Below are 97,995 nucleotides of genomic sequence, written 5' to 3'. Positions count from 1 at the left end.
GGCCGTTGTTACTTACCCTCAGGGGCGGCCCCCCCCGCGGTGGACCCGCCCCATACCCCCGGGGGCGGCGGCCCCGGCGGCCCGGGACCCGCGCCACCGCCCTCGGGCGTTCCGTGCCGGAAAGGCACGAGCGGCGCGGGTGCTCATCCGGTAGAGCTCGCCGACCGTCGTGAGGTTCTCGAAGCCGGCCAGGTACTCGTCGACCGCCGCGTACCGGCCGGACAGCCCGATCCGGACAGCCTCAGCTGGAGACCACGTACCCCGCGTCCCGCAGCTCGCCGACCACCAGCGCGCAGTGCTCCGGCCCCTTGGTCTCCAGGTGCAGGTCCACCTCGACCTCGGTCAGCCCCAGCCGGGGGTCGATCCGCACATGGGCGACGTCCAGCACATTGGCATCCACCCTGGTCAGCACGCCCAGCAGGTCCGCCAGCGAACCCGGCTTGTCCGCCAGGCGCACCCGCAGCGACAGGTAGCGCCCGGCCGCCGCCAGCCCGTGCCGCAGCACCCGCTGCATCAGCTGCGGGTCGATGTTGCCGCCGGACAGCACCGCCACCACCGGGCCCTCGAAGGAGTCCGGCTGCTCCAGCAGCGCCGCGATCGGGGCCGCCCCGGCCGGCTCGACCACCAGCTTCAGCCGCTCCAGGCCGAGCAGCAGGGCCCGCGACAGCGCGTCCTCGGAGACCGTGCGGATGCCGTCCGCCAGCGTGTTGACCACCTCGAACGGGATGTCCCCTGGGCGCCCGACCATGATCCCGTCGGCCATGGTGCCGAAGTGCTCCAGCGACACCGGCCGCCCGGCCGCCAGCGAGGGCGGGTACGCGGCCGCGGCCGCCGCCTGCACCCCCACCACCCGGACGTCCGGTCGCAGCGGCTTGACCGCTGCCGCGATCCCGGCCAGCAGCCCACCGCCGCCCACCCCGACCAGGATGGTGCGCACCTCGGGGCACTGCTCCAGGATCTCCAGGCCGACGGTCGCCTGGCCGGTGACGATGTCCCAGTGGTCGAAGGGGTGGATGAACACCGCGCCGGTCGCCTCCGAGTACCGCTGCGCGGCCAGCAGCGCCTCGTCCACGGTGGCGCCGTGCAGCCGCACCTCGGCGCCGTACTCGCGGGTGGCCGCGACCTTCGGCAGCGGCGCCGCGACCGGCATGAAGACCGTGGAGCGCACCCCCAGCAGCGAGGCCGCCAGCGCCACCCCCTGGGCGTGGTTCCCGGCGCTCGCCGCCACCACCCCGCCGGCCCGCTGGACCGGCGAGAGCCCCGCGATCCGCACGTACGCCCCGCGCAACTTGAAGGAGCCGGTGCGCTGCAGGTTCTCGCACTTCAGGTGGACCGGCGAACCGATCAGCCCGGACAGGTGCCGGCTGCCCTCCATCGGGGTCACCCGGGCGACCCCGGCGAGCATCTTCTGGGCCCCGCGGACGTCGTCGAGGGTGAGCGGCCAGTTGTGCATGATCCCAGCGTAGGGGTCGCGACACCGCCAATCGGGGACGTCGGGGCTGTTCCCGGGTCCGCCCCGCCCGCGTACGCTGCTGCTTCTGAGACTCTCTCACCGCACGACGATCGTGAGCCGCGATGACGACGACCTCGCCCCAGGCCACCGACCGAACCGAGCCCGTGCACACCCAACTCCAGTACCAGCTGGCGGTGTTCGCCCGCCGGATGGAACAGGTCCGAACCTCCGGCGGCGGCGTCGCCGCGCTGGACCGGGCCGCCTACCTGCTGCTCGACCGCCTGGAGCGGCACGGGCCCGTGAACGTCAAGGCGCTGGCCGAGGCGCTCGGAGTGGACTCCTCCACGGTGACCCGCCAGGTCGCCCCGCTGGTCGCGGCCGGACTGGTCGGCCGGGTCCAGGACCCGGCCGACCGCCGCGCGGTACGCCTCGCGCTGACCCCGGGCGGCACCGGCCGGCTCGCCGAAGTCCGGGACGGCCGGGCCGAGTTGACCCGCCGACTGACGGCCGGCTGGCCGCCCGAGGAGCAGCAGGCGTTCTGCGCCCTGCTGGCCCGCTTCAACCACGCGATGGAGTCGTACACGGCGGACCAGCAGGGGCAGTAACCCGCTCAGCCCAGCGCCTGCTTGAGGTCGGCCAGCAGGTCGTCGACCGACTCGATGCCGACCGAGACGCGCACCAGGTCGGCCGGCACCTCCAGCGGCGAACCGGCCGCCGAGGCGTGGGTCATCCGGCCCGGGTGCTCGATCAGCGACTCCACGCCGCCCAGCGACTCGCCCAGGGTGAACAGCTGCGCGCGGTTGCAGACCTCGACGGCCGCCTCCTCGCCGCCGGCGACCCGGAACGAGACCATGCCGCCGAAGGCCTTCATCTGCTTGGCGGCGATGTCGTGGCCGGGGTGCTCGGGCAGGCCCGGGTAGAGCACCTGGCTGACCTTGGGGTGGCTCGCCAGCAGCTCGGCGACCTTCTCCGCGTTGGAGCTGTGCCGGTCCATCCGGACGCCCAGCGTCTTGATGCCGCGCAGCACCAGCCAGGCGTCGAACGGGCCGGAGACGGCGCCCATCGCGTTCTGGTGGTACGCGACCTCCTCGCCCAGGCCCGCCTCGGCCAGCACCAGCGCACCGCCGACGACGTCCGAGTGGCCGCCCATGTACTTGGTGGTGGAGTGCACGACCGCGTCCGCGCCGAGCGCGATCGGCTGCTGCAGGTACGGGCTGGCGAAGGTGTTGTCGACCACCAGCAGCGCCCCGGCACCGTGCGCGACCTCGGCCAGCGCGGCCAGGTCGGTGATGCCCAGCAGCGGGTTGGACGGGGTCTCCACCCACACCGCGCGGGTGTTGGGGCGCAGCGCGGCCCGGACGTCGTCCAGGTTCTGGGTGTTGGCGACGGAGAACTCGACGCCCCAGCGGGTCAGCACCTTGGCGAACAGCCGGAAGGTGCCGCCGTAGGCGTCGTTGGGGATCACGATGTGGTCGCCCGGCTTGAGGATGGTGCGCAGCAGGGTGTCCTCGGCGGCCAGGCCGGAGGCGAAGGCGAGGCCGCGGGCGCCGCCCTCCAGCGCCGCGAGGCACTCCTCCAGCGCGGTGCGGGTCGGGTTGGCGCTGCGGCTGTACTCGTAGCCGCCCCGCAGGCCGCCCACCCCGTCCTGCTTGTAGGTGGACACCTGGTAGATCGGCGTGACGACGGCCCCGGTCTGGGGGTCTGCTTCCTGACCCGCGTGGATGGCGAGGGTCTCGAAGCCCTGGGGAAGCTGGTGCTCGGTCATGGCTCCGAGCCTAGTGGCCGTACGCCGGCGCGCTCGCCGGAATCCGCGGACCGCCCGGTGCGTTGAATCCAGGGCAACCCTCCCTAGCCCGCTGGAGCAGGCCGTGATGTTCAGCCGCGACAAGACCTCGCTCGTCCCCGCCGACCAGGCGCTGCCCGGCCGCCAGGTGCCGGCCTTCACCTTGACCGAGCCGCACACCGTGCTCGGCCACCCGCTCACCGGGCCGTACCCGGAGGGACTGGAGGTGGCCGACTTCGGGCTGGGCTGCTTCTGGGGCGCCGAGCGCACCTTCTGGCAGCTGCCCGGCGTCTGGACGACGTTGGTCGGCTACCAGGGCGGTTACACCCCGAACCCGACGTACGAGGAGGTGTGCAGCGGGCTGACCGGGCACACCGAGGCGGTCCGGGTGGTGTTCGATCCGGCCGTGGTCTCGTACGAGCGGCTGCTGAAGGCCTTCTGGGAGGCGCACGACCCGACCCAGGGCAACCGCCAGGGCAACGACGTGGGCACCCAGTACCGCTCCGCGCTCTACACCCACTCCCCCGCCCAGGCCGCCGCCGCGACCGCCACCCGGGACGCCTTCCAGCCCGCGCTGACGGCGCTCGGTTTCGGCTCGATCACCACCGAGATCGCCCCGGCCGGCCCGTTCTACCCGGCCGAGCCGTACCACCAGCAGTACCTGTCCGAGGCCAAGAACCCCAACGGCTACTGCGGTCTCGGCGGCACCGGCGCCTCCTGCCCGATCGGTGTGGCCCGCACCCGGGGCTGACCGGTCGCATCCGGGCCCGACCGGGGCCGGGCACCCGAGGTGACCGCTCCCGGGCCCGGGCGCAGACTGGAATGGCCGGCGAGTCCGGCCCGGCCACTCGCTGGCGGCCGGGCCGGACTCGTGGAGAGGAGCGCGCCATGTCCGGTCTCTACCGACGGAACTTCGACGATCCCGAGGAAGTCCGCCTGTTCGAGGAGGGCACGGGGGAGCTGCGCCTGGTCAACCTGGACGCCGGCCCGGTCGGCAGGGCCGTGTTCCAGCCGGGGTGGCAGTGGTCCAAGCACGTGAAACCGATCGCCAGGACCGACAGCTGCCAGGCCGCCCACCTGGGGTACGTGATCTCGGGCCGGATGCGGATCGTCATGGACGACGGCCAGCAGACCGACTTCGGCCCCGGCGACTTCATGGTCTGCCCGCCCGGCCACGACGCCTGGATCCTGGGCGACGAGCCGTGCGTGATCGTCGACTGGCAGGGCTTCGCGGACTACGCGAAGCGGTGAGCGGTACGGCTCAGAGCGTGGCCGGGGCCCGGTCGTGGGTCCCGTCCGTCCGGTAGGCGGGGTTCTCCGCCACCAGCTTGCCGTCGGCGTCGTAGCCGGCGACGGTGGTGCCGATCTGTTCGTGCCCCTTCGGCTCGGGGGCCTTGTGGGGCAGGACGACGTAGTACGCCGCCCAGTCCTTCATCCCGGGCGCGGTGACCAGGGTGGCGACATAGGGCTTGCCGTCCCGGAAGGCGACCAGCCGGGCCGGGGTCACGGGGCCGAGGAACATGCCGAACAGCACGTCGTGGTCGGCGTTCTCGGCGCCCTGGGTGTAGATGTTCGGCTTGCTGTGGTCGAGGTTGTCGCTGGTGACGTCCCGGCAGCCGAAGGTGCTGCGCCAGACGCCGTCGGGCCCGCGGGACTCGTCGCAGCGCTGGGTCGGCGTGACCCAGATCCGGGTGCCGTCGATCACGTCGATCTTCTCCCCGACCCCGACCCGCCGCACTGGCGAGAGCGGCAGCGCGGACGCCGTCGGGGTCGCGGTCGGGGCTGGGGTCGTGGTCGGGGTCGGAATCGTGGTTGGGGTCGGGGCGGCCTCCGGGGCCAGGGCGGCCGCCGCCGGGGGCGTCATCGCCGCCCCCGCCTCGGCCGCGACGTCCCCGACGTGCCGGGTACTGCCCGCCGTCACCGCCGTCACCCCGCAGACCAGCGCCACCGCGAGCGCGGCCGCCCCGGCCCCCGCCCTGCGCCGGAGCCGGCGGCGCCGGGCGCCGAGGATCACCGCCCCCGGGTCCGGCCCGGGCGCCAACGGGTCCTCGTCCTTGAGCAGTTCTCCGAGTCTGTCCTCGAAGCTCATACCGTCACCTCGATGTCCGTCATGGGACCCGCCGCTCCGCCGGTGCGGTCGGCGAGTTCGGGGAGTGCGCGCAGCTTCGACAGCGCCCGGTGCAGGGTGCTCTTCACCGTGCCGGGGGCGACGCCCAGTTCGGCCGCGATGGCGGCCTCGGAGAGGTCCCCGTAGTACCGCAGCACGACGACCGTCCGTTCCCGGCGGGTGAGCGCGCCCAACGCCTGGTGCACCAGCGCCCGTTGGGCCTGCAGCTCGGCGAGGTCCTCCGCCAGCGGCCGGTCCGGGGTGTGGTCGGTGGGCAGCTCTCGGTTGCGCAGCCGGCGCCACCAGTCACGGTGCTGGTTGACCACGATCCGGCGGACGTATGCGGTGGGGTCGTCGCCGGTGATCCGGTGCCAGTGCAGGTAAGCGCGTTCCAGCGCGGACTGCACGATGTCCTTGGCCCGCTCCGGGTCGCCGGTCAGCAGCTCCGCCGTCCTCAGCAGTTGGCGGCCGCTCCCGGCGACGAACGCGCTGAACTCCGCGTCCCGTCGCTGTCTCTGCTCGCGTTTCACACCCACCTGACTCCTCGGGCGGGCCGCGAGGTTCGGTCCGCCCGGGGAGAAGTTTCAGGTGACGGTCAGACCGCGCTGCCGGCCTTCCAGTCGGCCCAGCTCAGGTTCCAGCCGTTCAGGCCGTTGTCCGGGGCGACGGTCTTGTCGCCGGAGTTCACGACCTCGACCACGTCGCCGACCATCGAGGACTTGTAGAACTTGAAGCCGTCCGTGCTGCTGTCCTGCGCGCCCTTGGCGTCCTGCAGGCCGACGCAGCCGTGGCTGGTGTTCTGGCCGCCGAAGATCGACGGCGAGGACCAGTAGTTGCCGTGGACGAAGGTGCCCGAGGTGGTGAGGCGCTGGGCGTGCGGCACGTCGGCGATGTCGTACTCGCTGCCCAGGTTGACGGTCTGCGAGTTCATCCGGGTCTGGGTGAACTGCTCGGAGATGACCATCTTGCCGCCCCAGGTGGTGTGCTCGGGGGCGCCGCCGGAGATCTTGTAGACGGCGCTGACCTGGCTGTCCGTGGTGACGGTGAGCTTCTTGGTGGCGAGGTCGGCGACGCTGGTCTGGGCGCGGCCGATGGTGAAGCCCACGTCCTTGGACTGGGTGCCGAACACGCCCTTCGCGCCCTCGACGTCCTTGAGCCGGAGCTTGAGGGTGACCTTGGTGCCCTTGGCCCAGTACTCCTGCGGCCGGAAGTCGAGCCGGGTGCTGGAGAACCAGTGCCCGACGATCTCGACGCCCGGCTCGGCTATCACGGTGATCGCCTGCTGGACGGCCTTGCGGTCGGTGATCGGCTTGCTGAAGTTGATCGAGACCGGCATGCCGACGCCGACGGTCGAGCCGTCCTCGGGGGTGAAGTAGCCGACGAAGGTGTTGGCCGGGGTCGCCGTGGTGAAGGTCGCGTTGGCGTCCGCCTCCAGCTTGTCCTTGTCGAGGGCGGTGGCGGTGACGGAGTACTTGGTACCGCTGGCCGGGGCCGCGGCCGAGGTCCAGCTGGTGTTGTCCGAGGAGAGCTGGCCGGCCAGCTCCTTGCCGGTGGAGTCGGTGACCTTGACGGTGCCCAGGGTACCGTTGGCGACGGTCACCTTGACCGGGTCGCTGAAGCTGGCGCCGGTGGCGCCGTCCGCCGGGCTGACGGTGATGACGGCGGCCGAGGTCTTCGGGGCGCCGCTCCCGCCGCCCTGGCCCGGGGTCGCGCCGGCTCCGGAGCCGCCGGATCCACCGCTGCCGCCGCTGCCGCCGCTGCCGCCGCTGCCGCCGCCACTGTTGTCGTTGCAGGCCGCCAGCAGCAGCACCGGAGCCCCGATCAGGCCCGCGAGCACTCCGCGTCGGCTCCAGTTCCCTCCGGCCACCCGCCCCTGACCGTCCTGTGCCGTCACGTCGCGTCTCCCTGCTGATCATCCCGGGCATTTACGGATACAGAAACGCAATCCACCCGTTCACGGTTCCATCACCGAAGGGTAAGTGATCGTATGAGACGACCCAACTTCCCGGCGAACATGGACAAAACGCCCAGCCCGCCGAAGCGGACCGGGCGTTCACGAGCGGCCACGGTACGAGCGGCCACGGTACGGACGGCCGTTACTCGGCCGACTCGTCCACGGCGTACTCGTCCCACTCCTCGTTCTCGGGGTCGAACTCGGTCTGCGCCGACTCCCAGGTCGCCGAGGCGAGCTCGACGCCCGGAACGTCGCCGAGCAGCGCGACGGGGTCGATGAAGTGGGCGAGCGAACCCGACGGGTCCACCTCGATGGCGTCGACGGACTGGGCCCGCTCCTCGTCGTCGAGGTACTCGTCCTCGGCGACCTGCTTCAGGGCGGCCGCCTTGAGCGCGCCCTCGTCGGTGATCTCCGCGATCAGCTCGATCTTGAGCTTGACGTAACGCGGGGCGTCCTGGTCGGTCGTTTCAGTGCTGGTCATGCGTGCGAGCGTACGGGACGACGGAGCGACGGGTTGCCGGGGCGCACAGAAGGCCTGGGCGCACGGGAAGGGCCGGCCCCTCGGAGAAGGACCGGCCCCACCGTCTCTCCGCATCGGCTCCCCCACCCGGGAGCCGCGGAGACGCGCCGTACGGCGCGGTGTGCGCCGCGGGAGCCGCCGCACCCTGTCGACCGGCCGGAGCCGGACAGGGGCGGGACGACGGCGCCTCCCGCGGAGGGCCCCTCCCTCCGATGCCGGTCGGGGAGGGCGGACACGACGGGCCGGGTCAGGACCGTCCGACGCGTCCGGAGCCGACCGCGGCCACCGGGGAGCCGCTCCCGGTGGGCCGCCGCCGTCTCGCTCGGCGTCTTGCCGTTGACCACCACGATGCCGGAGCGTTGTTAACCACGTGCTGCGGGCAGGTGACGCCGGTGTACCACTTCGCCCGTGGACGAACCCACCGGATCCGTGCACGGGCGAAGCGGGGTGACCGAGCGTCAGTGGGCGGTGCCGCGGGTGGTCAGGAAGCCCAGCAGGTCCTGGCGGGTGACGATGCCCTGCGGCTTGCCCTCCACCAGCACGACCGCCGCGTCGGCCTTCTCCAGCACGGTCATCAGGTTGGTGACGGTCTCACCGGAGCCGACCACCGGCAGCGGCTTGGACATCACCTTGTCCAGGGTGTCGGTGAGCTCGATCTCCTTCGCGAAGATGCCCTCCAGCAGCAGCTTCTCCACCACCGAGCCGATCACCTCGCCGGCCATGATGTCCGGGTGCCCGGCGCCCGGGGAGACCACCGGCATCTGCGAGACGCCGTACTCGCGCAGCACCCGGACCGCCTCGGCGACCGTCTCGTTCGGGTGCATGTGGACGAACTGCGGGACGCCGCCCTGCTCGATGCTCTCCTTGCGGCCCAGCACCTCGCCGATGTGGGCCTCGTCGGTGGCCGAGGGCAGGAAGCCGTAGTCGGCCATCCAGTCGTCGTTGAAGATCTTCGACAGGTAGCCGCGGCCACCGTCCGGCAGCAGCACCACCACGACGTCGTCCGGCCCGAGCCCGCGGGCCACCTCCAGCGCGGCCACCACGGCCATGCCGCAGGAGCCGCCGACCAGCAGGCCCTCTTCCTTGGCCAGGCGGCGGGTCATCTGGAACGAGTCCTTGTCGGAGACGGCGACGATCCCGTCCGCGACGTCGCGGTCGTAGGCGGTCGGCCAGAAGTCCTCACCGACGCCCTCGACCAGGTACGGACGGCCGGTGCCGCCCGAGTAGACCGAGCCCTCCGGGTCGGCGCCGATGACCTTGACCTTGCCGCCGGAGACCTCCTTCAGGTAGTTGCCGGTACCGGAGATGGTGCCGCCGGTGCCGACGCCCGCCACGAAGTGGGTGATCTTCCCCTCGGTCTGCTCCCACAGCTCCGGGCCGGTGGAGTGGTAGTGCGAGGCCGGGTTGTCCGGGTTGGAGTACTGGTCCGGCTTCCACGCGTTCGGGGTCTCGCGGACGAGACGGTCGGAGACGTTGTAGTACGAGTCCGGGTGCTCCGGGGCGACGGCGGTCGGGCAGACGACCACCTCGGCGCCGTACGCGCGCAGGGTGTTGATCTTGTCGGTGGACACCTTGTCAGGGCAGACGAAGATGCACTTGTAGCCCTTCTGCTGGGCCACGATCGCCAGACCGACACCGGTGTTGCCCGAGGTCGGCTCCACGATCGTGCCGCCCGGCTTGAGGGCGCCCGAGGCCTCGGCGGCCTCGATCATGCGCATCGCGATGCGGTCCTTCACCGAGCCGCCGGGGTTGAAGTACTCGACCTTCGCCAGCACTGTCGCGCTGATGCCCTCGGTGACCTTGTTCAGCTTGACCAGCGGCGTGTTGCCGACCAGGTCGATGATCGAGTTGTGGTACCGCACGGGGGTCCTCCCGGTCTATGGGCATGCGAGTGCTTTCGGTAAGGCAAAGCCTAGGGCGTGGGCGCCGCCCCGGAGCTCCCCTCCGGCGCACCTCCCCCAATGGCTCACCCCCGCCGCCGCCTCCGGTACTGCCGCCCCCCATCCGGGTAAGACCGCTGTGCAGGCGGTGCGCGTCCTCCGAGGGGCGGCACGAGGACGCGAAGGGGGCACCGGATGCCAGGCGCACGGGACTCGCGGGCTCGGGTGGCCCGCCGGATCGCCACCGCGGCGGCGTACGGCGGCGGCGGGCTCGGCCTGCTGGGGGTGGGCCTGGTCGGCCTGCTGCTGACCGAGAGCAGACTCGCCATCCAGGCCATCGGCGTCCTGGAGACCGTCCCGCCCAAGGCCGACGGCGTCTACGGCGAGGCCTTCGCCGACCGCTCCGCCGCCCCGCAGCCGCCGCTGGTGCTGGCCGTCCTCGGCGACTCCACCGGCGCCGGCCTCGGCGTGGCCCGCGCCCGCGAGACCCCGGGCGCGCTGCTGGCGGCGGGCCTGGCCTCGGTGGCCGAGCGCCCGGTGCAACTGGTCAACGTGGCCCGCTCCGGCGGCCGCTCCGCCGACCTCTCCGGCCAGCTGGAACAGGCGCTGCCGCACCGCCCCGATGTCGCCGTGATCATGATCGGCGCCAATGACGTGACCCGGCACAGCCCGGCCCAGGTCGCCGTCCGTCAGCTCGGCGAGGCCGTCGCCGCCCTGCGCGCCAACGGCTGCGAGGTGGTGGTGGGCACCTGCCCGGACCTCGGGACGATCAAGCCGGTGCGTCCGCCGCTGCGCTGGGTGGCGCGGCGGCTGAGCCGCCAGCTGGCCGCCGCGCAGACCATCGCGGTGGTGGAGGCGGGCGGCCGGACCGTTTCGCTCGGCTCGCTGCTGGGCCCGGAGTTCGCCGCCCGCCCGGAGATGTTCGCCGCCGACCGCTACCACCCCTCCGCCCAGGGGTACGCCACCGCCTCGATGGCCGTCCTGCCCTCGGTCTGCGCGACGCTCGGCCTGTGGCCGGAGGAGGAGCGCCCGAGTGCCCTGGTCCCGGGCGGGACGGTGCTGCCGGTCGCGGTGGCCGCCGCGACGGCCGCCGGACGGGCGGGCACCGAGGTGGCGGCCGTGGAGGCGGAGGGCGCGGGCCGGCGCTGGGCCTTGTTGAGGCATCGGCTGCGGATCGGCCTGCCGGGCCCGGAGGGCGGGAAAGAAGCTGGTGGGGATCCCGATGGGGGTCCCGGCACGGATCCCGACACGGACCCCGGGAACACGTCGGCCAGCTCACACGCTGGAGCCGGTGACGCCTGAATGACTAAGCGGTAGCTTACCTCCCGGACCGCCAGTCCGTCGTCACTCAGCGAGGAGCCCGCCATGCCCGAAGCCGTCATCGTCAGCGCCGCCCGTTCGCCGATCGGCCGGGCCTTCAAGGGCTCGCTCAAGGACGTCCGCCCGGACGACCTGACCGCCCACATCATCCAGGCCGCCCTGGCCAAGGTCCCGCAGCTCGACCCGCGCGAGATCGACGACCTGATGCTCGGCTGCGGTCTGCCGGGCGGCGAGCAGGGCCACAACCTGGCCCGCATCGTGGCCGTGCAGATGGGCATGGACTACCTGCCCGGCGCCACCATCACCCGGTACTGCTCCTCCTCGCTGCAGACCACGCGGATGGCACTGCACGCGATCAAGGCCGGCGAGGGCGACATCTTCATCTCGGCCGGCGTCGAGACCGTCTCACGCAGCGTCAAGGGCAGCTCTGACGGCCTGCCTGGCACCATGAACCCGATCTTCGACGAGGCCCAGGCCCGCACCAAGAAGCGCGCCGAGGAGGGCGGCGGGGAGTGGCACGACCCGCGCGAGGACGGCCTGCTGCCGGACGCCTACATCGCGATGGGCCAGACCGCCGAGAACCTGGCCGCGCTCAAGGGCATCACCCGCGCCGAGCAGGACGAGTTCGGCGTCCGCTCGCAGAACCTCGCCGAGGCGGCGATCAAGGCCGGCTTCTGGGAGCGCGAGATCACCCCGGTCACGCTCCCGGACGGCACCGTGGTGAGCACGGACGACGGCCCGCGCGCCGGCGTCACCCTGGAGGGCGTGTCCGGCCTGAAGCCGGTGTTCCGCCCCGACGGCACCGTCACCGCCGGCAACTGCTGCCCGCTCAACGACGGCGCCGCCGCGCTGGTCATCATGTCCGACACCAAGGCCCGCGAGCTCGGCATCACCCCGCTCGCCCGGGTGGTCTCCACCGGCGTCAGCGGACTCTCCCCCGAGATCATGGGCTACGGTCCGGTCGAGGCCTCCAAGCAGGCGCTCAAGCGGGCCGGCCTGACCATCGGTGACATCGACCTGGTCGAGATCAACGAGGCCTTCGCCGCCCAGGTGATCCCCTCCTACCGCGACCTCGGCATCGACCTGGACAAGCTGAACGTCAACGGCGGCGCCATCGCGGTCGGCCACCCCTTCGGCATGACCGGCGCCCGGATCACCACCACGCTGATCAACTCCCTGCAGTGGCACGACAAGCAGTTCGGCCTGGAGACCATGTGCGTCGGCGGCGGCCAGGGCATGGCCATGGTCATCGAGCGCCTGAGCTGACCCCGCCGAACCACTCCGAACGGTCTGGAGCACCCGTTTGGAGTGACGTAGCGTGATTGAGGGCCGGATCACACCGCGAGGTCGATCCGGCCCTCTTCCCGTTCGCTCCCGGCCCGGAGATCGACACTGCGGAGTGGATCAACTCCACTGCGTAGAACGGTGTTACCTAACAATTTGGGGACAAGGCCGAAAGTCTTGGACGAATTAGACATTCGCCACTGCGGTAACAGCACCGCATGCGGCAGTGTGGACACGTAACCCCGTTCCGCTCCTCGCTAGGAGTACGTTCCGTGAGCGCCGTCTACACCATCCTGCTGCTGGTCCTGATCGCCGTGTCGACCGCCGCGCTGCTCCACCTCCGGGGACTCTCCCGCCGGCTGGACGCGCAGGCCGCGCCCGCACCGGTCGACGAGGCCGCGATACGCCGGGCCGTCGCCGAGGCGCTCGCCGCCGACCGTGAGCGGGAGATCACCGAGGCCCGGGCGTTCTGGGCCGAGCAGGAGGCCCGCGCGGCCGAGGACGCGCCACTGTTCGACTCCCCCTTCACCGGGGTGTTCACCGGCACCGAGGAGTGGCCGCTGTTCTTTCCCCGCCCCACCGGCCCGCAGGACGCCGCCGACAACGCCGGGACGATGGACCCGGAGTTCGGCGAGGCGCTGCGCTCCGCGCTGGAGGACCTGATCAACGAGGGCGGCACCGGCCCGGCCGAGCCCGGCACCGAGGGCGGCGCGCCGCTGCGCCCCGGCCACCCGGTCGGCGAGACCACCAAGGACGCCCGGGCCCGCCGCGAGGCCGACCTGCTGGCCACCGGTCTGGAGGCCGGGCTGCTGGACACCGAGCCGGCCGTGGCGGACGCCCCGGTCGCCGCGCCCGACCCGCGCCGCCACCCCTCGCACCCCGACTTCGTGCCGAGCCAGGCGCCGTCCCGCGAGTGGACCGACACCCGGCTGGCCGCCCTCGCCGAGGAGGCCGTCGCCCTGGTCGACGTCCGCCCGGGCCCGCTGGGCACCCTGGACGTGTACGCCTTCGCCGACGGCACCACGCTGTGCGTGGCCCCGGGCGACCGGGAGGCCGCCTACCGGCTGATCGACGCGGTCCGCGCCGGTGAGCACGTCCGGCTGCTCGGCGGCTCGCGCTTCTCCGGCTCGTACTCGCTGACCTTCTCCACCGACGAGGAGGCCGTCTACGTGCTCGCCGACCGGGTGGTCGCCAGCATCTGACGCCACCTCGGCCGCACGACGCGCCGAAGGCCGGCCGGGTCCAGGAGTCACCGACCCGGTCGGCCTTCGGCACATCCGCGCCCGTACCGACTCAGGCGCAGAGCTCGGCGGTCTCCCGCACCGCGGCCACCGCCCCGGCCAGTACCTCGTCCACGGTGGCCGGCCCCTCCGGCAGTGCCACCACGGCGCCTCCGGGCAGCGCCGCGAGCGCGGCCGCCAGGTCGTGCCCGGCGACGGCCAGCTGGTCCCCCACCGCGAAGGCCCCGGCGTCCGGGAACTCCCGCTGCGGCCCGCCCTCCGCCGCCAGCGCCGGCGCGGCCAGCCGCCGGGCCAACGCCAGCACGGCCGCCGCCCGCGAGGCGTGCCCGGGCACGGCGCCCAGCAGCTTGCTCTGGGGCAGCGAGCGGAAACGATCCGCCAGTTTGTCGACGGCTTCGACCAGGGGCTGTACGTCATGCATGCAGTCGAGCCTAGAACAGCGGAAAGCCGCCGGGCCCCGGAGCGGTTCGCTCCGGGGCCCGGCGGCAGTGGTACGGCGGGGACTGGGCGTCAGTCGTCGCCGCGCAGGCTCGCGATGAGGCGCAGCATCTCGAAGTAGATCCACACCAGCGAGAAGGTGAGCCCGAAGGCGGCGCGCCAGGCCTCCTCCTGCCGGGCGCCCCGGGCGATCGCCTCCTCGACCTCGTTGAGGTCCAGCGTCAGGTAGAACGCGCCGATGGCGATGCCGAGCAGGCCGATGCCGACGCCCAGCGGGCCTCCCCAGGTGTTGAGGCCGCCGCCGAACGCCCAGGCGATGCAGTTGATCAGCAGCAGCACCGAGAAGCCCAGGCCGATCGCGAGGCCGATCCGGCGGTACTTCGAGCTGATCCGGAGCCGACCGCTCTTGTAGACGTAGAGCGTCGCACCGAAGACCACCGCCGTCCCCAGCACCGCCTGGATCGCGATGCCGGACCAGATGGTGTTGAGGGCGTGGGTGACCGCACCCAGCGCGAAGCCCTGGAACGCCGCGTAGGCCAGGACCAGGGCGGGGCTGATCTTCTCCCGGAACTGGACGACCAGACCGACGATCGCGGCGACCAACGAGGCGCCGACCGCGAAGCCGAAGTTCTCGAACGGCAGCGTGAACCAGGCCACCGCACCGGCCGCGACCACGGTCAGCAGCGTCATGGCTGTGCGGGCGACCACGTCGTCGAGCGTCATCCGCCCGGTGGCCGTCGGGCCGGCCGACGGCCCGTTGTAGATCTGGTACAGCTGCTCGTCCGTCAGCGGGCCCTGCCCCTGCGGCTGGGCGTAGGGGGTGCCTGCGTAGGGGTTGCCGTACTGGCTCCCGGCCTGCGAGGCGGTACCGAACCCCGCGTAGCCGGGCTCGCGGGTGAAGGACCCCTCCCGCGAGAAGACCGGGTTGCTGCTTCTCATTGCTCATTCCCTCCGTGGCGGCACTGCACCGCCCGCGCACCAGGGTAATGGCTTGGCAAAAGATTCGGGATACGCCGCGAGGAGGATACGGTGAACGACTCCCGACGGGGACGCCGACGGCGCCCCCGCGGGTCGAGTGGTGCCCGGAGCCGGACTCGAACCGGCACGGCCTCGCGGCCAAGCAGTTTTAAGCTGCCCGTGTCTGCGTTCCACCATCCGGGCGTCCTGCGAAAGCATCCCTGAGCCTAGTCGCCCGGCTCGCCCTTTCGCATGTTCCCAGCCCGGGAAGTTGTCGTGTTTCCTTGCCATCTGACGAACTGTTCGGGATTTCGGCCACGAAGCACGGTGATTCCGGCCACCGGGCCTCTCTCAGGGTTGTCCTCATACCGCAGGAGGAGAAGCCAGCCCCACCCGTACGCCCAGCGGCGGTAGGGCCAACCCTTCGGCGGAGCGACGCCAGACCATGATCACGTCACGGAGCATGGAGGTACACGTCAGCCAGCCAGCAAGGAGTAACCCCCGTGACCACGTCGACCGCAACCGCCGTCCTCACCGGTCGGGCGGCCGCCCGCGCCACCGGCCTGAACAAGGTCTACGGGGAGGGGGAGACCCGCGTCGTCGCCCTCGACGACGTCAGCGTCACGTTCCCCCAGGGCGAGTTCACCGCCATCATGGGCCCCTCCGGCTCCGGCAAGTCGACCCTGATGCACTGCATGGCCGGCCTCGACACCGTCTCCTCCGGCTCCACCACCATCGGCGACACCGAACTCGTCGGCCTCAAGGACAAGCAGCTCACCCAGCTGCGCCGCGACCACATCGGCTTCATCTTCCAGGCCTTCAACCTCCTCCCCACCCTGACCGCCCTGGAGAACATCACCCTCCCGATGGACATCGCCGGCCGCAAGGTCGACAAGCCCTGGCTCGACCGCGTCGTCGACACCGTCGGCCTGTCCGGCCGCCTCAGCCACCGCCCCTCCCAGCTCTCCGGCGGCCAGCAGCAGCGCGTCGCCTGCGCCCGCGCCCTCGCCGGGAAGCCCGACATCATCTTCGCCGACGAACCCACCGGCAACCTCGACTCCCGCTCCGGCGCCGAGATCCTCTCCTTCCTGCGCAACTCCGTACGCGAACTCGGCCAGACCGTCGTCATGGTCACCCACGACCCCGTCGCCGCCTCCTACGCCGACCGCGTCGTCTTCCTCGCCGACGGCCGGATCGTCGACGAACTGCACGCCCCCACCGCCGACACCGTCCTGGACCGCATGCGTCGCTTCGACGCCAAGGGCCGAACCAGCTGAGGCGACACCCAGTCAGGGCCCCACGGCCCGCCGACCCGCTTCACCGAACCTTCCCAGGACACCTCATGTATCGCACCGCTCTGCGCAACGTGCTGGCCCACAAGGGTCGCCTACTGATGACGGCGCTGGCCGTCATGCTCGGCACCGCCTTCGTCGCCGGCACCATGGTCTTCTCCGACACCTTCGGCAAGGCCCTGCGGGACAGCAGCTCCAAGAGCTACTCGGACGTCTCGGTCCAGGTCGTGGACAACGCGGCCGGCTCCGACGCCTCCGCCAGGCAGAGGAGCGAGAGCAGCCCCACCGTCCTCGACGACGCCACCGTCCAGCAGCTGGCCGCCCTGCCCGGCACCGCCACCGCCCGCGGCGTGGTCAGCGGCTTCACCGGGGTCGCCGACCACAAGGGCAACCTGATCGGCCAGGTCTGGTCCGCCAAGGGCGCCAACTTCGCCCCGGGCCAGGACGGCAGGGACCCGCGCTACCCGATGGCCGAGGGTCAGGGCCCGAAGGACGCCAAGGAGGTCGCCCTCGACCGCAAGACCGCCGACCGGGCGGGCTACAAGGTCGGCGACACCGTCCGGGTCGCCGTCAACGGACCGGTGATCGAGGCGAAGCTCACCGGGATCTTCACCACCGACGACCCGGTGGTCAGCACCGGCGGCACGCTCACCCTGTTCGACAAGGCCACCGCCCAGCAGACCCTGCTGGAGCCGGGCCGCTACAGCAGCATCGTGCTCACCGCCAAGCCCGGCACCTCCGAGGACGCGCTGCTCGCCCAGGCCCTGCCCAAGATCCCGTCCGACCACCAGTTCGTCGTCAAGACCGGTGCCACGCTCAACGTCGAGGAGCAGGAGCAGATCACCAAGGGCACCGACAGCATGCGCACCATGCTGCTGGTCTTCGCCTTCATCTCGCTCTTCGTCGGCATCTTCATCATCGCCAACACCTTCACCATGCTGGTCGCCCAGCGCACCAAGGAGCTCGCGCTGCTGCGGGCCATCGGCGCCAGCCGCAAGCAGGTCACCCGTTCCGTGCTGATCGAGGCCCTGCTGATCGGCACCGTCTCCGCGGTGGCCGGCCTGCTGGCCGGCGTCGGGATCGGCGCCGGGATGCAGGCCCTGATCGGCTCGCTGAACGAGGACATGCCGAACGGCTCGCTGGTGATCAGGCCGCTCACCGTCGTCATGACCATCGTGGTCGGCGTCCTGGTGACGGTCCTGTCGGCCCTGCTGCCGGCCCTGCGCGCCGCCCGGATCGCGCCGGTGGCCGCGATGAGCAGTGGCGACCAGCCGACCAGCCAGAAGAGCCTGGTGGTCCGCAACACCATCGGCTCGGTGCTCGCCGGCGGCGGTCTCGCGCTGATCGGTTACGGCGCCTCCACCGGCGACGACAGCGGCCGGATGCCGGTCGGCGCGGGTGCCTTCCTGGCCCTGATCGGCGTGTTCGTCCTGCTGCCGCTGCTCTCCCGCCCGGTGGTCGCGCTGGTCGGCCCGCTGCTGCGGGGGCTGGGCGGCACCCCGGGCAAGCTCGCCCAGCAGAACGCGGTGCGCAACCCGCGCCGCACCGCGGCCACCGCGGCCGCGCTCACCATCGGGCTGACCCTGGTCACCGGCCTCACCGTGATCGGCACCTCGGTCGGCGACACCATCGACCGGGCCGTCACCAAGTCGATGAAGTCCGACTACATCGTCTCGGCCGCCAACGGCATGAACCTGTCCGGCCAGGTGCCCGCCCAGATCGCCAAGGCCCCCGGGGTCGCGGCCTCCTCGCCGATGACCGCCACCTCCTGGAAGCTCAACGGCGCCCGCCAGGTGATCACCGGCCTGGAGCCGGACACCTTCGACCGGATCGCCGAGGTCAAGCTGACCAGCGGCTCCAGCGCCGCGCTCGGCAAGGGCCAGCTGCTGGTGGACCAGGACGTCGCCGCGAAGTTCAACGTCACCACCGGCTCGACGATGACCGCGTCCTTCCCGGACGGCTCCAGCGGCCAGCTCACCGTCGGCGGCGTGTACGAGAAGGGCGGCATGCTCGGCCCGGTCCTGCTGGCCAACGGCGAGATCGCCAAGCACGAGTCGAAGCCGTACATCGCCGACGTCCTGGTCAAGGGCAAGGACGGCGCCACGGCCGAGCTCAAGCAGTCGCTCAAGGACGCCACCGGCGCCAACCCGGTGATCGAGGTCAAGTCCAAGCAGGACGTCCGGGACGACTTCAGCCAGGTCATCACCTTCGCGCTGAACCTGATGTACGGCCTGCTGGGGATGGCGGTCCTGATCGCGGTCCTGGGCGTGATCAACACGATGGCCATGTCGGTCTTCGAGCGCAAGCGCGAGATCGGGATGCTGCGGGCGATCGGCCTGGACCGCCGGGGCATCAAGCGGATGGTCCGACTGGAGTCGGTGGTGATCTCCCTGTTCGGCGCCGGGATCGGCCTGCTGCTCGGCTGCTTCATCGCCTGGGCGATCAACGGGACGCTGAAGTCCAGCCTCGCCGGGCTGACCACCGTCCTGCCGTACGGCCAGCTGGCGCTGTTCCTGGCGCTGGCCGGGGTGGTCGGCCTGGTGGCCGCGATCTGGCCGGCCCGCCGGGCCTCCAAGCTGGACATCCTGTCGAGTATCAAGACCGACTGACGGTCCGACGGACACAGCGAGAGCCCCTGCCGGAGGGTTTCGGCAGGGGCTCTTCTACTGCTGTACTCCGCCCGGTCGCACGGCCGGCTGAGCACCACGGAGGTCGTGGTCCGGCGTCGCTGCCGGGCGGAGGGCCTCCGACTCATACCCCGGCGCTCCCACACCGGGGTCCAGTCGCTTACTTGCTGGCGAGCTCCTTGTCGGCGGCCGGCTTGGCGGCCTCGACGGGCTTGGTGGGCGGCGTGACCTCCTGGATCGGCAGCTGCGGCCGCTCCATCTGGGAGAGGCCGACCATCTCGCGCTTCAGGAACATCGCGAGGGTCCAGTCGGTGAAGACGCGGACCTTGCGGTTGAAGGTCGGGACCATCGCGCCGTGGTAGGCACGGTGGAACCACCAGGCCAGGCGGCCCTTCAGCTTGACCTTGCCGAAGAGGATCGCGACACCCTTGTGCAGGCCGAGACCGGCGACCGCGCCCAGGTTCTTGTGCTTGTACTCCTTCTGCGGGAAGCCCCGCATGCCGGAGATCACGTTGTCGCCGAGGACGACGGCCTGACGGCAGGCGTGCTGCGCGTTCGGCGGGCACCAGGCGCCCTCACCGGAGGCGAGGTCCGGGACCTGGGCGTTGTCGCCGGCGGACCAGACGTAGTCGAAGCCCTGGACCTGCAGGGTGGCCGCGGTGTCGACGTGGCCGCGCGGGCCCAGCGGCAGGCCGAAGTTGGCCAGCACCGGGTTCGGCTTGACGCCCGCCGTCCACACGATGGTGGAGGCGTCCATCTCCATGCCGTTCTTCAGCATGACGTGGCCGTCGATGCAGGAGTCCATCGAGGTCTCGATGTAGACCTCGATCTTCCGCTCCTCGAGCTTCTCCTTGGTCCACAGACCCAGGTCCGGGCCGACCTCGGGGAGGATGCGGTTGGCCGCCTCGACCATGACGAAGCGCATGTCGTCACGGCTGACGGTCTTGTACAGCTTCGACGCGTCGCGCGCCATGTCCTCGATCTCGGCGATCGTCTCGACGCCGGCGAAGCCACCGCCGATGACGACGAAGGTCAGCGCCTTGCGGCGGACCTCCTCGTCCGTGGTGGACTCGGCCTTGTCGAGCTGGGCCATGACGTGGTTGCGGAGGCCGATGGCCTCCTCGACCGTCTTCATGCCGATGCCGTTCTCCGCCAGACCCGGGATCGGGAAGGTGCGGGAGACCGAGCCGGTCGCGACGACCAGGTACTCGAAGGGCAGCTCGTAGCTGTCGCCGGCCGCGGGCTGGATGGTGGCGACCTTGCGGGCGTGGTCGATGCCGGTGACAGAACCGGTCAGCACCTCCGCCTGCTTGAGGGCGCTGCGCAGCGGCGCGACGAGGTTGCGGGGCGCGACGTTGCCGCCGGCCGCCTCGGGGAGGAAGGGCAGGTACGTCATGTACGACCGCGGGTCCACGACCGTGACGGTCGCTTCGCCGTAGCGCATCTTCTTGAGGATGCGCATCGCGGCATACAGGCCGACGTAACCACCGCCGACAATGAGGATGCGAGGACGCTCCGTGGTGCTCATATCCGAAAGTATCCAGCACCGTCCGGAGCAGCCTTCGTGAGCCCGGTCACAAGCGCATGGACACCCCGTGCTACACTCCGCCCCCACAAAAACGGCACCGGCGCACCAGCTCACAGCCCCCGACAGCGCCCCGTGAACACACGCCGGAGCACCACCCTGCTGAGCAGCAACGATCCGTGCAGCACCTGGGTTCCCGCGTGTGATTTCGATTTTCAAACCTCAAGCAAGGCCTGACCTGCGATCCAGCGGGCGTGACCACCGACAGGCCTTCGGTCTCACAATTCGGGCGTAGCGGGCCCCGGGGTGCGACGAATGACCCGATCGCCATGTGAAGAAATTCACGAACATTTCCGCCCGTGCCCGGGCAAGCCCCGGCCCCGGCACCCAGGAAGGGGTGCCGGGGCCGGTTCCGTAAGCCGTGCGGGCCGTCAGGACGCCGTACTCCAGGCGATGCCGTCCAGGATGTCGTGCTCGCTCACGACCACCTCGGCGGCGCCGGTCCGCTCCATGATCTCCAGCAGCTCCAGCGCCCCGGCCGCGATCACGTCCACCCGGCCCGGGTGGATCGAGGGGATGGTCGCGCGCTCGGCGTGGGTGGCGCCGAGCAGCCGGCGGGCGATCCCGGCGACCTGCTCGCGGCTGATCCGGGAGTGGTGGATCCGCTCGGAGTCGTACTCGGGCAGGTCCTGGGCGATCGCGGACACCGTGGTGACCGTCCCCGCGAGACCCACCAGGGTGGCCGCGCCGGTCAGCGGGACCACCTCCTCGGCCTTGTCGAGCTCGGCCCGGACGTGCGCCCGGGCTTCGGCGATCTGCTCCTCCGAGGGCAGCTCGGCGCCGCCGAAGTGCCGCTCGGTGAGCCGCACGCAGCCGATGTCCACCGAGCGCGCCGCCTGCACGTCCGCCCCGCCGAGCACGAACTCGGTCGAGCCGCCGCCGAGGTCGAACACCAGGTACGGCGCGGGGAACTGGCCGCTGGTCAGCTCCTTGGTGGCGCCGATGAAGGACAGGTGCGCCTCCTCCTCGCCGCTCACCACCTCGGGCTCGACGCCCAGGATGTCGCGCACGCCCTTGACGTACTCGTCGCTGTTCTCGGCGTCCCGGGAGGCGCTGGTGGCGACGAAGCGGGTGCGCTCGGGGCCGACGCCGAAGCCGGCGATGATCTCCTTGTACTCCCGGCAGGCCGCGAAGGTGCGGGCCAGCGCGTCCGGGTGCAGCCGGCCGGTCCGGTCCACGTCCTGGCCCAGCCGGTTGATGATCATCCGACGGTCGAGGTCGGTGATCGCGCCGGTCTCCGGGTCGAGGTCGGCGACCAGCAGGCGGATCGAGTTGGTGCCGCAGTCGATCGCGGCCACGCGGGTCATGCTCACTCGGACTCCTGCTCCCGGGCGGATTCCTCGGCGGAGCGCTTCTTGGCGGCGCGCTCGGCCGTCTTCTGCTGCTTGGCCGCGATCACGGCCTCGTGGTCCTGCTCCTTGGCGCGGTTGCGGGCGACCCGCTCACCGGCCGCCTCGACCTCGGCCGGGGAGACGCACGGGCCCTTGGCCCACCAGTCCTCCAGCATGCCGATCGCCTCGTCGCCGAGCGGGTTGACGCCCTCGCCGGCCGCCAGCGAGTGGCCGACCAGCACGTGCAGGCACTTCACCCGGTCCGGCATGCCGCCGGCGCTCGGGAAGCCCTCCAGTACCTCGATCGCGTCGCGCCGGGCGATGTAGTCCTCGTGCGCCTTCTGGTAGGCGGCGGCCAGCTCCGGGTCCTCGGCGAGCCGGGCGCTCTGCTCCTTCATCACGCCTTCCGCCTCCAGGGTGCCGATCAGCGAGGCGGCCTTGGGGCAGGTCAGGTAGTAGAGCGTCGGGAACGGCGTGCCGTCCGGCAGCCGGGGGACCGTCTCCACGACGTCGGGGTTGCCGCAGGGGCAGCGGTGCGCGACACCGCGCAGGCCGCGCGGCACCCGGCCGAGCTGGGCGGCGATGGCCGCGACGTCGGCGTCGGAGACGGCGGGGTGGTTCTCAGTGGTCATGGGGGGTGGGGTCTCCAACGGGGGACGGGGGGAGCGGACGGGGGGTCGCGGGGGCCAGCGCGACGGTGTCGGCGGCGTCCACCGAGTCCCAGACGCTGGCGTACCAGGGCTTGGCGGCCGCCTGGGCCGAACCGCCGGAGGAGGCGGGTGCGGCGGGCGCGGAGGGCTGGACGGCCGGGCCGGCCGGATTCACCGCGATGTACGGGGTCTCCCCCGGCACCGCGTAGTGCAGCCGGGCGCGGGCCTGCGCCTTGACGTACTCCGGGTCCTGCCAGCGGGCCTTGTCCCGGCGCAGCTGGTCGACCTGCTGGCGCACGTGGTCGGCCTTCGCCCGCTGGGCGGAGATCTCGGCGCGCTGGGAGATGAACTGCCGCGTCGGGTAGGCGAGGATCGCCACCAGGGAGCAGAGCACCAGGACGAGGACGGTCGCCCGGCTCGTGAACCGGGGTCGGGCCGCCAAGCCCGGGATCCTCCAGCCAGCCATCTCCCGTATCCCCTCCTGGTCGCGACGGTGCCCCGCCGTCCACCCTACGGGGTGTGCGGCGGGGCACCGGTCAGGCTTGCGCTGGCTCGGCTGCTCAGCCCTCGTACTTGCTGTGCTCACTCGCCTGCGGAGCGACTGCGCCTACTGGTCCGCGGAGCGACTGTGCCTACTGGTCCGCGGAGCGGAAGCGCGGGAAGGCGCCGCGGCCGGCGTACTCGGCGGCGTCGTCGAGGATCTCCTCGATGCGCAGCAGCTGGTTGTACTTGGCGACGCGCTCGGAGCGGGCCGGGGCACCGGTCTTGATCTGGCCGCAGTTGGTGGCGACGGCCAGGTCGGCGATGGTGACGTCCTCGGTCTCGCCGGAGCGGTGCGACATCATGCAGCGGTAGCCGTTGCGCTGGGCCAGCTCGACGGCGTCCAGGGTCTCGGTCAGCGAGCCGATCTGGTTCACCTTCACCAGCAGCGCGTTGGCGGTGCCGGTCTCGATGCCCTTGGCCAGGCGGGCCGGGTTGGTGACGAACAGGTCGTCACCGACCAGCTGGACCTTGTCGCCCAGCTTGACGGTCATGGCCTTCCAGCCGTCCCAGTCCGACTCGTCCAGCGGGTCCTCGATGGAGACCAGCGGGTAGGCGGCGACCAGCTCGGCGTAGTACTCGATGAGCTCGGCGGCCGACAGGGCCTTGCCCTCGAACTGGTAGGCGCCGTCCTTGTAGAACTCGGAGGCGGCGACGTCCAGGGCCAGCGCGATGTCACGGCCGGGCACGTAGCCGGCCTTCTGGATGGCCTCGGTGATGAGGTCCAGGGCCTCGCGGTTGCTGTCCAGGTTCGGCGCGAAGCCGCCCTCGTCGCCGAGGCCGGTGGACAGGCCGCGCTCCTTCAGCACGCCCTTGAGGGTGTGGTAGACCTCGACGCCCCAGCGGACGGCCTCGGAGAAGGACTCCGCGCCGATCGGGGCGATCATGAACTCCTGGATGTCGACGTTGGAGTCCGCGTGCGAGCCGCCGTTGAGGATGTTCATCATCGGGACCGGCAGGACGTGCGCGTTCGGGCCGCCCAGGTAGCGGAACAGCGGCAGGTCGCTGGCCTCGGAGGCGGCGTGCGCGACGGCCAGCGAGACGCCCAGGATGGCGTTGGCGCCGAGCGAGGACTTGTCGGGGGTGGCGTCCAGGTCGAGCATGGCCTGGTCGATCAGGCGCTGCTCGGTGGCGTCGTAGCCGACGAGCTCCGGGCCGATCTGCTCGATGACGGCCAGGACGGCCTTCTCGACGCCCTTGCCGAAGTAGCGGTTCTTGTCACCGTCGCGCAGCTCCAGCGCCTCGAAGGCGCCGGTCGAGGCACCCGACGGGACGGCGGCACGACCGGTGCTGCCGTCGTCGAGGCCGACCTCGACCTCGACCGTGGGGTTGCCGCGCGAGTCGAGGATCTCACGGGCTACGACGACATCGATGGACGGCACGAGGCATCTCCTTGCGGAAGCAGGGTCCGGCTGACGGTGGTGCTGTCAGCGGGACGATTGCGGAGTCGTTACGACCCAGAGCCTAACCGCCCGGACTCCCAGGGCCACGTTGGCCTCGGTCCCGTCTCAGCGTGTGGCCCTACTACCCCCCGGTAGTTCACCTGCTTGTCCCAGCTTGTCCCCCCGGCGCGGACGAATGCGGACGAAGGAGGCCGGGCGCGGCCCCCTTCGTCCCCGGGGTGTTGTTCGAGGTCCTACGGACCGGTTCAGCCGAGGTGCAGGACCTGGCCGGGCATGATCAGGTTCGGGTCGCCGCCGACCGTGCCGCGGTTGCCGTCGTACAGCGCCTGCCAGCCGCCGGACACGCCCTGGACGGCGGCGATGCTCGACAGGGTGTCACCGGAGTGGACGGTGTAGTCGTGGCCGGCCGGGGCGGCCTGGGCCGGCTGGGCGGCACGCGGGGCGGCGTGCTTCGGAACGTACTGCTGGACCGGCTGCTCCGCGGGCGTTTCGGCCTGCTTCGGGGCGGCGTGCTTCGGTGCGTACGGCTGGGCGGGCTTCGCGTCCGCCTTGGGGGTCTGCTGCTTCGGAGCCTGCTGCTTCGGGGCCTGCTGCTTGGGCGTCTGCTGCTGGGGGGCGGACTGCGGCTTGGCGTCCGAGGAGGTGTCGACCGCGGCCGGGGCACCGCCCTTGCTCAGGCCCGCCTTGACGGAGCAGACCGGCCAGGCGCCCGGGCCCTGGGAGGCCAGCACCTTCTCGGCGACCGATATCTGCTGGCCCTTGCTGGCCTGGTTGGCCTGCGGCGCGTAGGCGGTGCCGCCGTACGCCTTCCAGGTGCTGGAGGTGAACTGCAGGCCGCCGTAGAAGCCGTTGCCGGTGTTGATGCTCCAGTCGCCGCCGCTCTCGCACTGGGCAACGGAGTCCCAGGCGGAGGCCGGGGCGGCGGAGGCGCCGGTGGCGGCGAGGAGCGGCATCGCGAGTCCGACGCCGGCCACACCGGCGACGGCGATGGCCTTCTCGGCCTGGGTGCGACGACGGTGACGGCCAGTTCCAACGAACAGCATGAAGGGTCCCTCTCCGCACGCCTGCGAGGTGAGCTGTCGGGTTCGGACCGGGAGGTGGCCCGGCCGCCGTGCGCGGAAACGTTCCGCTCGGGCGGCTTCACCCCAAGCCGTGGAGGACGGCAACAAACCTGGTTCCCCCGCCCCTGCCCAAGGGTCTGGTCGGTTTCCCGTGGCGCGGCGGGCAGGATTCGGCGTTCCGCGCACGAGGTCCGCAGCTGCGAACTCCAGGGAGACTAGACAGATCCTCAGACCGATCACAAGCTCATATCGTCGACATCACACCGGAATTACGGCACGTGATCAATCGCCTACCAACTGCACCTGTTTGTCCGGATTGATGGGCGTTCACACCGTCATCAGGAGGGTGTCAACGACGCCCAGTCAGCGTGTCGGAGCCTCAGGAAGGGCATGTGGAGACCGGATCTCGGGACTGAATTCGACCGGAAGTTCGCGCAATCCACGCATGATCAGGCCACCCCGCCAGCGGAGATTCTCCGGAGTTTCAGCCAGTCGCAGATCGGGAAGCCGGGAAAGCAGCGTGGCCAGCGCGACACGTCCTTCGAGCCGGGCCAGCGGGGCGCCGATGCAGTAGTGGATGCCGTGCCCGAACCCCAGGTGGGGATTGTCGGTTCGGGCCAGGTCGAGGGTGTTCTCGTCCGCGAACCGGTCCGGGTCGCGGTCCGCCGCCGCCAGTACCACCAGCACCGGATCGCCCACCGGGATGTCCACCCCGCCGATGGTCAGCGGCCTGGTCGCGAACCGCCAGGTCGCCAGCTCCACCGGCCCGTCGTAGCGCAGGAGTTCCTCGATCCCGGTCTCCAGCAGCGCGGTCTCCCCGCGCACCACCGACTCCTGCAGCAGCGCCCGCTGCCCCGGGTTGCGCAGCAGCGCGTACGTCCCGTTGCCGATCAGGTTGACGGTCGTCTCGAAACCGGCGAACAGCAGGATGAAGGCCATCGCGGCCGCCTCGTTCTCGGTCAGGTGCTCGCCGTGGTCACTGGCCCTGATCAGGCCGGAGATCAGGTCGTCACCGAGATCGGCCCGCTTGCGGTGGATCAGCTCCAGCAGGTACGCCCGCATCCGCTTCACCGCCCGCCCCACGCCGCCGCGTTGGCCCCCACCATGTCGGATCATCATCCCGGCCCAGTCACGGAAGTCGTCCTGGTCCTCGGCCGGCACGCCCAGCATGTCGCAGATCGCGTAGATGGGGAGCGGGAAGGCGAACTCGTGGATCAGGTCCGCCGAGCCGCGCTGCGCGAAGCCGTCGATCAGCCGGTCGGTGAGCTGCTGCACCCGCGGCTCGAACTCGGCCACCCGGCGCGGCGTGAACGCCTTGGACACCAGCCGGCGCAGCCGGGTGTGGTCCGGCGGGTCGATGTTCAGCAGGTGGGTCATCAGGTCCGCCTGGCGCTCCCCCGGGATGCCCACCCGGCCGGTGCGGTGCGCCTGCTCGCTGTGGTGCGCCGGGTTCTTCGACAGCCGGCTGTCCGCCAGCGCCTGCCGGGCGTCCGCGTACCGCGTCACCAGCCAGGCCTCCACGCCGCTCGGCAGCCTGGTGCGGTGCACCGGGGCGTGCTCACGCAGCCAGGCGTAGGCCGGGTACGGGTCGGCGGCGAACTCCCAGGTGAAGAGCTGCGGGGCGGGCTGGGCGGCGTCGGACTGAGCAGGCATGGGTCGACCGTAGCCGCTGGGTCGGGCGCGTCCCGACCGTTCCCGACCGTCAACACGTCGCGAACGGCGCGCGAGCGGGTCGCCAACGCTCCGTGGACGGCCGGTGGACGGTCCGTGGACAGCTCTTGGACAGCTCTTGGACAGGTGGCAGGCGTGAGTCTGGTCACCTGCGGGGTAATCCCTGTTGCGGAGGGTCAGGTCGTGCCTACGATCCTCCGCAGTATGCGTGGGCGCCGGTGCGGTGTCGCCCACAGGGAGGAGCAGACCATGCGGGTCAGCGGGGCAGTCGTCGTCATCGCGGTACTCGACGGCGGTTCGGGAGCCGGCCTCGCCCGCCGGTTCACCGCGGCCGGCGCCGCCGGGATGCTGATCGCCGACACCCACGTCGGTGTCGCCGAGGACCTCGCCGCCGAACTCGACCGGCCGGGCTGCCCCGTCGTCGGCGTCGGCGCTGACATCCGCCGCCCCAGCGACGTCGCCGCCCTGGTCGACACCGCCGAGAAGCACCTCGGGCCGATCGACCTCTTCTGCGTCGCCGGCCCGAACGGCGAGCGGATCGTCTCCCTCGCCGACCTGCCCGACCACCTCGACCTGGAGCGCCTCGCCGAACTCCTCGCCCTGGTCGGCGAGGCCATCGGCGAGCTCGTCCCGCCGCAGCGGCGCCCGACCGGGCACACCGCCACGGCGGCCTGAGCCGCTACTCCGGCTTGAGCCCCTCGGCCGCGCGCACCGCGTCCCGGTAGCCCCGCGCGGCCGAGCGCAGCGCCGCGTCCACGTCCACCCCGGCGTCGTGCGCCCGCTGCGCCACCGCCAGCAGCAATCGGCCCGCCGACTCCGCGGTCAGCTCCGCCGGCAGCTCGTACGGCTCGTCCGGCACGCCCTCGAACCCCGCCCGGCGCACCCGGGACACCAGCTTCGCCGCGTACGCCAGCGCCGGCAGCCCAGCCGGCACGCCGTCCAGCACCGACTCCCGGTCCGCCTTCTCCGCCGCCTTCAGCTGCTCCCAGTTCGCCTCCACCTCGGCGGCGCCCTCGGCCTCGACGTCCCCGAACACGTGCGGGTGGCGGTACACCAGCTTCTCCACGATGTCCCCGGCCACGTCGTCGATGGTGAACGGCCCGGTCGGGTGCTCCTCGGCGATCCGGGAGTGGAAGAACACCTGGAGCAGCACGTCGCCCAGTTCCTCGCGCAGCGTGTCCCGGTCCCCCTCCTCGATCGCCTCGACCAGCTCGTACGCCTCCTCGACCAGGTACTTCACCAGGCTCTCGTGCGTCTGCTCGGCGTCCCACGGGCACCCCCCGGGCGAGCGCAGCCGGTCCATCACCGACACCAGGTCCAGCAGCCGCGAACCGGGCAGGTCGTACGAACCCGGCAGCACCTCGATCTCCGGCACCTCCCCGGCGTGCTCCACCGCCAGCCGCGCCAGCGCGTCCGTCAGCCCCGGATCCCCGTCCGGGCTCCCCAGCCACACCGTCGGCCCCGCCCCGGCCGGCTGCTCGGTCAGCATCCGCGCCAGGGCCGGCGCCGACTCCGCCGCCGCCACCTCGACCGCCACCCCGGCCTGCCGCACCGCGGCCACCTGCGGATGCCCCTCGTCCCCCACCAGCACCCGCCCGGCCGACCGCAACGCCTCCCACGCCGGCCACGCCAGCAACCCGGGGGCCACCCGGTGGGTGGTGGTCAGCAGGATCAACTTCGCGCCCGCACTGTTCGTCGGCACAGCATTCGTCGTCACACCTCGAACCTACCCGCCCCTCGACGGAAGGGCCGGGCCGCGGGCAGACCCGTCGCCCCCGGTGACTTCCCGCCCCCGAACCCGGCTCCCGAACCACACGCTCAACCCGCCCCACCGCCCTCCGGCACCCACGGAAGATCGGGCCCCGATCTGGCGGACCGCCAGGCCGGACCCACCGACTGGCACAGGACGTCGAACCGGTCGACCTCCCGCTCCTGCACGAGCGGCAGACGGTTGACACCAAGCGGCAGGCGAGGGCGGCGGATTGCCAGGAGCAAGGAGCCGGAGCCAACACCACGAGCGAGCTCGGACCCGAGCCCACCGACTCCCCGCTGCCGCAGAAACGGGTCGGGGGTCAGCGCGTGGGGGGCCAGGGGGTGGAGTGGTGGGGCTGAAGGGTGGTGAGGGATTGGCGGAGGCGGCGGACGGAAGGGTGGTGGGGGCCGTCGCGGCGTTCGCGTTCGAGGAGGACTTGGAGGAGCCAGTGCCAGGCGTTCTGGGGGTCGCCGGTGGCGGCGAGGTGGAGGCCGATGCGTTCGCGGAGGTCGTAGGCGCGCTCGGGGTCGGTGTCGAGGCCGGATTCGAGGCGGGCGGTGTGGGCGGCGAGCAGGACCTGGTACTCGGCGAGGGCTTCAGGGCCGTGGCCGAGTCGGTCGAGGCAGAGGGCGGCACGGTAACGGTGGTCGAGGCCCTGGGGGCCGTGCGGGCCACCGTCCGCGGTGGCGGCGAGGCGGCGGTACTCGGGGAGGGCCTGCTGGGGGTGGCCCTCGTGGAGGAGGGTGCGGGCGTAGATGGTGCGGATGGTGCGGACCAGGGGCGCGCTCTCGCCGAGGTCGGCCTCGGCGCGGGGCAGCAGGCCGGCGGCGAGGCCGAGGACCTCGGCGTGGCGTCCGGCGTCGACCAGGTCGGAGAGGCGGGCGCACTCCGCGCCGAGGTCCGGGCCCGAGGGGACGGCGGGAGGTGTCGAAGGGGCGGGAGGTACGAGGAACGGCCTCGGCTCCGAGCGGACCACCGGGGCGGCGGCCGCCACGGCCGACGGCTGCGGCTGCGGCTGGTGCGGGTAGCGGAAGGGGCGTGCGGGGTCGGGCAGCGGTGTGAGGCGCGGCTGCAGTGCGCCCTCAGTCGGGGGCAGCAGTGGGAGCAGCTGCGCGTACACCGTCTGGGCGTCGGCGGGGCGGTCGGCGGGCTGCTTGGCGAGGAGGTCGAGGACCAGTCGTTCCAGCGACTGCGGCACCTCAGGGCGCAACTCGCGCAGCGGGACGGGCGGTTCGTCGACGTGTCGGCGCAGGACGCCGAGGGCGGTGGGCGCCCGGAAGGGCTCCTCGCCGGAGAGCATCTCGTGCAGCAGGCAGCCCAGCGAGTAGAGGTCGCTGCGCGGGTCGGTGGTGGCGGCGAGGGCCTGCTCGGGGGCCATGTAGGCGGGGCTGCCGATGGGCACGCCGGTGAGGGTGAGACGGGTGGTCTCGGTGTCGAGGGCGGTGGCGATGCCGAGGTCGAGCAGGACGGTGCGGCCGTCCGTGCGGACCATGACGTTGCTCGGCTTGAGGTCGCGGTGGACCACCGGGATGGCGTGGACGGCCGCCAGTGCCCCGCAGAGCTGGGCCGCGACGGCCACCGCGCGCTCGACCGGGAAGGGCGCGTCCTCCGCGATGAGGTCGGCGAGGCTGACACCGGGGACGCGCTGCATGACGAGGTAGAGCTCGCCCTCGTCCTCGCCCGCGTCGAAGACGGTGACCAGGCCGGGGTGGTCGAGCGCGGCCGTCACTCGGCACTCGCGCAGGAAGCGGCGACTCAACTCGTCGCCGTGACGGCGGCGTTCGGTGCTCGTGGCGCCGGTGCCGAACCCGCTGCCGGAGCCGCCGGGCAGCAGGTGTTCGGGGCGGAGCAGTTTGACGGCGACCGGGCGGTGCAGCCGTTCGTCCTGCCCGGCCCAGACCTGGCCCATGCCGCCGTGGCCGATCTTCTCGGTGAGCCGGTAGCGTCCGGCGATCAGCCTGGTGCCGGTCACGAGCCGCCCTCGCTGGCCTGACGTCGCAACAGTTCGCCGAGTTCACGCAGGTCGTGGGCCGTTTCGGCGGCCGGGGCGGGGGCCGGGACCGCGGCCGGGGCGGGGGCCGCGGCCGGGGCGCCGTACCCGGGCACGGTGGCCGCGTACGGCGAGACGGCCTGCGGTGCGTACGGCGAGCCGACCGGCGGCCCGTACGACGGAGCGGCCGGCAACACGGTCGGCGGCCCGTACAACGGAGCGGTCTGCGGAGCGGCCGGCGTCCCGTACGACGGACCGGTCGGCGAGGTCGGGTACTTGGACGCGGGACGGCCGGCCTCCCAGACCGCGCGGCTGTCCATCGCCAGGAAGTGCACGGTCGGCGTGAACCACAGCACGCCGAGGGTGATCCCGCCGGTGACGTCGGCGGTCGGGTCCTTGAGGCTGCCCGCGATCCCGGCGGAGACGATGAGCGTCAGCAGCAGCGCGCAGAACACCACCGCGCCGACGATGTCGTACGCCCGCCTGCGCCGGACCGCCAGCAGCAGCGCCGGGACCGCGCCGAGCAGGCCGAAGGACAGCAGCGGGGCGAGCGCGCACAGCACCCGGAGGGTCACCCCGAACCGGCCCGGGACCGGGGCCCGCCCGGCAGCCGGGGCGGCCCCCGGAACTGACCCCGGAAACGCGCCCTGAACCGGCGCCGGACCGTACGGCGGGCCGCCGGGCGTCGGTCCGTACGGCCCGGGTTGATGCCCTGACATGTGTGCTCCTGAGCTGGAGGGAACCGGCGCCGACCGTGACACGGACAGCCCAGCACACCGTACCGCCCGGCCCGGCGGCCCCGGAGTCCTTCGGTCCGGTCGATGCCGAGCCGACGCCTGGCCGGTACTGAACCGACGTCAGTCCTCCGGCGGCGCCAGGACACCCGTCGCCAGCGCGTCCGTCGCGGCCCGGGCCAGGGTGTGGCCGAGGGCGGCGGCCTGGGTGAGGGCGGTGTCGAAGGCGGCGAGGCGGGCGAAGGCGGCGCCGAGGCGCCGCTGGGCGGGGAGCGGGAGGCGGGGCAGTTCGACACGGCGGATGTCGAGGCGGGCGGTGGTGGTGGCGTGGCTGGCGGCGCGCCGGGTGCCGGCGGTGGAGCGGAACTGGCCGGCCAGGAACTCCGGGTCGAGCGCGGCGGGGTCGGGCCGCAGCAGATGGAGTTGGCGGCCGAGGGCGGCACCGACCAGCGGGCCCTCGGCGGGAACGACGCGGGCTGCGCCGCCACCGAGCGCCGGGACCAGGACGTCGCCCGGGCGGGTGCGGATGTCCCCGGCGGTACCGGCGGTACTGGCGGTACCGGCAGCGTCCGTGGCGGCGAGGACGGCGCTGGGCGGGGCGCCGGTGGCGAGGTCCTGGTCGGTGATCACGGGGGTACCGCCCGGGGCGGCGCCGGCCGGACGGGTGGCGGCGCCGGTGCCGGAGGAGTGCACCTCCAGCGCGCCGCTGCGGACCAGCTCGCCCACGGTGACCACGCCGGCCGGGACCGCGCCGACGGCTGGTTCCGCACCGGGCTGCGGGAGCAGCCCGACCGGGTCGGCCAGGCCGGCCAGCAGCTCGGCCAACCGGACACCGAGGTGCGAGAGTTCGGCCGCCCCGCCGAGTCGGACGGCGGGCGGGACGTGTCGGGCCGGGGAGAGGTCGGTCTCGTCGTCCAGCAGGTCGATGGCGGCCATGGTCCGGTGGACCCCAGGGCGGTCGGCGGGAACCGGCAGGCCCTCCCGGGCGGCGAGGTCGAACCCGCGCCAGGAGTCCAGGACGACCCGGCGCAGTTCGGGCCAGTCCACCTTGTCCCGACCGCCCTCCGCGGCCGCCGGGCCCGCGGTCCGGGCCGGACCGGCCGGCGCCGCCCCGGCGTCGACCAGCAGAACCTGCCGGAAGTCGTCACCCGGCTTGGGGGCGCGGAGCACCCAGAGGTGCAACGGGACGCCGTACGGCGGGGCGGCCCCGGCGGGCAGCGCGATGACGGCGCGCAGGGCGCCGGTGCGGAGCAGCTCGGCCCGGATACGGCGGCCGGCCCGGCGGGCGGCGACGGCCGGCGGGAGGAGCAGGGCGGCGAGGCCGCCGGGGCGGGTGTGGGCGAGGCAGTGCAGCACCCAGGCCAGTTCGGACTCGCCACGCGGCGGGACCAGGCCGCCGAGCCAGCGGGTGTCGAACTGCAACTCGTCGTGGCCCCAGTCACGTTCGTTGTACGGGGGCTGGCAGAGCACCGCGTCGAAGGTGTCCCCGGGGTAGCCGTCGGCACGCAGGGCGTCGCCGGTGCGCAGGTCGAGCGGGAGCGGGCCGGGTTCGTCGGCGGGGGTGTGCAGGGCGAGCCGGAGCCGGGTGAGGGCGGCCGCGACCGGGTCGGCGTCCTGGCCGTAGCGGCCGGTGGTCGGCGGGTGGGCGAGCAGGACGGCGCCGAGGCCGACGGCCGGGTCCAGCACGGTGGCGGGGACTCCGGCGACGGCGGCGAGCAGCTCGGCGGCCTCCGGCGGGGTCGGGCTGAGCTGACGGGTGTTGGCCTCGGCGTGGCGGGTGAGCAGTTGCTCGTACGCGCCCGCCGGACCGGCCTCGGCCGCGAGGGCGGCGAGCAGCCGGGCGAGGTCCAGCTGGGTGCTCCCGAGCAGGTTGGGCAGACGCAGGTCGCGCGGGCCGTCCGGACCGAAGGTGTGAACGGCGGTGTCGGCGACGACGCGGGGCAGCGCGGTGGCGAGCCGGGTGTCGGGCTGGTCGGCGAGTTCGGCCCAGCGCCCGGGGGCGCGGTGCAGCAGCAGGAGCACGGCGCCGGCGTCGACCAGCGGGGCGGCGGGGTGGCCGGCCGGGTCGCGCAGGGTGTCGATCAGCTGCCAGACCCGTTCCAGCAGCGGGAGTTCGGCGATCTTGCCCTGGGCGCGCAACCAGGACTCGACCTCGTCGAGCGCGAAGGTCGGACTGGTGTCGGTGCCGCCGACCGGACGGGGGAAGTCGGGGTGGCGGCGGCGCCAGTTGCTGACCGCGGCGCGGCCGACGCCGGCCAGCCGGGCGATCTCGACGGCGGTCACTTCGGGGCGGTCCGGCACGGGAGGCTCCTTCGATCGGGGTGACCGCGCGGCACGGCGCTGTGACCGCACAGCATAGCGACACCGCTCTCCGGCTCCGTTCACGTGTGAACAGAGCTCTTTCGTGATTCCCCATTGACACGGTTCACGGCCGGTGGTGTGATTTCCCCGTCGCCACCGAGCAGGGGCGGCAGCCACCAGCACCGTCGACCACCGGGAGAACAGCCATGTCCGCCACCGCCCGCCGCACCACCAGCGCCCGCCGCACCCGCCGCACCGCCGCCCTGCTGCTCGGCGCCGCGCTGGTCTCCCTCACCGCGACCGCCTGCAACTCCACCGGCGGCGCCTCCGTCTCGACCGAGGCGAAGCAGACCGCGGCCACCTCCGCCGCCCCCGGCTCCGCCCAGCCCGCCGCGGGCGGCGCGGCCGGCAAGTCTGCCGACACCCCCAAGGCCCCCGCCAAGGTCGCCGACACCATCGCGCTCAAGAGCACCGACACCGGAAACACCGCCGACGTCACCGCGGTGAAGGTGGTCGACCCGGCCGAGAGCGCCAACGAGTACCTCAAGCCCGCCGACGGCAAGCGCTACGTCGCGGTGCAGTTCCAGATCAAGGCCACCGGTGCCCAGGCCTACTCCGAGGCCCCGTTCAGCAGCGCCAAGGTCGTGGACACCCAGGGCCAGGCCTACGGCGCGAGCCTCGCGGAGACCAAGGCCGGCCCGGCCTTCCAGACCCCCACCAACATCGCCCCCGGTGACACCGGCAAGGGCTTCGTCACCTTCGAGGTCCCGAACGACGCCAAGCTCGACAAGGTCCAGTTCGCCCTGGACAACGGCTTCGCCAGCCAGATCGGCCAGTGGAAGATCGGCTGACGCCCGACGCCTCCGTTCACAGCGCGCACCACCGCGCGCCGGACGGACGGACCCCGGACGGACAAGGCCCCGGACAGATGGAACGGCGGCCCCGGGCAGAGCCCGAGACCGCCGTGAACCACCGACCAGCCGGTGCTACTTCTTCGCCCCCGCCAGGTCGTCGAACATGGCCGACAGGAACTCCGTGCACCAGCCCAGCAGTTCCCGCCCGACCAGCGGCTTGCCGCCGATCCGACCGGTGCTCGGCCGGGGCACCAGCAGCTGCCGGGCCGCCGCCTTGACCTGGCTGCGCGGGTAGAGCCGGTTCAGCCGCAGCTCCTGGGACTCCCGCAGCTCCACCGGCCCGAAGCGGATGTTCGAGCCCTGCAGGGTGATGTCCGAGATCCCGCACCGCCGGGCGTACAGCCGCAGCGCCGCGACCAGCAGCAGGTTCTCCACCGGCTCGGGCAGCTTGCCGTAGCGGTCCACGAGTTCGTCCCGGACCTGCTGGATGTCCGACTCCGAGTTGACCGCCGCGATCGAGCGGTAGGCCTGCAGTCGCAGCCGCTCGCCGGGCGCGTAGTCGTGCGGCACGTGGGCGTCGACCGGCAGCTCGATCTTCACCTCCAGCGGCTCCTCCTCCGGCTCGCCGCCGTTCGCCAGCGACTCGCGGAACTCGGCCACCGCCTCGCCGACCATCCGCATGTAGAGGTCGAAGCCGACCCCCGCGATGTGCCCGGACTGCTCGCCACCGAGCAGGTTGCCCGCGCCGCGGATCTCCAGGTCCTTCATCGCGACGTACATGCCGGCGCCCATCTCGGTGTGCTGGGCGATGGTGGCCAGCCGCTCGTGCGCGGTCTCGGTGAGCGGCTTCTCCGGCGGGTACAGCATGTACGCGTAGCCGCGCTCGCGACCGCGCCCGACCCGGCCGCGCAGCTGGTGCAGCTGGGAGAGGCCGAAGGTGTCGCCGCGCTCGACGATCAGGGTGTTGGCGTTGGAGATGTCGATGCCGGACTCCACGATCGTGGTCGACACCAGGACGTCGAACTCCTTCTCCCAGAAGTCGACGACGACCTTCTCCAGCTGGGTCTCCCCCATCTGTCCGTGCGCGGTGGCGATCCGCGCCTCGGGCACCAGGTCCTTCAGCCGGGCGGCGGCCTTGTCGATCGACTCCACCCGGTTGTGGATGTAGAACACCTGGCCCTCGCGCAGGAGTTCACGCCGGATCGCGGCCGAGATCTGCTTCTCGTCGTACGGCCCGACGAAGGTCAGCACCGGGTGCCGCTCTTCCGGCGGGGTGGTGATGGTGGACATCTCGCGGATGCCGGTGACCGCCATCTCCAGGGTGCGCGGGATCGGGGTCGCGGACATGGTGAGCACGTCCACGTTGGCGCGCAGCTTCTTCAGCTGCTCCTTGTGCTCGACGCCGAAGCGCTGCTCCTCGTCGACGATGACCAGGCCGAGGTCCTTGAACCTGGTCTCGGAGGAGAACAGCCGGTGGGTGCCGATGACGACGTCCACCGAGCCCTCGAACAGCCCCTCCAGGACCGCCTTGGCCTCGCTGTCGGTCTGGAAGCGGGAGAGCGCCTTCACGCTGACCGGGAAGTTGGCGTACCGCTCGGCGAAGGTGGAGAAGTGCTGCTGCACCAGCAGGGTGGTCGGCACCAGCACCGCCACCTGCTTGCCGTCCTGCACCGCCTTGAACGCGGCCCGCACCGCGATCTCGGTCTTGCCGTAGCCGACGTCACCGCAGATCAGCCGGTCCATCGGGACGGACTTCTCCATGTCCGACTTGACCTCGGCGATGGTGGTCAGCTGGTCCGGCGTCTCCGCGTACGGGAAGGCGTCCTCCAGCTCGCGCTGCCACGGGGTGTCCGACCCGAAGGCGTGCCCGGGCGCGGCCATCCGCGCCGAGTACAGCTTGATCAGGTCGGCGGCGATCTCCTTGACCGCCTTCTTGGCCCGCTGCTTGGTCTTCGCCCAGTCCGCGCCGCCGAGCCGGTGCAGCGTCGGGGCCTCGCCGCCGACGTACTTGGTGACCTGGTCCAGCTGGTCGGTCGGCACGAACAGCCGGTCGCCGGGGTGGCCGCGCTTGGCGGGGGCGTACTCCAGCACCAGGTACTCGCGGGTGGCGCCCTGGACGGTGCGCTGCACCATCTCGACGTACCGGCCGACGCCGTGCGCCTCGTGGACGACGTAGTCGCCGGCCACCAGTGCCAGCGGGTCGATCGCGTTGCGGCGCCGGGACGGCATCCGGCGCATGTCCTTGGTGGAGGACTTCTGGCCGGACAGGTCGGTCTCGGTGACGACGGTGAGCTTCAGGTTCTCGTCCACGAAGCCGTGCTCGATCGAGCCGCAGGAGACGTAGACGACGTCCCGGGTGGGCGCCTCGGCGAGGTCGGCGACCAGCCGGGCCGGGATGCCCTCGTTGCCCAGCACCTCCGCGAGCCGGGAGGCGGGCCCGTGGCCCTCCGTCACCATGACGACCCGCCAGTCGGCGGCCAGCCGCTCCTTGGCGTCGGCGATCGCCCGGGCGGTGTCACCCCGGTAGGCCTCGACGGCGCGCATGCCGAGGGTCAGCGTGTTGGCATCGAACTCCAGGATGCCGTCGACGGAGGACTCGCTGGTCGCGAACGGGCTGACGGACCACCAGGGCAGCCCGATCTCGTCGGCGTGCTCGCGCACCTCGGCGAGCGAGCGCAGCGAGGCGGCGGAGACGTCGATGGCCTCCAGGTCGATCGGCCGGTCCCCGCCCGCCGCCGCCGCGACCCAGGAGGCGTGCAGGAACTCCTGGCTGGTCGCCACCAGGTCGCCGGCCCGGGTGCGGACCCGCTCCGGGTCGCAGACCACCGCGACCGAGCCGAGCGGCAGCACGTCGAGCAGCAGCTCCATGTCGTCCACCAGCACCGGCGCCAGCGACTCCATGCCCTCGACCGCGATACCCTCGGCGATCTTGTCCAGGATCTCGGCCAACCCGGGGTGTGCGGCGGACAGTTCGGCGGCCCGCGCCCGCACCTCGTCGGTCAGCAGCAGCTCGCGGCAGGGCGGCGCCCACAGGCCGTGCTCGGCGATCTCCAGCGAGCGCTGGTCGGCGACCTTGAAGTAGCGGATCTCCTCGACCTCGTCGCCCCAGAACTCCACCCGCAGCGGGTGCTCCTCGGTCGGCGGGAAGACGTCCAGGATGCCGCCACGGACGGCGAACTCGCCGCGCTTCTCGACCAGTTCGACCCGCGCGTAGGCGGCCGCGGCGAGCCGGCGGGCCACCTCCTCCAGGTCGTGCGACTCACCGCGCCGGACGGCCACCGGCTCCAGCTCGGCCAGCCCCTTGACCTGCGGCTGCAGCACCGAGCGGACCGGGGCGACGATCACCTGCACCGGCCCGGCCGCCGGGTCGTCCGCCCGCGGGTGCACGATCCGGCGCAGCACGGCCAACCGGCGGCCGACGGTGTCCGAACGGGGCGACAGCCGCTCGTGCGGCAGGGTCTCCCAGGCCGGGTACTCGGCGACGGCGTCGGCGGGCAGCAGCGAGCGCAGCGAGGCGGCCAGGTCCTCGGCCTCCCGGCCGGTCGCGGTGACGGCGAGCACCGGGCGGCCCCGGTCGCCGGCGGCCTGCCCGGCCAGCGCGCGGGCCAGCGCGGCGATGGCGAACGGCCGGGCGGCGGGCGGTCCGACCAGGTCCAGGTGGCGGCGGCCGCCGGCCGCGGCTCCGGTGGCGGTGGCCGCGTCGATCGCCTCGGCGAGCGCCGCGTCGCGCGCCACGACATCGAGCAGTCCGGTCAGGCTCATCTGGGGTCTCTTCTTCGTCCCGTGGCTGGTGCTGCCTCCGGGCGGCGAAGGCCCGCCGGGGCAACGCGAACGGCCCGGCGCGCCGAGCGGCCGGGGGTCTCCAGCCTACGCCGCGGCACGGACGGGCACGCGGTGTACGACCCCGGCGGGGCCGGGCGGGGACGAACCGGTGGCCACGGCCCCACAGCTGTCAGGGACACGACCGCAGACGAACCACTGGACGGAACACCGGACGACCGGTGGACGAACCAGCCGGGCGCCGCTCCACATCCGGGCTCCGCCATCCGCCACGAACTGGACATATTCCGGTCACTGGCCGTCCATGGAGATCGCGCACCATGGTGAATGTGCCCGCCGCACCCAACCGTGGGGGATGGCTGTGGCGGCACTGTCGCACCCCCGATGGGGGTCGGAGGTGCGAGGCCGGGCGGCCCTGGGTGGGGGCGCCCGCCAAAGCGCCGGGAACCGTGGCGCCCTTTCCTGGAGGGCGCCACGGGTCTCGGCAGCGGCGCTTCGTCCACCCGTTCACCGCCCGGTCCGCCCGCAGGTCGGCCCGGACGTAAACACCCGCCCGGTCGGCGAGGGCCGGACCGCCACCGCGGGAGCCGCTCGAAGGACCGCTACCGGCGCCGGCTGATCGACCGTGACGCGGAGGCCCCGACCGCCCGCAAGGAGACGGTCGGGGCCCAGGACGCCCGACCCACCCGGCAGATCACGGGTGAGGGCACGGATTGCGGGTCAGCGACGGCGGTAGGCCACTGTGTTGGGGGCCTCGTAGCCGCTGCCGTCGTCCACGATGATGATCTTCGGGACGATCCGGGTCTCGTCCTCGGACTCCCCGGCGCCCTCGCCGCCCTGCGCGCCGTCCCGGTCGGCCACCGCCTCGGGCGACGCGGCCGGCTTCGGCGGCACCGCGGCCGGGACGACCGGGCCGGTCACCACCGGTCCGGCGGCATCGGCCCCGGTCCCCTCCGCCTTGGCCGCGTCGGCCCTGGCACCGGCGGCGGGCCCGCCGACCACCGGCTGCCGCAGCACCGCCGTCGACTTCTCCGGGGCCTGCGCCGGAGCCGGCACGGGAGCGGGGGCGGAGGCGGAGGCGGGGGCGGGAGCGGGGGCGGAGGCGGGAGCGGGGGCGGAGGCGGAGGCGGGGGCGGGAGCGGGGGCGGGGGCCATCACCGAGGCCTTCCGCAGGTTCGGCAGCGGCACCTCCCCGGTGTCCGCCTCCGAGTCCACCGGCACCGCATCCGCCACCTCGTCCGCCGGGTCGCCGTCCTCGACCGCCTCCTCCAGCGGCTCGATCTGCCCGACCGCCGCGCCCGTGAGCGAGGCCAGCGTCGCCTTGATGTGGTCCAGGTGCTTCTGGACCGTCTCCAGCCGGGTGTCGAACGCCCGCTGCTCGCGCTCGCTCTCCGCGTTGGTCTTCTCGGCGTCCCGGCGGGCCTGCTCGATCAGCTGGTCGGCCTTGGCCTGGGCGTCGGTCTCCAGCTGCTTGATCTGGTTGAGCACGGTCTCCCGGTACTGCTCGGCCTCCTTGACCCGGCGCTCGGCGGTCTCGGAGACCTCGGCGTCCTCGGTGTCGGCCTTGGCCTGGGCCTCGGCGAAGGTCTCGTCGGCCTTGCGGCGCTTGGCGGCCAGCTCGGCCTCGGCGTGCTCGCTGGTCTCGGCGGCGGCCACCCGGACCTTGGCGGCGTAGGCGGTGGCGCTGTCCCGGGCGGAGCGGCTCTCCCGGTCGGCCTCGGCCCGGATGCCCTCGGCCTCGGCGCGGGTGCGCTCCTCGGTGCGGCGGGCGGCCGCGTCGGCCTCCGTGCGGGTGGTGGCGGAGTACTCCTTGGCCGCCTTGTCGAGCGCCTGCCCGGCCTCGTAGACCTCGTCGCGCAGGTCCTCGGCGAAGCGCTCGGCCTTCTCCTTCACGGCGCGGGCCTCGTTCCGCGCCATCTCGGCCAGTCCTGCGGCCTGCTCGCTGAGCACCTGGTAGTCAGGCTCCGGGGCCTCGTCTGCGGCGCGGCGGACCTCCGCCAGCCGGGTCTCCATCTGCCGGATCCCGGCACCCAGGACACTCAGCCGCTCCCACGCCTCGTCGCGCTGGGCGGTCAGGGCGACGAGCGCCCGGCCGACCTGCTCGGGCGCGTAACCGCGCCGGGCCTGGGTGAAGCCGTACTGGGGGACGGCGTCGCTCATGGGCTCTTCCCCTCGTTTCGCGGGCTGCGGAGCCCATGATCGGACGGAACGGCCGGATCCGGAACCGGTTCGGAAGCCGGGGCCGGATTCGGTCGTCGTGCGGACCGGAATACGTTGAGGACCGGACGGATGGACCCATCCTCTTGACCTATTTTGCGCAGATCCGGACGAAACCCCAACGAGGCAGGGCTGCCGCGGCATGCCGGAGGGGTCGTCCCGGACACCGGAACGACCCCTCCCCACCTGCGAGGATCCACGACGGTCCGCTACAGCAGACCGTCCCAGAACTGCTCCAGCAGCACGGCCCACCAAGTGTCGGCGTTCTGCAGGGCCGCCGGGTCGATCGCGGCGAGCTGCGCCTGGAAGTCGGTCGTCCAGCGACCGGCCTGCTCGGGCGTCAGCCCGTACCGCAGCCGCCACATCCGGCCCAGCAGGGCCAGCGCGCGGACGAACTCCGGTACACCACTGTTGACGAAGCGCGGCGGCTGGCCGGTTCCGTCGATGTCCACGGCGACCACGTTCGCGGTGCCGTACTGGACGCACAGCTGGCGGCCGTAGTCGTTGCCGAGCACCAGGTAGCCGCCGAAGTCCGGGGCCGCCGGCAGGCCGCGCTCGGCGGCCAGCTCGGCGAGGGTCGGGATCGGCCGGCCCTCCTGCGCCTGGGCCCAGAAGAACGGCCCGAAGTCGCGCGGCAGCCCGGCCCACATCAGGCTCTGCGACACCGGCTCCGGCACGCCCTGGCGGGAGACCGCGCGCTGCTCGTAGCGGAACAGGTTCTGCCCGAAGGCCTGGCCGACCTCCTGGGCGAGCTGCTGCGGCGGCGCCGGGGGCAGCGGCTGGACCGTCCCCGGCGCGGGCAGCGGTACCCGGAACGGCCGGACCCGCTGGGCGCCGGAGGCCAGCTGGTGCAGCTCGTCCAGGTGATCGAGCAACTCGGCCATCCCGGCCTGCCGGGAGGCGTGGTCGCGGCCGTACGGGGCGGTGTGGGTGAGCCGCACGTTCGGCCAGGAAGCGGCGATCATGCGGTTGCAGTAGCCACCGGGCAGATCACAGGACTCCAGCTCGGTGTAGAGCTCCAGCACCTGCTCCGGGGGCACGTTCAGCCGGCGCAGGTCCTGCAGGATCTTCCACTCCGGGTGCGGGGTGCCGGGCTCGCTGCGGTGCAGCAGCTTCTGCTCCGAGCCGTCCGGGCCGCGGTAGCTGAGCGCGGCGAAGTAGCCCGGGCCGACCGCGGGGACCCCGGGCGGTACGGGCGCGCCCTGCGGCGGGCCGGTGACCGGGGTCGGCGGGACGACCCCGGGCGCGGCGCCCGCGTTCGGGTAGCCGTACCCGGCCGCGCCCGCGGCCGGGGCGGCCGGACCGCCGGGCGGCGGCGGGACGGCGGGGCCACCGGACGGCGGGGTGCCCGGGTCCGCCGGACCCCCGAGCAGCGCCGGGTCGATCGCGCTGGCCAGCTGGGTCGCCTCGTACGCGATCCCGGCGGCGGGCGCGGCGGGCGCGCTCTGCGGGGTCGGGGCCGAGGTCGGGGCCGGAGCGTCACCGCCGCGCAGGCCCGCCGGGGGCGGGGGCGGCGGGGTGGAACCGGCCGCCCGGCCACCCGGCGTGCCGCCGGGCGTGCCGGAGCCCGGGGTGTGCCGCAGCGCGGCGGGCGGGGGCGGCGGCGGGGCGGAAGCCTGGCCACGGCCCAGCCCGCCCGACCCGGAGGCCCCGGGTGGACCGCCGGCCGGCCCGCCGCGCAGCGCGGCCGGCGGGGGCGGCGGCGGGGCCGAGCCCGGGGCACGGCCGAGCCCGCCCTGCGCCGCCGCACCGGCGGGCGGAGCGGTGGGCGTGCCGGGGCCGCCGGGCAGGCCGGCCAGCCCGCCGGGCGAGGCCAGCATGGTGGGCGCCTGCTCCACCGGAGCACCGCCCGCAGGCGGGGCAGCCGGGGTGCCGGGCGTGGCGAGCATGGTGGGCGCCTGCTCCACCGGGGCGCCGCCCGCGGGCGGGGCAGCCGGGGCACCGGGCAGGCCCATCAGTCCGGGCATGGCGTCCGGCGGCGCGAGCAGCGTCGGCGCCGGCTCGGCCACCGCGGCGGGCACCACCGGGGCCGGCGGGGCGGCGGGCGGCGCGGCCGGGGGCTGGGCAGCGGACGGCGGGACCGGAGGCATGCCGTAGCCACCGCTGCCCGGGGGCATCAGCATGGTCGCGGCCTCGGCCCCGGCCGGGGCGGGCGTGTCGGGCAGGTCCGAGCCGGAGGTGCGCAGGCCCTCGGACATCAGGACGGTCGCCGCCTCGGCGCCGAGCGGAGCGTTCGGCACCACCGGCGCGACCGGCGCGACCGGCGGCGGCACGGGCGCGGCGGCCGGGGGCTGCGGCACGAAGGCCGGCTCGTCGCCGGGCGGCGGGGCGAGCATGGTCGGCGCGTCCCCGGCGGGCCGGTCGGAGACCGGCGGTTCGGTCAGCACGGCGGGCGCGGGCGGCACCGGCAAGGGTGCGGGCGGCGCCAGCACCGGCGGCTCCTCGGCGGCAACCGGAGCGGCAGGCGGTGCGACGGCCGCTGCCGGGACCGGAGCGGCCGCGCCGCCCAGCTTCTCCGCCTCCGCCGCGATCGCCGCGGCCCCCGCCTCCTGCAGCCACTGCGGCGGGCTGAGCAGGAAGGAGGTGGCCTCCACCGGCCCCGGTGCGGGCTTCGCCGCCCCGGCCGGGTTGGCCGCGACCGGCCGCCCGTAGATCTCCTCGTACTGCCGGACCACCTCGTTGACCGGCAGCGCCGGCCACAGCGTGCTGGCACCCGAGTCCCGGGCGATCACCAGCCGCGCCTCACCCGAGCCGGCCTGGTCCGCACCGGCCGCGCCAGCGTCCGGACCGGCGACCGCGTCCGCGGGCGCGACCGCCCAGCAGACGAAGCCCAGGTCGAACTCCCGGACCCGCACCTCGCGCTGCTGCGAGTGCGGCACGCCGCCGTTGATCCACTCCTCGGCGAGCTCCTGCGCCTGCGCGTACGTCACCACGCCCGGTTCACCCCTGTCCGCATCCTCTTCGTCCCCCGTTCCACCTGCACCCCGGCGCCCACGCGCGTCAGCCCACCGGGACGGCGCGGGCGAACCCGCCGTCCACCATCAGCTCCGCGACCGTCTCCAGCTCCGGCGGACTGCCGGCCAGCCGCAGCAGGAAGGCGTCGAAGTCGTCCCCGCAGGGCAGCAGCAGCCGGGCGCAGCGGTCCTCGGGGGCCTCCGAGGCGCCGGTGTCGCGGGCGTCGTCGTACAGGTGGAACCAGACCGAGCCGATCCGGTCGCCGCGCACCTTGAGCGCGACGATGCCGCCCTGCACGTAGGCGATGCCCAGGTAGTCCTTGGTGAGGTGGTCGCGCAGGCACTTGTTGGCGTACACGACGTCCTCGACGCCGTACTCCTCGCTGAGGGTCAGGAACGGCTGGTCGAGCAGCATGCCGAGCTCGGTGTCCAGCGCCACCCCGACCGGGCCGCGGCCGCCGCCCAGCTTGAGGAAGGTGCGGTAGGCGCTGGGCAGCCGGTAGCCGAGGCGCTCCTCGGCGCGCTGCACCAGGTCCTCGGGGACGCCGATCGGGTCGCCGCCGTCCTTGGCCAGCGAGAAGTGGACGGGCCGGCGCTCCTGCAGCGGACGGGTGCCCCGGCGGGAGTGGTCGGCGGGCGAGGTGGCCAGGCCGCCGTGGTGCCGCAGCAGGGCCTTGACCTCGACCGGGACGAGCTCCATCCGCCGCCAGCCGGGGGCGGCCCGGCCGACCGCGTGGTGCCAGGTCCAGCCGGGCGGGGTGGCCACCGCGGTCTCCAGGTCGGCCCAGAGCGGGTGGCCCTGGGTGAACAGCGCGGCGTTGGCCGAGACGTAGTCGGTCAGCCGCAGTTCGTCCACGCCGAAGCCCTCCGGCGGGTCGGCGACCTCGGCCGCCGCGGCGGCGTACGGACCGAAGTCCGGGTAGCCGGACTCGTCCACCTGGACCCCGGCCGGGTGCCGCTCCGCGCGGACCGGATCCGGGAACTGCACCACCTGACCTGCGTACGCCGCGTTCGGTGCGGCGGCGACGCCGGGCCGACCTGTCGTCATCTGGGAGCCCCCACTGGCTGCTGCAAATTCTCGGTGCGCTTGCTGGGCACCAGCCTATTGGGTCACCCGGCCGGCCGAACCCCCGCATCCGGCGCCCGGCCCAGGACCTCCGCCACCCCCGTCCGACGGGTCCGCGTGGGGTGTGGCGGCCGTGGGCGGACCGGGGGCAGGGGTGCACCCGGCGTCGATCCCGGTGGCCGGCCGGACGTCGGTCTGCGGGGCGTCCGGCCGGGAGTTGAGGCCGGACCGCTCGTGTCGGCACTTCTCCCGCGCGCCGCGCCCTCCGATCATCCCTACGGTGTCAGCGAGTTCACCGCCGGACGGCCGTCGGCCACCCGCAACGGTTCCTCCATCGGCGAGAGTTGACCGAACCGGCGGCCGGGGCGCACCCCCCTTCGGCTCGCTGCCGGAACCGTAGCGACCGCGGCGGCGATCCGGGGCGGTTTCGGTAAATCAGCGGACAAGTCGTGACGACGGTGTGCGGATCCGGTCGGGGTCGGGCCAGGATGCCGACGGGCGCCCGGGCCGATCCGCCAACGGCCGTACGGGCGTTCGGCCGTGCCCGCACCCCGGTTGTGCGCTTGTCGGTGTCAAATGACAGGCTTGCTCCGGACCAAACAGGAACCAACAGGGACCGGACCGCCGGGAACGAGGAGGAGGACACCGCATGACCACCGGTGAGCCGGCGGGCCCGCCCGTGCTGCGCCACCACCGCGACAGCCTGCTGCCCGCCGTCGCCGCCGCGCTGTCGCTCAAGGGCGGCGAGGTGCACACCCTGGCGGGCGACAAGGACGAGCGGCGCCCGGTCCTGCACCCGCTGGTCGGCGATTTCCTGGACACCCTGCCGGTCGAGGCCCGCGAGCGGTTCACCGGCCGCTGCCCGGAGGCCGTCCTGCTCTCCCAGTACCTGACCACGGTCGACGGCAGGCGCTCCAAGCGCGCGGCCCGCAAGCCGATGAGCCTGCACGAGGCCCGCAAGGCGCTCAAGGGCGCCCGGATGACGACCGTCCGGATCCGCGAGGAGGGCGACCCGGCACACGGTACGCACGCCCCGCCGTGCCGCTCCTGCGCGCCGATGCTGGAGCACTTCACGGTGCAGAGCGTCGCCGTCGGACCGCCCGCGCGCTGACCGGCCGCGCGCCGGCCGCCGCCCTTCGTACGTTCCCTGTCCCCGAGCCACGGAGTCCGCCCTGAATCCGCCCAGCCCGCCCCCGCCTCCGGCCCCGGCCACCCTGTCCGCGACCACTGCGTCCCCGGCTGGCCTCGGGCGGACCCGCCCGCGCTTCCCCGCCGACGTCGCCGCCGAGCTCAAGGCGGCCGGCTGGCACCCCGGCCGCTGGCAGATCCGGCAGGCCGAGGAGTGGGCCGACACCCTGGCGGGGTACGGCGGGTCCGACGGCGTCCAGCACGCGGTGTTCCCTGCCGCGGTCGAGGCCTGGGCCGAGTTCGGCGCCCTCGCCTTCGACCTGTCCGGCCCGGGCCGCCAGCTGGCCCGCACCCCGTTCCTGATCGACCCGCTGTGCGGACTGCACCAGCCGCGCACCCTGTTCGACCTCGGCCGGGCGCTGGGCACCCGGCTCGCCCCGCTCGGCGAGGAGGCGTACGGGCAGGCGCTGCTGGCCGTCGACGAGGAGGGCCGGGTCTACAGCCTGGACCACACCGGCGAGTGGTTCCTCGGCCACGGCATCGACCAGGCGATCAGCGCCCTGGTCCTGGGCACCGCCCCGGAACGGCTGCGCACCGCGGAGGAGTACTCCTAGCCCGAGCGGTCCGCCCCGGCCCGAGCGGTCCGCCCTAGCCCAGCCGGTCCGTCCGGACCGCCAGCCGGGACGGCAGCACCGCCTCGACCCGGAACCCGCCGTCCGCCTCCGGCCCGGACGAGAAGGTACCGCCCAGCGCGACCACCCGCTCCCGCATCCCGACCAGCCCGTTGCCGCCGCTGGGCAGCTGCGCCGCACCCCGCTCACCGCCGGGACAGGCGTTCACCACGCTCACCCGCACCCCGTTCGGCGCGTACGCGAGCAGCACGGACACCTGTGCCCCGCCCGCGTGCTTGTGCGCGTTGGTCAGCCCCTCCTGGACGACCCGGTACGCGGTCTGCTCGGCCTCGCCGGTGAACTCCTGCCGACTGCCGCTGACCGTCAGGGTCACCGCCATCCCGGCCGCCCGGGACTGGTCGACCAGCCGGGGCAGCCCGGCCAGCGAGTCCGGCTCCGGCTGCCGCTCGTCGTCCATCCGCAGCACGCCGAGGATCTCGCGCAGCTCGTTCAGCGCCTGCCGGCCCACCTCGCCCATCAACTTGGCGCTCTGCGCGGCCTTCTCCGGGTCCTTGACGGCGATCCGCTCCAGCGCCCCGGCGTGCACCACCATCAGCGACACCCGGTGCGCCACCACGTCGTGCATCTCCCGGGCGATCCGGGTGCGCTCCTCCAGCCGGGCCCGGCGGGCGCGTTCCTGCGCCTGCTCGGCGAGCAGGTCCAGTTCGGTCTCCAGGCCGTGCGCGCGGTCCTTGAGCGACTCGATCAGCCGCCGCCGCGCCCCCACGTACAGTCCGGTGACCACCGGGGGGACGGTCAGCCCGACCGCCACCAGCACCGCTATCAGCACCTGGACCCAGAGCGCCGGCTGCTCCACCGTCGAGTCGCCCGGCGTCAGCATCGACACCATCATCACCGCGACCGCCTCGGCGAAGGCGAGCACCGACAGCGCCACCACCCGCCAGCGCCGCGAGGGCCACTCCCAGGTCTCCGCCAGCGTGTAGAGGGACACCACCAGCAGCAGCACCCCGAGCATCCCGGGCAGCACCAGCAGGGTCACCAGCACCGGTACGGCCGGCCACCGCCGGCGCAGCACCAGCGAGCCGCCCGCCAGCGTGCCGAGCACCGCGACCGCGGCCGTGCCCGTGCCCGACAAACTCACCCGGGCACCCAGGAAGGCGATCGTGCTGGCCGAGCACTCCAGCGCGGCCAGCAGCGCCAGCCCGATGTCCAGGAAGGCGCTGCGCGGCCGCTTCCACCACCAGAACGACCGGACCGGCGCGCGCTCCCCAGGCGACTTGCTCATGCGTGACAGCCTAAACCGCAACCCCCTCCCTTCCCCAGCGAGATGATCCGGCACACCTCGCGGACCGCTCAAGTGGTCCAGACCACAGGGGCTTCTCGGCGGGCCTGTCCGCCATCCGGCCACCTCTCGGACAGCGACCGCCCCGAGACCTATGCTGGTCGCGTCGGACAGCGCGGTCCGCACGCGTCACACCCGCCACACTGCGCGTGGACCTGTGACGATGAGCCGTTGCCGAACCCCACCACCACAGGGAGCCAGCCGTGACCGCTCCGGTCCCCACTCCGGCGGACAGTCCCACTGTCCTCGCCGCCGGCGCAGCCGCAGACAACTCGGCGCTGCGCGCGGACATCCGCCGCCTCGGCGACCTGCTCGGCGAGACGCTGGTCCGCCAGGAGGGCCCCCAGCTGCTGGGCCTGGTCGAACAGGTCCGACTGCTCAGCCGCACCGACGGCGAGGCCACCGCCGAACTCCTCTCCGACATCGACCTGGACACCGCCGCCAAGCTGGTCCGCGCGTTCTCCACCTACTTCCACCTCGCCAACGTCACCGAGCAGGTGCACCGCGGCCGCGAGTTCGCCACCCGCCGCGCCCGCGAGGGCTCGCTGCTCGCCCAGACCGCCGACCAGCTCGCCGAGGCCGACCCCAAGCATCTTGAGGACACCCTGGCCCACCTCGCGGTCCGCCCGGTCTTCACCGCCCACCCCACCGAGGCCGCCCGCCGCAGCGTGCTCAACAAGCTGCGCCGGATCGGCGAACTCCTCGACCGCATCCACCGCGAGGAGCTCACCTCCGGCCTGGTCGCCGCCGACCCGGCCCGCACCAGCAGCGCCAAGCGCTCCGCCGACCGCCGCCTCGCCGAGGTCATCGACCTGCTCTGGCAGACCGACGAGCTGCGCATCGCCCGCCCCGAACCCACCGACGAGGCCCGCAACGCCGTCTACTACCTGGACGAGCTCTACCGCGAGGCCGTCCCCGAGGTGCTGGAGGAGCTGCACGAGGAGCTCGCCCGGGTCGGCCTGGGCCTGCCCGAGGGCGTGCGCCCGCTCACCTTCGGCACCTGGATCGGCGGCGACCGCGACGGCAACCCCAACGTCACCCCCCAGGTCACCTGGGACGTCCTCAACCTCCAGCACGAGTACGGGATCAAGGACGCCCTCGCCGCCATCGACGAGCTGCGCAACACCCTCTCCACCTCCGAGCGGCTGGCCGGCGCCTCGGTCGAACTGCTCGCCTCGCTCAACACCGACCTGCACCGGCTCCCCGAACTCAGCCCCCGCTACAAGCGGATGAACGCCGAGGAGCCCTACCGCCTCAAGGCCACCTGTATCCGGCTCAAGCTGGAGAACACCCGCGAGCGCCTGGCCGGCGGCACCCCGCACGTCGAGGGCCGCGACTACCTCGGCACCCGCGAGCTGATCGCCGACCTGCGGCTGATCCAGGACTCGCTGCGCGCCCACCGCGGCGAGCTGATCGCCGACGGCCGGCTGGCCCGCGCCATCAACACCGTCGAGGCCTTCGGCCTCCAGCTCGCCACCATGGACGTGCGCGAGCACGCCGAGGCCCACCACCACGCCCTCGGCCAGCTCTTCGACCGCCTCGGCGAGGAGGCCTGGCGCTACGCCGACATGCCCCGCGAGTACCGGCAGCGGCTGCTCGCCAAGGAGCTGCGCTCGCGCCGCCCGCTCGCCCCCACCCCGGCCCCGCTGGACGACGCCGGCACCAAGACCCTCGGCGTCTTCAGCACCATCCGCGAGGGCTTCGAGCGCTTCGGCGACGAGATCGTCGAGAGCTACATCATCTCGATGTGCCAGGGCGCCGACGATGTCTTCGCCGCCACCGTGCTGGCCCGCGAGGCCGGTCTGATCGACCTGCACGCCGGCATCGCCAAGATCGGCATCGTGCCGCTGCTGGAGACCACCGACGAGCTCCAGCAGGCCGACCGCATCCTGGACGAGATGCTCTCCGACCCCTCCTACCGGCTGCTCGTCTCACTGCGCGGCGACGTCCAGGAGGTCATGCTCGGCTACTCCGACTCCTCCAAGTTCGGCGGCATCACCACCTCCCAGTGGGAGATCCACCGCGCCCAGCGCCGACTGCGCGACGTCGCCCACCGCTACGGCATCCGGCTGCGCCTCTTCCACGGCCGCGGCGGCACCGTCGGCCGCGGCGGCGGCCCCTCGCACGAGGCGATCCTGGCCCAGCCCTGGGGCACGCTGGAGGGCGAGATCAAGGTCACCGAGCAGGGTGAGGTCATCTCCGACAAGTACCTGCTCCCCTCCCTCGCCCGGGAGAACCTGGAGCTGACCCTCTCCGCCACCCTCGCCGCCTCCGCCCTGCACACCGCCCCGCGCCAGGCCCCCGAGGAACTGGCCCGCTGGGACGCCGCGATGGACCAGGTCTCCGCGGCCGCCCACACCGCCTACCGGGCCCTGGTCGAGCAGGACGACCTGCCGAAGTACTTCTTCGCCGCCACCCCGGTCGACCAGCTCGCCTCGCTGCACCTGGGCTCGCGCCCCTCCCGCCGCCCCGACTCCGGCGCCGGCCTGGACGGCCTGCGGGCCATCCCGTGGGTCTTCGGCTGGACCCAGTCCCGCCAGATCGTCCCCGGCTGGTACGGCGTCGGCTCCGGCCTCGCCGCCGCCCGCGAGGCCGGCCTCGGTGACGTGCTGGACGAGATGTACGGCCAGTGGCACTTCTTCCGCAACTTCCTGTCCAACGTCGCCATGACGCTGGCCAAGACCGACCTGCGGATCGCCCGCCACTACGTCGAGCAGCTGGTGCCCGCCGAGCTGCACCACGTCTTCGACCAGATCGTCGCCGAGCACGAGCTCACCCTGCGCGAGGTGCTCCGGCTCACCGGCGAGAGCGAACTGCTGGAGCACAACCCGGTGCTGAAGCAGACCTTCACCGTCCGCGACGCCTACCTCGACCCGATCTCCTACCTCCAGGTCGCGCTGCTGCGCCGCCAGCGCGAGGAGGTCGCGGCCGGCCGCCACGAGGACCCGCTGCGCGCCCGCGCGCTGCTGCTCACCGTCAACGGCATCGCCGCCGGCCTGCGCAACACCGGCTGACGGCCGACACGTCGAAGGGGCCGGCGGCGGGCGCACTGCCCGCCGCCGGCCCCGCTGGTTCTCCCTACCGGACCTCAACCACCAGAGGGCCGTACCTCGCCTTGATCTCCGCTCCGGCGGAGGCCCACTGCGGGGTGTCGACCACCAGCCCGGCACCGTCGTTGGCGACTGCCACGAACTGGATCTCCACGCCTTTGGACCGCCAGTACGCGCGGTCCCCGTCGACCCGGGCCGCCAGGGCCTTCTGGTCGTCGAGCGACGCGACCGCGTCGACGAACCGCACCTTCAGCGCGGGCCGGTCGGCCATCATCCGGGCCACGGCGGTGTCCAGGTTGGAGCCCGGGACCCGCATCACGTGCACGGTGCTCGTGTCGTCCTCGTAGCAAAGGCCGAAATAGTGGTCCCGGTAGCTCGTGGTCGCCATCCTGCCCACGGCCTCGGCCGTCCGCTCCAGATCGAGCCGCTGCAACTGCGCGGATGACAGCGCCGACGGCGAACCCGAGGACGCGGGCCCGGACGAGGGCGCCCCCGACGACGGAAGGCCGGACGACGGAAGGCCGGACGACGGCACCCCCGACGACGGGAAGCCCGACGACGGCACCCCCGACGACGGGAAGCCCGACGACGGCAGGCTCGGGTGGAAGTGCAACCCCGGCGTCCGCAGCGAGGTCGGTCCCTTCGTGCACGCGAAGAGCGGGCTCACTTCGTCCCGACCCGACCCCCGCGTAGCGCTCGCCGACGGCAGGCCCGTCCCGGCCGCGCCCACCGCACCGCCGACGCCCGAACCACCGCCGCCCAGCTGCGTCAGCACCCCCGCGCAGACCGCCAGCACCGCCACTGCCGTGACCCCTCGCACGACGCCCTGCCGCCCTGCCCGTCGCCGCCCCGCCTCGCGCAGCTCGGCCAGCGGCGGGCTGCCGCCGACCTCCGCCGCGCGTGCCCCGAGCCGGACGACCAGCTCCTGCTCGAACCCGTCCTCAGCGCTCACGACCCACCAACTCCTTGATCGGTTCCAGTTCCTGTCGAAGCGCTTTGATCCCCCGCGCCAGGTGGGTCTTCGCCGTGGGCACCGAGCACCCCAGCTCCTCCGCCACCTGGGCGACCGACAGGTCCAGGTAGTAACGCAGCACCACCGCCGCCCGCTGCCGCCGCGGCAGCCCGGCCAGCGCCGCCGCGAGCCGCTCGTCCCGATCGGCCTCCTGGACCGCCGGTCCGTCCGGTGGCGCGGACGTCAGCACCTCGCGTCTGGTCCGACGCCACCGCGAGACGTGGGTGCGGACCATCGTCCGGCGGACGTACCCCTCGGCCGCCCCGGGCTCCCGGATCGCCGACCGTTTCGGGTACACCCGCGCCAAGGCGTCGTGCAACAGGTCCCGGGCGTCGTGAACATCCCCGGTGATCAGGTACGCCCCCCGCAGGAGGGCCTGGTACCGCGCCGCGACGAACTCGTCGAACGGGTCGGATCCGGAACCCCCCGGGCGCATCGATTCGCGCTTCATACCCTCATGACGCCCCACCCGACGGAAACGGATGACAAGACGGCGAGGGGCCGGCGCCCACTCCCGTGGACACCGGCCCCTCGCCGTGAATTCCTACTCGCCGGGCTCGCCCGCGCGCCGCCGCTTCAGCCACAGCGCCGCACCGCCGGCCACGACCACCAGGCCGCCGCCGACCGCCAGCAGCCCGGCGTCCGGCCCGACCGAATCGCCGAGCACCGGGGCGAACTGCGCCGCCGCGGGCTCCGGCGAGACCACCGCATCCGGCTCTACCGCCGGATCGGCGTGCGCCACCGCACCGCTCGACAACAACACCCCGGCCGCCCCCAGCGCACCGGCCGTGCCGACCCGCCGTCCGAGCTGCTTCAGCCGGACCACCCGGAGCCGCCGAAGTCGGCGGACCGGACGCAATCTCCGCATCGAGAACTCCCCAGGACCCGTTCGCGTACCAGGCCGACGCTATCCGATCCCGCACAGGGTTCTCACACGGATTCAGGTTTGGCACGGCAAGCGTTGTACGACTGTTGTGTACCCCGCACAGCACGCCCATGACGGCACGTCAGGAGTTGTAGGTGCCCTGCGCCCGCTCCAGCCCCTCGGACAGCAGCGCCTCCACCGCGTCCGCCGAGCGGTCCACGAACCACTCCAGCTCCTTGCGCTCGGTCGAGGAGAAGTCCTTCAGCACGAAGTCCGCGACCTCCATCCGGCCCGGCGGACGGCCGATCCCGCAACGCACCCGGTGGTAGTCCGGGCCCAGCGACTTGGTGATCGACTTCAGCCCGTTGTGGCCGTTGTCGCCGCCGCCCAGCTTCAGCCGCAGCGCCGCGTAGTCGATGTCCAGCTCGTCGTGGACAGCGATCAGCGCCGACGCCGGCACCTTGTAGAAGTCCCGCAGCGCCGTCACCGGCCCGCCGGACAGGTTCATGAAGGACATCGGCTTGGCCAGCACCACCCGCCTGCCCGCCAGCCGCCCCTCGGCCACCTGGGCCCGGCTCTTGTGCGCCTTGAACTTGGCGCCCATCCGCTGCGCCAGCAGGTCCACCACCATGAAGCCGATGTTGTGCCGGTTCCGGGCGTACTGCTCCCCGGGGTTGCCCAGCCCCACCACCAGCCAGGGGCCGTCGTACTCCTCAGCCATTCCCACTCTCCTCGTCGCCCTCGCGCTCGACGTCATCATCCCGGACACACCGCTGCCCCGGCCGCTCCAGCGGGAGCGACCGGGGCAGCGGTCTCAGCGACTAGCGCGAGGCTCAGGCCTCGGCACCCTCGGCGGCCTCCTCGGCCTCCTCGGCCGGGGCGGCCTGGGCGGCGATGACCTGCAGCACGACGGCGTCGGCCTCGACGGCCAGCGAGACGTTGGCCGGCAGGACGATGTCCTTGGCGTGGACGGAGGCACCGGCCTCCAGGCCCTCGACCGAGACGGTGACGGCCTCGGGCAGGTGGGTGGCCTCGGCCTCGACCGGCAGGGCCTGCAGGACGTGCTCCAGCAGGTTGCCGCCCGGGGCCAGCTCGCCCTCGGTGCGGACCGGAACCTCGACGGTGACCTTCTCGCCACGCTTGACCAGCAGCAGGTCGACGTGCTCGATGGTGCGCTTGATGGCCTCGCGCTGGACGGCCTTCGGCAGCACGTACTCGTCCTTGCCGTCGATCGGCACGACCAGCAGGGCGTTCGGGGTCTTGAGGGCCATCATCAGGTCGTGGCCGGGCAGGTTCAGGTGAACCGGGGCGTGGCCGTGGCCGTAGACGACACCGGGGACGAAGCCGGCGCGGCGGGCGCGGCGGGCGGCACCCTTGCCGAACTCGGAACGGGTCTCAGCGGCAAGACGGATCTCGGACACGACTGCACTCCTCGTGAAGACTGGCGCGGGGGTGCAGGCAACGCGAAAAACCGCCGGGACCACACCCTCAGTACGTTCGGGGGTCACTCGGCGGCAACGGCCTCTGCCGGTGGACGGAATCCGCTACCGGCAGCGCGTCGATCACGGTGTCGGCACCCGGCCAGCGGGCACACGGCATCCCTCGCCGAGCAGTTTCACGAGTCTAACCGCACCGGTGCCCTCCCGTGAAATCGGCGGCGGCCCCGGCCCGCCAGGGACCGGGGCCGCCGCGCGGGGCCTTCGTCAGTGCACGCCCTCGAAGAGGCTCGTGACCGAGCCCTCCTCGAACACCTCGCGGATCGCGGCCGCGATCGACGGGGCGATGGACAGCGTGGTGATCTTGTCCAGCTGGAGCTGCGCCGGGGTGGGCAGCGTGTTGGTGAACACGAACTCGCTCACCCGCGAGTTCTTCAGCCGGTCCGCGGCCGGGCCGGAGAGCACGCCGTGGGTGGCGGCCACCATGACGTCCGCGGCGCCGTTCTCGAACAGCGCGTCGGCGGCGGCGCAGATGGTGCCGGCGGTGTCGATCATGTCGTCGACCAGGACGCAGACCCGGTCCTTGACGTCACCGACGACGTCGGCCGACAGGATGGTGTTGGCCTGGGTGATGTCGCGGCGCTTGTGGATGATCGCCAGCGGCGCGTCCAGACGGTCGCACCACTGGTCGGCCACCTTCACCCGGCCGGCGTCCGGCGAGACGACGGTCAGCTTGGAGCGGTCCACCTTCTCGCCGATGTAGTCGGCCAGCAGCGGCAGCGCGAACAGGTGGTCCACCGGGCCGTCGAAGAAGCCCTGGATCTGCGCGGTGTGCAGGTCCACCGCCATCAGACGGTCGGCACCGGCCTGGCGCAGCAGGTCGGCGATCAGGCGGGCCGAGATCGGCTCGCGGCCCAAGTGCTTCTTGTCCTGGCGGGCGTACCCGTAGAACGGCAGGATCGCGGTGATGCTCCTGGCGGAGGCCCGCTTCAGCGCATCGATCATGATCAGCTGTTCCATGATCCACTGGTTGATGGGAGCCGTGTGGCTCTGCATCACGAAGCAGTCCGCGCCTCGCGCCGACTCCAGGAAGCGGACGTAGATCTCGCCGTTGGCGAAGTCGAGGGCCTTGGTCGGGACCAGCTCGGTCCCCAGCGCCTCGGCAACCTCCTTCGCCAGCTCCGGGTGGGCACGGCCGGAGAAGAGCTTCAGCTTCTTCTCACCCGACGTCGTGATCCCGCTCACTGCACCGTCTCCTCGCGTTGCGGACGCTGAACCCCTCCCCCGCGGAGGGCAGGCGCAGCCCGCACTCACGGGGGATCGGGGAATTGTCGGTACGCCTGGACACGGGCGGTAAGCCCAGTGGCGCACGTATGTCCTCCAGGTTACGCGCCCGCGCAGAAACCGTCCGCCCCGGGACCGCCCCGCGGGCGCACCGCCCGTCCCGTCAGGCCCCGACGGCCCCGTCCGCCGCGGCCTTCGCGGCCTGCGCGGACGTGGTTCCGGGGCGCTTGCGCTCGACCCAGCCCTCGATGTTGCGCTGCTGCGCCCGGCCCACACCCAGCGCGCCGGGCGGAACGTCGTTGGTGATCACCGAGCCGGCCGCGGTGTAGGCGCCGTCACCGACGGTGACCGGGGCGATGAACATGTTGTCCGAACCGGTGCGGCAGTGTGCGCCGACGACCGTGCGGTGCTTGTTGATCCCGTCGTAGTTCACGGTGACCGAGGCCGCGCCGATGTTGGCGCCCTCGCCGATGGTGGCGTCGCCGATGTAGGAGAGGTGCGGCACCTTGGCGCCCTCGCCCAGCTCGGAGTTCTTCACCTCGACGTAGGTGCCGACCTTCGCCTTGCGGGCCAGCTTCGCGCCCGGCCGCAGGTAGGCGTACGGGCCGACGGCGGCCAGCTCGCCGATCTCCGCGCGGTCGGCCGTGGTGTTGCTCACACGGGCGCCGGCGCCGATCAGGGTGTCCTTCAGGGTGGAGTTCGGACCCACCTCGCAGCCCTCGCCCAGGTGGGTGGCGCCCTGCAGCTGGGTGCTCGGCAGCACCACGGCGTCCGGCTCGTACGAGACCTGCACGTCGAACCAGGTGGTCGCCGGGTCCATCACGGTGACGCCGGCGCGCATCGCCTGCTCCAGCAGGCGGTCGTTCAGCAGCCGGCGGGCCTGCGCCAGCTGGACCCGGTCGTTGATGCCCAGGATGTCCCGGTGGTCCTCGGCGACCACGGCGCCGACCCGGTGCCCGGCCTTGCGCAGGATCTCCAGGGTGTCGGTCAGGTACTCCTCGCCCTGCGAGTTGTCCGTGGTGAGCTCGGCCAGCGCCTCGACCAGCAGCTTGGCGTCGAAGGCGAAGACGCCCGAGTTGATCTCGGTGATCGCGCGCTGGGTGTCGCTGGCGTCCCGCTCCTCGACGATCGCGGCGACGGTGCCGTCCTCGTCGCGCAGGATGCGGCCGTAGCCGAAGGGCTCGGGGACGACGGCGGTCAGCACGGTGACCCCGTTCTGCTGCGCGGCGTGCGCGTCCGCCAGTCGGCGCAGGGTCCGCCCGGTCAGCAGCGGCGAGTCCCCGGCGGTGACGATCACGGTGCCGTCCAGCACCACACCGTCCGCGGTCAGCGCCTCCAGCGCCGTACGCACCGCGTGCCCGGTCCCGTTCTGCTCCTCCTGCACCACCGGCCGCACCGCCGGGTAGTGCGCCGCCAGGTGCTCCTCCACCTGCTCGCGCTGGTGGCCGACCACCACCACGAGCTGCGCCGGCGTCAGTTCCGCGGCCGCCGAGACCGCGTGCCCCACCAGCGAGCGCCCGCACACCTCGTGCAGCACCTTGGGCAGCTTGTTCGACTTCATCCGGGTCCCGCCACCGGCGGCGAGCACGACAACGGCGGCAAGCGAATTGGCACCCATGCGGGGAGGCTCCTCAGTAGGTTCACAGCGAGGGCAGAGCAGGCAGGCCCGGCCCGGACCCAGGCCGGTCGCCATTCGCACAGTCCGCCGAGCAGCACTGACAATACCGGCGAGGGGGGAAACGCCCGAACCTGAGGCGTGCAGAGGCTCCGCCGCTAGGATTCGAACCCAGACAAAGGCCTCCAAAGGGCCCTGTGCTGCCATTACACCACGGCGGACAGTCGTGTCAGACCCTACCCGAGTCGACCCCCCCGTGGGTATCAACCAGCCCGATCCGCGGGCGCGGATCCGCCGCGGCGGATCGAACACCGCGGGCCCGGGGTTCATCCATCCAGTCGGGTGAATTCACTCAAGCGCCGCGCAGCAGTGTGTTCCCCTGGACACGGAGCGCAACCTACGATGCCGTAGGTTACGCAAACGTAGGCTCCGCTCTGTCCCGTTCGGGACGCCGCGAAGGGACGCCCCATGACCATCCAGGCCGGCCAGGCGCATGCGGGGGGCGCCGCGCTCCCCGATCCCTCCCCCGATTCCTCCGCCGACGCCGCGACCCGGCTGTCCGCCACCCGTGGCGGGGAGAGGCAGGGCTTCGCCGAGCGCCTCGCACTCGGCCTGTTCATCCTCGTGCCGTTCACCGCGCTGGTCGCCGCGGTGCCGGTGGCCTGGGGGTGGGGGCTGGGGTGGACGGACGTGGCGGTCACCGTCGCCATGTACTTCCTCACCTGTCACGGCATCACCGTCGGCTACCACCGCTACTTCACCCACAGCGCCTTCAAGGCCAACCGCCCGATGCGCCTGGTGCTGGCGATCGCCGGCAGCCTGGCCGTCGAGGGCCCGCTGGTGCGCTGGGTGGCCGACCACCGCAAGCACCACCGCTTCAGCGACAAGGACGGCGACCCGCACTCGCCCTGGCGCTACGGGGAGAGCGTCCCGGCGCTGATCAAGGGCCTCTGGTGGGCGCACATGGGCTGGATGTTCGACGAGGAGCAGACCTCTCAGCTCAAGTACGCCCCGGACCTGGTCCGCGACCCGGCCATAAGGCGGATCTCCCGGCTGTTCTGGCTCTGGACCACGATCTCGCTGCTGCTGCCCGCGCTGGTCGGCGGCCTGGTGAGCCTGTCCTGGGAGGGCGCGCTGTCCGCCTTCTTCTGGGGGTCGCTGGTCCGCGTGGCGCTGCTGCACCACGTCACCTGGTCGATCAACTCGATCTGCCACGCGGTCGGCCGGCGCCCGTTCCGCTCCCGGGACCGCTCCGGCAACGTCTGGTGGCTCGCGGTGCTCTCCTGCGGCGAGTCCTGGCACAACCTGCACCACGCGGACCCGACCGCGGCCCGGCACGGGGTGCTCCGTGGACAGATCGACTCCTCGGCCCGGCTGATCCGCTGGTTCGAGCTGGCCGGCTGGGTCCGGGACGTCCGCTGGCCGGACGCGCAGCGGATCGCCGCCCGCCGCGCCGCATGAGGCGGCGCTTCCAGCATGATGTAGGGGTGAACGGGAGCAGCGCAGACAGCACAGGCGGTCACCACAGCACGCGGACGGACGCGGCGCCCGGAACGGCGCCGGTCCGTCCGCGGGCCGCTGCACCGGCGGGCACGCCCGCCAACGGGGGCACGGAACGGGGCACGGAACGAGGTACGGGCGGGGGCGCGGCCGCCTCGGCCCCGCGCCGCCGGGGCGGCCGGGTGCGGATGACCGGCAAGCAGCGCCGGGAGCAGCTGCTGGAGATCGGCCGGACGGTCTTCGCGGAGCGCGGCTACGACGGCACCTCGGTGGAGGAGATCGCCGAGCGCGCCGGGGTCTCCAAGCCCGTGGTGTACGAGCACTTCGGCGGCAAGGAGGGGCTGTACGCGGTGGTCGTGGACCGCGAGATGCAGCTGCTGCTGGACATGGTGACGGGGGCGCTCACCGGCGGGCACTCCCGCGAGCTGCTGGAGCAGGCCGCGTTCGCGCTGATGGACTACATCGACACCTCGACGGACGGCTTCCGGATCCTGGTCCGGGACTCGCCGGTGGCCCAGTCGACCGGCACCTTCGCCTCGCTGATCAGCGACATCGCGACCCAGGTCGAGGACATCCTGGGCCTGGAGTTCAAGTCCCGCGGCTTCGACGCCCGGCTGGCCCCGATGTACTCGCAGATGCTGGTCGGGATGGTCGCGCTGACCGGCCAGTGGTGGCTGGAGGTCCGCAAGCCGGACAAGGCGACGGTGGCGGCGCACCTGGTGAACCTGGCCTGGCACGGGCTGGAGGGTCTGGAGCGGCACCCGAAGCTGGTCGGCGACCGCAAGGGCTGAGCCCGCACCGGGCCCGGCCGCTACCGCTTCACCCCCACTACCGCTTCACCCCCACCGCGAAGATCCGCCGGAACGGGAACACCGTCCCGTACGGCCCGGCCGGGTAGGCCTCGCGCAGCAGCCGCCCGTACTCGGCGAGGAAGGCGGCCCGGTCGGCCGGGTCGGCGAGCCCGGTGAGGACGGGTCGCAGGGCGCTGCCCTTGACCCACTCCAGCACCGGGTCCGGCCCCGGCAGCAGGGTGCGGTAGGTGGTCTCCCAGACGTCGGGGAGGCAGTCGGCGCCGGCCAGGACGTCGAGGTAGCGCTCGGGCGGGTGGACGCCGGAGCGGACGGCGTCGACGCCGAGGGCGTCGCGCCAGCGGGGGCTGCGGCGCAGGTCGGCGAGCAGGGTGTGGCTGGGGGCGTCGAAGTTGCCGGGGACCTGGAAGGCGACCGCTGCGCCCGGGCGCAGCGCGGCGGCCCAGCGCGGGATCAGGTCGAGGTGGCCGTCGATCCACTGCAGGGTCGCGTTGGAGACGATCAGGTCGGGCCGGGCCGGGGCGGGGTCGTACGCGCGGGCGTCGGCGAGCAGGTAGTCGGCGGTGGGCTCGCCCTCGGTGCGGGCGGTGGCGAGCATCGGGGCGGAGTTGTCGATACCGGTGATCCGGGCCTGCGGCCAGCGTTCGCGCAGGACGGCGGTGGAGTTGCCCGGGCCGCAGCCGATGTCGAGGATCACGGCGCCGTGCGGATCCGGATCCGGGAGGACGGGGACGCGGGCGATCAGTTCGCGCAGCGGGCGGGTGCGTTCGTCGGCGAAGCGCAGGTACTGCGCCGGGTCCCAGACGGGGGTGGTCATGGCTCACCTCGCAGGTATCTCGACATCAAGATATCTCGATGTAGCCTCGCTGGCACATTTCTCGATGTCAAGAGACTTCACATCGACACATCCACCGATACACTGATCGTCATGGAGGACGAGGTCGACAGGCTGGTCGCAGCATGGCGCCGAGAGCGCCCCGACCTCGACGTGGAGCCGCTTGAGGTGCTCAGCAGGGTCAGCCGGCTCGCCCGGCACCTGGACCGCGCCCGCCGCACCGCCTTCGCCGAGCACGGCCTGGAGCCCTGGGAGTTCGACGTCCTGACCGCCCTGCGGCGGGCCGGCTCCCCGTACCAGCTCTCCCCCGGCCAACTGCTCACCCAGACCTTGGTCACCTCCGGCACCATGACCAACCGGATCGACCGGCTCACCGGCAAGGGCCTGGTCAAGCGCCTGCCCGACCCGGACGACCGGCGCGGCGTCCTGGTCCGGCTGACCGACGACGGCCGGGACCGCGCCGACCAGGCGCTGGCCGGGCTGCTCGCGCACGAGCGCGAACTCCTCGCCCAGCTCAGCTCCGGACAGCAGGGCGAACTCGCCGCGCTGCTGCGGCTGCTGGTCGCGCCGTTCGACAACATCCCGGGCTGAGCCCCGTCCGCCGCCGCTCAGGGGGCGGAGGCGATGGACGGCGGCACCGCCGACTCGGCGGGGCTGATCCCGGCCCGGCGGGCGACCGCGACGGCGGCCAGGGTGGAGTGCACCCCGAGCTTGCCGAGCACGTTCTGCATGTGGGTACGGACGGTGTGCGGCGACAGGTAGAGCCGCTCGGCGACGGCCTGCCGGCCCAGGCCCGCCACCATGCAGCGCAGGATCTGCTTCTCCCGCGGGGTGAGGGTGTCCACCAGCCGCTCGCTCTCGGTGCGGTCCCGCCGGGCGGTGGTGAGCTCGCGGATCACCCCGGTGAGCAGCGCCGGCGGCAGATGCGTCTCGTCCCGCAGCACGCCCCGGACCACGGCCAGCAGTCGGGCCAGCGAACTCTCCTTCGCCACCCAGCCGGTGGCGCCCGCGTGCAGCGCCCGGGCGGCGCGGTGCGGGTCGTCGGCGGTGGCCAGGACGACGGCGCGCAGCCCGGGGTGGGCGCGGCGCAGCCGGCCGAGCAGGGTGATGCCGTCGGGGGGCGGAGAGGCGGCCCTGAGCTGGTCGGCACGCAACTGCTCCGGGCGCAGCTGATCGGAGCGCAGCTGATCGGAGCGCAACTGCTCCGCGCGCAACTGGTCCGCCGCACGGGCGACGGTCGTCGGTGCCGCGGACCGGCGGGGCGGCGGGGCGGCCGGGGCCTGGCGGCGCCGGGCCTCCTCGGCCGGTTCGGCCCCCGGCCTGGCCCGGGCGCCCGCGGTCTCGGCCCCCAGGTCGGCGTCGATCAGCGCCACGTCGTAGGCCCGCCCCTCGGCGGCGGCGCGCTCCAGCGCCCGCTCGGCGGCGGCCGCGCTGCCCGCCGCACCCACCTCCACGTCGGGCTCGGCGGCGAGGGCCGCGGCCAGCGCCTCGGCGAAGATCCGGTGGTCGTCGACCACCAGGACCCGGATCCGCCCCATCGTCACTACCCCCCTGCTCAGAGCGCCCGAGCCCGGGAGCGGGGACCGGTCCGGCGGCCGCGCTCCGAACCCGTCGCCCCGCCCGCCCACCGGTTGGCCGGTGAGGCCGAATCGGCGCCGGCCCCCACCGGTACCGCACTCAGCGTACGGGCCGGGAAACTCCCCCGTGGTGGATTGGTGAACTTTCGTCAGGAGCTGTGTGGGTGGCCGGACTTGTTCGGTCCGTTCGGTCCCGGGGGCGCCTTCCGCGCCCCCGGGGCCGTCCCGACTCGCCCCTGGTCAGCCGGCGTTCTTCTCCAGGGTGAACTTCCAGGCGTCGGCCACGATGTCGTCCAGCTTCGGGCGCCGCGGCGTCCAGCCCAGCTCCTGGTGGGCGCGCTCGGCGGAGGCCACCAGCACCGCCGGGTCGCCGGCCCGGCGACCGGCCACCTGCACCGGGATCTCCCGGCCGGTGACGCGCTTGACCGACTCGATCACCTCGTGCACCGAGAAGCCGCTGCCGTTGCCCAGGTTGCAGATCAGGTGCTCGCCCGGCTTGGCGGCGTCCAGCGCCAGCAGGTGCGCCTCGGCCAGGTCCGCGACGTGGATGTAGTCGCGGATGCAGGTGCCGTCCGGGGTCGGGTAGTCGTCGCCGTACACCGCGATGTGCGGGCGCTGGCCCAGTGCGGCCTGGAAGACCAGCGGGATCAGGTGCGACTCGGGGTCGTGGCGCTCACCGTAGGCGCCGTACGCGCCGGCCACGTTGAAGTAGCGCAGCGAGACGGCGGCCAGGCCGTGCGCGACGGCCTCACTGGTGATCAGGTGGTCCACCGCGAGCTTGGTGGCGCCGTAGGTGTTGGTCGGCGCGGTGCGGGCGGTCTCGGCGATCGGCACCGCCTCCGGCTCGCCGTAGGTGGCGGCGGTGGAGGAGAACACCAGCTTGCGCACGCCCGCCGCGCGCATCGCGCTGATCAGCTCCAGCGAGCCGGCCACGTTGTTGCGCCAGTACTTCTCCGGGTCCACGACCGACTCGCCGACCTGCGAGGAGGCGGCGAAGTGCAGCACGCCGTCGAAGGAGCCGTCCAGCACCTTGCCGGCCTCCTGGATCCGCCCCTCGACGAACTCGGCACCGGTCGGGACGCCCTCGCGGAAGCCGGTCGACAGGTCGTCCAGGACGGTCACCTGGTGACCCGCCTCCAGCAGGTGGGCGGCCACCACGCTGCCGACGTAGCCGGCGCCACCCGTGACCAGGTACTTACTCATGATGAGACCTCCAGCGGGCGATGGGTCCGCCCGGTCGGCGGCCATCGACGGAATGCGTACGACTGCCGCCAATTGTCCCTGCCCGGCGGGGTGCTCCCGACCACCGGGGTGGTCGCTCCCGGGCTTTCTCACCCAGTCCTCAGCCGCTCTCCACAGTCACCGTCCTCAGCCGCCGGACATCCGCTCCAGCAGGCCGGTGCGCGCGGCCACCGCGGCCGCCTCCAGCCGGGTGCGCGCGCCCAGCTTCATCAGCACCCGCTGGACGTGGGTACGGGCGGTGCTCGCGGCGATCCGCATCCCGGCGGCGATCGCCGCGGTGTCCTCGCCGTCCGCGATCCGGGCCAGCACCTGCACCTCACGGCGGGTCAGCAGTCGCAGCAGCCGGACCGCCTCGTCGTCCGGTTCGGCCACCGGGCGCAGCAGTTGGTCGAAGGCCCCGCGCAGGACGTCCACCGCCACCGCGGCCTCGCCCGCCCGGGCCCGTCCGATCGCCCGCTCGACCACCTCGATCCGCTCGTCGCTGGGCACGTACCCGGCCGCGCCGGCCGCGAACGCCCCTGCCACGCCCCGCAGTTCGCCGACCGGCCCGAGCACGATCACGGCCACCTCGGGGCGCTCCCGGTGGATCCGGCGCAGCCCGTCGAAGGCCCCGGGCTCCCCCGGCGCGGCCACGCCCAGCAGACACACCTCCGGCCGCCGCCCGGCCACCAGGTCGGCGGCGACGCCGGCCGGGGAGCCGACCGCGAGCACCCGGTGGCCGCGCAGTTGGAGCGCGGTGGCCAGCGCCTCGGCCAACAGCCGATGGTCGTCGACCACCACGAGTCGAACGCCCATGACGCCCTCCCGGTCGGGGTCCGGCTCGCGCCCGCACCCCTCGGGCGGGCGGCCGATGACGCACCATCACAGCGCATTCCGCACCCGACCCGCTAGGCCACCGCGTGTCGGCGGTCCGGCCGGGCTCGGGCCCGGCTGGAGTCGGGCCCGAGCCGGGCCGGGCCGGCGGGCTCGGGAAACGCGAAAGACCCCCGCCGCGAAGCGAGGGTCTTTCAGTGGAGCCCCCATGCGGAATCGAACCGCAGACCTTCTCCTTACCATGGAGACGCTCTACCGACTGAGCTATAGGGGCTTGCCGGGTTTTTGTTTTCCCGGGCCGGTCGAACAAGGAAGACATTACACGGCCGTCGACCCGGAAGGGAAATCGGCCCTGCCCGGGCCCACCTCGGGCCTCCCCGGCCCGCCTCCGACCGCTCAGGCCTCGGGGTGCGCCGCGTCGAACTCCTCACGGGCCGCGAGCATCTGCCGGGCGCGCCGCTCCGTCCAGCGGCCGAGCGGGGAGACCAGCTCCGCCAGCTCCCGGCCGAGCGGCAGCAGGTCGTAGACCACTCGCGGCGGCGTCTCCGGGAAGACCGTGCGGAGCACCAGGCCGTCGCGCTCCAGGGCGCGCAGCGACTGGGTGAGCATCTTGCGACTGACCCCGCCGATCCCGCGCTGGAGTTCGGAGAAGCGCTGCGGCCCGCAGGCGGCGAGGCTCATCAGGATCAGCAGTGACCACTTGTCGGCCAGCTCGGCGAACATCTCGCGGCTGGGGCAGAGCTGGGCGAAGACGTTGAGCTCCAGCACCTGCCCGTGCGGCTGCCCCTGCTCCCGGGCCGTTTCCTCCGTCGTCATACCGACCAGGGTAGCCCCGCGGTCTCCAATCCGCTCCTGGTAACCAATGGAGACTTGGTCTATATTGGAGACCGTTCGACGGGCCGGGCGTCCGCAAGCTTCGCCCTGCCCGGGCCCGTCCCCGCCACTTCCCCACCGGCCCACCGGCCCACCGCCGTCCCGTACAGGAGCGCCCCGCATGACCGCCATCCGCCCGACCGTCGCGATCGCCTACCACTCCGGCTACGGCCACACCGCCGTGATAGCCGAGGCCGTCGCCCGCGGCGCCGCCACCGCAGGTGCCGAGGTCGTCTCGATCGCCGTCGACACCATCACCGACGAGCAGTGGGCCCAGCTGGACGCCGCCGACGCGATCGTCTTCGGCTCCCCCACCTACATGGGCACCGCCTCCGGCGCCTTCCACGTCTTCGCCGAGGCCACCAGCAAGCGCTGGTTCACCGACGCCTGGAAGGACAAGGTCGCGGCCGGCTTCACCAACTCCGCCTCCAAGAGCGGCGACAAGGCCAGCACCCTCGGCTTCTTCCAGACCCTCGCCGCCCAGCACGGCATGAACTGGGTCAACCTCGGCCTCAAGCCCGGCTGGAACGCCACCACCGCCAGCGAGGACGACCTCAACCGCCTCGGCTTCTTCAGCGGCGCCGCCGCCTCCTCGCCCTCCGACGCCGGCGTCGAGGCCGTCCACAAGGCCGACATCGCGACCGCCGAGCACCTCGGCGAGCGCGTCGCCCGGCACACCGCGATCGTGCTGGCCGGCCGGGCCGCCCTGGCCGGCTGAGCCCTCCCCGCGCCTGCGCCTACGCCGCCGGGTCCGTCCCCAGGACGGGCGCCCGGCGGCGTCCGCCGTCCACCGCCGCCAACTCCGCGCCCGTGGTCTCCGGCAACAGCCGCAGGCACCCCAGGGCCAGCACGCCCAGCCCCGCCAGGTACCAACCCGCCGGCTGCGCCGTCCCGTACGCCGCGGTCAGCCTGGTCGCCACCAGCGGCGTCGTCGCACCGCCGATCACCCCGCCCAGGTTGTACGTCAGCGCGGCCCCGGTGTAGCGCACCCGGGTCGGGAACAGCTCCGGCAGGAACGCCGCCACCGGCCCGAACACGCAGCCCAGCACCACCATCGCCCCCGCCAGCCCGACGAACATCAGCGGCCGCCGCACCGTCTCCAGCAGCGGGAACACCACCAGCGACCACCCCGCGGCGAGCCCCGTCGCCCACTGCAACGTCCGCCGCCGCCCCCACCGGTCACTGCGCGAGGCACTCAGCCACACCGTCACGGCCATCCCCGCCGCCCCGACCAGCAGCATCGACAGCACCAGCGTGCTCGCCACCCCGAGGCCGGACGTCGCATACGCCAGCGCGTACGTCGTGGTCAGGTAGAACAGCGCGTACCCCACGGTGATCGCCCCGCCGCCCGCCAGCACCGGACGCCAGTGCTCGCGCAACACCTCCACCACCGGCGGCCGCTCCCGGGGCTCGCCCGTCCGGAACAGCGGGGACTCCTCGATCCGCAGCCGCACGAACAGCCCCACCGCCACCAGCAACGTCGAGGCCAGGAACGGCACCCGCCAGCCCCACCCCCGGAACGACGCCTCGTCCATGCCGAGTTGGAGCGCCAGGAACACCCCGTTGGCCAGCACGAACCCACCCGTCGGCCCCAACTGCAGGAAGCCCCCGTACCGGCCCCGCCGCCCGGCCGGCGCGTTCTCCGCGATCAGCAGCGCCGCCCCGCCCCACTCCCCGCCCAACCCGACGCCCTGGCACACCCGCAGCACCACCAGCAGCACCGGCGACCACCACCCCCACACCGCGAACCCCGGCAACACCCCCACCGCCGCCGTCGCCAACCCCATCAACAGCAGCGACACCACCAGCGTCGCCTTCCGCCCCACCCGGTCCCCGAAATGCCCGAACACCACCGCCCCCAACGGCCGGGCCAGGAACGCCACCGCATACACCGAGAACGCCGCCAACAGCGCCCCCACCGTGCCCAGTCCGGGAAAGAACACCGGCCCGAACACCAACGCGGCTGCCGTCCCGTACAGAAAGAAGTCGTAGAACTCGATCGCCGTCCCGATCAACGCCGCAGCCGCCGCCCGCCGCAACTGCCCTACCCGCCAAGCACCCTCCGCATCCATACCACCACCCTCACCGCCACCCGGGTGACCCACCAGCCGCCACCCGGGTGACCCCGGCGCATACCCACAACCCTCACGCCGGAGCGCGTCGGTGGCTTCCACCCCTGTCCTGGGGTGGAAGCCACCGGGCGCTCGTGGGACTCAGCCGCGACGGCCGCGAGGCGGCTCCGGCTGTGCGGGCGACTCCCAGCCTTCGCGAGCCTTCTCGCGCAGCGCTTCAAGGCTTGTTGCCGTAGCTCGCGAGCCAGGCACAGCCCTCCCAGACCAACCACCCTCAGTATCTGCGGACAGCACGTCCAGGGCCTGCGACGGAAGCAGTCCGCGAGCCTTGGCCTCGCGGAGCCTGGCGAACCAGTACGCACCGCCATTCATCGCGATGGGACCAACGGAGAGCCGCGCCTCCCAGCCTGCGGCATCGTCAGCGTCACAGGCCCAAACGTAGCCAAGAATCCCAACGCTTTCGCTGGCAATCGCCACGTACTCGACCGGCTTGTCAGTCCGATAAACGTAACTGGCTGGCCCGCCCTCCACTAGGCGCAATTGCATATCATCCCGAAAGCGACTTCCTTCGTTTTCGCTCATCAACTAGGCCCTTTCACAGAACGCCGCGAGCCGGCCCTACAGCGGAGCGTCCGCCGGAACAACGACCCCATGGTCGGGACCTGCAGTGAACCGGCCGGTGGCTCATGTCGACTTCCAGTCCCGGACGGCCAATTCGGCGATCTGAAGCGTCAAGGACAGCATTCACCGGTAGCGAGTGATCCGGACCGAAATCACGCCATCAAGCTCCATATCGGCCCCCTCGCCGGTAGCTACGTCGAGGAGCACCGGCCCCCTGGACGTATGCGCCACAGCGATCAGCCTGCCGACGCTCTCCCTCCCTCGGCGGTCACGCCGGCGGACCCAGGCCAGCATGCGAGCGCCGTCCGGGGTGCGGACCACCCCGGCCATTGCGGTCAGCCAGTCGGCGAACTCGACCGTTTCCAGGACCGCTCCCAACCGCGCCAAAGTAGGTGCGAACCAGGCTGCTTGGCCGGGAGCAGGCGGCAGAGCCATCTCATCCACGCCCGGTACGCCGTCGGCGAGCCACCGGTCCAGCCAGCCCCATGGGTCAGTGTTGGGCAGCCCGAACGGGGAGGTGTCGTCCTTCGGCACCACCACGGCAGCGTCCAGCATTCCCAGAGACCAATCACCGCTTGCAAGAAAGGCGCGATTGTTGCAGGCGAAGAGCCAACCCCGCCCGAGATCGTCTTGTTCGCCGTGATCGACGAGAACGACCTCGCCACGGTAGTGCTCAGCGAGCCACGCCTCGGCCTTGGCCACTGCTGAGGCCAGGTCGGTGGCGGTGCGCCGCCACGGCGGAGAGACAGCGGGTACGCCACCACGTGGTCGGTGAAAACGGGCCAGGGTGAGCTGGCGCACCCCAGTCGTATCGAGGCGGGCGAGTCCGCCGCTCTGGCCGTCCAGCACAACGACGCGGCTTCCATCGTTGTAGGCGTACAGCAGATGCCCGGTCGCCTCGAAGCCACCCAGCTCACGACGGACCCGCACAACACCGCGCGCGTCCTGGCCCCCCTGGCCAACAGCCGAGAGCACCTCGTCCCAGTCCGCACAGGTGCCGACCTCGGCGCCAGCGAAGTACCGGCGGATCAACCGTCCCCACCAGCCCGGGGCTTCATGCCACGGCTGCCACGGCAACATGCTGACCGCCGCCTGGTCGATCGCAGCGTCCACCGCTACCACACAGCTCCGCGCATTGACACGGTTCTCCCAGTCCTGCCGGGTGCGCGGACCCGGGTTCTGGGCGAGCGCCATCGCATCTCCCCAAGGGTCACTATTGCCCGGATGGAATGGAGCCGAGCCGTCCTTCGGTACGACGATGGAGGCGTTGAGCATCGGAGTGGTCTTGTATCCGGATTCAGGCAACGCGCGCAGGGCGTACCACCACGCCTGCTCGGTTTCGGCGACCGGCTGGTCGGTCGCGAGATCGACCACAGGCCCGTAAAGCTGCCGTAGCCAGGCCCGCGTGCGATCAGTGGTGGCGTTCACAGCTGAAAGTCCGGGGGCGGGGGGAAAATGCCGGTCTCCAGGAAGTAACGGCTCTGCTTGACGGACAGCGCTGACGGGATGAACTCGACTGCGCCGTTGTCCTTACGAACGTACAGGCACCGGCTCATCGGTAGCGTGCTGGTGTCACCGGTGTCCAGGTGCTCCTGGGTGTCGAATACCACCTTCCAAGCCCACCTGTACTCCTCGACCAATTCGTCCCGAATTACGATAGTCGGCGGCGCCATGGGATAGAGGCCGGCAAGGCGGACCCGAGCCGCCTCGATTACTTCCTGTCGCGTCATCAACGCAAAACTCCTCACGCAATAGGCAGCACAATCCCGACTGCAACTATCGATAGGACATATATTTTATGCTAACGATGTCATCTTTCTCCAGGGTCGCCAGCCTGCCAGTTTGGCCGTCTATATAGATCACGCGACCATCGATGTTGACCACGTTGAACACATGGCCCGAGTAGTTCCCCCGTGCGATCTGCACAACCCCGCGAGAGCCAGGCCCCCTTGCCGACATGTCCTCGCTGATCACATCGCAGCCGCGAACCTCATGGAAGGACGCTTCCGGATTTCCGAGCTCTTTCTTGAACAGCTCTTCGGTCTCCGGTTCGGTGCGCCCCGTTGGACGTGGGGCAGTATACAGATCCTGGCCATCGAGCCTTCTGTCAACCGTGACAACATTGTTGGTGCAGTTCGCGCTATATCCCGGCTGTTCGGCGTCCCAGCGCGGCTTGTTCATGTCCTTCAGCCAGGGGAATTCGCTGTCGATCAGAGCCTGGGCCTGCTCCGGCGACAGCGAACCCGCATGGTAGGCCGGGTATGTGGCTTGGGTTTCCGGCCGCCACGGACCTTTCGGCTCAAATATGTCCTTGTACCAGTCGGCTGTACCACCCTGCTCAGCCGCTTTCTCGGCGGCGTCCTTGGCGGCCTGTTCGGCGGTGTTCTTGGCCGCGTTCTCGGCTACGGCGGTGGCTTCGCGTTCGGCGGCGGTGGCGGCGACACCGCCGCCGCCGGTTTCGGGGGCGAGCAGCAGGTTGCCGAAGAGCTTGCCGCCGGCTTCGGCCGGGTCGGAGCCCCAGCCGCTGCCGACGAGGCCCTTGACGGCCTCGGTCGGGTTGTTGGCGGTTGTGGACAGGCCGGCCACGAGGCCGGACAGGCCCGTGGCGTACTCGGCGGGGTGCGTGATGTTGTAGGGGTCGAGCGGGTTCACGCTGCGCAGGAGCTTGTTCAGGTCGACGACGCTCTTCACGACGCCGCCGCCGAAGTGTTCGGCCAGCTGCGGGACGGACGTGGCGGTGTCCATCAGGTCGGCCTTGAGGATCTCTGTCCGGCTCGGCATCGCCGGGGCGGAGTCCACGAGGGCCTTGACGGCCGCGAGCGCCGTGCGGGCGGCCGAGTCGCGCTGGGTGCGGGCGGCGTCCAGCTTGTCCTCGGCCTCCTTGAACTGGGCGACCGCGTCCGCGGGGGGTTTGAACTCGCCGGGGTCGGCCGGCGGGTCGCCCTGGCGCTGGTCGGCCGGCGTCGCGTTGTAGGCCTTCAACCGGAGGTCGTAGGTCATCGCGTCGTTCATGAAGGTCTTGGCGGCGGCGTCGGACTTCTTCTGCGTCTCCTTCCAGATCCTGACGGCGTCCTTGGCCTGGTCCTGCGCCCAGCTGACGGTGTGGGCGTAGGTGGTCAGGGCGGTGCCGGCCTTCGCGAAGGCGTCCGACGCCGCCAGCCACTGCTTGGGCTGGGGGTCGAACTCCCGGCGGAAGTTGTCGGAGGCCTGTCCGGTCCAGTGGTCGGTGTCCAGGCGGGTCAGGCCCTGGCCGGCCTTGTCGAACGCGTCGTGGAACTTCTGCAGGTGACCGGCGACCTCGTTCAGCTTCTTGGCGTCGCCGTGCAGCAGTTCCTTCGGGTCGTCGCTCTGATCGAGGTTGCGTTCGCCGACCTTGAGACCAGCGTCGTCGGCGATGTCGTCGCCCCAGCCGCTGACGGTCTGTCCGGCGCCGTGCAGCCCGGCCGCGTCGAGTGCCTTCCCGGCCAGGTGCCCGCCCTTCTGCAGGCCCTTGGCGACGAACTTCGTCCCACTGTCGACGGCATCGTCGACGAAGTCCACGGCATCACCGAGGAATCCCATGCCGTCACTTCTCCGGGGCCGGCGGGACGGGGCCGACCGTCGCGGTCAGCGTCATGTTGACCATGCCGGGTTTCTGGACCGCGTCCTGGGCCGCCTTCTTCCACTGCTGCTTGATGTCGTCCCCGGCCTTGTCGAACGACTCACCGGAGTAGTCGGGATGCATGATGTCGTTGATCGGGTTGTCGCCCCACACCTGCGACCACGACTCGTGCTCGACCTGCTCCTCGGTCAGATGGGGATTGCCGATGACGCCGGCCACGACATCCTTCGACAGCCCGCTCGCGTACTTCTCCTGCTCGTAGTACGTGCCCGCCGCCAGACCGACCTTGCCCGCCATGTCCGAGCCCTTGACCACCAGCGACCTGACCGCCCAGCTCCAGCGCTCGCAGAACTCCCCGAACGTCGTCGACAGCTCGAAGTCGCCGGCTTCCATCCCGCCCAGCTCCAGCTCTGTGAAACCGCGCCCGCCCTCCGCGATCCCGGCTATGCCGATCGACTTCAACTCGGCGATCACCCCGTTGAGGCCGTCCGCCACCAGCTTCAACGCCTCGGGATCCGCCCCGTAGCCGTCACCCAACGCCCACACCCCCCGCCGTTCCCGGCCCGTCCAAGGCCATCTCGTCCGGCACGATCCCCCGCACCGGAGGAAAGACCATCGGCTCGTTCCCTGCCACGTCCAGCGCGACCCCCCCGGGCACACCAAGCCCCGGCACCGCCACATCCAACAACCGGCTCCCCAACACCGTCATGTACGGGAACCCGTCCAGCGACAGCCCCTTCGACCGCACGAACGCCGCCAGCTCCTCCTCGGACGAGAAAGCGAAGACCCACCGCAGACCCCCCTCGTCCGCCGTCCACACCGCCTCATCGCCCCACTGCGGCACCAGCACCGGGCTCAACCGGAACTGCGCCAGCATGACCGCCGGATCCCCCAACCCCAACCGCACCATGCGCACCTGATGCATCAAGCCTGCATTACGCACCGTCACCACCAAATCACAGACCACTCGACACCCTAGCGCACATGCTTTCGAACGGAGCGTCACCGCCTCAGGCGGGCTCCCCGGGCCACCTGCCGCCCTCACCGCGGTTCAGCGCCTCCCCCAGCCGCTCCCGCTGTTCCTGTCCGTGCCCGTATGCCGCGCAGGGTGGCGCGCTGACGCTCCGTCGGAGTGAGGTTCATGTAACGGGGTTCACAGGGACGCGCTGCCGTTCTCGGCGCAGGTAGCGCCGGGGGCGGGGTGCTGTCGATCGGGCGCCCGGAAGGACGGACAGCAGCCGCCGAGTCGCCGACGGGTTCGGGCACGGAGCCGCGCACCACCCGCGCACTGCTCAGCTGCGACTGCGGGACGCAACCGGAGCCGTCAACCCGGCCGAGACCGGCGCCGCCAGCAGCCTGCGGTGTCCGGGCACCGCCCCCGCACCGGCACAGCCGCCCCTCGCCGGTGCGAGGGGCCACCGAGCTGCAATCAAATGTTGAGTCCGCCGTGGTGGTCGAACTCGCCCGCCTTGATGCCCTGGACGAACATCGCAAACTTGGCCGGGGTGGTGCGGACGACTATGTCGCCGTCGTCGGACTCGCGGAGTTCGACGACGCCGTCCACCGTACGCACCTCGACGCACTCGTTGGTCGCGCCGCTGTAGCTCGACTTCTGCCACTTGGGCTCAGGCATACCTGTCCTCGACTTCCTTCTTGACGGACCAGATCAGGTCTCGCGACGCATCCTCGGACAGCGCCATGGAGTCCATTCGGGCGAAGACGGCTCGATGCTTGGCCAGGTCTGCCGGGGCGTCGAAGAACAGTACGCCATGGGCGACGTCCAGCTGGACGGTGTCCAGCTCGGGGACAGGCCCCTCGGCAAAGGTGAGGTTCTCGGATGCACCAGGGAACGTGTCGACGGCAAACGGGATCACTCGGACGGAGATGCCGGCTTGCTCCGAGTCTTCGACGAGGGCGTCGAGCTGATCGGCAAGCACCTTGGAACCACCGAACTGCATCCGCAGTGCGGCCTCATGGATGAAGGCTCGAAGAGGCGTCTTGCCCGAGCGGACGAGCTGCTGGCGCTGCACCCGGAATGCGGTTCGGACGTCAATGTCCTTGCGTGGCAACGGCGGGTAGACCCGCGTGAAGACGGCGGAGGCGTAGGCGCCGGTCTGAAGCAGACCGGGAACGTAGTTGGTCGTGCAAGTGGAGAGCGCTGTCGCGAAGCTCTCGATCTCGGCAACCTCCAGGAAGTCTGTCGTCAGAACCTCGCGGTACCCCTCCCACCAGCCCTTCCCGCGCTCGGTGATGATGCCGGCGAGCGCGTCGATCAGTGGCCGGTTATCGCAGTTGCAAGCCGCGGCGATGGTGTGGAGGCGGTCGACACTGATGCCGATCCTCCCCGATTCCATCTGTGTGACCTGCGCTGGATTCATCCCTACGTTTCGGCCGAGTTCCGAACCGCCGAAGCCCGCCCGTTCGCGCATTCTCCGCAGCTCAGTACCGAGCCTGCGCTGACGGAGGGTTGGGTTGGCGCGTGGTGGCATGACTTTCCCTTCCGGGTCTGGTGGGGCTCAGTGTGCCGCGCCGACGAAGCGCCGGTCCACCTTGCAGGTGTTTACCACGAAAGGGGGAATGTTCCAGCGGCCGTGGTAAATCTTCCACTCCCGTGCACTAAGGTCGAGCCACATCGATCCGATGGTTCGTCAGTAATGCCTGTTGTTAGGGGCAGTAGGCGCCTGCCGCCCTGGCACCGCAGAGCAGCCACGCGTGGCATCCACCAGCTCCGCTCCGGCCTGGCTCACGGCGACGCATCCGCCGGAAACCCCTCACCTCTCACGGAGGTTCCCCATGTGCAGCCTCAACTCCCCCTCCCTCGCGCTCTCCCGCCAGACCCTGCGCCAGGCCATGACCCGCGCCGGCTGGCACCCCGAGGCCGTCATCGACGCCGAGCTCGCGCTCGTCGAGCTGATCGTCAACGCCTGGCAGCACGGCAAGACCGCGTCGCCCGTCGTCCTGCTCGTCATCGGCGGCAGCACGCTCCGCGTCTCCGTCGCCGACGAGAGCCCCGCCCTCCCCGAGCAGCGCACCCCCGCCGACCTCGCCGAGTCCGGCCGGGGCCTCCAGCTCGTCGAGGGGCTCACCCACCGGTGGGGTGTGGACCCGCAGGAGAAGGGCAAGAACATCTGGTTCGAGCTGGACGCCGTCGCGTGAACCACGTCCGACGCCACCCGATGAAACCCACGGACCCCCGCGTCCGGCACTACACCGAGGCCCAGATCAAGACTCTCATCACCGAAGTCCACGAGCGCGGACGGAAGTTCGGCCCCGTCTGGCCCTCCGCGACCACCGACACGACCCTCGACGGACGCGTCCTCGTCCGCTTCAACACCGCCCCGGTCACAACCCTGCTCAACCTCCTCAACCTCCTCCTCGACGCCGAGCGAGGTGACCCGTGCGAGCCGTGACCGAGCGCACCACCGTCCACTACCTCACCGCCGAGTCCGCCCCCGACGCGGCTCTCCAACTCCGGCTCGCCGTCGACTTCGGCATCCACGCCACCCCCGGCGACCACCTCGCCTTCCCCCTCACCCGTAGCCAGGCGGAAGAGCTCCTCTTCTTCCTCTCCGCCCACCTCGGGGCCCACCGGTGAGACCCGGTGCCGCCAACTCCCTGATCGGCACCGCGTTCGCGATCCTCATCGCCCTCGCGATCGCCACCGTCGCCCTCGGCGTCCTCATGGCCCTCAGGACGCCACCCCGCGACGACCGGATCGCCGACCACGCAGCCACGAACCCACCCGAGGGGTAACCATTCGAACACCAACTGACGCTGAACCGCTTCGCCTCAGCCGAAGCGGTTCAGACCAGAACGCGAGTGCCCGACCGTCAGGCTCACACCTTCGGCCGGGCAGCCAACCGACTCCCGACTACCGCGCGTACGGGTTGTTCTCCGGCGGCACGGGCGGCTGGTACGACGGCGGTACGGGCGGAGCCGTCGGGGCCGGAGGAACCACGGCACCCATCGGCTGCTGCGGAGGCATGGGCGGCACCGCCGCCTTCCGCCGCCGCACCACGGCGAACACCACCCCGGCCACCACCAGCAGACCAGCCACCACCCCGCCGACGATCGGCAGCGCACTGCCCGACCCGGACGACGCCTCGGCCTTCGGCTGCACGGTCGGAGCAGCGCCGGCCGCCGCTTCGGACGGGCTCTCGGTGGGAGTCGACGACGTCGGAACCGGCGAGGTGGGAACCGGCGAACTCGGCGAGGACGGCACGGCAGACGGCGTGACCGCATCAGCCGGGAGGGGAGACACATCCGCCGCACCGGGATCGCCGGGATCCGTCAGCGCGATCCGGGGCCGTACCGCGCCCCAACCGGCGTCATTCGTACGGGCATTCCCGCCGTTCGGTCTACCAGCAGTATTGATGAGCACTCGCAGAATCTGGTTCGGCGACCAATCCGGGTGGATCGACCAGACCAGCGCCGCCGAGGCGGATGCCAGGGCGGTCGCATCCGACGTTCCATGGCCGGTGCAATACCCAGATGGAGCCGTGCAGGCTGCGATGGTATCCACGCCAGGGGCGACGAGAGCCACCTGCGGCCCGGTCTCTGATTCCTCCGTCACGTTCCCATTCCGACCGAAGGCCCCGATGCCGACGACGTTAGGCAAACCTCCTGGATAATCAACCGGATTCCCAGACTTCGCCTCATTTCCCACCGCAGCGAAGACCAGTGCCCCCTTTGCCCTCGCGGACGCGAGGGTTCGATTCAGCTTGGCCACATCCTCACGGGAGGCTGTGACCGAGTTTGTCCCCTGAGAAATGCTAATGACCTTGGCGCCGCGTTCAACCGCATAATCGACGGCCTGCCCGATCTGCCCAAGAAAGTCAGCTGAAAGTACAGACCCCTCGGATCCCGTATTGATCTTCAAAGGCAGGATCTTGACGCCGGGCGCCAACCCGTAAGCACCCTTACCGCCATTTGCCTTTCCGGTCCCCGCAATCAGCCCAGCCATCTGCGTACCGTGCCCGTTGGCATCAGCACCAAATCCCCCCTGACTACCACTGAAGTCCTTGCCAGGTAGGAATTGCCCGGCCAAATCAGGGTGATCCAGCTTGAACCCACCGTCGATCACCGCGACCGTAACGCCCTGCCCCGTGGAAACCTTCCACATATCCGACGCGCGCATGACATCCAGGTGCCATTGGTCATCACGAACCGAACCATCTGCGGCGGCCGATGCTGCAAGCGGGCCAACTACTACTCCAGCGGCTACGAGCATCGCCGCGAACAGTCGGCCAGGCACCCGCCCGATCATTCGACTCATCACAACTCCTCGTCGATTTCCCCGCCTGCCGAAGCGGGGCCCTGAACAGAACTGCCCGGCCACTGGGAAGGCCCAGTGGCCGGGCAGTCGTTACGGTCCTACTCAATCACGTCCGGATTGCTGCGCGGCGTACCGCTGGTCCAGGTCTCCTCGTCCTCGTGCAGGTAGTCCGCGCGGTCGCGGCGGTCGCGTTCCTTCTTGCCGCTGTGGCTGCCCGCGCCTGGGGCCATCATGCCGTTCTGCCCGGACCGGGCACCGCCCTCCGCGGCGCCTGCTGCGGCCGCGCGGTTGCGCAGGCCCGTGCCGCCCGGGGTGAACTCCCCACCCGCAGCGGGGCCCTTGCGGCCGCCGACCGTGCCGCCGGGGGTCGAGGTCAGACCCCGGCCGCGCGAGCCGCCGGCGCCGCCGACGACACCGTGGCCACCGCCCATGCCCGGGTGCATGCCACCCATGCCGCCGCCCGTGGGCGAGCCGCCGACCCGGCCGCCGCCGGTCGCACCCTCACGGCCGAAAACCGTTCCGTTCGGGAGTCCCGGGGTGCCGGCCTTGCCGGGAAGTGAGCCGCCGCCGAAGGGGCCGGTGCGGAGGGGAACCGAGCCGCCGCCCTTGCCGGGAATGCCGCCGATGCCCTTGGTCGGGACGGAACCGCCACCGGTGCCGGCCGGGAAGCCGGAGATCGGGCCACTGCCGGGCAGTCCGGGCAGCCCTCCTCGGCCGTCGGGACCGCCGGGGTAGGCGGGAGTTCCGCTCGGGCCGCTCGGCAGCACCGGGCCGCTCCCAGGACCGACCGAGGTGGTCTGGTCCGGCAGGGTCGGGATGCTGTCGAGGCCGGTGCCCGGGCGGGTGACCGGGTCCGAGGGGTGGGACGGCGGGTTCGAGGTACCCGGGTCCTGCGGCGGGGGCGGCAGCTGACCGCCGCCGTACGGCGGCGTCGGGCCAGGGTGGGTCGGGTTGGACGGGTCCTGCCAGCTCGTTGCCGGATCGCGGGGCCTCATGGTGGCGCCGCCGTAGTTGCCACCAGACGGGCTGTAGCTCCCGCCGGCGCTGCCGGTGCGGGGGCTGCGGAGGGAACCTCCGTAACTGCCTCCGGAGTTACCACCACCCCCGTACTCCGAGAGCGAGCCCTTGTCCTTGCCCGTGCCAGGCGTCCCCGGCAGCACCACGTTGTCGTCGATCCCGGTCAGCGTCGTCGTCGCCGCGCTGTACGCCTGCGCCAGCTTCTCCATCTGGAGAACGGCTGCCTGATGCTCCTTCTCGACCGTCGCCTTGGCCTGATTGGCCTGGGCCGCGCTCACCCAGTTCGGGTTGAGCGAGAACATGAATTGGTCGACTGACTTACCGCCCAGGTCCACGTTCGACGGCATGTAGACCGACTGCGCGTTGGCCTTGGCCAGCAGGTCGATCTCCGTCTGCGGAGGCTTGGGCACAGCGGACTGGGCCGTGCTGAGTGCCTCCCCGGCCTGAACCATGGCGTTGCCGGCGGTCGTGGAATGCTGGGCGATGATCGCCGCCGACTTGTAGAGGTTCCCGACCCAGGTCTTGAAGTTCTCGGCCGCCGGTCCCTCCCAGGTGACATTGCCGAGGTGTCCCTGTAGCGCCTGGCTGAGGTCCGTCAGGACGCGGCCCGCGTCCTGAAGTTGATTCGCTCGCTTCAGTACGTCGGCGGGCTTCCCGCCGTCGACCATCCCCTTCAGTACGGCGTGGTCGATATTAGTGAAATCCGTCGTTCCTGACATGGCCTGTTCCCCGTCTCCCCGTAGATCTCTCCCGGCGCCGCTGTCAGGCCGTCACGTTGGACGCCGACGCCGTTCCGCTCGCCCCCGCCGCGATCGCCTTCTGGGCGTCCGTCGTGTGGCTCTCGTTGCTCGTGTACCTGCTGTGCGTGTCCGTAACCGCGGCCTTCATCGCCTCGATCTGCGCCGCGAAGTCCTTGTGGAGCTTGACGAGTTGTTCGTGAACCTTGTCGTAGGCAGCGTGCAGGGCCACGGCCTCCGGGAACTTCCCGGCGTCCGACGCGTTGATGAAGCTACCCTGGGAGACTTTCTGCTCCTGGAGCTTGTACGGCGCGGCCGCCGATCCCTCCATGGCCTGGAGCAGTGCGTCGACCTTGTTGGCGAAGTTCGTGAGCGTGTCGAGCTCGATCTGGACGTCCTGCTTGCCGAAGGCCTTCACCAGGTCATCGGCGCTGACGTTCGTCTGCGCCGCGCTGACGACGGGGGCAATTTTGACCCCGTGCCCCCAAGGCAGCGGGATCGTCGGCCCGTCCAGCATGAACGGCGTCGCATCCGGTGCCCCCGCCGGGTCCGTCCCGGTAGCCGCAGGCTTCAGCGGGCTCGTCGCCGCACCCGGCTTGTCCGTGTCTCCCACAGCAATCCACCTCTCCCCCGTACGGCCGGACACCCAGGCGACTCCCGGGCCCTCCCCGCCACAACACACCGTCAACTTCCAAGGCTTACCGCCCCGGTCGGCTCAACCGCCCGCCCTGTGGGCGGTTTCCGGCCTCCGTCATCGTAGCCACCACCTCTGTCGGCCCGGCAGGGCCCTTGGCCCGCCCGTGCACGATCGGTACGAACTTGACACGTACAGCCGACCACCAGGCCGCTGGGTAAACTGACCCGGTACGCCCCATCTGCCGCGCAATGTCGCACAGCAGCGACCCGAGGCCGCAGAACGGACGTGACCCCGTATGCCTCCGAGCAAGCCGACGCCCTGGTGGGCCCGCGCCGTGCGACCGGCCCGGCCGCCGCTGCCGTGGGCGCTGATGGCCCGGGCCGCCGCCGGCATGGCGGTACCGCTGACGGCCGGCCTCCTGGCCCACCGCCTGGACCTCGGGGTGTTCGCCGGGCTGGGCGCGATGCACGCGACGATGAACGACCGCGCGGAGCCCGCGCACCAGCGCGCCACCCGCATCGCCACCGCCGTGCTCGCCTCCGCTCTCGGCATGCTGATCGGCACGGCCCTGCAGCACGCCCACGCGAGCGCCACCGTCCTCGGCGGCGCGCTGACGCTCACCGCCTTCGCCTCCGGGGCGTTGAGCGCGACCGGCCCGCGGGGTTCGGCGGCCGGGATGCTGTTGCTGGTGTCGGCCGCGCTGGGCAGTGGGATGCCGCCGCCGCATCCGTGGTGGGCGGCGGCGCCGATGATGCTGGCGGGCGCGGCCCTGGTGGTCCTGCTGGGTCTGCCGGTGAGGTCCGATCACCGGTCCGGCTCCGATCCCCGCAACCGCGCGCTCGCCGCCGTCTACGAGGCGCTCGGCCGTACCCTCGCCGATCTGGGCACTGCGCAGGGCGCCGCCTCGCGCCAGGTGCTGACCGCCCGCCTGAACCAGTTGCAGGACCTGCTCCCGAACCCGGCCCACCGCACCAACCCGCAAGCCCTGCACCGCATGTACGAGGCCGCCCTCGCCGCCACCGAGGCCGCGACCGGACTGCTCTGGGCCTGGCGCCCCGTCCCCGCGGAGGTGGCCGAGGTTCCCGGGCGGCTGGCGGCGGCCGTGCGGCGGGGCGGGGGTGAGGTCGCGGTGCCCGACTGGGGGCCGGACACCCCGGCGCGGCAGGCGCTGGACGTGGCGCTGCGCGCCGCGGCCGACACCGTCGCCGGCCGCCCGACGCGGATCGGCACCGCCCCCGCGTCGCCGCCCGACCCGTGGCGGCTGCGCGCTCGACTGTTGTCCCGTCCCTCCGTCCGGTACGGGCTGCGGGTCGCGCTGTGCATCGCGGTCGGCGCGGTGGTGACCGCCAACTACCCGCTCAGCAAGAGCTACTGGGTGCCGATGACAATCGCCTTCGTACTGAAGCCGGATCTCGGTTCGGTGTTCCTGCGCGCGGTGAGCCGCGCGATCGGCACGGTGCTGGGCGTGGTGGTCACGGCGGCGCTGCTCTCGCTCACCACCAACCACTGGGCGCTGACCGCGATGGCCGCGCTGTGCGTCGCGCTGCTGCCGTACGCCACCGCCGCGCACTACGGGCTGAACACGGTGGTGATGACCCCGATGGCGCTGGTCCTGCTGCAACTCGGCGGCCAGAGCAGCGCGGCGGAGTTCTGGCCGCGGGTGCTGGACACCGTGCTCGCCAGCGCGGTCGTGCTGCTCTTCGGCTACCTGTTGTGGCCCGAGCGCCCGCGCCACCGCATCGAGCCCCGGCTGGTGGCCGCGACCACGGCCCTGCGCGCCTACCTCGACGCCACCACCCAGGACGGCCGGACTCAGGTCTGGCTGCGCCGCACCGCCTACCGTTCGCTGGCGGACGCCCGTCAGGAGGTGCGGCAGGGCCTGGCCGAACCGCCGCCCACCGGCCGGCTGGCCGAGCAGTGGCTGCCGGCCACGGCGGCGTTGGAGCGGCTGGGCGGCGCGGTGGCGGCCTTCGCCGCGCAGATCCGGTACGGCGGCCGGGTGCCCGATCCCGCGGAGACCGAGCGGGTCCGCCGGGCGTTGGACGAACTGACCGCCGCCGCCCGGGAACACCGCCCGCCGACGCGGCCGGCGGTGCTTCCGACGGCGCCGCACGACCCCGCGCTCAGCGCGCTGGGCCGTGCGGCGGACGAGCTCGAAATCCTGCTCAGGAAGCGGTAGTTCAGACCTGCTCGGCCAGCTCCAGCCAGCTCATCTCCAGCTGCTCCTTCTCCTCCCGGACGGCTCGCAGCTGTCCGTCCAGCTCCGCGACCTTGGAGAAGTCGGCGGCGTGCTCGGCGAGTTGGGCGTGCAGCTTGGACTCCTTCTCGTCCAGCTTGGCGATCTGCCGCTCCAGCTTCTGCATCTCCTTCTTCGCCGCCCGCAGGTCCCCGCCGGACAGCCCGGCAGCGGCGGCGGCCTGGGCGGCCGGAGCAGCGGGAGCGGCAGCCGCCGCAAGAGCCGCCATCCGGGCCCGCCGCTCCAGGTACTCGTCGACGCCCCCCGGCAGCATCCGCATCTTCTTGTCGCCGAGCAGCGAGTACACGACGTCCGTGGTGCGCTCGATGAAAAAGCGGTCGTGGCTGATGACGATCATCGAGCCGGGCCAGCCGTCGAGCAGGTCCTCCAGCTGGTTGAGCGTCTCGATGTCCAGGTCGTTGGTCGGCTCGTCCAGGAACAGCACGTTGGGCTCGTCCATCAGCAGCCGCAGCAGCTGCAGCCGACGCCGCTCGCCGCCGGACAGGTCGCCGACCGGCGTCCACTGCTTGTCCTTGCCGAAGCCGAACTGCTCGCACAGCTGCCCGGCGCTCATCTCCCGGCCCTTGCCGAGGTCGACCCGGGAGCGGATCTGCTCGACGGCCTGCAGCACCCGGGTCTCCGGCTCCAGCTCGGCGACCTCCTGGGAGAGGTAGGCCAGTCGCACGGTCTTGCCGACCTTGACCACACCGGAGGTCGGCTGCACGTCGCCCTCGGAGGCGTACGCGTCGCGCATGGCGCGCAGCAGCGAGGTCTTGCCAGCGCCGTTGACGCCGAGCAGGCCGATCCGGTCGCCGGGGCCGAGCTGCCAGGTGAGGTTCTCCAGCAGCAGCTTGGGGCCGGCCGTCACGGTGACGTTCTCCAGGTCGAAGACCGTCTTCCCGAGCCGGGCGTTGGCGAAATTCATCAGCTCGCTCTTGTCCCGCGGCTCCGGCACGTCCGCGATCAGGGCGTTGGCCGCCTCGATCCGGTAGCGCGGCTTGGAGGTGCGGGCGGGGGCGCCGCGGCGCAGCCAGGCGAGCTCCTTGCGGGCCAGGTTCTGGCGCTTCTGCTCCTCGACGGCCTCGATCCGGGAGCGCTCGGCGCGGGCGAAGACGTAGTCGGAGTAGCCGCCCTCGTACTCGTGCACCTCGCCGCGCTGGACGTCCCACATCCGGGTGCAGACCTGGTCGAGGAACCAGCGGTCGTGGGTGACGCAGACCAGCGCGGAGCGGCGCTTCTGCAGGTGCTGGGCGAGCCAGTTGATGCCCTCGACGTCGAGGTGGTTGGTGGGCTCGTCCAGGATGATCAGCTCGGGCGAGCCGAGCAGCAGCTTGGCGAGGGCGATCCGGCGGCGCTCGCCACCGGAGAGCGGGCCGATGACGGTGTCCAGGCCGTCGATGAAGCCGGGCAGGTCGAGGCCGCCGAAGAGGCCCTCGATGATGTCGCGGATGCGGGCGTCGCCGAGCCACTCGTGGTCGGCGCGGTCGGCGATGACCTCGTGCCGGATGGTGGCCGTCGGGTCGAGCGAGTCGTGCTGGGTGAGGACGGCCGGTTCGAGGCCGCCGTTCCAGGTGATCCGGCCGCCGTCGGGTTCCTCCAGCTTGGCGAGCATCCGGATCAGGGTGGTCTTGCCGTCGCCGTTGCGGCCGACGACGCCGATCCGGTCGCCCTCGCTCACGCCCAGGCTCACCGCGTCCAGCAGGGTGCGGGTGCCGTAGACCTTCGTGACGGACTCGATGGTGGCGAGGTTGACGGCCACGTGTGCTGCGCTCCTGGGTTCGGCGGTCGCGGGGCGGCCCGCCGTCAGCGGCGGGGGCACCCCTCTCGGGGACTCCCCGATCACTCCAGCCTAATGGGCGGGCCGACACCCCACTGACGGGCCGAGGCCCCCGGCACCTACGGCGCTACGGCGCCACCGAGGCCCCGGGCACCGGCCCGTACGTGGCGTGCGCGGTCCGGCAGGTGCCGGAGGCCCGCAGCGCCTCGGCGACGGCGGCGGCCGCGTCGGCGTCCTTGGCCAGGAAGGCGCAGGTCGGCCCGGAGCCGGAGACCAGGGCGCCGAGCGCGCCGGCCTCGGTGCCGGCCCGCAGGGTGGCGGCCAGCGCGGGGCGCAGCGAGAGCGCGGCGGGCTGGAGGTCGTTGGCGAGCGCGGCGGCCAGGGCGACGGCGTCGCCTTCGGCGAGGGCGGTGAGCAGGGCCGGGTCGGCGTCGGGGGTGGGGACGTCGGTGTCGCTGGAGCCGGTGCCGGCCTCCTCGCGCAGCCGGTCGCACTCGCGGAAGACGGCGGGGGTGGACAGGCCGCCCTCGGCGACCGCGAAGACCCAGTGGAAGGTGCCGGAGACGGCGAGCGGTTCCAGGATCTCGCCCCGGCCGCGGCCCAGCGCGACGCCGCCGACCAGGGCGAAGGGCACGTCGGAGCCCAGTTCGGCGGCCAGTTCCAGTAGCGTCTCGACGGGGGTGTCCAGCTTCCACAGCGCGTCGCAGGCGACCAGCGCGGCGGCGCAGTCGGCGCTCCCGCCGGCCATGCCGCCGGCGACCGGGATGGCCTTGGCGATGTGCAGGTGCACTCCGGGGTCGGCGATCCCGTGGTGGGCGGCGAGCAGCCGGGCGGCGCGGGCGGCGAGGTTGCTGTCGTCCAGCGGGACGGACGCGGCGTCCGGCCCGGAGCAGGACAGCGTGACGCCCTCGGACGACTCGGAGGCGGTGACCTCGTCGCCGAGCGCGACGGCGAAGAAGACGTTGGCCAGGTCGTGGAAGCCGTCGCCGCGCAGTCCGCCGACCCCGAGCTGGACGTTGACCTTGGCCGGCACCCGTACGGTGATCACACGCTGTCCTCAGCAGTCTCGGCGGACTTGGCAGTCTCGGCAGTCTCGGCGGACTTGGCAGGCTTGGCGGGCTTGTGCTCGGCGATCGCGGCGAACTGTTCCACCGTCAGCATCTCGCCGCGCAGCTTGTGGTCGATCCCGGCGGCCGCGAGCGCCTGCTCGGCCCCGGCGGCGGAGCCGGCCCAGCCGGCCAGCGCGGCGCGCAGGGTCTTGCGCCGCTGGGCGAACGCGGCGTCGACCACCGCGAACACCTCCTCGCGGCTGGCGCTGGTCCTGGGCGGCTCGCGGCGGATCAGCGAGACGAGGCCGGAGTCGACGTTGGGGGCGGGCCAGAACACGTTGCGCCCGATGGCGCCGGCCCGCTTCACGTCGGCGTACCAGTTGGCCTTGACCGACGGGACGCCGTAGACCTTGTTGCCGGGCTTGGCGGCGAGCCGGTCGGCGACCTCGCTCTGCACCATCACCAGGGTCCGCTCGATGCTGGGGAAGGTCGCCAGCATGTGCAGCAGGACGGGCACGGCGACGTTGTACGGCAGGTTGGCGACCAGCGCGGTGGGCGCCGGCCCGGGCAGCTCGGTGACCTCCATGGCGTCGCTGAACACCAGGTCGAAGGAGTCCACCCGGCCCGGCATCCGGGCGGCGACGGTGTCCGGCAGGTGCTGTGCGAGCACCGGGTCGATCTCGACCGCCGTGACGTGCCGCGCGACCTCCAGCAGCGCCAGCGTCAGCGATCCGAGCCCCGGCCCGACCTCCACCACCGCGTCCTGCTCCGTCACGTCGGCGGCCCGGACGATCCGCCGCACGGTGTTGCCGTCGATGACGAAGTTCTGCCCGCGCTGCTTGGTCGGCTTCACGCCGAACGCGGCCGCCAGCGCCCGGATGTCGGCGGCGCCCAGCAGGTGGCTGTCAGAGGTGGGGTCGGTGGTGCTCACGCGCCAAGGATACGGGCGCGTGAGGGGCTCGGAGTTCGACGACCTCGGCCGGGTCGATCCGGAGGACCCGAGCGGCACGTCGATTCTTCGACCCGCTCAGTACCCGAAGGCCCGCGCGGTGTTCTCCGCGATCGCCGCCGACAGCTCGTCCTCGTGCAGCCCCAGGGTGGCGGCCATCGACCGCACCGTGACCGGGATGAGGTACGGGGCGTTCGGCCGTCCCCGGTACGGGTGCGGGGTGAGGAAGGGGGCGTCGGTCTCGACCAGGACCCGGTCCAGCGGGGTGGCGAGCAGGGCGTCGCGCAGCGGCTGGTTGGCCTTGAAGGTGACGGGGCCGGCGAAGGAGAGGTACCAGCCGTGCTCGGCGCAGACCTTGGCCATCTCGGCGTCGCCGGAGTAGCAGTGGAAGATCGTCCGTTCGGGAGCGCCCTCGGCCAGCAGGACGGCGATGACGTCCTCGTGGGCGTCCCGGTCGTGGATGACCAGGGCCTTGCCGTGCCGCTTGGCCATCTCGATGTGGCGGCGGAACGACTCCTTCTGGATCTCCACACCCTCCGGCCCGGTGCGGAAGTAGTCCAGGCCGGTCTCGCCCACGGCGAGCACCTGCGGCAGCGCCGCCAGGGCGTCTATCTCGGCGAGCGCCTCGTCCAGCGCCGCCTGGCCGCCCTCGGGGCGCTGCTGCCCGGACCAGCCGTCCGGGTCGCCGAGGAAGATCCGCGGTGCCTCGTTGGGGTGCAGGGCGACGGCCGCGTGCACCTGCTCGTACTGGGCCGCCAGCTCGGCGGCCCGGCGCGAGCCGGGCACGTCGCAGCCCACCTGGACCACCGTGGTGACCCCGACCGAGGCGGCCCGGGCCAATCCCTCGGCCGGGGTGCCGGCCTGCATGTCGAGGTGGGTGTGCGAGTCGGCCACCGCCACGGCCAGGGGTTCCGGCAGCGGCGGCGGGGTCGACCGGTCGTCGTCCTTGGCGGGCATCAGGAGGCCGGCTTCTCTTCCAGTCGCGGGAACAGGATCTCGCCCTTGGTGACGGTGGCACCGGCGGGCAGCCGGCCCCAGTCACCGGCGGTGGCGACGGTCTGCGCGGCGAGCGCGCCCAGGCCCTCGGCGGCGCCCAGCGAGTCCCACAGCTTCTCGGCGGTGGACGGCATCACCGGGTTGAGCAGGACGGCGGTGCCGCGCAGCGCCTCGGCGGCGGTGTAGAGGATGGTGGCCAGGCGGGCCTGCCCCTCCGCCGACTCGTCCTTGGCGACCTTCCAGGGCTCCTGCTCGGTGAGGTAGCCGTTGACCTGCTTGACGAACTCGAAGATCGCCGCGAGGCCGCCGGCGAAGTCCAGCTCCTCGCCGATCTTCTGGTCGGCCGTCTCGACGGCCGTGCGGAGCCCGTCCGCGATCGCCTGCTCGGCGTCACCGTGCGCGGCCGAGGCCGGCAGCTCCCCGCCGAAGTACTTGCCGACCATCGCGGCGACCCGGGAGGCCAGGTTGCCGAAGTCGTTGGCCAGTTCGGAGGTGTACCGGGCGGTGAAGTCCTCCCAGGAGAACGAGCCGTCGGTGCCGAACGGGATCGCCCGCAGGAAGTAGTAGCGGTACGCGTCCACGCCGAAGTGCGAGGTGAGGTCGGTGGGCGCGATGCCGGTCAGGTTGGACTTGGACATCTTCTCGCCGCCGACCATCAGCCAGCCGTTGGCGACGACCCGCTTGGGCAGCGGCAGGCCGGCGGCCATCAGCATGGCGGGCCAGATGACCGCGTGGAAGCGGAGGATGTCCTTGCCGACCAGGTGGACGGAGGCGGGCCACAGCTCGGCGAAGCGCTCCGGGTCGCTGCCGTAGCCGGCCGCGGTGATGTAGTTCTGCAGCGCGTCCACCCACACGTAGAGGACGTGCTTCTCGTCCCAGGGCAGCGGCACGCCCCAGTTGAAGGTGGAGCGGGAGATCGAGAGGTCCTTCAGGTCCTGCTCGACGAAGCGCAGCACCTCGTTGCGGGCCGAGGCGGGCTGGATGAAGCCCGGGTTGGCGGCGTAGAACTCCAGCAGCTTCGGGCCGTACGCGGAGAGGCGGAAGAAGTAGTTCTCCTCCTCCAGCCACTCGACCGGCCGCTTGTGCACGGAGCAGAGCTTCTCGTCCTCGGTGGCGCCGTCCAGCAGCTCCGACGGGAGCTTGAACTCCTCGCAGCCGACGCAGTACGGGCCGGAGTAGCCGCCCTTGTAGATCTCGCCCTTGTCGTACAGGTCCTGGACGAACTCCTGCACCCGGGCGGTGTGCCGCTCCTCGGTGGTGCGGATGAAGTCGTCGTTGGCGATCTCCAGGTGCTCCCAGAGCGGCTTCCAGGCCTCCTCGACCAGCTTGTCGCACCACTCCTGCGGGCTGACGCCGTTGGCCTCGGCGGTCCGCATGATCTTCTGACCGTGCTCGTCGGTGCCGGTCAGGTACCACACCTTCTCGCCGCGCTGGCGGTGCCAGCGGGTGAGGACGTCGCCCGCCACCGTGGTGTACGCGTGGCCCAGGTGGGGTCGGTCGTTGACGTAGTAGATCGGGGTGGAAACGTAGTACGCCGGGGCGCTCGTCCCGGTGGTGCTGTGTTCTGCAGTGGCCGCCATGGTCGGAAAGCTTAGTCGGGCCCGAACGCCCGCCTCGACCGCATTACCAGCGCACCCGGCCGGACCGCCCGGTCACCCCGCACACCCGGAGGGGCCGCCCACCGCACTGCTCGCGGCGGGCGGCCCCGGTCGCGCTCCCCGTGCCCGCGCTCCGGCCCTAGCCCAACAGCCGCGACCAGAACCGGGCCCAGCGTCCGCGCGGCTTCTCGGGCCCGGGCACCGGGGGCGCCCCGGCCGGCTCGGCGTGCGCCGGGTAGCCGGGAGCGTGCTGCCCGGGCTGGTCGGCGACGGCCACCCGGCCCTCGCGCATGATCCGGACGGTGTGTCCACCGCATCCCGGGCAGGTCGGCTTGAGCAGCGGGGACGGTACCCGGACACCGTTGGCGTGGTACTCGAACACGGTGTGGCCGTCCCGGGCCACGTGGTGCTCGATGTCGTACGCCTGCTCCCAGCCGTACCCGCAGCGCAGGCAGGCGAAGGAGTAGGCCTCCCGTACGGTCTCGACGGGAGTGTGCGGCCGCCCGGCCAGGCCGGGTGCGCTCAGTGCATTGCCACCGCGGGGGCTACCGACGATCTCGCTCATAGCCGTCTCCCAGCGCCCGCCGGGCGCTCGCCCGGCTGGGTCTTTCCATTCCAGGAAATGCCCGGACCGCCCCGGCCGACGCCCTTCTTGTGAAGACTTGGATGCGGGTTGGGAAGTCCTATACGAAAAGCCTTCCGCAACCCGGAAACCACGGCCGAAGCTTCAGCTCAGCGGGCGTTTACCGGGGCCTTCACTCCAAGGTACGACTCCCCGCCCGCCACGCAACCCCCGGAATTCACCCCTTTTTCAAAGCCTCGTTCAAGCCGTCCTTCTTGGCCGCCACAACGGCGTCGAAGACCTCCCGCTTGGGCACGGAGAGTTCGACCGCGACCGCCGCGATGGCCTCCTTGCGCCGCTCCCCGGCCTCCTCCCGGACGGCCACCAGCCGGGCCAGCTCGGCCGGGGTCAGCTCCTGCGGTGCGGCCGGCGGCGCGCCCGCGACCACGACGGTGATCTCGCCCTTGACGCCCTCGGCCGCCCAGGCCGCCAGCTCGCCGATCGGCCCGCGCTTGACCTCCTCGTAGGTCTTGGTGAGCTCGCGGCACACGGCGGCCGGCCGCTCGGGCCCGAACGCCTCGGCCATCGCGGCCAGCGCCTCGGCGATCCGGTGCGGCGCCTCGAAGAAGACCATGGTGCGCGGCTCGGCGGCGACCGAGGCCAGCTGCCGGGCCCGGTCGCCGGTCTTGCGCGGCAGGAAGCCCTCGAAGGTGAAGCGGTCGACCGGCAGGCCGGACAGCGCGAGCGCGGTGAGCACGGCGGACGGCCCGGGCACCGCGGTGACCTTCACGTCGGCCTCGACGGCCGCCGCGACCAGCCGGTAGCCGGGGTCGGAGACGGAGGGCATCCCGGCGTCGGTGACCAGCAGCACCCGGGCGCCGCCGAGCAGCGCCTCGACCAGCTCGGGGGTGCGGGCGACCTCGTTGCCCTCGAAGTAGGAGACGACCCGCCCGGCCGGGGTCACCCCGAGCGCCTGGGTGAGCCGGCGCAGCCGCCGGGTGTCCTCGGCCGCGATGACGTCGGCCGTGGCCAGCTCGGTGAGCAGCCGGGGCGGGGCGTCCGAGACGTCGCCGATGGGGGTGCCTGCGAGAACGAGTACTCCTGTCACGGGTCCCATCCTTGCAGTTCCGAGCGGCCGGAGCGTTTGGTGACGATTCGGGCAGCTTCCGAGGGACCGGTCACACGTGCGAGGAGCGCCCCTACGATGTGGCGGATGAACGGCGACACGGCGGCGCAGACGCCCACTGGTACGGACCACTCCGCGCAGGGCGGTGCCGGCCTGCCGTCCCCCCGCTCACCTCTGTCACCCCTGAGCTGGCGGGAGCGGCTGGCCCACCACGGCTACCGCGCCCGCCCGACCGCGACGCTCACCGAGCGCCTGGTCCCGCCGATGCCGGACGGCCCCGGGGTGACCGGCCGCGACGTGCCGCAGTCGCCGCTGCTGCTGCGGCTGGGGATCTCGCTGCCGCAGGACCTCTGGTACTTCCTGTGCCGCTGGTCCGGCTGGCTGGGCCCGATCGCCGTGGCGGTGTTCGCCGGGCTGCTGCGGTTCACCAACCTCGGCCAGCCGCACGCGATCATCTTCGACGAGACGTACTACGCCAAGGACGCCTACGCGCTCTGGCACGGCGGCTACGAGATCAGCTGGCCGGAGGACGCCAACACGACGATCATGACGCCGGGCGCGGCCGTCCCGTACCGCCCGACGCCCTCGTACGTGGTGCACCCGCCGGTCGGCAAGTGGATCATCGGCGCGGGCGAGCAGCTGTTCGGCATGAACCCCTTCGGCTGGCGGTTCGCGGTGGCCCTGCTCGGCACCCTGTCGGTGCTGATGCTGGCCCGGATCGCCCGCCGGATGTTCCGCTCGACCCTGCTGGGCTGTGTGGCCGGCCTGCTGCTCTCGGTGGACGGCCTGCACCTGGTGCTCAGCCGCGCGGCGCTGCTCGACCTGGTGGTGATGTTCTGGATCGTCGCCGCCTTCGGCTTCCTGCTGCTGGACCGCGACCGCACCCGGGCCCGGCTGGCGGCCCGCCTCGGCGGGGTGGCGAACCCGCAGCTGGCCCAGCGGCTCAACCTGGGCTGGCGCCCGTACCGGATCGCGGCCGGCGTCTGCGTCGGCCTGACCTGCGCCACCAAGTGGAGCGGCCTGTACGTGGCGGCGGCCTTCGGCGTGATGACCGTGCTGTGGGACGTCGGCGCCCGTCGGCTGGCCGGCGCCCCGCGCCCCTGCCTGGCGGTGCTCGCCCGCGACGTGGTGCCGGCCTTCGTGTCGATCGTCGTGGTCTCGCTGGCCGTCTACATCGCCTCCTGGTGGGGCTGGTTCGCCAGCAGCAACGCGCCCGGCCAGGGCGGCTGGGGCCGGGACTGGGCGGTCGGCCGCTCCACCGACTACCCGTGGATACCCGAGGGCCTGCGCGCCCTGTGGCACTACCACTCGACGGTCTACGAGTTCCACACCCACCTGAGCGACCCGCACACCTACCAGTCCAACCCGTGGTCCTGGCTGGTGCTGGGCCGCCCGGTCTCCTTCTACTACGAGTCCCCGAAGTTCGGCCAGAACGGCTGCACCGCCGCCGACTGCGCCCGCGAGGTGCTGGGCATCGGCACCCCGCTGCTGTGGTGGACGGCCGTGGTGGCGCTGGTCTACTGCCTGTGGCGCTGGGCGTTCCGGCGGGACTGGCGGGCCGGCGCGCTGCTGTGCGGCCTGGCGGCCGGCTACCTGCCGTGGTTCCTCTACCAGCAGCGGACGATCTTCCTCTTCTACGCGGTGGTCTTCGTCCCGTTCCTGGTGCTCGCGGTGACGATGCTGGTCGGCGCCCTGATCGGGCCGGCCGGCGCTTCCCGGGACCGCCGGATCATCGGCTCGACGACGGCCGGCCTGCTGGTGCTGCTGATCATCTGGAACTTCCTCTACTTCTTCCCGCTGTTCACCGGGCAGACGATCCCGCTGGACGACTGGCGCGCCCGGATGTGGTTCAACAGCTGGATCTGAGGCCGCGGCCCGATCCGGGCGTCCACACCGCACCCCCGAATCGTCCGTACGCGGTGCACGACACGTACCAGATCCGTCACAAGTCCCGGGCGTTTCGTCGGCGTACCGATGAGCCCTGCCTAGGGTGGGGAGGTACCGCGTTTCCGGCCCCGGCCGGTTGCGCCCGGCCGCGAGACCCCTGGGGGAACTGCACCATGCGCAGTGGCGCGAAGATCGGCATCATCACCGGCGTGTCCATCGTCGTCCTCGCGGGCGGCGGCTACGGCGCGTACAGCCTGATGGGCGGCTCGGACTCCGGGTCCTCCGACGCCAAGAAGCCCCGCACGGTGGTGGCCGATCCCCCCTCGGCCGATCAGGCGGCGAGCGGCGCGAAGGACTTCCTGGCCGCCTGGGCGTCCGGCGACATCGCCAAGGCGGCCTCGCTGACGGACGACCCGACCGCGGCCACCACGGCGCTGACCGCCTTCAAGGACCAGGTGAAGCCGAGCGCGCTGACCCTTACTCCGGCCGGTCCGGCCACCCCGCAGGCCTTCGCCTCGGCCACCGGCACCCCCACCCCGGCCAAGCCCACCGGCGCGGCCTCGGCGACCCCGTCCGCCACCGGCACCCCGGGCGCCACCGACTCGCCGTCCGCCACCGCCACCCCCGGGCCCACCGGCGTGCTGACGGGCTTCAAGGCCCGCGCCGAGTTCGAGGGCACCAGCCGGGTGTGGGACTACAACGGCTTCCTCGGCGTCGTGAAGATGAGCGACAACACCCCGGCCGTGCACTGGGCGCCCTCGGTGATCCACCCGCACCTGTCCGGCAACGAGACGATCGCCACCCAGCAGGTCTTCTCCCCGCCGTCCACCGTGGTGGACCGCAACGGCAAGCCGCTGCAGGGCGCCTCGCTCACCCCGGCGCTGATGAGCACCCTGCAGGACAACGCCCGCAAGCTGCTGCCGCCGGACCCGAACAAGGACCAGGACGCGGGCAGCGCGGTGGTGATCACCGACCCGTCCGGCAAGACCACCCCGGACAAGCTGTTCACCATCGTCGAGCCGAAGCCCGGCAAGCCGTTCAAGGTGACCCTCGACAACACCGTCCAGGCCGCCGCCGAGAAGGCGATGACCGACCTGGGCGGCAAGTCCGGCTCCATCGTCGCGATCGAGCCGAGCACCGGCCAGGTGCTGGCCTTCGCCAACGCGCCGGCCACCGGCCAGAACCGGGCCTTCGCCGGCCTGCTCGCACCCGGTTCGACGATGAAGATCGTCACCTCGACGGCCCTGCTGGAGGCCGGGGTCAACCCGGACACCGTGGTGGCCTGCCCGGAGAAGAGCAGCAACCCGGTGGCGATCCCGAACGACTTCCCGGGCGCCTTCCCGAACAACACCCTCCAGCAGGACTTCATGGTGTCCTGCAACACGGCCTTCATCAACCAGGGCCTGACCAGCCTCAAGCCCGAGACGCTCTCCAGCACGGCCAAGGACGTGTACGGCATCGGCCTGGAGTGGAAGACCGGCCTGCCGAACGCCGACGGCAAGATCCCGGCGACCCCGGGCAGCAAGGACGAGCAGGCCATGAACTACATCGGCCAGGGCAAGGTCCAGATGAACCCGCTGGCCATCGCCTCGATCACCGCGACCGTCCAGAGCGGCGCCTTCAAGCAGCCCATCCTGGTCGCCGGTCTGCCGCAGCAGCCCGCGGCCCGCCAGATCTCGCCGGACGTCGCCGCCAAGCTGCGCGCGATGATGAACGCCACCGCCGTCGGCGGCACGGCCAGCCAGGTGATGGCCGGGATCACCGACAACGCGGGCGCCAAGACCGGCTCCGCCGAGGTCCAGGGCGCGACCACCACCAACAGCTGGTTCACCGCCTTCCGCGGCAACCTCGCGGTCGCCGCCGAGGTCCAGGGCGGCGGCCACGGCGTCGACGCAGCCGGCCCGGCGGTCGCCTCGCTGCTCAAGGCGGCGGGCAGCCACTGATCCCGTGAGCGCTCGCAGGCCCCCGTCCGACCTCGGACGGGGGCCTGCGGTCTGCTGATCCCGTGAGCCCGCCCCGAGTCAGAGCGCCCCGGAGGCGAGCGGGCGAGCAACACAGCCCCGAGCCGAAGGGGCGCGCCGGTGCCGAAAGGGAGAAGGGCCAAGCCGCCGACGAAGGAGGTGGCGCAGCGCCCGCCGACCGTCGGCACCGGATCAGCGCGCCCCGGAGGCGAGCGGGCGAGCAACACAGCGCCCCGGAGGCGAGCGGGCGAATAGCACAGAGCGGGCGAATAGCACAGAGCGGGCGAGCCACAGCTCAGCGTCGCGGCAGCACAGGCTCCGGCGGGTCCGGCAGCAGCGGGTGGGGCGGGACCGGGCGGCGGCTGCTCCAGCGCCGGGCCGCCAGCCGGGGCCAGATCACCAGGACGACCGGCAGCGCCAGGTACCCGAACCGCCCGGCCGGGGCGAGCGCGAAGGCGATCGCGAGCCCTGCGGCCAGCAGGTCGGCGGCGGCGATCGCGGAGACCGGCGGCCGGGCCAGCAGCCAGATCGCCACCCCGACCAGGGCGACCGTCATCAGCGCCAACGAGATGGAGTGCCCGGTCGGCCCGAAGCCGGCCAGCACCTTGCCGGGCAGCGGGCTGCCGGCCGGGGTGCGGATCGCGGTCATCCCGAGCGGGAAGCGCACCACCTGGTCGCGCAGCTGGTCCGGCTGGGCCAGGACGGACGGCAGGATCACCGCCGCGCTCACCCCGACCCCGATCAACGCGGTGCGGGCGGCGGGCCGGCGCCCGTACAACCGCCAGAGCAGCAGCACGGCCACCGGCAGGGCCGGCCAGGCGGTCCATTTGAGGCTGCAGGCGAGGGCGAGCACCAGTCCGGCGCCGACCGTGCGGTTGCGCTCGGCGAGGGCCATGGCCAGGCAGCAGACCCCGATCAGCGGCAGGTCGACCCCGCCGACGGCCAGGGCGAGCGCTATCAGCGGCGAGGCGGTGAGGACGGCCAGCGGCAGCAGCGGCACGCGCGGGGCGCCGCCGGAGGGGCCGGAGGGCCGCAGCAGCCGCCAGACCGCCAGCAGGCAGACGACGAAGGTGAGGGCGAACCAGATCCGGGCGTCCCCGGCGACCCGGGCGAAGGCGGTGGAGTTGCCGAGCAGCTGGCGCGGCAGCCCGAACAGGGCCATCGCCGGCAGGTACGGGTTGTAGTCGGTGACGATCACCGGGTGCGGCAGGTACGCGTCGCCGGTGGTGAGCAGGAGGTGGGCCGAGCGTTCGACCACCATGACCTCGGACTGGTGGCGGCCGGTCAGGGCGAGCAGTCCGAGCGGGGCGAACACGGCGCCGGCGAGGGCGACCGCGGCGGCTGTCCGGGGGGCGTAGGAGCGCGGCAGCGTGAGGCAGAACAGCCCGGCCAGGAGGTAGGCGGGGGCCGCGACGAGGCCCCACAGCCGCTGGTTGGGCAGGTCGGAGACGAGCGGGAAGGCGGCGGCCCAGCCGGCCGCGATCAGACAGCCGAGCAGCTGGGCGGAGCGCAGTGAGGCGAGCCGGGCGGGATTCCACCGAGCGGGCGTGGGCGGAAAGGTGCTCTCGCCGCGCTGGCGGGGGAAGGGCCGGGCGGAGAAGCCTCTGGGGGGACGTCCGGGTCTGGACGGCCGTTCGGCACTGACGGTCTGGGCCGGCGTTCTGGCGCGGCCGGTGAAGCGGCCGCGCGGGCGGGAGAAGCCGGGCGTGCGGGTGCTCACCATGGTGGAAGGTTATGGGTGCCGACCGGGCCCTGTCGCCATGGCGTCCGGTACCGGTCGGGACGCTACGCGCGTAGGGCCGCCGGGTGTCGTACCGAACGGCGGCCCTTCACGATTGGATAACGACCGGGTCAGCCGGTCGAACTGTCGGCAGGGACGGCCTGCTGCTCGGTCCGCTCCAGCCTGGAGTGCTTGATGCTGTAGCCGAAGTAGACCGCCACGGCGACGACGAGGGCGATCGCGCCGGCCCGGAAGGTGTCGGCGTGCAGGCCGGTGATCAGGTAGATGCAGAAGCCGACGCTGACCAGCGGGACGACCGGGTAGCCGGGCACCTTGAAGCCGCGCGGCAGGTCGGGCTGGGTGCGGCGCAGGACGATCACGCCGATGGAGACCACCGAGAAGGCGATGAGGGTCCCGAGGCTGGTGATGTCGGCCAGGACGTCCAGCGGGATGAAGGCCGCCAGCGCGCCCACACCGACGCCGACCACGAGGGTGTTCCAGATCGGGGTGCCGGTGCGCGGGGAGAGCTCGGCGAAGCGCTTGGGCAGCATGCCGTCGCGGCCCATCGAGTACAGGATGCGGGTCTGGCCGTAGATCACCACGAGGGTGACGCTGAAGATCGAGATGATCGCGCCGACCGCGAAGATCATCGCGGGCCAGCCCTGGCCGGTGATGTCCTGCATGATCTGGGCGAGCCCGGCCTCCTGGCCGCCGAACTTGGTCCACGGCTGGGCACCGATGCCGGCGAGGGCGACCAGGATGTAGATCAGGGTCACCACGACCAGCGAGATGATGATCGCCAGCGGCATGGTGCGGCGCGGGTTCTTGACCTCCTCACCGGCGGTGGACACCGCGTCCAGGCCGATGAAGGAGAAGAAGATGCTGGACGCGGCGACCTGCACGCCGCCGATGCCGAGCGGCATGAACGGGGTCAGGTTGCCGGAGTGGAAGCCGGTCAGCGCGACGCCGACGAACAGCACCAGGATGAGGATCTTGATTCCGACCATGGCCGCGTTGACCTTCGCGGACTCGCTGACGCCGCGGACCAGCAGGAAGCAGACCATCGCGACCAGCAGCAGCGCCGGCAGGTTGAACCAGTGCCCGCCGCCGGGGGCGCCGGAGAGCTGCTCGGGGATCTTGAACCCGAAGGCCAGGTCCAGGAACTTGTTCAGGTACTCGGCCCAGCTGACCGCGATCGCGGAGGCGGAGACGCCGTACTCCATGAGCAGGCAGATGCCGACGCCGAAGGCGACGCCCTCGCCGAGGGTGGCGTAGGCGTAGGAGTACGAGGAGCCCGAGACCGGGATCGCGGAGGCCATCTCGGCGTAGCAGAGCGCGGTGAGTCCGGCGGTGACCGCGGCGACCACGAAGGACAGGATGACGGCCGGCCCGGCCGCCGGGACCGCGCTGCTGAGCACGAAGAAGATGCCGGTGCCGATGGTGGCGCCGATGCCGATGACAGCTGCCAGAGTCCGATGGAGCGGCGCAGGTGGATGCCGGAGCGTCCGCCCTCCTCGGGTGCGCCGGCCGGAAGGCCGTGGCCCTCGCTCTCCGCGATCAGGGTCGAGACGGGCTTGCGTCGCAGCAGACGCGCACCAAGGGTGTTGCTGGCCAAAACTGCGGTCCTTCTGGGCGGGGGAGGGTGTCCTGGTGGCCGGTCACCCGAGGTACCGGGGGGTGCCATCGGGGACCAACCGAACAAACATCGGACAGTACCCCCCGAAGACACCAGTGTCGCAAACAAACAATACCGATCGGCGCATTATGCGAATCGGCAGATCAGACATCACAAACCGGACACTTCGTACGCGCCGGATTTTCTGGACATCGGATAAAAGAGCAGGCCAGTGGCCCTGTCCGGGTCAGCGGCCGAGCACCGCCTGCATCACCGACCGGGCGATCGGCGCGGCCAGCGCGCCACCGGTCACGTCCGTGGCGTCACTGTCCGCGACGACCACGGCCACCGCGACCGGCGGCACCGCGTCCGAGCCGGCCGGCTTGGCCCAGGAGATGAACCAGGCGTACGGCGTCCCGCTGTTGTCCACGCCGTGCTGGGCGGTGCCGGTCTTGCCGCCGACCACCGCCCCGGCGATCCGGGCGTTGCCGCCGGTGCCGTTCTCGACCACGTCGGTCATCAGCCCCTGCACCTGCCCGGCCACCGCCGGGGTCAGCGCCCGCTTGTACACCTCCGGCTTCATCAGCTGCACCACGGTGCCGTCGCTCCTGGTCAGCTTGTCCACAAGCTGTGGACGCATCACCGTCCCGTTGTTGGCGACCCCGGCCGCGACCATCGCCATCACCAGCGGTGTGGCCGCGGTGTCGAACTGCCCGATCGAGGAGAGCGCCAGCTGCGACTGGTCCATCGCGGTGTCGAAGTTGGACCGGGCCGGGCGGACCGGCAGGTCCAGCTTCGGGTCGTTGAAGCCGAAACCCTCGGCCGTGGCCGTCATCGCCGCCAACCCGGTCCGCACCCCGAGGTAGCCCAGCACGCTGTTGCAGCTGGCCGTCATCGCGGCGTCCAGCGACAGGCCGGGCCGGTCGCAGGCCGCGCTGTCGTTGACCAGCGGCGTGGTCGTCCCGGGCAGCACGTACGGGAACGGCGCCCCGGTCGGCGCGTTCGGGTCGGTGACCACCCCGCTCGCGAGCGCGGCCGCGGCGGTGACCACCTTGAAGGTCGAGCCCGGCGGGTAGGTCTGGCGCAGCGCCCGGTTGAGCATCGGCTGATCGGTGTCGGCCTGCAGCCGGTTCCAGGCCGTCCGGTCGGAGCCGGAGGAGCCCGCGAAGTCGCCCGGGTCGTAGGAGGGGGTGCTGGCCAGCGCCAGGATCCGCCCGGTGGCCGGCTCGATCGCGGCCACCGCGCCCTTCTGCCGGCCGAGCCCGCGCATCGCGGCCAGCTGGGCGGCCTGGTCGATGGTGGTGCGGACGTCCCCGCCGGGGTTCTGCCGACGGGCGATCGCGTCCCAGAGCGACCAGCCGGTCAGCCGGCCGTCGGTGCCGGCCAGCAGGTCGTCCTCGGTGCCCTCCAGCTGGGAGTTGCCGTACGCCTGGGAGGCGAAGCCGGTGACGGCGGCGTAGGTCGGGCCGTCGGTGTAGGTGCGCTTGTACGCGTAGCGACCGCCGGTGGCCTGGGAGCCGGTGACGGCCTCGGCGCCGACCAGGATGTTCCCGCGCGGCTGGGCGTAGCGCTCGATGGTGAGGCGCTGGTTGGCGCTGTTGTGGTTGAGGCCCTCGGCCTCGAACACCTGCACCCGGGTGGCCTGCACGCACAGCGCCGCGACCAGCAGCAGGCAGAAGGTGGCCGCACGGCGCCCGGTGACCGAGATCCCGGGCAGCCCCTGCGGGCCGTTCCCCTTCAACCGGATCCGCGCCATCAGCCCACCTCCGGCGCGGGCCGCCGGGCGTCGTCGCTCATGCG

82 protein-coding genes, 3 tRNA genes, 2 pseudogenes and 1 riboswitch (1 of these 88 running past the window's edge) are annotated in these 97,995 nt (G+C 72.4%); of the genes and pseudogenes, 24 read left to right on the top strand and 63 right to left on the bottom strand.

What is annotated here, in order from left to right:
- Positions 1-123: 123 nt before the first annotated feature.
- Both ACGF12_RS08525 and ilvA read right to left on the bottom strand, forming a co-directional pair.
- Positions 124-231: pseudogene (locus ACGF12_RS08525) on the bottom strand (daunorubicin/doxorubicin resistance ABC transporter ATP-binding protein DrrA); the annotation flags it as partial.
- Positions 232-241: 10 nt separating this feature from the next.
- Positions 242-1,453 carry a threonine ammonia-lyase gene (ilvA, locus tag ACGF12_RS08520; RefSeq protein ID WP_393027244.1) on the bottom strand — a complete coding sequence of 404 codons (1,212 nt, stop codon included), beginning with the start codon at positions 1,451-1,453 and terminating at the stop codon, positions 242-244.
- A gap of 122 nt (positions 1,454-1,575) precedes the next feature.
- Between ilvA and ACGF12_RS08515 the strand changes: the two genes are divergently transcribed.
- Positions 1,576-2,058: a MarR family winged helix-turn-helix transcriptional regulator gene (locus ACGF12_RS08515; RefSeq protein WP_393027242.1), complete on the top strand. Its 483-nt coding sequence runs from the start codon at positions 1,576-1,578 to the stop codon at positions 2,056-2,058.
- A gap of 5 nt (positions 2,059-2,063) precedes the next feature.
- On the opposite strand, the gene ACGF12_RS08510 is transcribed toward ACGF12_RS08515, so the two are convergent.
- The gene (locus ACGF12_RS08510) at positions 2,064-3,218 is read right to left on the bottom strand and encodes a cystathionine gamma-synthase (protein ID WP_380612138.1); all 1,155 of its coding nucleotides are present in this window, start codon (positions 3,216-3,218) and stop codon (positions 2,064-2,066) included.
- Positions 3,219-3,324: 106 nt separating this feature from the next.
- Between ACGF12_RS08510 and msrA the strand changes: the two genes are divergently transcribed.
- Positions 3,325-3,987, top strand: a complete 663-nt coding sequence (gene msrA / locus ACGF12_RS08505; protein ID WP_393027240.1) for a peptide-methionine (S)-S-oxide reductase MsrA — start codon at positions 3,325-3,327, stop codon at positions 3,985-3,987.
- A gap of 137 nt (positions 3,988-4,124) precedes the next feature.
- Positions 4,125-4,487: a cupin domain-containing protein gene (locus tag ACGF12_RS08500; protein ID WP_393027238.1), complete on the top strand. Its 363-nt coding sequence runs from the start codon at positions 4,125-4,127 to the stop codon at positions 4,485-4,487.
- Between the two features lie 10 nt (positions 4,488-4,497).
- Here ACGF12_RS08500 and ACGF12_RS08495 read toward each other — a convergent pair whose 3' ends face one another.
- From ACGF12_RS08495 to ACGF12_RS08475, 5 genes are all read right to left on the bottom strand, one after another.
- Positions 4,498-5,325: a hypothetical protein gene (locus ACGF12_RS08495; protein WP_393027236.1), complete on the bottom strand. Its 828-nt coding sequence runs from the start codon at positions 5,323-5,325 to the stop codon at positions 4,498-4,500.
- Positions 5,322-5,873, bottom strand: a complete 552-nt coding sequence (locus ACGF12_RS08490; protein ID WP_393027234.1) for a SigE family RNA polymerase sigma factor — start codon at positions 5,871-5,873, stop codon at positions 5,322-5,324. The genes ACGF12_RS08495 and ACGF12_RS08490 overlap by 4 nt, the downstream gene beginning before the upstream one ends.
- Positions 5,874-5,938: 65 nt before the next feature.
- Positions 5,939-7,237, bottom strand: coding sequence for an Ig-like domain-containing protein (locus ACGF12_RS08485; RefSeq protein WP_393027232.1), 1,299 nt, complete (start codon positions 7,235-7,237; stop codon positions 5,939-5,941).
- A gap of 202 nt (positions 7,238-7,439) precedes the next feature.
- Positions 7,440-7,778: a hypothetical protein gene (locus ACGF12_RS08480; RefSeq protein WP_393027230.1), complete on the bottom strand. Its 339-nt coding sequence runs from the start codon at positions 7,776-7,778 to the stop codon at positions 7,440-7,442.
- A 497-nt stretch (positions 7,779-8,275) separates the two neighbouring features.
- A complete protein-coding gene (locus ACGF12_RS08475) occupies positions 8,276-9,679 on the bottom strand; it encodes a cystathionine beta-synthase (RefSeq protein WP_393027228.1) in 1,404 nt (467 codons plus the stop codon).
- A 213-nt stretch (positions 9,680-9,892) separates the two neighbouring features.
- On the opposite strand from ACGF12_RS08475, the gene ACGF12_RS08470 reads away from it, so the two are divergent.
- The 3 genes from ACGF12_RS08470 (at position 9,893) to ACGF12_RS08460 (ending at position 13,503) form a co-directional block, all read left to right on the top strand.
- The gene (locus ACGF12_RS08470) at positions 9,893-10,999 is read left to right on the top strand and encodes an SGNH/GDSL hydrolase family protein (protein WP_393027226.1); all 1,107 of its coding nucleotides are present in this window, start codon (positions 9,893-9,895) and stop codon (positions 10,997-10,999) included.
- Positions 11,000-11,062: 63 nt separating this feature from the next.
- Positions 11,063-12,283: an acetyl-CoA C-acetyltransferase gene (locus ACGF12_RS08465; protein ID WP_393027224.1), complete on the top strand. Its 1,221-nt coding sequence runs from the start codon at positions 11,063-11,065 to the stop codon at positions 12,281-12,283.
- Positions 12,284-12,573: 290 nt separating this feature from the next.
- Entirely contained in the window at positions 12,574-13,503 is a 930-nt protein-coding gene (locus tag ACGF12_RS08460) for a hypothetical protein (protein WP_393027223.1), read from the top strand.
- A gap of 91 nt (positions 13,504-13,594) precedes the next feature.
- Here the strand turns inward: ACGF12_RS08460 and ACGF12_RS08455 are convergent, their stop codons facing one another.
- The 3 genes from ACGF12_RS08455 to ACGF12_RS08445 all read right to left on the bottom strand — a co-directional run bounded on the left by ACGF12_RS08455 (position 13,595) and on the right by ACGF12_RS08445 (position 15,141).
- Positions 13,595-13,963 carry a hypothetical protein gene (locus ACGF12_RS08455; protein ID WP_393027221.1) on the bottom strand — a complete coding sequence of 123 codons (369 nt, stop codon included), beginning with the start codon at positions 13,961-13,963 and terminating at the stop codon, positions 13,595-13,597.
- 89 nt (positions 13,964-14,052) lie between these two features.
- Positions 14,053-14,919, bottom strand: coding sequence for a Bax inhibitor-1/YccA family protein (locus ACGF12_RS08450; RefSeq protein ID WP_393027219.1), 867 nt, complete (start codon positions 14,917-14,919; stop codon positions 14,053-14,055).
- A 137-nt stretch (positions 14,920-15,056) separates the two neighbouring features.
- Positions 15,057-15,141: transfer RNA gene (locus ACGF12_RS08445), tRNA-Leu, on the bottom strand.
- A 299-nt stretch (positions 15,142-15,440) separates the two neighbouring features.
- Between ACGF12_RS08445 and ACGF12_RS08440 the strand changes: the two genes are divergently transcribed.
- Both ACGF12_RS08440 and ACGF12_RS08435 read left to right on the top strand, forming a co-directional pair.
- Positions 15,441-16,214: an ABC transporter ATP-binding protein gene (locus ACGF12_RS08440; RefSeq protein ID WP_393027217.1), complete on the top strand. Its 774-nt coding sequence runs from the start codon at positions 15,441-15,443 to the stop codon at positions 16,212-16,214.
- A 65-nt stretch (positions 16,215-16,279) separates the two neighbouring features.
- A complete protein-coding gene (locus tag ACGF12_RS08435) occupies positions 16,280-18,838 on the top strand; it encodes an ABC transporter permease (RefSeq protein ID WP_393027215.1) in 2,559 nt (852 codons plus the stop codon).
- Positions 18,839-19,016: 178 nt separating this feature from the next.
- On the opposite strand, the gene ACGF12_RS08430 is transcribed toward ACGF12_RS08435, so the two are convergent.
- The 7 genes from ACGF12_RS08430 to ACGF12_RS08400 form a co-directional block, all read right to left on the bottom strand.
- Positions 19,017-20,384, bottom strand: a complete 1,368-nt coding sequence (locus tag ACGF12_RS08430) for an NAD(P)/FAD-dependent oxidoreductase (protein ID WP_393027213.1) — start codon at positions 20,382-20,384, stop codon at positions 19,017-19,019.
- A gap of 428 nt (positions 20,385-20,812) precedes the next feature.
- Positions 20,813-21,748, bottom strand: a complete 936-nt coding sequence (locus tag ACGF12_RS08425; RefSeq protein WP_393027254.1) for an exopolyphosphatase — start codon at positions 21,746-21,748, stop codon at positions 20,813-20,815.
- 2 nt (positions 21,749-21,750) lie between these two features.
- A complete protein-coding gene (locus tag ACGF12_RS08420) occupies positions 21,751-22,422 on the bottom strand; it encodes a DUF501 domain-containing protein (RefSeq protein WP_393027212.1) in 672 nt (223 codons plus the stop codon).
- Positions 22,394-22,864: a septum formation initiator family protein gene (locus ACGF12_RS08415; protein WP_393027210.1), complete on the bottom strand. Its 471-nt coding sequence runs from the start codon at positions 22,862-22,864 to the stop codon at positions 22,394-22,396. Before ACGF12_RS08415 ends, ACGF12_RS08420 begins: the two co-directional genes overlap by 29 nt.
- Positions 22,865-23,054: 190 nt before the next feature.
- A complete protein-coding gene (gene eno, locus ACGF12_RS08410) occupies positions 23,055-24,344 on the bottom strand; it encodes a phosphopyruvate hydratase (RefSeq protein WP_393027208.1) in 1,290 nt (429 codons plus the stop codon).
- A gap of 266 nt (positions 24,345-24,610) precedes the next feature.
- Positions 24,611-25,408 (bottom strand): transglycosylase family protein, encoded by a 798-nt coding sequence (locus ACGF12_RS08405; RefSeq protein WP_393027206.1) that lies wholly within the window; start codon positions 25,406-25,408, stop codon positions 24,611-24,613.
- Positions 25,409-25,412: 4 nt separating this feature from the next.
- Positions 25,413-25,579: riboswitch (cyclic di-AMP (ydaO/yuaA leader) on the bottom strand.
- A 210-nt stretch (positions 25,580-25,789) separates the two neighbouring features.
- Positions 25,790-27,079: a cytochrome P450 gene (locus tag ACGF12_RS08400; RefSeq protein WP_393027204.1), complete on the bottom strand. Its 1,290-nt coding sequence runs from the start codon at positions 27,077-27,079 to the stop codon at positions 25,790-25,792.
- Between the two features lie 267 nt (positions 27,080-27,346).
- On the opposite strand from ACGF12_RS08400, the gene ACGF12_RS08395 reads away from it, so the two are divergent.
- A complete protein-coding gene (locus ACGF12_RS08395; protein WP_393027202.1) occupies positions 27,347-27,772 on the top strand; it encodes an SDR family NAD(P)-dependent oxidoreductase in 426 nt (141 codons plus the stop codon).
- A gap of 4 nt (positions 27,773-27,776) precedes the next feature.
- On the opposite strand, the gene ACGF12_RS08390 is transcribed toward ACGF12_RS08395, so the two are convergent.
- The 4 genes from ACGF12_RS08390 to ACGF12_RS08375 all read right to left on the bottom strand — a co-directional run bounded on the left by ACGF12_RS08390 (position 27,777) and on the right by ACGF12_RS08375 (position 33,875).
- Positions 27,777-28,814 (bottom strand): MazG family protein, encoded by a 1,038-nt coding sequence (locus ACGF12_RS08390; RefSeq protein WP_393027200.1) that lies wholly within the window; start codon positions 28,812-28,814, stop codon positions 27,777-27,779.
- A gap of 355 nt (positions 28,815-29,169) precedes the next feature.
- Positions 29,170-30,822 (bottom strand): protein kinase, encoded by a 1,653-nt coding sequence (locus ACGF12_RS08385; RefSeq protein ID WP_393027198.1) that lies wholly within the window; start codon positions 30,820-30,822, stop codon positions 29,170-29,172.
- Positions 30,819-31,415: a hypothetical protein gene (locus ACGF12_RS08380; RefSeq protein WP_393027196.1), complete on the bottom strand. Its 597-nt coding sequence runs from the start codon at positions 31,413-31,415 to the stop codon at positions 30,819-30,821. Before ACGF12_RS08380 ends, ACGF12_RS08385 begins: the two co-directional genes overlap by 4 nt.
- 282 nt (positions 31,416-31,697) lie before the next feature.
- Positions 31,698-33,875: an N-6 DNA methylase gene (locus ACGF12_RS08375; RefSeq protein WP_393027194.1), complete on the bottom strand. Its 2,178-nt coding sequence runs from the start codon at positions 33,873-33,875 to the stop codon at positions 31,698-31,700.
- Between the two features lie 206 nt (positions 33,876-34,081).
- Between ACGF12_RS08375 and ACGF12_RS08370 the strand changes: the two genes are divergently transcribed.
- A complete protein-coding gene (locus ACGF12_RS08370; protein ID WP_393027192.1) occupies positions 34,082-34,726 on the top strand; it encodes a DUF4352 domain-containing protein in 645 nt (214 codons plus the stop codon).
- A gap of 135 nt (positions 34,727-34,861) precedes the next feature.
- On the opposite strand, the gene mfd is transcribed toward ACGF12_RS08370, so the two are convergent.
- The 4 genes from mfd to ACGF12_RS08350 form a co-directional block, all read right to left on the bottom strand.
- The gene (gene mfd / locus ACGF12_RS08365) at positions 34,862-38,491 is read right to left on the bottom strand and encodes a transcription-repair coupling factor (RefSeq protein WP_393027190.1); all 3,630 of its coding nucleotides are present in this window, start codon (positions 38,489-38,491) and stop codon (positions 34,862-34,864) included.
- Between the two features lie 738 nt (positions 38,492-39,229).
- On the bottom strand, positions 39,230-40,669 hold the full coding sequence (locus tag ACGF12_RS08360; protein WP_393027188.1) for a hypothetical protein: 1,440 nt from the start codon (positions 40,667-40,669) through the stop codon (positions 39,230-39,232).
- Positions 40,670-40,935: 266 nt separating this feature from the next.
- A complete protein-coding gene (locus tag ACGF12_RS08355) occupies positions 40,936-43,659 on the bottom strand; it encodes an SUKH-4 family immunity protein (RefSeq protein WP_393027186.1) in 2,724 nt (907 codons plus the stop codon).
- A 67-nt stretch (positions 43,660-43,726) separates the two neighbouring features.
- A complete protein-coding gene (locus tag ACGF12_RS08350; RefSeq protein ID WP_393027184.1) occupies positions 43,727-44,728 on the bottom strand; it encodes an SMI1/KNR4 family protein in 1,002 nt (333 codons plus the stop codon).
- A gap of 667 nt (positions 44,729-45,395) precedes the next feature.
- Between ACGF12_RS08350 and ACGF12_RS08345 the strand changes: the two genes are divergently transcribed.
- Both ACGF12_RS08345 and ACGF12_RS08340 read left to right on the top strand, forming a co-directional pair.
- Positions 45,396-45,857, top strand: a complete 462-nt coding sequence (locus ACGF12_RS08345; protein WP_393027182.1) for a YwqJ-related putative deaminase — start codon at positions 45,396-45,398, stop codon at positions 45,855-45,857.
- Positions 45,858-45,960: 103 nt separating this feature from the next.
- Positions 45,961-46,488: an SUKH-3 domain-containing protein gene (locus ACGF12_RS08340; protein ID WP_393027252.1), complete on the top strand. Its 528-nt coding sequence runs from the start codon at positions 45,961-45,963 to the stop codon at positions 46,486-46,488.
- A gap of 34 nt (positions 46,489-46,522) precedes the next feature.
- On the opposite strand, the gene ACGF12_RS08335 is transcribed toward ACGF12_RS08340, so the two are convergent.
- The gene (locus tag ACGF12_RS08335) at positions 46,523-47,791 is read right to left on the bottom strand and encodes a sensor histidine kinase (RefSeq protein WP_393027180.1); all 1,269 of its coding nucleotides are present in this window, start codon (positions 47,789-47,791) and stop codon (positions 46,523-46,525) included.
- Between the two features lie 335 nt (positions 47,792-48,126).
- On the opposite strand from ACGF12_RS08335, the gene ppc reads away from it, so the two are divergent.
- Positions 48,127-50,862, top strand: coding sequence for a phosphoenolpyruvate carboxylase (gene ppc, locus ACGF12_RS08330; protein WP_393027250.1), 2,736 nt, complete (start codon positions 48,127-48,129; stop codon positions 50,860-50,862).
- Between the two features lie 64 nt (positions 50,863-50,926).
- Here the strand turns inward: ppc and ACGF12_RS08325 are convergent, their stop codons facing one another.
- The 8 genes from ACGF12_RS08325 to ACGF12_RS08290 form a co-directional block, all read right to left on the bottom strand.
- Complete coding sequence (locus ACGF12_RS08325) at positions 50,927-51,850, bottom strand: hypothetical protein (protein WP_393027178.1); 924 nt, start codon at positions 51,848-51,850, stop codon at positions 50,927-50,929.
- Positions 51,840-52,361 (bottom strand): SigE family RNA polymerase sigma factor, encoded by a 522-nt coding sequence (locus ACGF12_RS08320; RefSeq protein WP_393027176.1) that lies wholly within the window; start codon positions 52,359-52,361, stop codon positions 51,840-51,842. The genes ACGF12_RS08325 and ACGF12_RS08320 overlap by 11 nt, the downstream gene beginning before the upstream one ends.
- Before the next feature lie 93 nt (positions 52,362-52,454).
- Positions 52,455-52,778: a hypothetical protein gene (locus ACGF12_RS08315; RefSeq protein WP_393027174.1), complete on the bottom strand. Its 324-nt coding sequence runs from the start codon at positions 52,776-52,778 to the stop codon at positions 52,455-52,457.
- 139 nt (positions 52,779-52,917) lie between these two features.
- Positions 52,918-53,496 (bottom strand): aminoacyl-tRNA hydrolase, encoded by a 579-nt coding sequence (gene pth, locus ACGF12_RS08310; protein ID WP_393027172.1) that lies wholly within the window; start codon positions 53,494-53,496, stop codon positions 52,918-52,920.
- A 112-nt stretch (positions 53,497-53,608) separates the two neighbouring features.
- Positions 53,609-54,196, bottom strand: coding sequence for a 50S ribosomal protein L25/general stress protein Ctc (locus ACGF12_RS08305; protein ID WP_393027170.1), 588 nt, complete (start codon positions 54,194-54,196; stop codon positions 53,609-53,611).
- Positions 54,197-54,478: 282 nt separating this feature from the next.
- Positions 54,479-55,456 carry a ribose-phosphate diphosphokinase gene (locus tag ACGF12_RS08300; RefSeq protein WP_393027168.1) on the bottom strand — a complete coding sequence of 326 codons (978 nt, stop codon included), beginning with the start codon at positions 55,454-55,456 and terminating at the stop codon, positions 54,479-54,481.
- 202 nt (positions 55,457-55,658) lie between these two features.
- The gene (gene glmU / locus ACGF12_RS08295; protein WP_393027166.1) at positions 55,659-57,113 is read right to left on the bottom strand and encodes a bifunctional UDP-N-acetylglucosamine diphosphorylase/glucosamine-1-phosphate N-acetyltransferase GlmU; all 1,455 of its coding nucleotides are present in this window, start codon (positions 57,111-57,113) and stop codon (positions 55,659-55,661) included.
- Positions 57,114-57,260: 147 nt separating this feature from the next.
- Positions 57,261-57,331: transfer RNA gene (locus ACGF12_RS08290), tRNA-Gln, on the bottom strand.
- 247 nt (positions 57,332-57,578) lie between these two features.
- Here ACGF12_RS08290 and ACGF12_RS08285 point away from each other — a divergent pair.
- Both ACGF12_RS08285 and ACGF12_RS08280 read left to right on the top strand, forming a co-directional pair.
- Positions 57,579-58,571 (top strand): acyl-CoA desaturase, encoded by a 993-nt coding sequence (locus ACGF12_RS08285; protein ID WP_393027164.1) that lies wholly within the window; start codon positions 57,579-57,581, stop codon positions 58,569-58,571.
- 227 nt (positions 58,572-58,798) lie between these two features.
- Positions 58,799-59,401 carry a TetR/AcrR family transcriptional regulator gene (locus ACGF12_RS08280; RefSeq protein WP_350526162.1) on the top strand — a complete coding sequence of 201 codons (603 nt, stop codon included), beginning with the start codon at positions 58,799-58,801 and terminating at the stop codon, positions 59,399-59,401.
- Between the two features lie 37 nt (positions 59,402-59,438).
- Here ACGF12_RS08280 and ACGF12_RS08275 read toward each other — a convergent pair whose 3' ends face one another.
- Positions 59,439-60,236 (bottom strand): methyltransferase domain-containing protein, encoded by a 798-nt coding sequence (locus ACGF12_RS08275; protein ID WP_393027161.1) that lies wholly within the window; start codon positions 60,234-60,236, stop codon positions 59,439-59,441.
- A 111-nt stretch (positions 60,237-60,347) separates the two neighbouring features.
- On the opposite strand from ACGF12_RS08275, the gene ACGF12_RS08270 reads away from it, so the two are divergent.
- Complete coding sequence (locus ACGF12_RS08270) at positions 60,348-60,845, top strand: MarR family winged helix-turn-helix transcriptional regulator (RefSeq protein WP_380411794.1); 498 nt, start codon at positions 60,348-60,350, stop codon at positions 60,843-60,845.
- Between the two features lie 17 nt (positions 60,846-60,862).
- On the opposite strand, the gene ACGF12_RS08265 is transcribed toward ACGF12_RS08270, so the two are convergent.
- The 5 genes from ACGF12_RS08265 to ACGF12_RS08245 form a co-directional block, all read right to left on the bottom strand.
- Positions 60,863-61,792 carry a LuxR C-terminal-related transcriptional regulator gene (locus ACGF12_RS08265; RefSeq protein ID WP_393027159.1) on the bottom strand — a complete coding sequence of 310 codons (930 nt, stop codon included), beginning with the start codon at positions 61,790-61,792 and terminating at the stop codon, positions 60,863-60,865.
- Positions 61,793-62,071: 279 nt separating this feature from the next.
- Positions 62,072-63,034, bottom strand: coding sequence for a UDP-glucose 4-epimerase GalE (gene galE / locus ACGF12_RS08260; RefSeq protein WP_393027157.1), 963 nt, complete (start codon positions 63,032-63,034; stop codon positions 62,072-62,074).
- Between the two features lie 165 nt (positions 63,035-63,199).
- The gene (locus tag ACGF12_RS08255; RefSeq protein ID WP_380611901.1) at positions 63,200-63,868 is read right to left on the bottom strand and encodes a LuxR C-terminal-related transcriptional regulator; all 669 of its coding nucleotides are present in this window, start codon (positions 63,866-63,868) and stop codon (positions 63,200-63,202) included.
- Between the two features lie 216 nt (positions 63,869-64,084).
- Positions 64,085-64,160 (bottom strand) — tRNA-Thr (locus tag ACGF12_RS08250).
- A 122-nt stretch (positions 64,161-64,282) separates the two neighbouring features.
- On the bottom strand, positions 64,283-64,702 hold the full coding sequence (locus ACGF12_RS08245) for a winged helix-turn-helix transcriptional regulator (RefSeq protein ID WP_393027154.1): 420 nt from the start codon (positions 64,700-64,702) through the stop codon (positions 64,283-64,285).
- A gap of 178 nt (positions 64,703-64,880) precedes the next feature.
- Here ACGF12_RS08245 and ACGF12_RS08240 point away from each other — a divergent pair, with 178 nt between their 5' ends.
- Positions 64,881-65,477 (top strand): flavodoxin family protein, encoded by a 597-nt coding sequence (locus tag ACGF12_RS08240; RefSeq protein WP_387615161.1) that lies wholly within the window; start codon positions 64,881-64,883, stop codon positions 65,475-65,477.
- Positions 65,478-65,496: 19 nt separating this feature from the next.
- Here ACGF12_RS08240 and ACGF12_RS08235 read toward each other — a convergent pair whose 3' ends face one another.
- The 8 genes from ACGF12_RS08235 to ACGF12_RS08200 form a co-directional block, all read right to left on the bottom strand.
- Entirely contained in the window at positions 65,497-66,831 is a 1,335-nt protein-coding gene (locus ACGF12_RS08235; RefSeq protein ID WP_393027152.1) for an MFS transporter, read from the bottom strand.
- A 744-nt stretch (positions 66,832-67,575) separates the two neighbouring features.
- Positions 67,576-68,880 (bottom strand): YrhB domain-containing protein, encoded by a 1,305-nt coding sequence (locus ACGF12_RS08230; RefSeq protein WP_393027150.1) that lies wholly within the window; start codon positions 68,878-68,880, stop codon positions 67,576-67,578.
- On the bottom strand, positions 68,877-69,182 hold the full coding sequence (locus ACGF12_RS08225) for a YrhB domain-containing protein (protein ID WP_393027149.1): 306 nt from the start codon (positions 69,180-69,182) through the stop codon (positions 68,877-68,879). The genes ACGF12_RS08230 and ACGF12_RS08225 overlap by 4 nt, the downstream gene beginning before the upstream one ends.
- 46 nt (positions 69,183-69,228) lie before the next feature.
- Entirely contained in the window at positions 69,229-70,992 is a 1,764-nt protein-coding gene (locus tag ACGF12_RS08220) for a putative T7SS-secreted protein (RefSeq protein ID WP_393027147.1), read from the bottom strand.
- Positions 70,993-71,017: 25 nt separating this feature from the next.
- Positions 71,018-71,590: a hypothetical protein gene (locus tag ACGF12_RS08215; RefSeq protein ID WP_393027146.1), complete on the bottom strand. Its 573-nt coding sequence runs from the start codon at positions 71,588-71,590 to the stop codon at positions 71,018-71,020.
- On the bottom strand, positions 71,583-72,002 hold the full coding sequence (locus ACGF12_RS08210) for a hypothetical protein (protein ID WP_393027144.1): 420 nt from the start codon (positions 72,000-72,002) through the stop codon (positions 71,583-71,585). Before ACGF12_RS08210 ends, ACGF12_RS08215 begins: the two co-directional genes overlap by 8 nt.
- Positions 72,003-72,482: 480 nt before the next feature.
- Positions 72,483-72,686, bottom strand: coding sequence for a DUF397 domain-containing protein (locus tag ACGF12_RS08205; protein ID WP_393027142.1), 204 nt, complete (start codon positions 72,684-72,686; stop codon positions 72,483-72,485).
- Complete coding sequence (locus ACGF12_RS08200; protein ID WP_393027140.1) at positions 72,679-73,542, bottom strand: helix-turn-helix domain-containing protein; 864 nt, start codon at positions 73,540-73,542, stop codon at positions 72,679-72,681. The genes ACGF12_RS08205 and ACGF12_RS08200 overlap by 8 nt, the downstream gene beginning before the upstream one ends.
- A 304-nt stretch (positions 73,543-73,846) precedes the next feature.
- Between ACGF12_RS08200 and ACGF12_RS08195 the strand changes: the two genes are divergently transcribed.
- Genes ACGF12_RS08195 through ACGF12_RS08180 form a run of 4 tightly spaced genes read left to right on the top strand, consistent with a single transcriptional unit; the run spans position 73,847 to position 74,806 of the window.
- Positions 73,847-74,209 (top strand): ATP-binding protein, encoded by a 363-nt coding sequence (locus tag ACGF12_RS08195; protein WP_393027138.1) that lies wholly within the window; start codon positions 73,847-73,849, stop codon positions 74,207-74,209.
- Between the two features lie 20 nt (positions 74,210-74,229).
- Entirely contained in the window at positions 74,230-74,463 is a 234-nt protein-coding gene (locus ACGF12_RS08190; RefSeq protein ID WP_393027136.1) for a hypothetical protein, read from the top strand.
- Positions 74,460-74,648 carry a hypothetical protein gene (locus ACGF12_RS08185; protein ID WP_393027134.1) on the top strand — a complete coding sequence of 63 codons (189 nt, stop codon included), beginning with the start codon at positions 74,460-74,462 and terminating at the stop codon, positions 74,646-74,648. Before ACGF12_RS08190 ends, ACGF12_RS08185 begins: the two co-directional genes overlap by 4 nt.
- Complete coding sequence (locus ACGF12_RS08180; protein ID WP_393027132.1) at positions 74,645-74,806, top strand: hypothetical protein; 162 nt, start codon at positions 74,645-74,647, stop codon at positions 74,804-74,806. The genes ACGF12_RS08185 and ACGF12_RS08180 overlap by 4 nt, the downstream gene beginning before the upstream one ends.
- A 118-nt stretch (positions 74,807-74,924) precedes the next feature.
- Here ACGF12_RS08180 and ACGF12_RS08175 read toward each other — a convergent pair whose 3' ends face one another.
- From ACGF12_RS08175 to ACGF12_RS08165, 3 genes are all read right to left on the bottom strand, one after another.
- Positions 74,925-76,328, bottom strand: coding sequence for a S8 family serine peptidase (locus ACGF12_RS08175; RefSeq protein WP_393027130.1), 1,404 nt, complete (start codon positions 76,326-76,328; stop codon positions 74,925-74,927).
- A gap of 98 nt (positions 76,329-76,426) precedes the next feature.
- On the bottom strand, positions 76,427-78,064 hold the full coding sequence (locus tag ACGF12_RS08170; protein WP_393027128.1) for a hypothetical protein: 1,638 nt from the start codon (positions 78,062-78,064) through the stop codon (positions 76,427-76,429).
- Positions 78,065-78,107: 43 nt separating this feature from the next.
- A complete protein-coding gene (locus tag ACGF12_RS08165) occupies positions 78,108-78,695 on the bottom strand; it encodes a hypothetical protein (protein ID WP_393027126.1) in 588 nt (195 codons plus the stop codon).
- A gap of 319 nt (positions 78,696-79,014) precedes the next feature.
- Between ACGF12_RS08165 and ACGF12_RS08160 the strand changes: the two genes are divergently transcribed.
- Positions 79,015-80,898, top strand: a complete 1,884-nt coding sequence (locus ACGF12_RS08160) for an FUSC family protein (RefSeq protein ID WP_393027124.1) — start codon at positions 79,015-79,017, stop codon at positions 80,896-80,898.
- Position 80,899: 1 nt separating this feature from the next.
- Here the strand turns inward: ACGF12_RS08160 and ACGF12_RS08155 are convergent, their stop codons facing one another.
- The 7 genes from ACGF12_RS08155 to rsmI all read right to left on the bottom strand — a co-directional run bounded on the left by ACGF12_RS08155 (position 80,900) and on the right by rsmI (position 88,994).
- Positions 80,900-82,714 (bottom strand): ABC-F family ATP-binding cassette domain-containing protein, encoded by a 1,815-nt coding sequence (locus ACGF12_RS08155; RefSeq protein WP_393027122.1) that lies wholly within the window; start codon positions 82,712-82,714, stop codon positions 80,900-80,902.
- Positions 82,715-82,859: 145 nt separating this feature from the next.
- A complete protein-coding gene (locus tag ACGF12_RS08150; protein WP_393027120.1) occupies positions 82,860-83,780 on the bottom strand; it encodes a 4-(cytidine 5'-diphospho)-2-C-methyl-D-erythritol kinase in 921 nt (306 codons plus the stop codon).
- Positions 83,777-84,712: a 16S rRNA (adenine(1518)-N(6)/adenine(1519)-N(6))-dimethyltransferase RsmA gene (rsmA, locus tag ACGF12_RS08145; RefSeq protein WP_393027118.1), complete on the bottom strand. Its 936-nt coding sequence runs from the start codon at positions 84,710-84,712 to the stop codon at positions 83,777-83,779. The genes ACGF12_RS08150 and rsmA overlap by 4 nt, the downstream gene beginning before the upstream one ends.
- A 96-nt stretch (positions 84,713-84,808) precedes the next feature.
- A complete protein-coding gene (locus ACGF12_RS08140) occupies positions 84,809-85,687 on the bottom strand; it encodes a TatD family hydrolase (protein ID WP_393027116.1) in 879 nt (292 codons plus the stop codon).
- Positions 85,687-87,306: a methionine--tRNA ligase gene (metG, locus tag ACGF12_RS08135; protein WP_393027114.1), complete on the bottom strand. Its 1,620-nt coding sequence runs from the start codon at positions 87,304-87,306 to the stop codon at positions 85,687-85,689. Before metG ends, ACGF12_RS08140 begins: the two co-directional genes overlap by 1 nt.
- 157 nt (positions 87,307-87,463) lie before the next feature.
- On the bottom strand, positions 87,464-87,889 hold the full coding sequence (locus tag ACGF12_RS08130) for a hypothetical protein (RefSeq protein WP_393027112.1): 426 nt from the start codon (positions 87,887-87,889) through the stop codon (positions 87,464-87,466).
- Positions 87,890-88,124: 235 nt separating this feature from the next.
- Positions 88,125-88,994 carry a 16S rRNA (cytidine(1402)-2'-O)-methyltransferase gene (gene rsmI / locus ACGF12_RS08125; RefSeq protein ID WP_393027110.1) on the bottom strand — a complete coding sequence of 290 codons (870 nt, stop codon included), beginning with the start codon at positions 88,992-88,994 and terminating at the stop codon, positions 88,125-88,127.
- 105 nt (positions 88,995-89,099) lie between these two features.
- Here rsmI and ACGF12_RS08120 point away from each other — a divergent pair, with 105 nt between their 5' ends.
- Positions 89,100-90,878: a dolichyl-phosphate-mannose--protein mannosyltransferase gene (locus ACGF12_RS08120; RefSeq protein WP_393027108.1), complete on the top strand. Its 1,779-nt coding sequence runs from the start codon at positions 89,100-89,102 to the stop codon at positions 90,876-90,878.
- A gap of 194 nt (positions 90,879-91,072) precedes the next feature.
- Positions 91,073-92,842 carry a penicillin-binding transpeptidase domain-containing protein gene (locus tag ACGF12_RS08115; protein WP_393027106.1) on the top strand — a complete coding sequence of 590 codons (1,770 nt, stop codon included), beginning with the start codon at positions 91,073-91,075 and terminating at the stop codon, positions 92,840-92,842.
- Between the two features lie 313 nt (positions 92,843-93,155).
- Here ACGF12_RS08115 and ACGF12_RS08110 read toward each other — a convergent pair whose 3' ends face one another.
- The 4 genes and pseudogenes from ACGF12_RS08110 to ACGF12_RS08095 all read right to left on the bottom strand — a co-directional run.
- The gene (locus tag ACGF12_RS08110) at positions 93,156-94,583 is read right to left on the bottom strand and encodes a glycosyltransferase family 87 protein (protein WP_393027104.1); all 1,428 of its coding nucleotides are present in this window, start codon (positions 94,581-94,583) and stop codon (positions 93,156-93,158) included.
- A 128-nt stretch (positions 94,584-94,711) separates the two neighbouring features.
- A pseudogene (locus ACGF12_RS08105) lies at positions 94,712-96,264 on the bottom strand (amino acid permease).
- A 178-nt stretch (positions 96,265-96,442) separates the two neighbouring features.
- The gene (locus tag ACGF12_RS08100; protein ID WP_393027102.1) at positions 96,443-97,951 is read right to left on the bottom strand and encodes a penicillin-binding transpeptidase domain-containing protein; all 1,509 of its coding nucleotides are present in this window, start codon (positions 97,949-97,951) and stop codon (positions 96,443-96,445) included.
- Positions 97,951-97,995, bottom strand: partial view of an FtsW/RodA/SpoVE family cell cycle protein gene (locus ACGF12_RS08095; protein WP_393027100.1) — the 3' portion only. Its footprint extends 1,380 nt past the window's final position; the window shows 45 of its 1,425 coding nt (coding positions 1,381-1,425); the start codon falls outside the window, past its right edge; the stop codon is at positions 97,951-97,953. Before ACGF12_RS08095 ends, ACGF12_RS08100 begins: the two co-directional genes overlap by 1 nt.

Source organism: Kitasatospora sp. NPDC048296, assembly GCF_043201815.1.
Taxonomy (GTDB): Bacteria; Actinomycetota; Actinomycetes; order Streptomycetales; family Streptomycetaceae; genus Kitasatospora.
The sequence above is the reverse complement of the archived record's forward strand: the minus strand, read 5'-3'. Positions and strand labels throughout refer to the sequence as shown.

Coding starts and splice junctions, on each gene's coding strand:
- ilvA (WP_393027244.1), bottom strand. CDS start 1,453: ATGCACAACTGGCCGCTCACCCTCGACGACGTCCGCGGGGCCCAGAAG.
- ACGF12_RS08515 (WP_393027242.1), top strand. CDS start 1,576: ATGACGACGACCTCGCCCCAGGCCACCGACCGAACCGAGCCCGTGCAC.
- ACGF12_RS08510 (WP_380612138.1), bottom strand. CDS start 3,218: ATGACCGAGCACCAGCTTCCCCAGGGCTTCGAGACCCTCGCCATCCAC.
- msrA (WP_393027240.1), top strand. CDS start 3,325: ATGTTCAGCCGCGACAAGACCTCGCTCGTCCCCGCCGACCAGGCGCTG.
- ACGF12_RS08500 (WP_393027238.1), top strand. CDS start 4,125: ATGTCCGGTCTCTACCGACGGAACTTCGACGATCCCGAGGAAGTCCGC.
- ACGF12_RS08495 (WP_393027236.1), bottom strand. CDS start 5,325: ATGAGCTTCGAGGACAGACTCGGAGAACTGCTCAAGGACGAGGACCCG.
- ACGF12_RS08480 (WP_393027230.1), bottom strand. CDS start 7,778: ATGACCAGCACTGAAACGACCGACCAGGACGCCCCGCGTTACGTCAAG.
- ACGF12_RS08470 (WP_393027226.1), top strand. CDS start 9,893: ATGCCAGGCGCACGGGACTCGCGGGCTCGGGTGGCCCGCCGGATCGCC.
- ACGF12_RS08465 (WP_393027224.1), top strand. CDS start 11,063: ATGCCCGAAGCCGTCATCGTCAGCGCCGCCCGTTCGCCGATCGGCCGG.
- ACGF12_RS08455 (WP_393027221.1), bottom strand. CDS start 13,963: ATGCATGACGTACAGCCCCTGGTCGAAGCCGTCGACAAACTGGCGGAT.
- ACGF12_RS08450 (WP_393027219.1), bottom strand. CDS start 14,919: ATGAGAAGCAGCAACCCGGTCTTCTCGCGGGAGGGGTCCTTCACCCGC.
- ACGF12_RS08435 (WP_393027215.1), top strand. CDS start 16,280: ATGTATCGCACCGCTCTGCGCAACGTGCTGGCCCACAAGGGTCGCCTA.
- ACGF12_RS08430 (WP_393027213.1), bottom strand. CDS start 20,384: ATGAGCACCACGGAGCGTCCTCGCATCCTCATTGTCGGCGGTGGTTAC.
- ACGF12_RS08425 (WP_393027254.1), bottom strand. CDS start 21,748: ATGACCCGCGTGGCCGCGATCGACTGCGGCACCAACTCGATCCGCCTG.
- ACGF12_RS08405 (WP_393027206.1), bottom strand. CDS start 25,408: ATGCTGTTCGTTGGAACTGGCCGTCACCGTCGTCGCACCCAGGCCGAG.
- ACGF12_RS08400 (WP_393027204.1), bottom strand. CDS start 27,079: ATGCCTGCTCAGTCCGACGCCGCCCAGCCCGCCCCGCAGCTCTTCACC.
- ACGF12_RS08395 (WP_393027202.1), top strand. CDS start 27,347: ATGCGGGTCAGCGGGGCAGTCGTCGTCATCGCGGTACTCGACGGCGGT.
- ACGF12_RS08370 (WP_393027192.1), top strand. CDS start 34,082: ATGTCCGCCACCGCCCGCCGCACCACCAGCGCCCGCCGCACCCGCCGC.
- mfd (WP_393027190.1), bottom strand. CDS start 38,491: ATGAGCCTGACCGGACTGCTCGATGTCGTGGCGCGCGACGCGGCGCTC.
- ACGF12_RS08360 (WP_393027188.1), bottom strand. CDS start 40,669: ATGAGCGACGCCGTCCCCCAGTACGGCTTCACCCAGGCCCGGCGCGGT.
- ACGF12_RS08350 (WP_393027184.1), bottom strand. CDS start 44,728: ATGACGACAGGTCGGCCCGGCGTCGCCGCCGCACCGAACGCGGCGTAC.
- ACGF12_RS08345 (WP_393027182.1), top strand. CDS start 45,396: ATGACCACCGGTGAGCCGGCGGGCCCGCCCGTGCTGCGCCACCACCGC.
- ACGF12_RS08335 (WP_393027180.1), bottom strand. CDS start 47,791: ATGAGCAAGTCGCCTGGGGAGCGCGCGCCGGTCCGGTCGTTCTGGTGG.
- ACGF12_RS08320 (WP_393027176.1), bottom strand. CDS start 52,361: ATGAAGCGCGAATCGATGCGCCCGGGGGGTTCCGGATCCGACCCGTTC.
- ACGF12_RS08315 (WP_393027174.1), bottom strand. CDS start 52,778: ATGCGGAGATTGCGTCCGGTCCGCCGACTTCGGCGGCTCCGGGTGGTC.
- pth (WP_393027172.1), bottom strand. CDS start 53,496: ATGGCTGAGGAGTACGACGGCCCCTGGCTGGTGGTGGGGCTGGGCAAC.
- glmU (WP_393027166.1), bottom strand. CDS start 57,113: ATGGGTGCCAATTCGCTTGCCGCCGTTGTCGTGCTCGCCGCCGGTGGC.
- ACGF12_RS08285 (WP_393027164.1), top strand. CDS start 57,579: ATGACCATCCAGGCCGGCCAGGCGCATGCGGGGGGCGCCGCGCTCCCC.
- ACGF12_RS08280 (WP_350526162.1), top strand. CDS start 58,799: ATGACCGGCAAGCAGCGCCGGGAGCAGCTGCTGGAGATCGGCCGGACG.
- ACGF12_RS08275 (WP_393027161.1), bottom strand. CDS start 60,236: ATGACCACCCCCGTCTGGGACCCGGCGCAGTACCTGCGCTTCGCCGAC.
- ACGF12_RS08270 (WP_380411794.1), top strand. CDS start 60,348: ATGGAGGACGAGGTCGACAGGCTGGTCGCAGCATGGCGCCGAGAGCGC.
- ACGF12_RS08265 (WP_393027159.1), bottom strand. CDS start 61,792: ATGGGGCGGATCCGGGTCCTGGTGGTCGACGACCACCGGATCTTCGCC.
- galE (WP_393027157.1), bottom strand. CDS start 63,034: ATGAGTAAGTACCTGGTCACGGGTGGCGCCGGCTACGTCGGCAGCGTG.
- ACGF12_RS08255 (WP_380611901.1), bottom strand. CDS start 63,868: ATGGGCGTTCGACTCGTGGTGGTCGACGACCATCGGCTGTTGGCCGAG.
- ACGF12_RS08245 (WP_393027154.1), bottom strand. CDS start 64,702: ATGACGACGGAGGAAACGGCCCGGGAGCAGGGGCAGCCGCACGGGCAG.
- ACGF12_RS08240 (WP_387615161.1), top strand. CDS start 64,881: ATGACCGCCATCCGCCCGACCGTCGCGATCGCCTACCACTCCGGCTAC.
- ACGF12_RS08235 (WP_393027152.1), bottom strand. CDS start 66,831: ATGGATGCGGAGGGTGCTTGGCGGGTAGGGCAGTTGCGGCGGGCGGCG.
- ACGF12_RS08225 (WP_393027149.1), bottom strand. CDS start 69,182: ATGACGCGACAGGAAGTAATCGAGGCGGCTCGGGTCCGCCTTGCCGGC.
- ACGF12_RS08205 (WP_393027142.1), bottom strand. CDS start 72,686: ATGCCTGAGCCCAAGTGGCAGAAGTCGAGCTACAGCGGCGCGACCAAC.
- ACGF12_RS08200 (WP_393027140.1), bottom strand. CDS start 73,542: ATGCCACCACGCGCCAACCCAACCCTCCGTCAGCGCAGGCTCGGTACT.
- ACGF12_RS08195 (WP_393027138.1), top strand. CDS start 73,847: ATGTGCAGCCTCAACTCCCCCTCCCTCGCGCTCTCCCGCCAGACCCTG.
- ACGF12_RS08190 (WP_393027136.1), top strand. CDS start 74,230: ATGAAACCCACGGACCCCCGCGTCCGGCACTACACCGAGGCCCAGATC.
- ACGF12_RS08175 (WP_393027130.1), bottom strand. CDS start 76,328: ATGAGTCGAATGATCGGGCGGGTGCCTGGCCGACTGTTCGCGGCGATG.
- ACGF12_RS08170 (WP_393027128.1), bottom strand. CDS start 78,064: ATGTCAGGAACGACGGATTTCACTAATATCGACCACGCCGTACTGAAG.
- ACGF12_RS08160 (WP_393027124.1), top strand. CDS start 79,015: ATGCCTCCGAGCAAGCCGACGCCCTGGTGGGCCCGCGCCGTGCGACCG.
- ACGF12_RS08140 (WP_393027116.1), bottom strand. CDS start 85,687: ATGCCCGCCAAGGACGACGACCGGTCGACCCCGCCGCCGCTGCCGGAA.
- metG (WP_393027114.1), bottom strand. CDS start 87,306: ATGGCGGCCACTGCAGAACACAGCACCACCGGGACGAGCGCCCCGGCG.
- ACGF12_RS08130 (WP_393027112.1), bottom strand. CDS start 87,889: ATGAGCGAGATCGTCGGTAGCCCCCGCGGTGGCAATGCACTGAGCGCA.
- ACGF12_RS08120 (WP_393027108.1), top strand. CDS start 89,100: ATGAACGGCGACACGGCGGCGCAGACGCCCACTGGTACGGACCACTCC.
- ACGF12_RS08115 (WP_393027106.1), top strand. CDS start 91,073: ATGCGCAGTGGCGCGAAGATCGGCATCATCACCGGCGTGTCCATCGTC.
- ACGF12_RS08110 (WP_393027104.1), bottom strand. CDS start 94,583: ATGGTGAGCACCCGCACGCCCGGCTTCTCCCGCCCGCGCGGCCGCTTC.
- ACGF12_RS08100 (WP_393027102.1), bottom strand. CDS start 97,951: ATGGCGCGGATCCGGTTGAAGGGGAACGGCCCGCAGGGGCTGCCCGGG.